Annotated in this window: 99 protein-coding genes and 2 pseudogenes (2 of these 101 only partly in view); 8 read left to right on the top strand and 93 right to left on the bottom strand. The window is 41.1% G+C overall.

Annotated features, from left to right (window positions below):
- The 5 genes from AC1TO4_RS02725 to AC1TO4_RS02705 all read right to left on the bottom strand — a co-directional run.
- Positions 1-1,045, bottom strand: the 5' portion of a protein-coding gene (locus tag AC1TO4_RS02725; protein WP_482104020.1) for a branched-chain amino acid ABC transporter substrate-binding protein. 152 nt of this gene lie to the left of the window's left edge; the window shows 1,045 of its 1,197 coding nt (coding positions 1-1,045); the start codon lies at positions 1,043-1,045; its stop codon lies beyond the left edge, outside the window.
- A 464-nt stretch (positions 1,046-1,509) separates the two neighbouring features.
- A complete protein-coding gene (locus tag AC1TO4_RS02720; protein WP_482104019.1) occupies positions 1,510-3,012 on the bottom strand; it encodes an NCS1 family transporter in 1,503 nt (500 codons plus the stop codon).
- Between the two features lie 189 nt (positions 3,013-3,201).
- Entirely contained in the window at positions 3,202-4,989 is a 1,788-nt protein-coding gene (locus AC1TO4_RS02715; RefSeq protein WP_482104018.1) for a hydantoinase B/oxoprolinase family protein, read from the bottom strand.
- A gap of 16 nt (positions 4,990-5,005) precedes the next feature.
- Positions 5,006-7,141 carry a hydantoinase/oxoprolinase family protein gene (locus AC1TO4_RS02710; protein WP_482104017.1) on the bottom strand — a complete coding sequence of 712 codons (2,136 nt, stop codon included), beginning with the start codon at positions 7,139-7,141 and terminating at the stop codon, positions 5,006-5,008.
- A 481-nt stretch (positions 7,142-7,622) separates the two neighbouring features.
- The gene (locus tag AC1TO4_RS02705) at positions 7,623-8,960 is read right to left on the bottom strand and encodes an ArgE/DapE family deacylase (protein ID WP_482104016.1); all 1,338 of its coding nucleotides are present in this window, start codon (positions 8,958-8,960) and stop codon (positions 7,623-7,625) included.
- Positions 8,961-9,139: 179 nt separating this feature from the next.
- Between AC1TO4_RS02705 and AC1TO4_RS02700 the strand changes: the two genes are divergently transcribed.
- A complete protein-coding gene (locus AC1TO4_RS02700; protein ID WP_482104015.1) occupies positions 9,140-10,057 on the top strand; it encodes a LysR family transcriptional regulator in 918 nt (305 codons plus the stop codon).
- A gap of 229 nt (positions 10,058-10,286) precedes the next feature.
- Here the strand turns inward: AC1TO4_RS02700 and AC1TO4_RS02695 are convergent, their stop codons facing one another.
- The 15 genes and pseudogenes from AC1TO4_RS02695 to AC1TO4_RS02625 all read right to left on the bottom strand — a co-directional run bounded on the left by AC1TO4_RS02695 (position 10,287) and on the right by AC1TO4_RS02625 (position 23,675).
- A complete protein-coding gene (locus AC1TO4_RS02695; protein ID WP_482104014.1) occupies positions 10,287-11,249 on the bottom strand; it encodes a 3-hydroxyacyl-CoA dehydrogenase family protein in 963 nt (320 codons plus the stop codon).
- 127 nt (positions 11,250-11,376) lie between these two features.
- Positions 11,377-12,717 carry an MFS transporter gene (locus AC1TO4_RS02690; protein WP_482104013.1) on the bottom strand — a complete coding sequence of 447 codons (1,341 nt, stop codon included), beginning with the start codon at positions 12,715-12,717 and terminating at the stop codon, positions 11,377-11,379.
- A 203-nt stretch (positions 12,718-12,920) separates the two neighbouring features.
- The gene (locus tag AC1TO4_RS02685; protein ID WP_482104043.1) at positions 12,921-14,246 is read right to left on the bottom strand and encodes an MFS transporter; all 1,326 of its coding nucleotides are present in this window, start codon (positions 14,244-14,246) and stop codon (positions 12,921-12,923) included.
- 68 nt (positions 14,247-14,314) lie between these two features.
- Positions 14,315-15,337, bottom strand: a complete 1,023-nt coding sequence (locus tag AC1TO4_RS02680) for an amidohydrolase family protein (protein ID WP_482104012.1) — start codon at positions 15,335-15,337, stop codon at positions 14,315-14,317.
- Positions 15,338-15,450: 113 nt separating this feature from the next.
- On the bottom strand, positions 15,451-16,461 hold the full coding sequence (locus tag AC1TO4_RS02675; RefSeq protein ID WP_482104011.1) for a VOC family protein: 1,011 nt from the start codon (positions 16,459-16,461) through the stop codon (positions 15,451-15,453).
- Between the two features lie 71 nt (positions 16,462-16,532).
- The gene (locus tag AC1TO4_RS02670; RefSeq protein ID WP_482104010.1) at positions 16,533-16,748 is read right to left on the bottom strand and encodes a 4-oxalocrotonate tautomerase; all 216 of its coding nucleotides are present in this window, start codon (positions 16,746-16,748) and stop codon (positions 16,533-16,535) included.
- Positions 16,749-16,751: 3 nt separating this feature from the next.
- Positions 16,752-17,540: a 2-keto-4-pentenoate hydratase gene (locus AC1TO4_RS02665; protein ID WP_482104009.1), complete on the bottom strand. Its 789-nt coding sequence runs from the start codon at positions 17,538-17,540 to the stop codon at positions 16,752-16,754.
- 12 nt (positions 17,541-17,552) lie between these two features.
- Entirely contained in the window at positions 17,553-18,578 is a 1,026-nt protein-coding gene (dmpG, locus tag AC1TO4_RS02660) for a 4-hydroxy-2-oxovalerate aldolase (RefSeq protein WP_482104008.1), read from the bottom strand.
- A 20-nt stretch (positions 18,579-18,598) separates the two neighbouring features.
- Entirely contained in the window at positions 18,599-19,480 is an 882-nt protein-coding gene (locus AC1TO4_RS02655) for an acetaldehyde dehydrogenase (acetylating) (protein ID WP_482104007.1), read from the bottom strand.
- 20 nt (positions 19,481-19,500) lie between these two features.
- On the bottom strand, positions 19,501-20,289 hold the full coding sequence (locus AC1TO4_RS02650) for a 2-keto-4-pentenoate hydratase (RefSeq protein ID WP_482104006.1): 789 nt from the start codon (positions 20,287-20,289) through the stop codon (positions 19,501-19,503).
- A gap of 57 nt (positions 20,290-20,346) precedes the next feature.
- Positions 20,347-20,445: pseudogene (locus AC1TO4_RS02645) on the bottom strand (aldehyde dehydrogenase family protein); the annotation flags it as partial.
- An 11-nt stretch (positions 20,446-20,456) separates the two neighbouring features.
- The gene (locus tag AC1TO4_RS02640) at positions 20,457-20,705 is read right to left on the bottom strand and encodes a ferredoxin (protein ID WP_482100554.1); all 249 of its coding nucleotides are present in this window, start codon (positions 20,703-20,705) and stop codon (positions 20,457-20,459) included.
- 94 nt (positions 20,706-20,799) lie between these two features.
- Positions 20,800-21,840 (bottom strand): NAD(P)/FAD-dependent oxidoreductase, encoded by a 1,041-nt coding sequence (locus AC1TO4_RS02635; RefSeq protein WP_482104005.1) that lies wholly within the window; start codon positions 21,838-21,840, stop codon positions 20,800-20,802.
- A gap of 87 nt (positions 21,841-21,927) precedes the next feature.
- Positions 21,928-22,407: an aromatic-ring-hydroxylating dioxygenase subunit beta gene (locus AC1TO4_RS02630; RefSeq protein ID WP_482100552.1), complete on the bottom strand. Its 480-nt coding sequence runs from the start codon at positions 22,405-22,407 to the stop codon at positions 21,928-21,930.
- On the bottom strand, positions 22,404-23,675 hold the full coding sequence (locus tag AC1TO4_RS02625; RefSeq protein ID WP_482104004.1) for an aromatic ring-hydroxylating oxygenase subunit alpha: 1,272 nt from the start codon (positions 23,673-23,675) through the stop codon (positions 22,404-22,406). The genes AC1TO4_RS02630 and AC1TO4_RS02625 overlap by 4 nt, the downstream gene beginning before the upstream one ends.
- 837 nt (positions 23,676-24,512) lie before the next feature.
- Here AC1TO4_RS02625 and AC1TO4_RS02620 point away from each other — a divergent pair.
- Complete coding sequence (locus tag AC1TO4_RS02620) at positions 24,513-25,403, top strand: LysR family transcriptional regulator (protein WP_482104003.1); 891 nt, start codon at positions 24,513-24,515, stop codon at positions 25,401-25,403.
- A 780-nt stretch (positions 25,404-26,183) separates the two neighbouring features.
- On the opposite strand, the gene gnd is transcribed toward AC1TO4_RS02620, so the two are convergent.
- From gnd to AC1TO4_RS02560, 12 genes and pseudogenes are all read right to left on the bottom strand, one after another.
- Positions 26,184-27,590: a decarboxylating NADP(+)-dependent phosphogluconate dehydrogenase gene (gene gnd, locus AC1TO4_RS02615; RefSeq protein ID WP_482104002.1), complete on the bottom strand. Its 1,407-nt coding sequence runs from the start codon at positions 27,588-27,590 to the stop codon at positions 26,184-26,186.
- A gap of 14 nt (positions 27,591-27,604) precedes the next feature.
- Positions 27,605-29,155 carry a gluconokinase gene (gntK, locus tag AC1TO4_RS02610; RefSeq protein WP_482104001.1) on the bottom strand — a complete coding sequence of 517 codons (1,551 nt, stop codon included), beginning with the start codon at positions 29,153-29,155 and terminating at the stop codon, positions 27,605-27,607.
- On the bottom strand, positions 29,152-29,880 hold the full coding sequence (locus AC1TO4_RS02605) for a GntR family transcriptional regulator (RefSeq protein WP_482104000.1): 729 nt from the start codon (positions 29,878-29,880) through the stop codon (positions 29,152-29,154). The genes gntK and AC1TO4_RS02605 overlap by 4 nt, the downstream gene beginning before the upstream one ends.
- A gap of 275 nt (positions 29,881-30,155) precedes the next feature.
- Positions 30,156-31,508, bottom strand: a complete 1,353-nt coding sequence (locus tag AC1TO4_RS02600; RefSeq protein WP_482103999.1) for a gluconate:H+ symporter — start codon at positions 31,506-31,508, stop codon at positions 30,156-30,158.
- A gap of 161 nt (positions 31,509-31,669) precedes the next feature.
- Positions 31,670-32,671, bottom strand: coding sequence for a LacI family DNA-binding transcriptional regulator (locus AC1TO4_RS02595; RefSeq protein WP_482103998.1), 1,002 nt, complete (start codon positions 32,669-32,671; stop codon positions 31,670-31,672).
- Between the two features lie 32 nt (positions 32,672-32,703).
- Positions 32,704-33,540 (bottom strand): SDR family oxidoreductase, encoded by an 837-nt coding sequence (locus AC1TO4_RS02590; protein WP_482103997.1) that lies wholly within the window; start codon positions 33,538-33,540, stop codon positions 32,704-32,706.
- Positions 33,537-34,613, bottom strand: a complete 1,077-nt coding sequence (gene uxuA / locus AC1TO4_RS02585; protein WP_482103996.1) for a mannonate dehydratase — start codon at positions 34,611-34,613, stop codon at positions 33,537-33,539. Before uxuA ends, AC1TO4_RS02590 begins: the two co-directional genes overlap by 4 nt.
- A 13-nt stretch (positions 34,614-34,626) precedes the next feature.
- On the bottom strand, positions 34,627-35,247 hold the full coding sequence (locus AC1TO4_RS02580) for a bifunctional 2-keto-4-hydroxyglutarate aldolase/2-keto-3-deoxy-6-phosphogluconate aldolase (protein ID WP_482103995.1): 621 nt from the start codon (positions 35,245-35,247) through the stop codon (positions 34,627-34,629).
- A 16-nt stretch (positions 35,248-35,263) separates the two neighbouring features.
- Positions 35,264-36,283 carry a zinc-binding alcohol dehydrogenase family protein gene (locus AC1TO4_RS02575; RefSeq protein ID WP_482103994.1) on the bottom strand — a complete coding sequence of 340 codons (1,020 nt, stop codon included), beginning with the start codon at positions 36,281-36,283 and terminating at the stop codon, positions 35,264-35,266.
- A gap of 10 nt (positions 36,284-36,293) precedes the next feature.
- Entirely contained in the window at positions 36,294-37,250 is a 957-nt protein-coding gene (locus AC1TO4_RS02570; protein WP_482103993.1) for a sugar kinase, read from the bottom strand.
- A gap of 2,010 nt (positions 37,251-39,260) precedes the next feature.
- Complete coding sequence (locus tag AC1TO4_RS02565; RefSeq protein WP_482103992.1) at positions 39,261-40,700, bottom strand: MFS transporter; 1,440 nt, start codon at positions 40,698-40,700, stop codon at positions 39,261-39,263.
- A 246-nt stretch (positions 40,701-40,946) separates the two neighbouring features.
- Positions 40,947-41,009, bottom strand: a pseudogene (locus AC1TO4_RS02560) (creatininase family protein); the annotation flags it as partial.
- A gap of 905 nt (positions 41,010-41,914) precedes the next feature.
- Here AC1TO4_RS02560 and AC1TO4_RS02555 point away from each other — a divergent pair.
- Positions 41,915-43,564, top strand: coding sequence for a PucR family transcriptional regulator (locus AC1TO4_RS02555; RefSeq protein ID WP_482103991.1), 1,650 nt, complete (start codon positions 41,915-41,917; stop codon positions 43,562-43,564).
- 65 nt (positions 43,565-43,629) lie between these two features.
- On the opposite strand, the gene AC1TO4_RS02550 is transcribed toward AC1TO4_RS02555, so the two are convergent.
- The 7 genes from AC1TO4_RS02550 to AC1TO4_RS02520 all read right to left on the bottom strand — a co-directional run bounded on the left by AC1TO4_RS02550 (position 43,630) and on the right by AC1TO4_RS02520 (position 51,782).
- On the bottom strand, positions 43,630-44,043 hold the full coding sequence (locus tag AC1TO4_RS02550; protein ID WP_482103990.1) for a cupin domain-containing protein: 414 nt from the start codon (positions 44,041-44,043) through the stop codon (positions 43,630-43,632).
- 314 nt (positions 44,044-44,357) lie between these two features.
- Complete coding sequence (gene solA / locus AC1TO4_RS02545) at positions 44,358-45,539, bottom strand: N-methyl-L-tryptophan oxidase (RefSeq protein ID WP_482100535.1); 1,182 nt, start codon at positions 45,537-45,539, stop codon at positions 44,358-44,360.
- Positions 45,540-45,818: 279 nt separating this feature from the next.
- Positions 45,819-46,244 (bottom strand): GlcG/HbpS family heme-binding protein, encoded by a 426-nt coding sequence (locus AC1TO4_RS02540; RefSeq protein ID WP_482100534.1) that lies wholly within the window; start codon positions 46,242-46,244, stop codon positions 45,819-45,821.
- 46 nt (positions 46,245-46,290) lie between these two features.
- Positions 46,291-47,556, bottom strand: a complete 1,266-nt coding sequence (gene fdhA, locus AC1TO4_RS02535) for a formaldehyde dehydrogenase, glutathione-independent (RefSeq protein ID WP_482103989.1) — start codon at positions 47,554-47,556, stop codon at positions 46,291-46,293.
- Between the two features lie 397 nt (positions 47,557-47,953).
- Complete coding sequence (locus AC1TO4_RS02530) at positions 47,954-49,240, bottom strand: cation:dicarboxylate symporter family transporter (RefSeq protein ID WP_482103988.1); 1,287 nt, start codon at positions 49,238-49,240, stop codon at positions 47,954-47,956.
- A 374-nt stretch (positions 49,241-49,614) separates the two neighbouring features.
- Positions 49,615-50,505, bottom strand: a complete 891-nt coding sequence (locus AC1TO4_RS02525; RefSeq protein ID WP_482100531.1) for a response regulator — start codon at positions 50,503-50,505, stop codon at positions 49,615-49,617.
- An 11-nt stretch (positions 50,506-50,516) separates the two neighbouring features.
- Positions 50,517-51,782, bottom strand: coding sequence for an ATP-binding protein (locus AC1TO4_RS02520; protein ID WP_482103987.1), 1,266 nt, complete (start codon positions 51,780-51,782; stop codon positions 50,517-50,519).
- 207 nt (positions 51,783-51,989) lie between these two features.
- Between AC1TO4_RS02520 and AC1TO4_RS02515 the strand changes: the two genes are divergently transcribed.
- The gene (locus tag AC1TO4_RS02515; protein WP_482103986.1) at positions 51,990-52,262 is read left to right on the top strand and encodes an alpha/beta-type small acid-soluble spore protein; all 273 of its coding nucleotides are present in this window, start codon (positions 51,990-51,992) and stop codon (positions 52,260-52,262) included.
- A gap of 148 nt (positions 52,263-52,410) precedes the next feature.
- Here AC1TO4_RS02515 and AC1TO4_RS02510 read toward each other — a convergent pair whose 3' ends face one another.
- Complete coding sequence (locus tag AC1TO4_RS02510) at positions 52,411-52,662, bottom strand: DUF3886 domain-containing protein (RefSeq protein ID WP_482100528.1); 252 nt, start codon at positions 52,660-52,662, stop codon at positions 52,411-52,413.
- Between the two features lie 19 nt (positions 52,663-52,681).
- Positions 52,682-53,866: an acetyl-CoA C-acetyltransferase gene (locus tag AC1TO4_RS02505; RefSeq protein ID WP_482100527.1), complete on the bottom strand. Its 1,185-nt coding sequence runs from the start codon at positions 53,864-53,866 to the stop codon at positions 52,682-52,684.
- A 77-nt stretch (positions 53,867-53,943) separates the two neighbouring features.
- On the opposite strand from AC1TO4_RS02505, the gene AC1TO4_RS02500 reads away from it, so the two are divergent.
- Positions 53,944-54,846, top strand: coding sequence for a hydroxymethylglutaryl-CoA lyase (locus AC1TO4_RS02500; RefSeq protein WP_482103985.1), 903 nt, complete (start codon positions 53,944-53,946; stop codon positions 54,844-54,846).
- A gap of 15 nt (positions 54,847-54,861) precedes the next feature.
- On the top strand, positions 54,862-55,788 hold the full coding sequence (locus AC1TO4_RS02495; RefSeq protein WP_482103984.1) for an alpha/beta hydrolase: 927 nt from the start codon (positions 54,862-54,864) through the stop codon (positions 55,786-55,788).
- A gap of 162 nt (positions 55,789-55,950) precedes the next feature.
- On the opposite strand, the gene AC1TO4_RS02490 is transcribed toward AC1TO4_RS02495, so the two are convergent.
- From AC1TO4_RS02490 to yneA, 6 genes are all read right to left on the bottom strand, one after another.
- On the bottom strand, positions 55,951-56,205 hold the full coding sequence (locus AC1TO4_RS02490; RefSeq protein WP_482100524.1) for a YneF family protein: 255 nt from the start codon (positions 56,203-56,205) through the stop codon (positions 55,951-55,953).
- Between the two features lie 181 nt (positions 56,206-56,386).
- Positions 56,387-56,836 carry a sporulation inhibitor of replication protein SirA gene (gene sirA / locus AC1TO4_RS02485; RefSeq protein WP_482103983.1) on the bottom strand — a complete coding sequence of 150 codons (450 nt, stop codon included), beginning with the start codon at positions 56,834-56,836 and terminating at the stop codon, positions 56,387-56,389.
- Between the two features lie 179 nt (positions 56,837-57,015).
- Entirely contained in the window at positions 57,016-59,022 is a 2,007-nt protein-coding gene (gene tkt, locus AC1TO4_RS02480; RefSeq protein WP_482100522.1) for a transketolase, read from the bottom strand.
- Between the two features lie 75 nt (positions 59,023-59,097).
- A complete protein-coding gene (locus AC1TO4_RS02475; RefSeq protein WP_482100521.1) occupies positions 59,098-59,331 on the bottom strand; it encodes a DUF896 domain-containing protein in 234 nt (77 codons plus the stop codon).
- A 64-nt stretch (positions 59,332-59,395) separates the two neighbouring features.
- The gene (locus AC1TO4_RS02470; protein ID WP_482100520.1) at positions 59,396-60,058 is read right to left on the bottom strand and encodes a YneB family resolvase-like protein; all 663 of its coding nucleotides are present in this window, start codon (positions 60,056-60,058) and stop codon (positions 59,396-59,398) included.
- Entirely contained in the window at positions 60,051-60,365 is a 315-nt protein-coding gene (gene yneA, locus AC1TO4_RS02465; RefSeq protein WP_482100519.1) for a cell division suppressor protein YneA, read from the bottom strand. Before yneA ends, AC1TO4_RS02470 begins: the two co-directional genes overlap by 8 nt.
- Positions 60,366-60,567: 202 nt before the next feature.
- On the opposite strand from yneA, the gene lexA reads away from it, so the two are divergent.
- Positions 60,568-61,188, top strand: coding sequence for a transcriptional repressor LexA (gene lexA, locus AC1TO4_RS02460; protein ID WP_482100518.1), 621 nt, complete (start codon positions 60,568-60,570; stop codon positions 61,186-61,188).
- Positions 61,189-61,294: 106 nt separating this feature from the next.
- On the opposite strand, the gene AC1TO4_RS02455 is transcribed toward lexA, so the two are convergent.
- Positions 61,295-62,557, bottom strand: coding sequence for a methionine gamma-lyase family protein (locus AC1TO4_RS02455; protein WP_482103982.1), 1,263 nt, complete (start codon positions 62,555-62,557; stop codon positions 61,295-61,297).
- Between the two features lie 141 nt (positions 62,558-62,698).
- Here AC1TO4_RS02455 and AC1TO4_RS02450 point away from each other — a divergent pair, with 141 nt between their 5' ends.
- Positions 62,699-63,298: a trimeric intracellular cation channel family protein gene (locus AC1TO4_RS02450; protein WP_482103981.1), complete on the top strand. Its 600-nt coding sequence runs from the start codon at positions 62,699-62,701 to the stop codon at positions 63,296-63,298.
- Between the two features lie 40 nt (positions 63,299-63,338).
- Here AC1TO4_RS02450 and hfq read toward each other — a convergent pair whose 3' ends face one another.
- The 45 genes from hfq to AC1TO4_RS02225 form a co-directional block, all read right to left on the bottom strand.
- Positions 63,339-63,566, bottom strand: coding sequence for an RNA chaperone Hfq (gene hfq, locus AC1TO4_RS02445; protein ID WP_482100516.1), 228 nt, complete (start codon positions 63,564-63,566; stop codon positions 63,339-63,341).
- Positions 63,567-63,599: 33 nt separating this feature from the next.
- A complete protein-coding gene (miaA, locus tag AC1TO4_RS02440; RefSeq protein ID WP_482103980.1) occupies positions 63,600-64,559 on the bottom strand; it encodes a tRNA (adenosine(37)-N6)-dimethylallyltransferase MiaA in 960 nt (319 codons plus the stop codon).
- Positions 64,552-65,478, bottom strand: a complete 927-nt coding sequence (locus AC1TO4_RS02435; RefSeq protein WP_482103979.1) for an alpha/beta fold hydrolase — start codon at positions 65,476-65,478, stop codon at positions 64,552-64,554. The genes miaA and AC1TO4_RS02435 overlap by 8 nt, the downstream gene beginning before the upstream one ends.
- A gap of 417 nt (positions 65,479-65,895) precedes the next feature.
- The gene (glpK, locus tag AC1TO4_RS02430) at positions 65,896-67,389 is read right to left on the bottom strand and encodes a glycerol kinase GlpK (RefSeq protein ID WP_482103978.1); all 1,494 of its coding nucleotides are present in this window, start codon (positions 67,387-67,389) and stop codon (positions 65,896-65,898) included.
- A 25-nt stretch (positions 67,390-67,414) separates the two neighbouring features.
- Positions 67,415-69,229: a DNA mismatch repair endonuclease MutL gene (gene mutL / locus AC1TO4_RS02425; protein WP_482104042.1), complete on the bottom strand. Its 1,815-nt coding sequence runs from the start codon at positions 69,227-69,229 to the stop codon at positions 67,415-67,417.
- Positions 69,230-69,234: 5 nt separating this feature from the next.
- Positions 69,235-71,799: a DNA mismatch repair protein MutS gene (mutS, locus tag AC1TO4_RS02420; protein WP_482103977.1), complete on the bottom strand. Its 2,565-nt coding sequence runs from the start codon at positions 71,797-71,799 to the stop codon at positions 69,235-69,237.
- Between the two features lie 231 nt (positions 71,800-72,030).
- Entirely contained in the window at positions 72,031-72,585 is a 555-nt protein-coding gene (gene cotE / locus AC1TO4_RS02415; RefSeq protein WP_482100511.1) for an outer spore coat protein CotE, read from the bottom strand.
- Positions 72,586-72,708: 123 nt separating this feature from the next.
- On the bottom strand, positions 72,709-73,140 hold the full coding sequence (locus AC1TO4_RS02410) for a YlbF/YmcA family competence regulator (protein ID WP_482100510.1): 432 nt from the start codon (positions 73,138-73,140) through the stop codon (positions 72,709-72,711).
- Positions 73,140-74,681: a tRNA (N6-isopentenyl adenosine(37)-C2)-methylthiotransferase MiaB gene (gene miaB, locus AC1TO4_RS02405; RefSeq protein WP_482103976.1), complete on the bottom strand. Its 1,542-nt coding sequence runs from the start codon at positions 74,679-74,681 to the stop codon at positions 73,140-73,142. The genes AC1TO4_RS02410 and miaB overlap by 1 nt, the downstream gene beginning before the upstream one ends.
- Positions 74,682-74,874: 193 nt before the next feature.
- On the bottom strand, positions 74,875-75,147 hold the full coding sequence (locus AC1TO4_RS02400) for a stage V sporulation protein S (protein ID WP_067211081.1): 273 nt from the start codon (positions 75,145-75,147) through the stop codon (positions 74,875-74,877).
- 86 nt (positions 75,148-75,233) lie between these two features.
- The gene (locus AC1TO4_RS02395) at positions 75,234-76,031 is read right to left on the bottom strand and encodes a TIGR00282 family metallophosphoesterase (RefSeq protein WP_482103975.1); all 798 of its coding nucleotides are present in this window, start codon (positions 76,029-76,031) and stop codon (positions 75,234-75,236) included.
- A gap of 64 nt (positions 76,032-76,095) precedes the next feature.
- Positions 76,096-77,655 (bottom strand): ribonuclease Y, encoded by a 1,560-nt coding sequence (gene rny, locus AC1TO4_RS02390; protein ID WP_482100507.1) that lies wholly within the window; start codon positions 77,653-77,655, stop codon positions 76,096-76,098.
- A 339-nt stretch (positions 77,656-77,994) separates the two neighbouring features.
- Positions 77,995-79,056 (bottom strand): recombinase RecA, encoded by a 1,062-nt coding sequence (recA, locus tag AC1TO4_RS02385; RefSeq protein WP_482103974.1) that lies wholly within the window; start codon positions 79,054-79,056, stop codon positions 77,995-77,997.
- 174 nt (positions 79,057-79,230) lie between these two features.
- A complete protein-coding gene (locus AC1TO4_RS02380; protein ID WP_482103973.1) occupies positions 79,231-80,484 on the bottom strand; it encodes a competence/damage-inducible protein A in 1,254 nt (417 codons plus the stop codon).
- A gap of 14 nt (positions 80,485-80,498) precedes the next feature.
- Positions 80,499-81,077 (bottom strand): CDP-diacylglycerol--glycerol-3-phosphate 3-phosphatidyltransferase, encoded by a 579-nt coding sequence (gene pgsA, locus AC1TO4_RS02375; RefSeq protein WP_482103972.1) that lies wholly within the window; start codon positions 81,075-81,077, stop codon positions 80,499-80,501.
- 49 nt (positions 81,078-81,126) lie between these two features.
- Positions 81,127-81,993 carry a helix-turn-helix domain-containing protein gene (locus AC1TO4_RS02370; RefSeq protein ID WP_482103971.1) on the bottom strand — a complete coding sequence of 289 codons (867 nt, stop codon included), beginning with the start codon at positions 81,991-81,993 and terminating at the stop codon, positions 81,127-81,129.
- A gap of 16 nt (positions 81,994-82,009) precedes the next feature.
- A complete protein-coding gene (locus AC1TO4_RS02365; protein WP_482100502.1) occupies positions 82,010-82,807 on the bottom strand; it encodes a DUF3388 domain-containing protein in 798 nt (265 codons plus the stop codon).
- A 366-nt stretch (positions 82,808-83,173) separates the two neighbouring features.
- The gene (gene ymfI, locus AC1TO4_RS02360) at positions 83,174-83,908 is read right to left on the bottom strand and encodes an elongation factor P 5-aminopentanone reductase (protein WP_482103970.1); all 735 of its coding nucleotides are present in this window, start codon (positions 83,906-83,908) and stop codon (positions 83,174-83,176) included.
- Entirely contained in the window at positions 83,905-85,203 is a 1,299-nt protein-coding gene (gene yfmH, locus AC1TO4_RS02355; protein WP_482103969.1) for an EF-P 5-aminopentanol modification-associated protein YfmH, read from the bottom strand. Before yfmH ends, ymfI begins: the two co-directional genes overlap by 4 nt.
- A gap of 1 nt (position 85,204) precedes the next feature.
- Positions 85,205-86,479: an EF-P 5-aminopentanol modification-associated protein YfmF gene (gene yfmF / locus AC1TO4_RS02350; protein WP_482100499.1), complete on the bottom strand. Its 1,275-nt coding sequence runs from the start codon at positions 86,477-86,479 to the stop codon at positions 85,205-85,207.
- A gap of 154 nt (positions 86,480-86,633) precedes the next feature.
- Complete coding sequence (locus AC1TO4_RS02345; RefSeq protein WP_482100498.1) at positions 86,634-87,593, bottom strand: ABC transporter permease; 960 nt, start codon at positions 87,591-87,593, stop codon at positions 86,634-86,636.
- Between the two features lies 1 nt (position 87,594).
- Positions 87,595-88,641, bottom strand: a complete 1,047-nt coding sequence (locus tag AC1TO4_RS02340) for an ABC transporter permease (RefSeq protein ID WP_482103968.1) — start codon at positions 88,639-88,641, stop codon at positions 87,595-87,597.
- Positions 88,631-90,187, bottom strand: coding sequence for an ABC transporter ATP-binding protein (locus AC1TO4_RS02335; protein ID WP_482103967.1), 1,557 nt, complete (start codon positions 90,185-90,187; stop codon positions 88,631-88,633). Before AC1TO4_RS02335 ends, AC1TO4_RS02340 begins: the two co-directional genes overlap by 11 nt.
- Before the next feature lie 141 nt (positions 90,188-90,328).
- Positions 90,329-91,396, bottom strand: a complete 1,068-nt coding sequence (locus AC1TO4_RS02330) for a BMP family lipoprotein (RefSeq protein ID WP_482103966.1) — start codon at positions 91,394-91,396, stop codon at positions 90,329-90,331.
- A gap of 44 nt (positions 91,397-91,440) precedes the next feature.
- Complete coding sequence (locus tag AC1TO4_RS02325) at positions 91,441-92,169, bottom strand: GntR family transcriptional regulator (protein WP_482103965.1); 729 nt, start codon at positions 92,167-92,169, stop codon at positions 91,441-91,443.
- Between the two features lie 157 nt (positions 92,170-92,326).
- Positions 92,327-94,657, bottom strand: a complete 2,331-nt coding sequence (locus AC1TO4_RS02320) for a DNA translocase FtsK (RefSeq protein ID WP_482103964.1) — start codon at positions 94,655-94,657, stop codon at positions 92,327-92,329.
- 97 nt (positions 94,658-94,754) lie between these two features.
- Positions 94,755-96,422 (bottom strand): ribonuclease J, encoded by a 1,668-nt coding sequence (locus AC1TO4_RS02315; RefSeq protein ID WP_482103963.1) that lies wholly within the window; start codon positions 96,420-96,422, stop codon positions 94,755-94,757.
- A 108-nt stretch (positions 96,423-96,530) separates the two neighbouring features.
- Entirely contained in the window at positions 96,531-97,421 is an 891-nt protein-coding gene (gene dapA, locus AC1TO4_RS02310; protein ID WP_482100491.1) for a 4-hydroxy-tetrahydrodipicolinate synthase, read from the bottom strand.
- Positions 97,422-97,448: 27 nt separating this feature from the next.
- Positions 97,449-98,474 carry an aspartate-semialdehyde dehydrogenase gene (gene asd / locus AC1TO4_RS02305; protein WP_482103962.1) on the bottom strand — a complete coding sequence of 342 codons (1,026 nt, stop codon included), beginning with the start codon at positions 98,472-98,474 and terminating at the stop codon, positions 97,449-97,451.
- A 177-nt stretch (positions 98,475-98,651) separates the two neighbouring features.
- Positions 98,652-99,242 (bottom strand): dipicolinate synthase subunit B, encoded by a 591-nt coding sequence (locus AC1TO4_RS02300; RefSeq protein WP_482100489.1) that lies wholly within the window; start codon positions 99,240-99,242, stop codon positions 98,652-98,654.
- Between the two features lie 12 nt (positions 99,243-99,254).
- Positions 99,255-100,028: a hypothetical protein gene (locus AC1TO4_RS02295; protein WP_482103961.1), complete on the bottom strand. Its 774-nt coding sequence runs from the start codon at positions 100,026-100,028 to the stop codon at positions 99,255-99,257.
- Entirely contained in the window at positions 100,015-100,293 is a 279-nt protein-coding gene (locus AC1TO4_RS02290) for a YlmC/YmxH family sporulation protein (RefSeq protein ID WP_482100487.1), read from the bottom strand. The genes AC1TO4_RS02295 and AC1TO4_RS02290 overlap by 14 nt, the downstream gene beginning before the upstream one ends.
- Positions 100,294-100,364: 71 nt before the next feature.
- The gene (locus tag AC1TO4_RS02285; RefSeq protein ID WP_482103960.1) at positions 100,365-101,612 is read right to left on the bottom strand and encodes a M16 family metallopeptidase; all 1,248 of its coding nucleotides are present in this window, start codon (positions 101,610-101,612) and stop codon (positions 100,365-100,367) included.
- Between the two features lie 123 nt (positions 101,613-101,735).
- On the bottom strand, positions 101,736-103,853 hold the full coding sequence (gene pnp / locus AC1TO4_RS02280; protein WP_482100485.1) for a polyribonucleotide nucleotidyltransferase: 2,118 nt from the start codon (positions 103,851-103,853) through the stop codon (positions 101,736-101,738).
- 296 nt (positions 103,854-104,149) lie between these two features.
- A complete protein-coding gene (rpsO, locus tag AC1TO4_RS02275; protein ID WP_482100484.1) occupies positions 104,150-104,419 on the bottom strand; it encodes a 30S ribosomal protein S15 in 270 nt (89 codons plus the stop codon).
- A gap of 128 nt (positions 104,420-104,547) precedes the next feature.
- Positions 104,548-105,495 (bottom strand): bifunctional riboflavin kinase/FAD synthetase, encoded by a 948-nt coding sequence (locus tag AC1TO4_RS02270; RefSeq protein WP_482103959.1) that lies wholly within the window; start codon positions 105,493-105,495, stop codon positions 104,548-104,550.
- 14 nt (positions 105,496-105,509) lie between these two features.
- Entirely contained in the window at positions 105,510-106,421 is a 912-nt protein-coding gene (gene truB, locus AC1TO4_RS02265; RefSeq protein ID WP_482103958.1) for a tRNA pseudouridine(55) synthase TruB, read from the bottom strand.
- Positions 106,422-106,507: 86 nt separating this feature from the next.
- Positions 106,508-106,858 carry a 30S ribosome-binding factor RbfA gene (gene rbfA / locus AC1TO4_RS02260; RefSeq protein ID WP_482103957.1) on the bottom strand — a complete coding sequence of 117 codons (351 nt, stop codon included), beginning with the start codon at positions 106,856-106,858 and terminating at the stop codon, positions 106,508-106,510.
- A gap of 22 nt (positions 106,859-106,880) precedes the next feature.
- Positions 106,881-107,159, bottom strand: a complete 279-nt coding sequence (locus AC1TO4_RS02255; protein ID WP_482100480.1) for a DUF503 domain-containing protein — start codon at positions 107,157-107,159, stop codon at positions 106,881-106,883.
- Entirely contained in the window at positions 107,156-109,675 is a 2,520-nt protein-coding gene (infB, locus tag AC1TO4_RS02250; RefSeq protein WP_482103956.1) for a translation initiation factor IF-2, read from the bottom strand. Before infB ends, AC1TO4_RS02255 begins: the two co-directional genes overlap by 4 nt.
- The gene (locus AC1TO4_RS02245; RefSeq protein WP_482103955.1) at positions 109,623-110,000 is read right to left on the bottom strand and encodes a YlxQ family RNA-binding protein; all 378 of its coding nucleotides are present in this window, start codon (positions 109,998-110,000) and stop codon (positions 109,623-109,625) included. The genes infB and AC1TO4_RS02245 overlap by 53 nt, the downstream gene beginning before the upstream one ends.
- The gene (gene rnpM, locus AC1TO4_RS02240) at positions 109,997-110,275 is read right to left on the bottom strand and encodes an RNase P modulator RnpM (protein WP_482100477.1); all 279 of its coding nucleotides are present in this window, start codon (positions 110,273-110,275) and stop codon (positions 109,997-109,999) included. Before rnpM ends, AC1TO4_RS02245 begins: the two co-directional genes overlap by 4 nt.
- Before the next feature lie 19 nt (positions 110,276-110,294).
- Positions 110,295-111,482: a transcription termination factor NusA gene (nusA, locus tag AC1TO4_RS02235; protein ID WP_482100476.1), complete on the bottom strand. Its 1,188-nt coding sequence runs from the start codon at positions 111,480-111,482 to the stop codon at positions 110,295-110,297.
- A 22-nt stretch (positions 111,483-111,504) separates the two neighbouring features.
- A complete protein-coding gene (rimP, locus tag AC1TO4_RS02230) occupies positions 111,505-111,981 on the bottom strand; it encodes a ribosome maturation factor RimP (protein WP_482100475.1) in 477 nt (158 codons plus the stop codon).
- A gap of 359 nt (positions 111,982-112,340) precedes the next feature.
- A protein-coding gene (locus AC1TO4_RS02225; protein WP_482103954.1) for a PolC-type DNA polymerase III crosses the window boundary here: on the bottom strand, positions 112,341-115,343 show its 3' portion. 1,308 nt of this gene lie beyond the right edge of the window; only the last 3,003 of its 4,311 coding nucleotides appear in the window; the start codon falls outside the window, past its right edge; the stop codon is at positions 112,341-112,343.

Below are 115,343 nucleotides of genomic sequence, written 5' to 3'. Positions count from 1 at the left end.
TAACTTGTTCGCGTGTCGGCAATTTATTGTTATTTTCTGTAATTGCATTCTCGATACCTTTTAATACCACACCCATTGTGTCATAGCCGTAAACTGAGTACGCTTCTGCATCTCGATTGTTTATTGCTTTGTACCTTTCCATAAACTCTTTCCCATCTTCTGATTCAGCAGGATCTCCTGCTAGCGTAGTAATATACGTGTTTTTAATTGCATCTCCGGCAATTTCAACAAGTGTAGAAGAATCTAATCCATCTCCACCCATAATCGGGATATCAATACCTTTTTCGCGAGCTTGTTTTATTAGTAGCCCACCTTCTGCGTAGATTCCCCCAAAGTATACTAGATCTGGTTTTTTAGAGAGGATTTGGTTTAGAACTCCATTAAAATCTTTCTCTCCAAGCGTAATCCCTTCAAACCCAATAATTTCTGCTCCTGCGTCCTCAGCACCTTTTTCGAAGGCTTCCGCAAGGCCTGTACCGTATGCTGTTTTGTCTTGAACGATAAAGATTTTCTTTGCTTTTAATGTATTAACCGCAAAATCAGCCCCTGCTGGACCTTGAGAATCATCTCGAGCAACGATACGATTCACTGTTTTTAATCCTCTATCCGTAACTTCTGTTGCTGAGTTGGCTGGAGAAACCATTGCGATACTGTATTTTTCATATACTTCTGAAGATGGGATAGCAACGCCTGAGTTGAAGTGACCCACAACTGCAAATATAGATTTATCTGCTCCTATTAATTGAGCATTGGCTACTCCTTTTTTAGGATCGGCTTGGTCATCATAAGGTACCAGCTGTAACTCAAATCCTAATTCTTTAAACTTTTCTTTTTGGTCGTCTAATGCAAGCTGTGCACCTAGCTTAATTACTTCTCCAATTGCAGCACTGCCTCCTGATAGTGGTGTCTGTGTGGCGATTTTAATAATCGGTAAATCATTTTCCCCATCTGATTCAGCTGTTTTTTGCTTTCCCCCACAGCCAGCTAACACTCCTGCCACCAAACCTCCTGCTAACAATAAAGCTAAAGATTTTTTAAACTTCATGTTGACCCCCCATTCTTCCTAATTGAAGTACAAGCCTTTGAATGATTATATTATTCAGATACGAGAATTAGGACTGAATATTCATCTTTATTTTTTAGGGACTTCGATCCTGACACGAAATCAATTGAGAAATTATCTTGGAGAATAAAAGAGGTAAAAAAAACTTAAAGACAACATCATGTCTAAGATTTAGCAAATCCAATTCATATTTACTTTAATCATCACAACGTACTAATACCAACACATCATCTACTGGTCCGATTCATCGGGGGTTCCCAGGTGGTCAGATTCTTGATTAGATGCGCTAAAGGCTTGGGATGACAACGGTTTATCGTTGAAATAACGGTAGCCCCTTACTGTATCGTAAGGAGCTACCGTTATTTCAACTACTACAGGCAATGGAGTAGTTACAAAATCATAGACAAACTGTCCCCAGCAGAGACAGTTTGCTTGGCAAGTGGATATTAGCTTAGATCTACCGCATTCTGGCTGGGTGATAATGAGTCATCTGTTTCATCAAGTGCGTTACCATACTTTTCACTTACAAATCTACCTTGAGTATATACCCAATCCTGATGTACACTCGTTGACAAATATTTGTCATCATAGTTTGAATCAATCTCGGCTTGAGGATATTTTGGTATAATCCATAATTTCATTAACACGTAATAGATAACGAAACCTAGCGGAAGCCCGACAAGATATGCTATTGACAAAAATTTAATTGCGATAGCACTCGCTACTACCCATGCAATTAGACCAGCAGGATTATACCCTTTCATATAGCGAAACTGCCCATCTTTTTTATATAAATCTGGTATATTGACTCTTCTACGCCGGATTAAGAAGTAATCGCATATCATAATCCCCCCTATAGCCGATAGCGCTCCGCCATAGAAACCGAGAAATACGTATAAATGTTCCAATATCAACCATGGCATAGTAGCAGTGCCAACAATCCCCGCTAAAACCACACCCATTTTATAACTTATTTTAGGTGCAAGCGCATTTACAAATGCAAGCGTAGCCGGAATTAAGTTTGCAGCATTATTTGTTGACCATTGAGCAATTATAACTAATGCTAATAATACGATTAGAATTAAACCGCTTTGGTTTTCTTGAATAATGGTAATTGGATTCCAATTACCAGTCGCAATAAAGGCAACTGCTCCAATAAACGCCATAAACGTTGAAAGGATAGGTAATGCAATAATCTGAGCAGCAAAAATATTTTTATTCCGTTTAAAAAACTTTTTGTTTCCTGAATTAACTTTGATAAAACGTGAGATATTGGGAACATCGACTGCTAATGCTGCCCAAAGAGATAGATTGGCCATGAAGATTAAAAGTAAGGAAGTATTCCCCTCACCCACAAATGTCCAAATATTGTGACCACCCATTTGAGCTAGACCATCCAAATAAAAATACATCCAAACCGATATACCAATTAATATGGGTGCAGCCAAACTAGCAAACTTTTCTACAGCCTTAATACCTAACATCGTATTAATTACTTGTACTGCAGCAAATAAAACATACCAAACAATCCAATTATCATATCCTGTCAGATATTGAAAGATACCATTTAGAGCAAGGGCTCCTAGGTACGTTTGAATTCCAAACCATGCTGCTGCAACAATTCCGCGAGATACCCCCGGAAAATGGGTACCATATATTCCAAATGGTGCGCGAAGATAAACTGCAAAAGAAAGGCCATGTTCTGTTCCAATATCCGCTGACAATAACATGACAATACCAATCGTAAAATAGGCAAGACAAATAGTTAGCATACTGATGATAATTGAATGTGAATTAACAGCATCCCCGCCAAATTGGTAAGCAACAATCATAACAACGATACCGACCCAAATGAAAAAGTAGCCTAACATACCAACTGTACGCTTATTATTTGTTATAGGAAGGATTGACTCTTCTATTAAATGGTTACTTTCGTTGTTTTTGCTCATTAATCGTTAGCCCTCCTGGTATTGGATACTTTTATAGAAGCTAAATGGCGGTTTTAGGTATTTTGCATTCTAGATGCTTAGTTCAGTTCAACTTTCTTTTGAAAATCCCCTTAATTTATAATGCTTCAAAGAATGGATGATTTTTTAGCAATCACCCTTCCTTTGAAGCATCTTTATCAACATGAAATTTTAGTGAGTATATAACTCTACTTTACCTCTTTGTGCTCGCAGTTTCTTTCTAATTTCTTTTGAGCCTTCTACATCGAGTTTTCTATTATTAATGATGACCCCGTAATCCCTTAGAGCCGTTTCTGCCGAGACATAATCATCCAATACATCTTCATAGACTTGTTCTGCTGGTCTGTCTAGCGGATCACCATAGCCGCCAGAGGATGGGACCGAAACCATAATGGATTCTCCTGCTTTAAGCGTATAGCCGTTTAATTTTGAACTAAGATGTTCTGGGTTTGTATCGGGATTCTTAATGAGGCTTGCGCTAGTGCCCGGCAATCCTCCTTTGAATCCCCATGGACGTACAGTATGTTTATCCCCCTCCATTGTCATAAATCCATCAGTTAACATACGATTTTTACGGACGATTCCAAGACCTCCACGCCAGCGACCTGCACCGCCCGTATCTTCACGCAATTCATATCTATCACAAACCATTGGTACATGCATATCGAGATCCTCTATCGGGTTGTTACGAGTATTCCATGAGCTGAAGTCCATTGCATCCATTCCATCTTTTCCTGGACGACCGCCATAGGAACCTTCGTTAACTTCAATATAAACCCAGTAGTCGTGATTCTTATCTAGGCCTGCATAGGAAGCAAATTGGATATTGGCTGAGCTACCTGCACATGTTTGTTCTGGTAGTACTGGTGCTAACGCTTTGATGATCAAATCCGCAACTGTATTTACCTGATTGGCTCGACTGAATGTAGCAGCTGGTTTAATTGGGTTAAATATACAACCTTCTCGAGCTGTTACGGTAATCGGACGGAAAGTCCCATGGTTTGGTGGGATGAATTCTTCATGTACAGCAGTATCTAAGAATATAGAACGCAATACACTGTAAACGCTTACACAAAGGGCGCCTGAATACGACGCATTGAATGCCGTAGGTGTCTGATCCGCCGAGCCGGATACATCTACTTCTAATTCGTCCCCTTCGATATTAATTTGTACATGTACTCTTAGTCGTTTGTCCAAATTACGACCGTCGTCATCTAACCATGATTCTGCTTCATATGTCCCATCTGGAACCTTTGCAATCTTTTGCCTCATCACACGCTCTGAATAGTCCATTAGCTCTTCTGAGGCCTGTAGCACAGTATCTTTTCCGTATTTATCCATCAATTCAACGAAACGTTTAACACCGAGACGGCAACCAGCTACTTGAGCTTCTAAATCTCCCAGTACTTCACGAGGTGTCCGCACATTTTGGCGCACAATCTCAGCTACTGTCTCATTTCGTACTCCTTTTTCATAATACTTTATGCCATTCATGATCAATCCTTCAGCATATATATCAGGAACGTCAACCATTAATCCAGGTTGTGCTCCGCCGATGTCCAGATGATGTGCTGAAGTTCCTGCATATCCAACTATCTCGCCATCATAAAATATCGGTTGACATAGTGCGATATCCGGTGAGTGTGATGCACCAGCATATGGATCGTTATTCCAAATGATATCGCCTGGATTTATATTATCTCCCAAGACACTTTGAAATCCTTTGATATACCCCGGTAAACATCCTAGTTGCATTGGTGTTGAATCAGCTTCCGCGATTGTATGGCCAAACTTATTAAATACACCCGCACCTAAATCTTCTGATTCACGAATAAGCGAGGAGTATGCCATCCGTTCAATTACATGGGCCATTTCTTTCGCAATTGTATGAAGTGCACCGCCAATAATTTGCAGTGTTACAGGATCCATTTTTCCCCTGTTTTCATTTGTCAACGTCATGTCATTACTCTCCCCTTTATATACCAATTTTTTCTAGCTGTTGCTCTTTTTCTACTGTTATGTTTTTAGCCGCAACCAAGAGCGTACCGTAAATTGAAACAGTAGCTTCCCAGTTTGGTGGGATTAATGTTGTAGAATCACGTTGCACGACAACAGCTGGTCCGCTTACTAAGTCAAAGGCTAGTAACTTATCTCGTTTGAATCGTGGTGTTGGTATTCGCTTTATTTCTCCATCTATTTCAAAAACGGTATCACGTACGTATGCGATGGCCTCTTTAGGGTTATCCCTATTTCCTTTTTCCAATTTAGGCAATTCCATAGGAGGTATATTACCAGTTCCAATGACACGTAAAGTTATAATCTGTACATGCGTATCTGGGAAATGATGTCCATACTCTTGTTCATGTACCATATGGAAGTTCTTGTGAATTTCCTTCATTGAGTCTTCTGTCAGTTCCCCTTCTGGTAATGGAACGCGTAATTCTATTCCCTGACCGACATAACGACATTCTGCAATTTTTTCAATGCCAATAAACTCTGAGTTAATGCCATCCTTTTTCAATTGAGTTTTAGCTTGATTCACTAGTCCATCAAAATCGATATTGATTTTAGCAATGAGCTCTTCAGAAATGTCCTCTGAACTCGCTACGCGTGATTTTATGAAATCATATTTAAGGTTTCCTACCAACAGACCTATTGCCGCGGCGACTCCTGGATAAGTTGGAACAACTACTGATTTGGAATCGACCGTGTCAGCCAAGTCAACGGCATGTAATGGACCTGCCCCTCCTGCAGCAAACAAAGAATACTCCCTAGGATCTGTTCCTTTTTTAACAGAGCTTGCACGGATTGATAATGCCATATGGCTATTGATGATCTTAAGTACGCCTAAAGCAGCTTCTTCTGTGGTCATATTCAGCTGTTTGGCAAGTCTTTCCATCGCTTTAAAACTTAGCTCTGGATCAATATTGAGATCACCACCGAGAAATTGTTCTTTATCTAGTCTACCTAACACAATATTAGCGTCAGTTACACAGGGATCTTGACCGCCTTGATTGTAACAAGCTGGACCTGGATTTGCACCCGCGCTTTTTGGCCCTACTCTGAAAGCGCCGCCAGCGTCAACGTATGCGATTGACCCACCGCCAGCACCTATTGTTTCTACATCAACCATTGGAGTGAGCACTGGTGAACTATTAACAGTAGCATCAAGAGAATTGACAAGCTTAGCTACTCTATTTGGAATGACTGATATGTCAGCAGAAGTCCCACCAATATCTACACTAATCAAGTTATCGATATTATCTAATTCTCCCCATCTGACTGCGGCTAAGACACCTCCAGCTGGTCCTGATTTCAGTAAAGTGACAGGTGTTGCAGTTGCCATCTCAACGGATGCCATTCCTCCAGATGATTGCATAATGTGTAATTTCCCCTTGCTACCAATACTTTCTAGTGATTTTACCAAATGGTCTACATAACGACTTACCTTAGGCGCTACATAAGCATTCATTGCTGTCGTACTAAACCGTTCATATTCTCTAATTTGCGGGACTACTTCACTAGATGTAAAGCACTGCACTTCTGGCCATAATTCATTTACAATTTCTTTTGCTCTACGTTCATGAACATCATTAATGAACGAGAACATGAAACAAACAATTACCACGTCAACACCTGACTCTTTCAGTTGTTGAACAGCCAAACGCACATCTTCTTCATTTAAAGCTGTCGTAATTTCACCATTTGGAGCAGATAATTTCTCTGTAATCGGAAGCCTATTGCGACGCTTTACCAATGGTTCTGATTGCCATGGTAAATCTTGTTGAATCGAAAAGTTTTCAACCTTTTTGTGACGTGCAATGTGTAAAATATCCCTGTAGTTTCTCGTGGTTAACATGCCTACAGTCGCTCCGTCTCGTTCAATTGTAATATTTGTAGCGACTGTCGTTCCATGAAGTATATAATCTACATCGGATAGTGGTATATCTGCATTTTCACATATTTCTTTAATGCCTTTAACTACCCCAATCGATTGATCTTCAATTGTGCTTGGTACCTTATGGACAGTGAATGTATTTGTTTCTTCACTTATTATTATTAGATCCGTAAATGTGCCCCCAACATCAACTGCAAGTTTAGCCTTAGCCATTATGTGCACCCCTTTTTTGAGTAGAATCAAAATTGAAATATTCCAGTATTTTTTTCAAGCCATGAAAAGTACGAACAGGAATTCTTCTTTAATTCAATTGCAGAATATAAGGTAGAAATCTACAAAGCTAGTCCTATCCATAAAAACAAGTTTGGGTTGAGTCCGTATCAAGTACCTGATTCTGCTCCTTACGTTTAGTTGGCATACCTTCTTTCCCATTCGCTTATATTTGATCCTTCATTAATGTTATTCGATTTTACGACACCAATTCCTGCACGTTTATTTTTTTCACTTCCATTAGTTACAAAATTCCCTCAATTATAAAAAAAGAAAAGTGCCTTCTTCAAATCCGAATTTATGAGAATAATTTCTCAACCTTTCACAGACCAGAAGAATGCACTTCAATAACACAAGGACACAAAATATTGAACTATCTTTCTTGAAACTTAGACTTTTTGCGAGATTACATCATTGACGGTTCTTAACTAACTTCTTCAAATCCACACCATTCAAGGATGTTTAGGACGTTAATTTCAACACATTGAAGCCACTCTTCCAGGTTTAACCATTCATCAGCACCATGTAAATTACCGCCAGTTGGACCGTAAATGATTGTCGGAATATCCAAGTGTAGAATTGATAAGCGAATATCACTAAATGTAGGCATTCCTAGAATCTCAGTGTCTTTCCCAGTAACTTTGTCAATATTTGACTTAGACAATGTCACAAGGGGATGATCGGGACTAATTTCCGCTGCACTTGTTTGCCATTCCCAACTAATTACAGGTGGATGTTCAGTTAGCCATTCATCTTTAGCTGCAACTTTATTAATCGCTGCTACAATTTGTGCTTTTACATCTTCTAGTTCCTCATTTGGTGGGTAACCAATTGTTCCCGTTAGTTCACATTCGGCTGGAACTTTATAAGCCCAATCACCAGCACTTATAATAGCTGGCGTTAAGTTAGTAGAACGAACTGGCATGTTTGAAGCTTCAAAATATCTTTCAAAAGGTGCGTATTTAATCGTTTTAGCCCGCTCTTCATCTAACTCTATTAACGCTTCATATATTTTGATAGCCTTACCAATCGCATTTACACCAATTTGTCCATTCAGATTATGTGCAGCAAGCCCCTTGACTTTAACTTTAAAAATGAGTCCACCCGCACAGGCAATCTGAGGTGCTAAGCCCGGAGTTAGTGGGTGTGGGTAAATACAAGCATCTGCCTTAAATCCTTCCTCTTGCAATCGTTGCGTCATTGCAACGGCACCTGCAGCGCCTCCGACTTCCTCATCTACAACAGATATTGCCGTAATGTCTGCATTGGGTTTTAAACCTAAGTTATGAATAATTTCTAATGCCGCAAGGATAGATCCAAAACCACCTTTGTTGTCAGCGGTTCCTCGTCCATACATGATGCCCTTATCAATTACCCCTTCAAGTGGCGGATAACTCCAATGAACAGGATCTCCTACAGGAACAGTGTCTACGTGAGTAAACATTAATAACGATTTCCCTTTCCCACCCGAACCAGCCCATTTTCCAACCACATTTGGTCGACCTTTAAAGCCAACCTTCCGCTCAACTTCTGACTCTGTGTATTCCGGGTGATTTCGAACCGATTCATCTGCTTCGAACGTATCAACATCAAGGCCTAGGCCAACCATTATTTTGCGAATATGTTCCTGAACAGGCCCTTCATATCCTGATTCACTTGGGATTTGAATTAATGTCTGGAGATCGGACACTAGCTTTTCCCGATTTTCTTTTAAATAAGTACTAACTCTTTCTTTTACATCGCTAGATATCGCTGTTGTCATTTGAACATTCCTCCACTACTTTAATTTCAAAAACAGAAATCATGTATATGTCTCACCCAAAATATACATTTAATTCTGAATCTTTGATACAATTAGCTTATAATAGAAGAATGCAAATGTCTAATACTTGTTTTAGTAGACTTTAATACTTAAAAGATATCAAGGGGGAATCATTACTTATGGAATTACGTCATTTGAGATATTTTATTGCTGTAGCAGAAGAACTTCATTTCGGAAGAGCGGCTAACCGCCTACAAATTTCACAGCCCCCATTAAGTCAACAAATTAAACAACTTGAAACTGAATTGGGTGTATTGCTTTTTTCAAGAACGAGACAGCGTGTAGATTTAACCGCAGCCGGGAAGTCTTTTCTAATGAATGCCTATAAAATTACGAATCTGACCTTACAAGCTTGTGAAGAAGCAAAAAGAGTAGATCGAGGTAAATCTGGACAATTAATATTAGCCTTTACAGGAGCAATTGCCTTTGACCTACTCCCAAAAATTCTTAGAGGGTATAAAGTAAAATATCCGAATATAGATGTCATTTTAAAACAAATGACAACTGCAGAACAAACTTTATCTTTTCAAAATAAAACAATTCATGTTGGTTTAGTCGTCATGCCAGTAATTAGCAAATCAGTAAACATCGAACTATTGCATGAAGAGCCATTTATTGTGGTATTACCGAAAACACACCATTTAGCTCAGCAAAAAGGAGAAATCAATTTAGCTAACCTTAGTAATGAACAATTCATTATGACACCAAGAGATTCAGGTGAAGGTTATTATGATTCTATTATTAGTCTTTGTCAGACTGCAGGCTTTAGTCCAAAGAAAACGCAAGAAGCGGAAGAATTGCATACTGTTGTCTCCCTCGTCGCTTCGGGGATGGGGATTGCCATTTTGCCTTCATCCATTCAATTTGTAAAAAACGATGATATTGTCTATATTCCATTAAGTCCTAATTCACCCACTTACAATACGGGTGTAGCTTGGAGTAAATCAGAGATTTCTCCAGTTGTGCATTCCTTTATATCATTTCTAAGAGAATCAATTATCCCCGATTTTTCTAGTAATAATGGTCAGAAAATATAACTTAAAGATATATTTATTTGTTATTCTTTATAGGTAGTGAGTCTATTATGAAATTGATCAGTTCCTTTATTAGCAACACATTCTCCCAGAAAAAGCATGGTATAGGGGTTACTAATTAAAACCCCTATACCATGCTTTTTCGCCAAAATTTTCACCCTACTAAAACGCTTTGAAAGTTTCTCAAAAGGTCGAAACGCTAGTCAAGGCCACAAATCATTCAACACATTTATCATTTTGAAGCTGAAACAGTTTTATTCTTGTTCTCTTTACTATTCTGTAACTTTAGAAGGTCTAGGAAGTGATCGTCTCGTGTATGGATGGCTTTTTCACCATGATCATCATAGTTGTAAAAACCTTGATTCGTTCGAATGCCATGTTGCTCATTTTCCACCATTTCTGTTAAGAAGGAAGGCACTTCTCTTGTATTCGATAGATCTTCCATAATGTTTCCAACCATCGCTTTTGTTGTTTCCAGACCGGCTAAATCCTGGCTTTCCATTGGACCGCAGAAAGCCCATTTAAAGCCCATGCTTCCTTTCATGGCGATGTCGATATCTTCAGCAGTAGCTACTCCCATTTCCATTAAGTGGAACGCCTCGCGAAGCATAGCTACTTGAACACGGTTAACGATAAAGCCTGGAATCTCCTTTTTTAGCACGACTGGAGATTTGCCGATTTCCTTCATTAAATCATAAGTTGTGTTTATAATGTTTTCATCAGTCTTCTCGAATTTAACGATTTCCACAATTGGTACAAGTTGTGGCGGGTTAAAGAAGTGCGTAATGATAAATCTTTCCGGGTGCTTTGCCCTTTGAGTTAACTCTTTCAATGGAAAAGTAGAAGTATTAGACGAAATAATCGTTTTATCAGAGACAACGCTCTCAATAATTTCATAAATATCTAGTTTGTTTTCGAGAACCTCTGGAATGGATTCAAGAATGAAGTCAGCATCCTTAATAGCTTTAAGCACATCTGTTGTATAGGTGACACGGGCTAATGCCTGTTCCATTTCATTATTGGTCAGCATGTCTTTTTCGACCATAATTTCCAAACTGTTTGTCATGAGTTCTCGTGCTTTTTCCAGGGATGTCTCGCGTCGAGCTTGTATATGTACATGCATGCCTGCTAGTGCAAATAATTGAGCAGCACCATGCCCCATAATTCCTGCTCCAAGTACCGTAATGTTTTTCATTTGAATACCCCATTTCCTCTGTATTTTTTATTTTTATTGATTACATCGTGTCGCCCGTTCATCAACCTATATTAGTAGAGCAGGTTTGGTTTCTCAAACCTGCTCGTCTTAACTAAGTAGCCATAGGTCATTCCATAACAGAACTTGCTTGCCCGTCAGGAACAGTTACCTTTTTGGGTTTTCTATCAATCAAGAAAACGGCCAATGCTGCAATAACGCCCGGTAATGCAAAGACCATAAAATTGAATTGTAGAGATAAAGTTGAAGCCAGTAAAAAACCTCCAAGCAGAGGACCTACGATTCCCCCGATACGTCCAATTCCTAAAGCCCAACCTAAGCCCGTAGAACGAATGGAAGAAGGATAGTATTGAGAAACATAGGAATTGGCAAGGTTTTGAGAACCAATCGTTGTAGCCCCGGCAATAGCCACTAGTACGTATAAAAGCATCATATTACTTGTAAATCCTAAACTCATAATCGTAATCGCTGCAACAATATAGAACATAATAAGCGCTTTTTTAACGCCCCAAAGATCAGCTAACCAGCCCATCATGATGGCTCCGACTGTTGCCCCTACATTCAATGCAAGCAGAAAGCTTAAACTAGATCCAAGTGGAAACCCTGCTTCATTCATTAATTTTGGCAACCACGTATTTAATCCGTATATCATGAGAAGTGACATGAAATACGCTATCCAAAACATGACCGTCGAAGATGCCCTGCGTTCAGTGAATAGAGATTTCACTGGTGAAGAAGACATTTCAGTGCCATTCATAACAAATTTTTCGCGTTTCTTTGGATTGTACAATGGATTGACTTTAACGAGTAATTCTCTCACTTGTTTATATTCTTTCTTTTTCATATGTGATCCTACTGTGTCAGGTAGTGAACGTGCTAAAAACGGGAGAAGCAATAATGGCATAGCACCAAAGAAAAATACGGATTGCCATCCGAAGTACGGGATAATCACCATACTAAGCGTGGCAGCAATAACTCCTCCGATTGAAAAACCAGCCATTATGGTAGCAATCATACGACTACGCGTTCCTTTTGGAGAATAATCACTTACGAGAGCGATGACATTCGGCATAACCCCACCTAATCCTAAACCTGTTATAAATCTGCAAAGTCCAAATATCTCGGGACTAGGAGCGAGTCCTGCAAATAGCATAAAGAGACTGAAAATAAAAGTACAGATTAAAATTACCTTTTTCCTGCCAAATCTGTCTGCCATTGTTCCGAAAATTAATGCCCCTAACATCATTCCAATTAAAGCATAACTACCAATCATGCCTGTCTCAACTGCTGATATATTCCACTCATCCATTATGATTGGCACGACAGCCCCATAAACTGTCAAGTCATAACCATCAAACACCATGATCACCGCACCCCAAAAGAGCAGCATGCCGTGAAACTTATTAAACTTTGCTTTTTCAATGATTTCTTCAGCATTGGTAATTTGCATAATTTAGCCCCCTTCACTACAGTTTGTAATTTACCCAGGTAGCTTTCTAGATCCTTCGTCATCTACTAAAACAATCTTCCTTGTTTCGATAGATAGGGAATTCTAAAAAAGTCCACGTAAAGTGGACTTTTCAGCGTACACTAAGTAGTTACCACGCCTGACATTTCGCTTTACTTTATTCTTTTTACAGATTTTTGGCCGACTTATATATTTTCAGGAGATATTTGTGTCGATTGTATCGAATTTTTCTTTTCACGTACTAAGGAAATAGCAATTGCGGCAATAATTCCTGGAATAGTCAATACCAAAAAGTTTTGTTGGAGCGGCAAATTAGCAGCCAATAGAATCCCTCCGAACATTGGGCCAACGATTCCACCTAATCTACCTACACCAGATGCCCATCCTATCCCTGTCGAACGAATTTCAATTGGGTAATATTGTGATGCGTAAGAATATAGGATAATTTGTGTTCCGATCGTTGTAGCACCTGCGATCGCTACAAGAACATATAGCACAAATGCATTTGGATGAGTTCCCATTAAAGTTAAAGAAACTACATTCAAGGTGAAATAGATGATCAACACTTTTTTAGTATCCCAACGGTCTGCCAGCCAACCGCCAATAAGCGACCCTAAAATACCACCTACATTTAACACTAAGAGAAACGTTAAACTTGACCCTAAAGCATACCCCGCTTGGGACATTAACCTTGGTAGCCAGGTACTTAATCCATAAGTGATTAATAAGCATAAAAAAAAGTTTGTCCAAAATAATAAAGTACTCGGAGTCCGTCCATTTGCAAATAATTTTTTTACAGGAATACCCGTTCTAGAAGGAATGACAATCTCATACTTGTCATCATCCTGAGGCGTATAAGAAGGATCCAGTTTGGATAATAACTGACCGACCTTTTTCTTTTGATTTTTGGCGACAAGAAACCCAAGTGACTCAGGTAGAAATTTGTAAATAAACGGTATGGCAAGTAGAGGCAAAGCACCTACTAAAAACATTGATTGCCAACCAAAATTAGGAATAAGGAAAATTCCTAGTCCTGATGCTAAAATCCCGCCAACTCCATAGCCGCATAACATTAGCGTAACTAACGTATTTTTCATTTTTCTTGGTGCGTACTCGGTCATTAATGCTACTGTAACCGGGAACACCCCTCCTAATCCTAAACCTGAAACAAAACGATAGATTCCAAATTCCGTAGGGCTATTGGCAAATGCAATTAGACCCGTGAAAGAGGTGAAGAGAAGCATACAGAAAATTATAATCTTTTTACGTCCAATTTTATCAGCCAGTGGTGCAAAAATAAATGCTCCAAACATCATACCAATTAGAGCATAGCTTCCTATGGTACCTGCTTGAACGGACGTTAACGACCATTCATCCATTAATACAGAGACAACAGCACCATAAACCACTAAATCAAATCCGTCACAGACAATGATAAAAGCACACCAAAACACAATAAGGGCGTGAAAACGGTTAAATTTTGAATTATCTACGGTACGGCTAACATCGATTGAACGCAGAATTTTTTCCTCCTCTATAAACGCTAATGTTATTCAGGTGCCTAATAAAGCATTGGAATTTATTTAGAAACAGCCATTTCATGCAAACCTAAAAATTTAAGCGCATTTTGCCCTAGAATTAGTTGAGCATCTTCCTCTGACAATGATGTCAATTCGTCTACAACTCTACCTGATGGCGCTTCACGTAGTAAGAACGGGTAATCTGATCCAGCAATGATTTGTTCCGGACCAAATCGTTCAATCATGTATTGAAGATTCCTAGGGTCGTAAACGAGAGAATCATAATATAATTTCTTTGCATAATGACTCGGTGGATGCACAGTATTTCTGATTTCCGGCCAAACTTCCCAAGCTTTGTCCATTCTAGGCAATAAATACGGTAAAGAACCGCCGCCATGCGCAAAACATATTTTCAAGTCAGGGAACTTGTCCATCATGCCACTCATAATTAAACTACCTGCTGCAAGTGCCGTTTCAGAAGGCATTCCAATACTATACATAAAGTTATGTCTCGGCATTCTCTCTCCGCCTAATGTCTTCCATGGGTGAACGAAAAGTGGAACATTCCATTTCTCCGCAGCTTCAAAAAATTTCTCCATGGAGCTGTCATCCAGATTTAGATCATTGACATTGGAGCCAATTTGAATCCCTTTTAACCCTAATTGATTTACCGCTCTATCCATTTCTGCAATCGCAATATCTATGTCCTGCAAAGGGACTGTACCCAAACCGATAAACCGATCAGGTGTCTCATTGACCACTGAAGCGATAAAGTCATTTTGTACCTTCGAAAGTTCTAAACCAGCTTCAGGATCCGACCAATAAGCAAATGTGACAGGTATCGGAGATAAGACTTGAATATCGATGCCTTCTTTGTCCATATCCGCAAGGCGTTTTTCCACATCCCACGCCTGGTCCGTTATTTTCCGGAAGGATTTACCTTTAATCATAATCTCAGCACCACAATCGCATGTCCGATTCATCGTCGGCCAACGATCATCTCCGTACTTAGCTGCCATATCCGGGAAAAATTCCGGTATGATATGCGTATGAAAATCAATACGTAAATTCTTTTTAGACAACAAAAACATCCCCTTTTCATTAAATCTTTATAAAAATGGAGTGAGGTAGACATATAACTCTATCTACCTCACTCGTAAAACCCTATTTTTTTCTACATCTCAAGATCATTGAATTACAGTAATTTTGTTCCGTACTTGAAGTAACTTTCTGGAGCAACGCTACCCCATAGGTCAAGACCCAATAGTCCAACTTCTGGATTCCATTCGATTGGTTCCCAATCTGGTGCGAAGATCAAGAAGCCGCCTGTCCAAATTTCTACACGGTTTCCAGAAGGTTCGATGACATAGATGAACTGTGCACCACTTGTACCATGTTTACCTGGGCCCCATTCGATTTTAATATCATTTTCAGCCATTAAGTTCGCTGCTCTGATAAGCTCGTCTGGTGAATCCAAATAGTAAGCCAAGTGATGGAAAAGTGCGCCATCCTGATTTGCATTACGCATTAAAGCAATTTCGTGTGCAACATTTGTACGGCTCAACCATGAACCGATACGAATATCTTCCTGATTTTGAACATAATAACGGTGGTGAATGCCTAGTAATTCACTCCACCATTTCTGCTCTTCTTCCACATTATTCACCATAAAGTTGACATGGTCAAAGCGGCGTGGTGATACCCCTTTACCTGTGTATTTACTAGGATGACTTGGTAGTTTCGAAGCAATCTCTGGATTACTCGTCCGGTCATACTTTTCTTTCTCCCAATACAATTCAACTGGTAAACCTGCAGGAGATCTAAATTGAATCGAATCACCCTGTGCTTTTTTCTCTCCAGCTTCAATCCATTTGTGGTCTATGCCCATATCCTTGAATTGTCTTTCAAATGCTTTCAAAGCTTTTTCCGAACTTACGCGCCAGCCGACTTGTTTAACGCCAGATGTATCTGACTGTTTAAGGATAAGTGTATGATGATCGAAATCTTGCCAAGCTCTTAGATAGACTCTGTCGTCTTCAGTATCAGAAACATAAAGACCCATTACTTCTGTGAAAAACCACAATGATTTTTCTAAATCAGTCACGCCAATTTCTACGTGCCCTAGATGTGCAATACTTCTCGTGTACTGTTCTAATTCTTTCAAAAGTGATTGTTCCTCAACGATTTTGTCAGCTGATATACTCATAATTTCATTTCCCCTATCCAATGTTTTATTTTTTTAATAAAAGAATACGCTCAATTTAGTAAGACTATATTTTATTTCGTTTGTTCCGAAATTGGTTTTCCGGATTTACCCCAATGCGTTTTAGGTATCTCTGAAACGAGTACTCTAATATTTTCTACTGGTGCATCCAATGTTTCAGAAACCGTTTGCGTAATATTTACAATCAATTCAGAAACTTTCTCTTTCGGTCTACCTTCTATAATACTTACCTGGATTAACGGCATACTTGAACACCTCTCTTGCTTCATAATTTATTCGGTTACAGTAAATGATACTTCGCCAAGACCATCAAATTTGCCGCTTACTACATCGCCTTTTTCAAGTAACACAGCACCTGTGATTGCACCTGATAGAATGACGTCGCCCTTTCGAACTTTGTCGCCTTTTTTAGCAAGCATATTGGCGAGCATTGCAATCGCATTCGCAGGATGACCGAGAACAGCCGCTCCAGCTCCTGACTCTTTCAATTCACCATTAATCGTTAATGTAGCGCCGACTAGATCCAGTTCAAATTCGTCTGGACTTTTCAACGTCGTACCAAACACGACTCTTGACGTGGAAGCATTGTCTGCTACTACATCAGGCAATGTGAAATTGAAATTTTCATAACGGCTATCGATAATTTCCAGCGCCGGAACAACCAATTCGGTTTTCGCCAACACTTGAGCACCTGTCACGCCAGGTCCTACAATGTCTTCCCCAATCACAAATGCGATTTCTGCCTCCACTTTCGGGTGGATCAAATCGCTGAGGGAAACTTCCCCTCCGTTGTCGATTAACATATAATCGAAAACGTATCCATAAATCGGTTCATTGACATTCATTTGGTCCATTTTTGCTCTGCTCGTCAATCCCATTTTAGGACCAACAATCTTACGGCCTTCAGCCAATTTCATTGAAACAAGCTCTTGTTGAACGAGATACCCTTCTTCAACCGTTAATTCGGGCCTCAATCGTGCTGTCACTTTTTCAATTTCACGCTTTTCTACTTCACCAGCAACCAAATAACTAGCAATTTCTTTCACTATTGTCGCTTCCATTAAATAGCCCCCTTATACACCAATTGCGATTTTTTTCTTCGCAAGCTCGGCCGCCACATCCATGATCATGTCTTCTTGGCCGCCAACCACTTGTAACTTGCCCAATTCAACTAAAATTGACCGCGAATCAATACCGAACTTTTGTGCCGCCTTTTGTGCATGTAACAAGAAGCTTGAATAGACGCCCGCATAACCAAGTACAAGGCTATCTCTCGTAATTTCTTGTGGTTTTTCCAACATTGGTGCAATCAATTCTTCTGCAATATCCATCATCTTAAATACATCAATTCCCGTTTTAATGTTCATCTTTTCGAGAACAGCTACTGCGACTTCTGTTTGTGTATTACCTGCTCCTGCTCCAAGACAGCGAATACTACCATCGATTCGCGTCGCACCTTCTTCAATAGCGACAAGTGTATTAGCCAACGCGAGTGACATATTATTATGGGCATGGAATCCGATATCTACAGACAAATTGGCTTTCAACGCGCGAATTCTTTCTCCTACTTGATGCGGTAAGAGTGCACCCGCCGAGTCAACAACGTAGATTGAATCCGCCCCATAGCTCTCCATTAATTTCGCTTGTTCCACGATTTTTTCGGGTGGAGCCATATGGGACATCATTAGAAATCCGACTGCTTCCATTCCGAGCTCTTTCGCTAACGCGATATGCTGATGCGATACATCGGCTTCTGTTACATGCGTAGCGATTCGTGCCATTTTTGCACCAAGTCCCGCCGCCTCTTTCAACTGAGGCATTGTTCCAATTCCTGGTATGAGAAGAACGGCAATTTTAGCTTGCTCAACAACGGAGGCTGCTGCCTCGATCAGTTCCATCTCATCTGTCAAAGACAAACCAAATTGCAGTGAAGATCCGCCAAGGCCATCTCCATGCGAAACTTCGATATATGGCACATTCGCGCCATCCAATGCTTTCGCGACATTCGTCACTTGTTCCACCGTAAATTGGTGACGGACGGCATGACTCCCATCCCTTAACGCTACTTCTGTGATCAATACATCCCGCGTTTCTGCCATTGTTTCTTTCATCTCCTTTTTCACACGACTGCGTTTTCTACTCTATGTTTGGCCCATGCTTCAGCCACTTCCACTGATGCTGCCGTCATAATATCTAGGTTTCCAGAGTAGACTGGCAGGTAATCGCCAGCTCCTTCTACTTCGATGAAGACTGTGACAGACGACCCATCAAAAATGGGCTCTTGTCTGATTCTATAGCCCGGCACATAGGCTTGAACTTTTGTTTCCATTGCTCGAATAGAAGCGGTTATTTCTTCCTGCTTAGCTTCACCTTCCACCAATACATGAACTGTATCTCGCATTAGAATTGGTGGTTCTGCAGGATTTAAAATGATAATGGCTTTCCCTTTTTTTGCACCGCCAACTTCTTCAATGCCGCGGGAAGTTGTTTGCGTAAACTCATCAATATTTGCCCTCGTACCTGGACCTGCGCTTTTACTTGAAATTGTCGCTACAATTTCTGCATAATCAACAGGCTGTACTTGGTGAATCGCATTGACGATCGGAATCGTAGCTTGACCGCCACATGTGATTAAGTTGATATTTTCAGCATCCAAATGATCAAGTAAATTGACCGGTGGAACAACGATTGGACCGATTGCAGCAGGTGTCAAATCAATTACTTTAATACCGGCTTCTCCTAATAGTTTTGCATTACGGATATGTGCTTTTGCAGAAGTTGCATCAAAGACGATGTCTGCAAGCTCAGGTCTTTCCATAAATCCGTCTATTCCATTATCAATCGTGACATAGCCTAATTCCTTGGCTCTTTTCAAACCGTCCGATTTAGGATCAATACCAATTACCGTCGTTAATTCTAGAACTGTAGATCTACTTAATTTCATCATTAAATCAGTTCCGATATTGCCTGAGCCTAATACTGCCACTTTTACTCTACTCATGATATTCTCCTTTCCTTCTATTAAAAATGAACACTTACTTCTCCCAAATGGGCAAACTTAACTGTGAATGCGTCTCCTTCTTTCGCTTCTACCGCTGCTGAAAGTGCGCCTGAAAGAATTACTTCTCCAGCAAGAAGAGGGATGTCGAAATCCGCCAATCGATTGGCTAGCCACGCAACACATTTTGCCGGATTTCCGAGTGCGGCTGCGCCTACACCCGTATTGACGATTTCACCATTTTTCGTTAGTACCATTCCGATCAATTCAAGATCGACATCTTCTAGCTTTGTCGGTTTCCCGCCAAGGACATAGAAGGCGGATGAAGCATTATCGGCAACTGTATCCGGCAACTTAATCTTCCAGTCTGAAATTCTACTATCTACGATTTCAATCGCAGGCAATATGTAATCCGTCGCTTGTAAGACATCAAGCGTTGTCACATTTGGCCCTCTTAAGTCTTTCTTCAAAACGAATGCGATTTCGCCTTCCACTTTCGCTTGAAGGACTCTTTGTTTCGGGACAGCACTTCCATTTTCAACGACCATACTATCGAGCAGATGTCCATAATCTGGTTCATCGACTCCAAGTAGCGTTTGCATTGCTTTTGACGTTAGTCCAATTTTCTTTCCTACAATCTTTTGACCTTGTGCTACTTTTCTCTCAACATTTTCAAGTTGAATTGCGTAAGCTTCTTCGATAGTAAGCTTCGGCTCAACTGAAGTGAGTGGTGATATGCCAATTAGCGTCTCTTCTGCTTCTACTAATTGATCAGCAAACTGTTTACGTTTCGTTGCAACTTCGGTAGTCATCCCTCTACACTCCCTTTTATAACTTAATTGTGACGTTTGATAGTTCCGAGAAGAATTCAAGCTATGTGAGCCACCAGTTCTTCCGATTCCGCTATGCTTCATCCCACCAAAAGGTGTTCTCAAGTCACGAAGGAACCATGAATTTACCCAAATAATCGACGCTTTTGTTAACTGGCCACAACCTTTTCACAATTAAAAGGTTCATCCGCCATTAATATTGAATTCGATGGACAACTTTCATAAGCGTCTTCTAAGTCTTCTACCAAATCTTCCGATACAGGTGTATTTCCTATGTTGTCATCTAGGATAGCAAAGGAAATTCCTTCATCATTATAATCAAATAAATCTGGTGCCGCTGCACCACATGCACCGCAGGCGATACATGTATCCTGATCAACCGTCGTGTATTTGACCATTTTGACATCTCCTCATCTAGTTTTTGGTTTACGCACTATTTGCCATACTACCTCTCTCGGAAGCATGCAATTTAGTAGAGTTCATAACGACAGCTTATAGTGATGAAGTTGCGCCTACTTTTTCTCTTTTCGATTGTTCTTTATCATCCATTATGGTTGTACTGTGCGGAGCTTGAAATCTCACTGTAGGATCTATAAACACTTTTGCATTGCTTACAGCTATAGGCGATTCACCAAATCCAGTCGCAATCAACTTCACTTTTCCTTTATATGTGCAAATGTCTCCAGTTGCGTAAATACCGGCAATATTCGTTTCCATATTGGAATTTACAACGATAGAGTTCTTCTCGATTTCCAGTCCCCAATTTCCAATAGGCCCCAGAGAGGAAACAAATCCATAATTGACAAGCACTGCATCTGCTTCAATTTCAATTATTCCATCGCCCTTTGCTTCTTTGATGATTACTTTTTCAACTTCCTCATCACCCACCAGTTCTATGGGTATATAAGGAGTTAACACTTCAACTGTGGATCGTTTTAACAACTCAACACTATGCTCGTGTGCACGGAACTTATCCCTTCGATGAATAAGTGTGACCTTTTCCGCGATTGGCTCAAGCATTAATGCCCAATCCAGCGCGGAATCCCCTCCACCAAATAGAACCACTTTTTTACCGGCAAATTCATTTATATTTGTAACAAAATAATGAAGGTTTTTATCGGCAAATTTATCTTCACCTTCAATATTCATTTTCTTAGGTTGAAATGCGCCGTTTCCAGCAGTAATAATGATTGTTTTTGAGTAATGAATGTCTGTAGATGTCGTTATTTTAAATACATCATCTAGCCCTTTCTCAACAGTCTCCACAGCTTGTCCCAGACAGGTTGTCGTTTCAAATTGGTTCATCTGCTCCGTTAGTCGATCAACTAGCTCCTGAGCCCCTACTTTAGGGAATCCAGCAATATCGTATATATCCTTTTCCGGATACAGAGCTGAAAGTTGTCCTCCTAGTTGTGGTAGGCTTTCAATGATTTTTACAGATGCTTGACGCATACCCGCGTAAAAGGCAGTAAATAATCCAACTGGTCCTCCACCGATAATCGTTATATCAAATACTTCATCCTTTTTATCCATATCCATCCTCCTGAATAGCTTTAAAAGCACTAAGACGCGAGTGTTTAATCCGAAAACTTAGTTTTTTATAGAGGGAAATCAAGACCTTTATAAAATCAGACTTATTTTCCCGTGAGGTCGTAAACTATCAAGTTTTAGTGTCACTTTCTTTTCTTGTATGATAATTTCATTATCATTCACAACAAATTTGTAATCGATAACCCCAACGAAACAGTCGAGCACATCACGTTTTGTTCGATAGGTAGAGAAATTGCATCTGACACTCACTTCATTACCTTCTTGGCTTTTGATCCTTACATTGTGGATGTTCCTTACCGTTTTTGAATGTGGATATTCTACATGTGCTTCTTTTTTCAATAATCTTTTCGCTCTCTCTTCTAATCGAGCTCGGTTATCGTCTATATAAAAAATTGATTTTGCTGGATCTGCATCAGGATTGCCAAGTGGTGGGACTTGGTAAATACCATCTATTGAAAATAATGCGGCCCACTCTTCCAATTGCCATTCATCGAGAAGTTCTGCCTCATGATATAGAAAGTCCGTAATTTCTTGACGTGTAATTGTCATATCAAGGCCTCCTCTTTCGCTTCTACTTTCGTTATTACTTTATTCCATTGCCTCCAAAAACTACGCATTTGCTCTTCGTCCGTAGCATGTGGTTGTTCTCTGTTCATTCCTTTGGATATATCATTCCATTGAACTTCTTTATTGTTCAGGTAACCTTCCTGACACAGTTCAAGTGCTTCATTATCATCCGGAGTAGCAAAGCCGCCTGGCCCTAGGAATTCAAGGAAATTATCGTTTCTTCTACGTCTAAATTTGTCACTTTCGCCTACAGGTGCTAGTGAATAACCAGTAACCTCCATATAATCGGGTTCAACCGGATAATAAGTCCGAGCAGTAACAGCCATGATGTCGTTAATCACTAAGTTAGGGAATATCAAGATGTTGCGATTATAGTCTGAAATTCTTTCAGCTCTTTCCTCACCGAATCTTTCAACTAACTTATTCTTAAGTTCGTTTATTTCTTCTTTATCTTCTTCTTCCCAAGCTCCTGTCCAATAGGCGACTGGCCTTCCCCAAGGGGCTTTGTATTCAATAACTGCATGGCCGTTTCCTAGGTCTTTGCCCGTTCCTTCAAGGACTACTTTTTTCACATTAGGATCCTGTGCCGCTTTAATATCAAAGTAGGTTTTATGTGTCGGCATCCCATGATACAGATCGACACTGTTTTCAGAGATTAACTTCCAGTTTGCACGTACGCTGTATTCCTGTGGATCATCTAGAACTTCCATACCTAATTCTGATTGATCGGCAACTAGGTCAATGTATTCTTTTGCATTTCCGAGATAGTCTTCTAAGGAGATGGCTTCATTATCAAAGTTTACAAACATGAAACCTCGGTAACTTTCAAGACGTTTAACCTGTGTCATGTTTTTGTCGCCATCACAGTTAAATGAATCTGGAAAACCATCTTTTCCTGGCATTCCAACTAATGTTCCATCATTCTTAAAACTCCAAGCGTGGTAGAAACATCTAAATACTTTCGTGTTTCCTTCACTTTCGCGGCTTATTAAAGCGCCACGGTGCGGACATGAATTATATAGCGTCCTGATAATCCCGTCACTGCCACGTGTGAATAGCAAGTTTCTTCCGCCAATTTTCCTTCTCTTAAAATCTCCATTTTTCGGTAGTTCTGTTTCATGTCCAATATACAACCAACATTTGCTGAATATTTCATCTCTTTCTGCCTCTAAAATTTCAAGGTCTGTAAAAACACTGCGGTGGACTGCAAATTCACATTCTTGTTTGTCTTCACGAATATAACTCTTCATTAAATTTCCTCCTAGGTATAAATCGTATTTAAACTTTAGAGAGTACAATTCAACAGCTTTTGCTAACGGGGATACTAAATTGATTCACCCATCTACGAATCAAATGGTCTACCTTTTAAACTCTAACTTCACCAATGTGAAATTCTATTTGATCTGCAACTGCAACTTCTTCTATAAGAAGTGTTACATCTATATTGAACTTCTTTTTCTCTTCGCATAGAAAACGCTTACAAATATCCTCTATGTAAATACTTGGATTCCTCTCAGTACTTTGAGGACACTTCCGTTAACTATCAATATAGATTTTCATCGGCAATGCTTAAATCTTGATTGACACTGGTCTCACACCTTCCCATTCATAATCTAACCGCTTTTTAGCTAGCCCTTATCTAAGTAATTTTGAAAGTTTATGTATACTTTTGTCCAATTACCAAAGGATTAGCGACATCATTTTGCCAGCGCGAGAGCTCATTAAATAGTCTGTATATTTGACTTACTCTTAGTATATGGACTACTCTGACTAAAGACCAATCGAATATTTTTTGTGTTTTAAGTCTTTTTTAAGATATTTTCTATACATCATTTCTAGGGAAGAAGTGATTTCACAAGAATGGATGATGCGTGAGAGATTAAGTGTAGAGGGATAAAGTCAACTTGCATGTGCCTTTGTAATTGATATAATAAGGTAATACGGTTCCATAAAATTCCCCGGAATGCATTTATTGGAGAAAATACAAACTTAGGGTCTTTTAGACTGGATTTGAGTTTGATTTCAGAATACACCAATTTACATTATGCTCTTATGATTCTATTATTTAAAAGGAGTGATTGATTAATATGGACCAAACTCAATTAGAGACTTTCCTGGCAATTGCTGAACATAAAAGCTACTCAAAAGCGGCGAAACTATTAAACGTCACCCAACCTACAATAACCGCGAGAATAAAAAACTTAGAAAATGAACTGCTTTGTCAATTATTCGAAAGAGTGGGAAGAGACATTATTTTATCCAGAGAAGGAATTGTTTTCTTCGAATATGCCACAAGCATATTAACTTATATAAACCATTCAAAAGAAGTGACCAGCTCCTCCAAATACCCCAACATAAGAATAGGATTTTCACCAGGTTATTCATATTCATTCATCATAGAACTATTATCTTCCATCATAACCATTGAAAATTTGGGCATAAAAATTATTGAGGGGGAAAATTCCAATACTTTAAATCAGCAAATCTTATCTGGTGAAATGGACCTCGTTTTCACTAGAAATGTTTTGTCACATAAACCTGAAGTTGTCTCTGAATATCTATTCGATAATAAATTAGTTGTTATCATCGGGAAAAACCACCCCCTTGCCAATAAGGAAGTGATCACTCTTGATGATTTAGAAAATGAAACATTGATAAGTTATCAACGTAATTCCCCCCTTTGGACAGAAATTGAACAACAACTAATCGGTATCCCCAATATAAAACGTATTGAAGTTGATAATAATGAAATGTTAAAAACAATAGTCGAAAATGGTTTAGGGATTGGGATTACACCATCACTAGGAGTCGACGCATTGAATGAAAGCGCTTTAATTGTGAAGCATATTAAAGAGATTGGAAATATCCCAAATGATGTCTATGTACAATATAGAAAGAACTCAGTAATTGCAAAGCCTATTAAACAAATCATATATTCAATTATTAATCATGAATTGAATAAAACCACGTTAGTTTAATGGGTATAGTATCGTTGAAATGAGTGCAAAAAAATAGAATCAGCCATTCTTACATGGCTGATTCTAATATTTTTACTGCAAAATATGTTGTTGGAGACTTCACCTACTCGGATGAATATTATCTACACCAAACTATATATGTTGATCAAACGAATACGGGAATCCACTAAAAAGTCACGAAACAAGTGAATGAATTATATTCTATGCTAATACCGCTTCGGTGCTTTGTGAATGCCTCCGAGAGCACTGAAAAAGTCCGATTCCCTTCAATCCCGTTGATTTCCGTTCCGAGCGGACGCTTTCCGCGGGCACGGCTTCAGCCAGGGAAGAGTGAACTTCTTTCTCTTCCTAGCTGTTCCCGCTGGAGTCGCCGCTCTCCACTACAATCAACTAGTTCTTATTATATTAAAGATCTTTTTCAATGGCCTCAATGCCTCCTGCGATAGTCAAGAAAGAAGACTAGGAAGGGATTGAACTGCATACTGTAGTGAGTCTTTCTTCAATGAAATTAGTTTCAATTAGTAATCACATTATAATCTCAGTTCATACATCTCAATTTCATTTTCAATAATGGAAAACTCCAGCGCAGGCGCGTCAAGGGGTAGCCGAAGCCATGAGACTGGATGCGAAGCGTTAATCCAGGCTCATGGCCAGAGGCATCCCCAAGGCGCCAAGCGATCTTTAATCCATACTCTGAATTACAACTCACTCTCAATAATGTGCACCTAGAGCGGCTCAGCAGACTCTACAGGGTTTTTTATTCAACATATAGAGTACCCATCATTTCCACTTCGTATGAAATGCCCCTTTTTCATCAATACGCTCATACGTGTGCGCACCAAAATAATCACGTTGCGCTTGAAGTAAGTTCGCATTTGATTGACCCGTTCGATAGCTGTCATAATACGTAAGCGAAGCACTTAGTGATGGGAACGACATTCCTGACATGACGCTCTCCGCTAAAACTTTCCTCAAACCTGTTTGATATTCTTTCGTCTTTTTCACAAAGTACGGGGCAACCAATAAATTAGCAATTCCCGCCTGTGCATCCTCATAAGCCTCGCTGATTGTGTTTAAAAATTCAGCGCGTATAATACAGCCGCCGCGGAAAATTAGAGCGATGTCTTTTAATGGCAAATTCCAATCATTCAGTTCTGAAGTCTTTTTGTATTGCGTAAACCCTTGCGCATACGCACAAATTTTCCCCATATACAAAGCTTGGCGTACATTTTCAACCCACACTTCTTTATCTAACTCTTCATTTCCAGCCGCCGGTCCTGCTAACACACTTTCGGCATATACCCGTTCCTCTTTTGAATGGGATAGATAGCGTGCGAATAGCGATTCCGTAATAATTGATACGGGAATCCCATTATCGATTGCTTGTATACTCGTCCACTTTCCTGTCCCATTTTGGCCTGTTTTATCAAGAATCATGTCGACAAGCGGCAATCCTGTTTTGGCATCTTTTTTCCTTAGTATATCTGCAGTAATTTCAATTAAATAACTTTTTAATTCTCCTTGATTCCACGTTTCGAAAATGTCTGCGATTTCATCTAAAGGAAGCTGTAGTCGTTTTCTTAAAAACGTATATGCCTCAGCAATGAGTTGCATATCCGCATACTCAATCCCGTTGTGCACCATTTTCACAAAATGGCCTGCCCCTTTTGGACCGATGTAAACGCAGCAAGGGTCCCCTTCCACTTGGGCAGCAATTTTGGTTAGAATCGGTGCCACTATTTCATATACTTCTTCGATGCCACCAGGCATAAGTGATGGACCTTTTAAAGCCCCTTCTTCCCCGCCGGAAACACCGATTCCTAAATAGTCGATTCCAATGGCCTTTAATTCATCAAACCTGCGTGCTGTGTCAATATAATTTGAATTGCCGCCGTCCATGATGATATCACCTGAATCTAACAGTGGAATCAGCGAAGAAATGACTGTATCGACCACTTTACCCGCTGTCACCATTAGAAAGATTTTTCGTGGCGATTGTAGAGATTGTACAAAATGCTGAAGATCATAATAGGGGTGAATTTGTTCGTTTTCACTTTTTTGTATAAGTTGATCTGTTAAATCCCTAGTGTAATTATAAACCGCTACATCTTCACCTTTGCTTGCCATGTTTAACGCGATACTGCTGCCCATCACGCCAAGACCCATAACGCCAATTGTATGATTCATCAATTTTCGACTCCTTATTTATCAAGTTTCGGTAAGTTTCTTTGATAATTCGCGATACTTTCATATTCATTTCCTAAAACCCTAGAGACATTAATGAATATCGGTAATAGCTTCACGTATTCTTCTACAGCAGATTCTACTGGTGTGTGACGATTTGTGCTGCCTATCATGTCGGATACGACGTCAAATGAATCGATTTTACCTGTTGCATATAATCCTAAGATACAAGCGCCCAGACATGAGCTTTCATAACTTTCTGGAACAATGACTTCCATGTCAAATATATCTGCCATCATTTGGCGCCATGTAGCTGATCTTGCGAAGCCTCCTGTAGCTTGAATTTTCGTTACAGGCTCGTCCATAACTTCTAGTAAGGCTAAAAATACGGTGTATAGATTGTATAAAACGCCTTCAAGAGCTGCCCGAATCATATGCTCTTTCTTATGCGACATTGTTAGTCCAAAAAATGAGCCCCGCACATCTGGATTCCATAAGGGTGCACGTTCGCCAGCTAGATAAGGATGGAATAACAACCCATCTGAGCCTGGTCTGACTCGTTCGGCGATTTTGGTTAACACTTCGTACGGATCAATGCCAAGCCTTTTTGCGGTTTCTACTTCTGATGCTGCAAATTCATCTCTAATCCAACGAAGAATCATTCCGCCATTGTTGACTGGCCCACCAATTACCCAGTGTTTTTCCGTGAGCGCATAACAGAATATCCGACCTTTGTCGTCTGTTTGAGGCCGGTCAATAACTGTTCGGATCGCGCCGCTCGTACCGATTGTCACTGCGACTTCTCCCTTACCGATTGCATTCACACCTATATTGGAGAGCACTCCATCACTTGCGCCAATGACGAAAGGGGTTTGTGGATTAATGCCCATTTTTCTTGCTATTTCATAATTACAGTTGTTAAAAATCTCAGTAGTCGGGACTAGATTAGATAACTGCTCCCGCGTGACACCCGCGATTTCCAATGCTTCTTCGTCCCAATCGAGTGCGAGAAGATTCATCATACCCATAGCAGAAGCTAATGAATGATCCACAACATAGCGATTAAAGAACTTTTTAAAGATGTATTCCTTTATGCCAATGTACTTTTTAGCTTTAACCGCAATTTCTGGACGATCATGTACAATCCAAGCAATTTTACTTAACGGGGACATTGGATGAATCGGTGTGCCCGTCCGTTTGTACACTTCATGACCATTTAGTTCTTCTTTTATTTTCCGAGTCCACGCTTCACTTCGATTATCCGCCCAAGTGATACATTGCGTCAGCGGCTGATCATTTCCATCCATCGCAATTACACTGTGCATTGCGCTGCTAAAAGAAATGAATAATAATTTTTCCGGGGAGATTTTGGAATGTTCCATTGTAGTTGAGATTGCTTTCAACACGGCTTGATAGATTTCTTCAGGATCCTGTTCAGCTGTAGAGATATCCGGCGTGTAAAGTGGATAACCGATATTCTCTTGCTGAATGATTTCACCTTTTTCGGTGAATAAAACCGCTTTCGTACTTGTCGTACCTATATCTATACCTAACATATAATTCGTCATTTTTTTTGCTCCCTTCCTTTGGTGAGCAATTGTTGCGACATCCAAAGGTCTTCTACTTCGTTTTGAACATTATCGAAGTTTTGATGTAATGCTTGAATCATGATAGCTCTGTCTTTTGTATGTATGGCTTCTATATAAAGCGCATGATTTGTTAAAATACGTGAAAAATCATCGTCTTTTTCGATTAATCGCGCCCGCATCGATAAAAGAATTAAGCTTTCCATCACAGGTTTCGTATTATTCCAAATCAGTTGGATGTAAGAATGGTCGATTGAACGAATAATCGTTTCATGGAAGAGTACATCTTGATAGGAGAACTCATCCGCATCTTTGTATTTAATGGCAACTTCCATCATTTCGAGTATTTTACTTAAATCACTTACCAATTCACTTGTGTCTATTTGTGCAATCCGTTCATAAACGAACGTTTCTATGAGCAAACGAACATCATAAAACTCCTTAATGTCTCGCTCTGTCAAGCCAACTACAACCGCACCCATTCGTTCTAATCGTATAATATTTTCAGAAGCCAATATCTTTAGGGCTTCGCGGATAGGAGATCGACTTACTTCAAATTCTAATGCCAACTTGTTTTCTGATAAAACGGTCCCCTTTTCAATTATGCCCGAAATAATCCGCATTCGAAGTTCGTATGCTAAACGGACGCCTGTAGAAGCGCTTGTATTCCATTTTACAGGGTATAGAAACTCTTGGGATTCACTCATCATTTCACTTCCTTGCTAGAAATTCCACATACTTGTATACAAGTATGATAGTATACATATAAGGATATGTAAACGTCTTTGCCTTATTTTAAAACAATATACTCTAAGTACTTTTTAGAGCTATTTTTATAAAGCTGTTTCAATAATTGTTGTCATTAACTCCGTACCCGTATACAGAGACAGAAATTCATCCTCATAAAAAACTGCCCGCATAAGTCGAAGTATTTCCAACTCACGGGGCAGTCCTTTATGAACTTAAAATATTTGATTATCAGTTAAACAAATAGGCTTAGAAGTAAAACGAAACCAAGTCCAGTTACTGAGATAACCGTTTCTAGCACTGTCCATGTTGCAAATGTTTCCTTCATTGTTAAACCAAATGACTCTTTAACAATCCAGAAACCAGTATCGTTAACGTGTGAGGCGATGATACTACCCGCACCTGTTGCTAATACCATTAGTTCCAAATTGACATCCGTGCCCGCCATCATTGGAATAACAAGTCCAGCTGTGGTTAGTGCCGCAACTGTTGCTGATCCTTGTGCAATTCTAATAACTGCAGCGATAAGCCAAGCTAATACCAGCGGTGAAATTGCACTACCTTCAAAGAGGACCGCGACATAATCACCAACGCCTCCATTGATCAAGACTTGCTTAAGTGCTCCACCGGCACCAAGAATCAGTAACATCATACCGATTGCCCGAACCGCAGTTTCTGCAGATTCCATAAGATCTTTCATTGGAATTTTCCGTGCGATACCCATTGTGTAGCTTGCCAGTAATACTGACAGCAACATAACTGTAGTCGGAGATCCAATCATAGTCACTAGATCAAAAAACACGTTTGCAGTTCCACTTTCATCTTGTACTAATTTAACGATTGTTGAAAATGCCATTAAAATAACTGGGAATAGCGCTGTGAATGCACTGATTCCAAATCCTGGTGTATCTTCTAGTTTAAATTGTTTTGTTTCACCGATTGAAGCGATACTACCGCTTGTACTATCTTTACTAAAAGCATTTGGTACAAACTTCTTCGCGAATTTTGTAAATATCGGACCTGCAATTATGACGATTGGAATTGCAATGATAAAACCATAAAGCAAGACCAATCCTACGTTTGCTCCGAACTCATTGGAAATAACTGTAGGACCTGGATGTGGCGGTAAAAATGCATGTGTTGCTGAAAGTGCTGCCGCCATGGGAAGACCTAAGTATAGAAATGGTACATTTATTTGTTTTGAAATTTGATAAACGATAGGTATTAATAGCACAAGGCCAACTTCAAAGAACAACGCAATTCCTAGGATGAAGGAAGCGGTAACAACAGCCCATTGAATATACTTCAATCCGAATTTATCAATCAATGTCATTGCAATACGTTGGGCACCGCCTGAATCGGCGATTAGTTTACCAAGGATTGCCCCTAGCCCGAAGACTAATGCAATACTACCTAGCGTTCCCCCCATACCACTTTCAATCGATTTTACAATCTCATTGATCGGCATACCTAATGCTAAAGCAATTAGGAATGAAACAACTACCAATGAAATAAATGTATTTACATTAAATTTCATGATTAAAATGAGTAAAACTATAATCCCTAATGCGACAATTAATAATGGCATAATTTTCTCCCTCTGATAAGTATAGAATTTTTCCAAACAATGTTTGTACTATTCTATAGTTGATCTCTTTTATTGGTTGATATAGCTATCTGTTCTTTTAATTATGATTCCATGAAGTAAACCGATTTATCTACCTAAGTTAATACTTCTTGCAAATTAAATCAACTAGATCCCCTTGCCATTAACGTTGGTTGTAACCGATGGATCTCCGGTTCCCCTTGTTCTTTTTCATTTATTTGCTCCATGAGTAATTTGACAGCCAGATTAGCCATTTCAATCATCGGTTGTGAAATGGTTGTGATTGAAGGCGTGTAAAAACTGGCAAATGGTACGTCATCTATCCCGATAACAGCTACATCTTCTGGTATTTTTAAATGATGCTGTTTTATGAATTTCAATACTTCCATGAGTACGAAATCATTTCCTGCTAATATTGCCTCAGGTGGTGCTTCAAGCTCGAACAATTCTTCGAGTGCTGAAGAAATGGCATCCGAGTCAGCAGTCTTCACATAATCTGTGTTAATATTCAATTGATGATGCGCTAGCGCACTTTTATATCCTTGAATACGTTCAATCCGAGGACTTATATTTCTAATAATTGACGTAGTGACAATGGCAATTTTGTCGTAACCGCTTTCAACGAATTGACTTACAGCCAATTCCGCCGCTTTTTCATTATCGAGCAAAACAGTTTCAATCCCTAAATCAGGGATTGTTCTGTCCATAAAAACAAGTGGAAAACCGGACTTTTTCATCCTCTTATACAAGTCGATATTTCCGCCTGTTGGAAATATAATAATTCCATCCACTTGCTTTGCCAAAAGCATATCGATATATTCTTTTTCCTTATCTGGTTCATCATCCGCATTACAGACGATGATATGAAAACCATTTTCATAGAACTTGTTTTCAATCGCACGGATAATATGAGTCGAGAACGAATGAAGAATATTAGCGACAATGACCCCCACAGTAAATGTAGATTTCTGTGTTAGACTGCGCGCTACACTGTTCGGGCGATAATCCAATTCTTCGACTGCGACTTCTATTCGTTCTCTTGTAAGCTCACTCATATACTCATAACGTTTATTTAAAAATTGAGAAACTGTACTTTTAGATACCCCTGCTAATTTTGCTACATCTGCTATTGTAATATTCTTCAATTTATCCAACTCCATTTTCTAACTACACACCATTATACACCGGAGTAGGCCATGAAGCCTCCATCTATTTGAATTGTTGTGCCTGTAACAAAACCGGAACACGATTCATCAACCAGAAACAGTAATGCGCCAAGCAAATCTTCAGGTTTACCGAATCGTTTCATCGGTGTAGCTGCAATAATTTTACTTGAACGTGCAGTATGGCTACCGTCTTCATTGAGTAGCAAGTCACGATTCTGGGTTGTTAGGAAAAAACCAGGTGCAATCGCGTTTACTCTCAATCCAGTTTCCGCAAAGTGGACAGACAGCCACATCGTAAAGTTATTAATGGATGCTTTAGCTGCACTGTACGCTGGTACTTTCGTCAACGGGGTATATGAACTCATTGATGACAGATTGACGATTGAAGGTGTTTCTGATTTCAATAGTTCTTTTCCGAATACTTGTGTTGCAAGGAACGTACCCGTGAAATTTGTAGCAAATACATTCGTAAAGCCCGACTCATCTAAGTCGAAAAAAGATTTTCCTTCCGAATGTTCATCGTGGTTCTCCGGATCGGTTACTGCATCGGGATGATTGCCACCCGCTCCGTTAATGAGCATATCAATACGACCAAATTGTTCCACGATTTTCGATTTTGCCTGTTCCAGAGACGTTCTGTCTAATACATCCGCTTCCACTGCAAGCGCTATGCCACCAGCTTGTTGAATGCTGTCAACGACTTCCTGTCCTGTTTCGACATTGCGATTCAAAATCGCCACTTTAACGCCTTGGCGCGCTAATTCACGCGCCATTTCTGAACATAAAACTCCACTTCCACCTGTAATGACGGCTACCCGTCCATTGAGTAAGTCATGAATTGGAATCATGATTCACCATTCGCTTTTTTCGTTTCATATGCGTCCCATAATCCGAGCAAATACATGATGCCTAAAGCACGGTCATACAACCCGTAACCCGGTCGGCAAACTTCTCCCCAAATATGGCGGCCATGATCCGGTCTGACGTATCCGTCGTAGTTTTGCTTATGCAACTCTTCTACAACACCTTTGACGTCAATTGAGCCATCTTGTGTATAATGAGATGTTTCTACGAAATCACCGTTATCATAAATTTTCACATTACGGATATGCGAGAATGGAGCCCGTGATGCGTATTTTTTCGCGACTTGAACCATATCGTTCTCCGGATTTGCGCCCATTGAGCCCGTACACATTGTAAATGCGTTTGACTCGGAGTCAGAAATGGCAATCAGTCTTTCGTAACTTTCTGGACCTGTCATAATGCGTGGCAGACCGAAAATCGACCAAGGTGGATCATCCGGGTGAATCGCCATTTTTATGCCGCAAGCTTCTGCAACAGGTAAGATTTCTTTTAAGAAAATCTCAAGATTTGCCCATAGTTGCTCTTCGTCCACTTGTTTGTAAGCTTCGAAAAGTTCATTAATCTTATCTAATTTCTCCGGTTCCCATCCAGGAAGCGTCAAATCGGAAGCTTCACTTACAGTACGGATCAATTCTTTCGGATCAAGCCCGTCCACTTTTGCTTTTTCATAGAATAACGCAGTAGATCCGTCTTCTAATGGATGGAACATTTCCGTACGCGTCCAGTCAAATATAGGCATGAAGTTATAACAAATGACTTTAACGCCAAATTCTGAAAGATTGCGGATCGTCTCTTTATAGTTTTCAATGTATTTATCGCGATCTTCATTGCCAATTTTGATGGCTTCATGGACGTTTACACTTTCAACGACGTCCGCGTGAAAACCGAATGATTTAATATAATCGACTTCTTCTTTTATGTCTTCTTTTTTCCAAACTTCTCCAGCAGGCACTTGGTGCAACGCCCATACGATACCTTTTGTTCCAGGGATCTGTCTGATGTGATCGAGTGTGACCGTGTCATTGTCTCTTCCGTACCAACGAAATGTGATATTCATCATGCCACTCCTTTTATTGTGCAATTTTGTTTATATATTGTTTACTCAGTTCCACTACTGCTTCGTACCCGCCCGATTTGTATGCTTTGTTCAAATCGCTGCCAATCCCCACAGCTACTGCGCCCGCTGCAAGCCAATCATTCATATTATCCAGACCGATGCCACCTGTTGGCATAATCTTCACTTGCGGCAATGGTCCGTTCACAGATTTGATAAATGAAGGGTCAAAGCCGTTTGCTGGGAATAGTTTCAATACATCACAACCAGATTCAAGCGCTTTTACCATTTCACGGATTGTCATACAACCTGGGAAATACGGAATGCCGTAGCGGTTGCAAATGCGTGCAACATCCTCATTAAAGTGAGGACTGACAACAAACTTTGCACCGGCTAAAATGGCATGACGCGCAGTTTCAGGGTCTAACACTGTTCCTGCCCCTATAAGCATGTCTTCATGCTGCAATTCCTCAAACACTTTTTGAACATTCGGCGTCGTATACGTCAATTCGATTGCCCGAATTCCGCCCTCAGCAGCCGCTTTGGACAACAAGATGGCTTCCTCAGCATCACTCCCGCGAATGACTGCTACGACCTTAGATGCCGCTATTTGTGCATGCGTCTCAAACTTTGACATGATTGTATAGCCTCCCTTAATCGAATACAATAACAGCTTTGCGAACTTTGTCTGGATTATTCTCAACAAAAGTAAATGCTTCTTGCACATCTTTAAGTGCAAAAGTATGTGTGATCAATCCGTCATGACGAAGTTTTCCTGCGTTTAAAAATTCAACAACTTTTGGCATTTGATTCGTTTGCAATCTAGATCCAACAATTGTGATTTCTTTTTTCGTAATTAATAATTGCGGAATTTGAGCTGGTCTTTCATCGAAACCAAGCACAACAACCGTTCCAGCAGGAGAAACAACTTCAATCCCCAGTTGAAATGTCATTGGTAGACAAACTGCATCGATGACGACGTTCGCCCCTTCGCCTTTTGTCCACTCATTCACGCGTTCTTTCACATCTTCCGATCCTACTTGAACCGTAACATCCGCTCCACTTTCCCGCGCAAATGCCAGACGTTCCTCGCTCAAGTCTGACATCATAACAGATGCACCTTGTAGTTTGGCGAATTTCAGTATACATATACCAATCGGTCCCGCTCCTTGGATCAGAACCGTATCTCCTGGTCCCACTTGACCTCTCCAAGTTGCTTGAGCACCAATTGTGTATGGTTCTGCCATAACAGCTTCGTTCCAATCTAGCGTCGAATCGACTGCGTGGAGTTGCTTTTCAGGAAGAACGAAATACTCTCTCATTCCACCGTCTTCATGAACTCCGAACACCGACAACTGTTCACATACATTCGGACGCCCTTTACGACATGCGTAACATTCGCCGCAGTAGCTAATCGGTTCTACGACTATATGGTCCCCGACTTTGAGTGTTGTTACATCTGTTCCTATTTCCACCACTTCGCCCGTCACTTCATGGCCAACAACACGCGGCAATGTCGCAAGCGGATTCGTTCCGTGGTAAATATGCATATCCGATCCACAAATTCCGACGCGCTTCGTTTTCACCAGTACATCCGTTGCAGAAACGATTTTAGGTTGTTCGACTTCATTGATGACAAGGTCATGCGCTTTTCTGACTTGAACAGCTTTCATCTTGTTCACCTTACCTTTCGATACCTTTTTCTTGTCGGATGAATGGCAATAGCTCTTCCAAGTAAGGAAGTCCTTCATTGTCTCCGGATACTGTCGTAACAAGAGCCCCGACGCCATTTGCAAGTTCCAAACTTTCTTCTGGAGAGAACCCATTCAAATACGCATAAATATAACCTGCATCGTACCCGTCACCTGCACCTACTGTGTCCACAGGATTGACTTTAAATGCAGCCTTTTCATACCAAGTACCCTCTGTAAGAATTCTTGAACCGTTTGCACCGTCTTTTATCACAAATTGACTTATTTTAAAACGCTCTGCACAAGCGACCAGCGCTTCATCAGAAGATTCTCCAATAATCAATTCAATTTCATCAAGCCCAGTCAGTAGAATATCAACATACGGGAATACTTTCAATAATGTCGCTCTCGCCTCTTCAATAGTCCACATTTTCAACCGTAGATTCGGGTCGAATGACACCGTAATCCCAATTTCTTTTGCAGTTTTAAGCACTTGTATTACTATTTCGAAGTTTTTTGGATCTATCGATAAAAACACGCCCGTAAGATGGACCACATCAATACCTTCAAACATGTCTTTCGTAATATCTTCTGGTTTCATCGTCAGTATTGGTGACTGATGGCGGTAATAAAACGTCTTCCCTGAACCGTCTTCTTGGATTTCTTTAAAGTTCAACGAAGTAGGATACCCTTCCATCAGCTCGACATTAGACACATCGACGCCTTCACCGCGTACAAAATTATAAATGACTCGTCCAAACTCGTCTTTCCCTAAACGGCTCACCCATTTTGATTTCAGGCCAAGGCGAGCACATCCAATTGCAAAATTCAATTCCGCCCCGCCTACTTTGCGAGAAAAATTTGATACAAATCGTAAAGGGCCTGTATCGGCCGGATTCATCGTAATAAGACCATCACCAAGTGTCAAAACACTAAATTTTGAAGTCACGTAATTCCTCCTCTTCTACCATTTCTGGTAGTTATCATCCATACAATTAACTCTATAAATCGGTTTAGTAAAACGGTTTAGTAAATTATACAATGAAAAGGCTTTCACATTCAAGTATTAGTATTTAGTATTCAACTAAAAATTAAACATTCTTCTTTTACTATAGCTTGCGCGTCCTTTAAGGATCTGACATTAGGTCAATTTCGGATGAATACGCCCTTAGTGATTACCAAAGTTAACCAGCAGATAAATGGATCACACACAAGGTGCAACATGTAGATTCGTTTTCGGATTGCTTTAGTTTGAACAACTTCTATACCATTATCGAGTTTTTTTAATTAGTAGAGATGCGACTTCGTCGCATCCCTACTAGTTTTTTCGTTAATCGTATGATGGTTGTTCATCCGTCGCTCTCCAAATTCACCGGTACAAGTTATGCCGAAGCTTTTCGGAACGATTGAATAGTTTGCTTCTCACCTGGAAAGATGCGGCCAAAGATACAATTTTGGCCGCTCTAACCTACTACTATAGTAATTCAATTTTCATTTATGGGATGTGTCACTTTCTTATATAGTAAAGCAGAGAATGCAGTTTACGACGTACTAGAGTGCCCGAAATTTCATCTTCGGGCACTTATACTCTTTATAAAGAGTAATCTATTCTTTTCTTTCAAAGCATCTGCATTTTTCACTTGGATATTGTAGGAACGCGACAGGCGATTAATCACAACAAGCTAACCGAAAAAGGTATTGCTAGAAGTGACGGAGTCACTTCTAGCAATACCTGCCCCACGGTTTAGGTGTAGTGATTAATTCGCCGAAAGCGGTTCGGAAATAATCATGTGAAAAATGGCGATACTCAAACTTTTCTCGCCAACATTTAGTATACTAACATCTAATTCTTGCACTCTAAAATACTTTTTAAAGTTTTTTAAAAAAGAGGTTTAACTTAAATGTAGCCGGGTATAATTAGATTACAAGGCAGAACTTCCGGAGGATGAACCCGGTAGACGAGTAACCTACAGGTGATTCTAACGATGAACTGCACAGCCTTGGCGGGAAATTTGCTTTACTGGCGATGTTTCACTTTTTCAGAACCGAGTATGTGGGTTCCAAGCTAATGTGTTGACCAAGCAGTAAGCGTTATGTTTTTGTTTAAAGTGCAATTAGATACTGACTTCAATAAAACAGATCGCTAACCGAACATCTTGCGTCTGCATGGCCGAATGGCTAATTGAGTCAGACCCATCAAACTGCACGGACGAGTTTTACGTACTAATCGTCAGTAATAACAGTTTGTGTAATTAAAAAACTATCAAATTTTCCGAGTGCACCCTTTTTATTAGGGAATGGAAAAAGCATGAACCTCTTAGTTTGAGGGTCATGCTTTTTCTTTGTGGGGACAAACAATAATCTGCGAAATGGTTGGTAAGACGCCGCTTTGTTGGTCCCTTCTTTATAAGTAAAAGTGGTAATTCACATAATGTACTAGTGCCGCCGAATAATATTTAATCTTCCAAGTTTGCAACAGTAATAATTTCAATTACCTGCGTAACAAGCAATTAATGATTTTTTAAACTCACACGATAGTTTGTACCTAACACTAATTTATAAAATAATCTTTAGCTATTGGGCTAATAATGGCAAAATCCCCTCCATTTTGTATAGGCTTCTGCATTAGAATCGACCGGCTTGTAACGAGTATTGAATACTTAACCTGTTGCTTTACAAGAATGCCTCCTGCTTTCATACATATCTGAAGTCCTTTTGAATTTAAAGCGCTTTTAAATCTGAGTTCAACAATTCCTAACCGCTTTAATCCTCCCATTTAATTTTGTTAATTCTTTTTTAACTAAGTTATATGCAAATTATGTGCCAACTCAATAACGGTATAGAACAACTGGACCTATCACTCAAGTTTATATGAGCGTTTCGCATTATCATTTGTGCCCCACTTCCATGTAGGATAAAATAGTCGATACTTATTTAATACCGTTATTTTTTTAATTGATCAGGTTTCGCTTTTAAGAACGAGCAATTTTTCATCTTCACCATTCACAACTGAAAGCTCGGTTATCATTTTCCCCTCATTATCCGGAATTGTTAGCATTATGAAGATTAATGACGGGATTGCAAAAACAATGTTTACCATTATCCCTGCAGATGCCGCCAATTCCATGTTACCCGTTGCTACGATTGCACCATAAACAGCTGTTGAAATCGCTATACCAAATGAAAAGCCAAGTGAGCTGGACATTTTATAAATACCTGAAGCAACACCAACTTTATCCTCTGGAGTATTTACCACAGCGGTATCCATTGACGGAGTTGCGTATAATCCAAGTCCAATACCTGAAAGCATGAAACCCAGAAAGACTGTGATTATATAAGCTGAGTCAGGTAAGAATGTTAACGCTGTTAAACTAATTCCAAGGGGAGTTATGATTGAAGCTGCAATCATTGGTTTTCTAGCCCCTATTTTTTGCATCATTTTCTCACCTACACGAATCATTATGAGCACAGCAACCAAGTTACCAATCGTTAATAAACCTGTTTGAAATGCTGTAAACCCTCTTGCCAATTGCACATACGTATTCGCAACCACAACTGTTCCACCGATCGCGCTTTGTAAAAAATTTGAGGTTACTGCTCCGGTATATGCTTTTGATTTGAATAAGGAAAATTCAATGAATTTACTCTTTTTCTTCATTTCAACTAGAAAGAATATAACGGTTCCAATTATAGTTACACTTATTAAAGCAATCGTAAGCGGACTCGTCCAACCAAACTCATGTCCACGTGTAATTGTTAAATTTAGTGCCAGCATAATGAAAATAAAGATGAGAAGGCCAGCAAAATCAAATTTTGAATGGCTTTTTTGTTCAGCTTTACTTTCTGGTATGTCTTTTAATAGGTACATCGCAATTAATGAGATAACAATGGATAGGACAAAAATCCATCTCCACCCCAGATACGTAGCAATGGCACCACCTACTAAAGCACAAGCACTGGCTCCACCCCATGAACCGAATGACCAATAACTAAGCGCACGTTGCCTGTCTTCCCCATCAAAATATGATTTAACTAAAGCAATGGTTGCAGGCATAATACATGCTGCAGAAATACCCTGAATGATACGCCCAACGATTAAAAGTGGAGCATTTTGTGCTAGAACAAGGCATAAAGAGCCAATAATACTTAAAAGCAATCCTAAAAAAGTCAGTTTCTTACGCCCTGTTCTATCTGAAATTCCACCAGCAGCAACAATAAACATACCTGAAAATAAGGAAGTTATACTAATAGCGATATTTAGAGTTCCGAGTGATATACCTAAGTCTGCTTGAATTGCGGGAATTATATTTACCATTGACGAAGCAAACAACCAAAATGTGAGGACGGCCAATACGATTCCAATAATCATTTTATTTGAACCTTTCTTCCCTACCTCCATTGTGAACCTCCTATAATTTCGTCTTAGTCCTTATTTCCATACTTATCCGCGAAGATACCCTAAATTGTTTCTTCAGAAATAAAGCGCTTTCAACGACTTACTATGGAGAAATATTTAAATTCCATGTTTACCCACAATTTTCTTTATCCAGGTTTATCTTTTAAGGTTCACGACCCGCCTAATTCGTCAACGTTCTTACTGAAACGAGTTCACAATGCAAACTAATGATAGTTGAAATGGGTAAGCCTAGGAATCACCAAGTGGTAAATGCGGTCCGTGCTGTTCCGTTGACCCTACAGGTAAATAAGTATTCTTTCCTTGGTACTAGCTTCGTATTCTATCCACGTCATTTGCTGTTCCTCTCCTATCCATAAGTTACTATTTGATGAAGACACCGCTTGGAGTGCTCACCTTAACTTGGCGGAACCTATCATGTCGGTATACTTCAAACCAATCCCTAGAAAATCCTCTACAGTACTATCCACCGCTTTCATTTCTAATTGCAGAATCCACTGAACTCCCTTCTTAACGGTATTGCAACCGCTCACAATACCTTTCCCAATTTATTTTCTACTTCTTAGAAACCTGGCTATATACGTTAAATACTCTGTATAAAAAAACTTAAGAAAATCCCATCTTTCTAGACTCGGTATAATGGGATTAGCACTTAACCATTCACAGACCAAAAGGATGCACATTTACTAACAGGATTAAATAAAGTTGATCGACCTATTCGGAAGAATCGGGTAATTTCACTTTGATTACAATTTCAGAATTTTCTGATTTATGGATCGCTTATTTATTAAGATACAGCTCGCTACCTCTTTTGACAATTGGAAGGTTGAGCTAATCTTTATTGGTAACAAAATACTTTTATATGCCCGATGCACAACAGAAAAAAGCACTATTTTAAAGCCTCAATACTCCGTCCCAAAAAGGTACCTTTGCAAGATCGCTTACGTAATTCATCAACAATAAATGTATCTAAATCGCATTATTCAACATAATACTGCGCCGGAATCTAATTACGCACTATTGACTCCTGATAGAGGGCCTCATTTATTAATGGTAAGTTAACACGCCGCTTTGTTAGACTCTTCTTCTAAGTGATAGTGGTGATTTACATAATGTACTAGTAACGCAAAATAATATTTAATCTTCTAAGTTTGCAATAGTGGTAATTTTCAGTACAATCATACTAAGGGGGAGAGTAAATGATCACCGTACAAGAATCATTAGGTTTGCCCGAATTACAAAAGATAATCGTCAGGTCCGGGCAAAGTGGGTTGGCTCGAAAAATTAGTTGGGCTCATGTAATTGATCATAATGATGTGGCACATTTTCTTGAAGGCCAAGAGCTTTTATTGTCATGTGGACAAGTGTGGCCAAAAGATAGAGAATTAGAAGAAAAATTTCTTAATTCATTACTAAGGCATCAAATCTCCGGTATTATACTTGCGACTGGCCGCTATTTAACACATTGTCCTCCTGCCCTATTAGAATTCGGAGAACAATACTCTATTCCCATTATGGAAGCACCATTTCAGGTACCTTTCGTACGGGTAACCCGTGCAATCCATCAGGAAATCATGGAACGCCAGTATAAAACTAGTGAATTAGTCCATCAGGTTCCTATAACTCTCTCGGAATTAATGCAAGTTGCAAAGGACAGTAAAGAAGTTTGCGAAATTCTTGCCTCCTTTCTCAAATGTACTGTTGTAATTACCGATGAAACAGATGAGGCATTGATAGTAGCGGGTCTAGAAAATGAACAACTAAACAAATTCACACTTAAAATGAAAAGTTTTGCTAAACAATTAAAAAACGAGCATCCATATGGTGATAGAGCCATTAGCGTAACTGAACGAAATATAGAGGCGATTCAATTACAGACCGTCTCCCCTTATGTACTGGCGGTTCCTGTATTTATAGAAGGTAATGAATATGGAACGCTTTGGCTTCTAAACAATGACAATATCTTAGATGAGTATCACACACTTGCACTGGAACATTCAGCCCACATACTCATCAATCTTTACAGGCTTCAGCAAGAAGAAAACGTCAAACGTTGGCAATTGCAATCTGAGGTACTAGGACTACTCATCGAAAATTTGGAAACGGCTAGTCTTGTCATTGATAGGAAAATGCATGAAATAGGTCTAATACAAACGGGACAATGGATGGCTGGACTTATCCTTTCAGGCAATGATAAGTTAGCCGAACAAACTCTTTTGGAATTAGGATTAATTCGAGGGGTCTGTAACAATTGGTTCAAGAAACAAGAAGACATTAGTGGTTTCTGTGAAATATACAACAATCAAGTAGTGTTGCTGTTTTCTTCAGGCTTGGAGAATGCCGAATTAGACAAGCGTTTAGCAATTTTAAGTCAACAAATCGTGAATATCAATGATCAACTTAACCCCGTTATTCTAATAGGCGATGCGCAAACGGAACTGATATCCTACGAGTTAAGTTACAAGAGTGCACAAACCCTAGCTGCAATAGTTCAATTTAAAACGAATTCAGGCCATATTTTCTTCACCTCACAATTTCGTCGCGAGATTTTGCTCTATGGAAATATGAGCCCCGCCGAAGCACACAATCTTCTCAACAAATTGTTACCAGAGGCGTTGCGTTTTGAAAAAGATGAAGTCCTTTATGAAACGTTAACTTGTCTTGCATTGCATAACTTTAACCGTGAAACAGTTGCAAAAACACTACACATTCATCGTAATACATTACGTTATCGAATTAAAAAAATTGAAGAACTCCTTCAAGACAGTTTATCTTCACGCGATTGTCAATTCTGGATCCAAACAGCTCTAAATATCGAGCCACTTTCTAGACAATATAAATCCACCTAATTTCCTGTTAATTAAAACGTGCCTACACGTATTGCGCAGGCACGTTTTCTATTGGATCCTTTTACTTACAAATAACTAGGGGTAGCTACTACATTTTTGAAATATACAGCTTCTCCATTGCTTTCTCCATCAAAAATAACCGTCGTATTCGGAGAAAATACCAATACATCTCCAACTTCTCCCACATACCTATTCCCCTCTATATCACGAACAATCATTGTTCCACTCGTTACAACTTTTATTTCAATGAAATCAAAGTCTGCAGAATAGTCTTCCGAAGGTTGTAGTGCAAAGTAACCCATTGTCAATTCAGCCTTTTCAGTTGTAAGTGGAACATCAACAATTTGCCCTTTCAGATTCGGAGTTCCACGTAGCTCGCTCAATTCATTAAGTTTATATGTCCCCGCTTTTATTAATTGAATACCAGGCTTAGCACACAATAGTTTCACTTCATTTTTCGTTACTGTTTTTCCAGACATTCTATTACCCCCTAATTTTTTTTGAAAAGTAACATGCATGAACATAATACGGTATATACATGGAGCAATAAGATCGGCAGCGAAGAAAACTGTTTTATACCAAGCGCTTTCTCTTCAGAGCTATCTGTCAAACACTAATCGTTTTCAACGACTACTAAATACCACTCTTTTTTCCCGCTAATACAGCTCCATTAATACGAATATTCAGTTATATGTTGGTATAAAAATATAAAAGCTAGCATAGCTGTTCATTTATCAAAGCCAACATACGCGTTCTACTTGTATCAATCTTGTTGAAATCGCTTACAGTGTCCCTATAATCCCGCTGTTTCCAACATTGGTTTCAAAGCCGGGCGATCGATTGAAAAAATGGATATATCATGCTCTGTTTCACCAGATACCGCCAGTTGACTTAACACTTCTCCCACAACACTAGCAAACTTAAATCCATGTCCCGCAAAACCCGCCGCAATCGAAATATGTGGATGTTCCGGATGCTTATCGATGATAAAGTGTCCATCTGGCGTTCTGGAATACATACAGATTGCGCCTCTCTTGAGCTTTCCTGCTGCCTGTGGCATGAACTTTTCCAAGAATTCGCGAATATGTCCTTCGTCATTCTCATCGGAGCCAAATTCACGATTCATCGTATCTGGATCAATTTTATCAATAAATTCATGTCTTCCAGCCTTTACGCCACATCCCCCGAAAGTTGGAAAACCATAATAGATTGCCTTTGATGTTTCAGTTGGAACTTCAACCATAAAGGTAGGAAATGCATTCGTATTATAAAGCGATTCTTCAGCTTCAAACCATGCTACTGGCTGACGTGTAGGCGTAATTGGTAGATTTAGGTTTAGGCTTTTGGCTATTTTCCCACTCCAAGCACCACCGCTAAGAATTAACTTATCCGCAGTAAATGTTCCCTTATTTGTAATTACTTTGACGGAGTCGTTAAAAACTTCGATATCTTCAACAGGATTGTTTACTGAGAACTCGGCACCATGATGTTCTGCCAGCTCCCGATAGGCTCTTATACAATTTTCACTGTATAAAAACCCCGAGTTATGTTCATGGAATGCAATATAGTCCTCAGGGACAGTTAGCCCCGGCCAACGTTCATTCATTTCTTTGCCCGTTAGGAGATCGATTTCCAGATTATATTCTTTTCCACTGGCAATCGCTTCATCAATAAATGCAGATTCACCTTTGGGACCAAAACCGATTGAACCTACTCGTGAAAATATTTTGTGATGGGTAATCTTCTCAAGTTCATCCCATAGCTCCTGAGATCTAAGTGCAAGCGGGACATACTCTCTTCCCTCGCCATATGCGTGCCGAATAATTCGTGTATCACCATGGTGGCTACCCTGTGCATGGGGCGGATCATGTGAGTCTATCAGTAGAGTTCTAACGCCTTGTTTCGCTAAAAAATAACCTGCAGCCATTCCCATTGAACCTGCGCCTACAATAATTACTTCATAATTCTTCACCATAATAATACTCCTCTCAATATAAAATAGGTTTTGACATCACTCATCGCAACCTCCATTGAAAAAATGCCTTTTACTAGGAGTGGACTAACTTTAAAATAGCCTTTCAATCATGTAAAAGACATTTGTTTTTAGGTGTATAAACAGAACATTAGTGACATATCAAGGGCAGTCGAAACCATAAGCCTGGTAGCGAAGCTGTCAGGCTTATGTCGAATGCATCCCCAAAATACAGCAGCGTTATTAAGGAATTCTTTACTTCAAATTATACAAATAAAAGTGTTATCTAACCGCAACTTTATTATTTTCAAAAGCTTTTACAGCAGCTTCAGCCACTTTAACGTCGTTAGGGACTGCACTTCCACTTACTCCTACAGCACCGACTACTTTACCGTCTGCTACTAGTGGAATTCCTCCACCAAATACAACGATTTTCCCGCTATTTGTAGTAGTTAGCCCGTAAAGTTCAGCATTTGGTACTGTAGCGTCAGCTAAATTTGCTGTCGGTGCTTTAAGTGCTACAGACGTCCATGCTTTATTTTCAGAGATTTCGATACTTGCAATCCATGCATCATCCATGCGGTGTTTTGCAATTAGATTTCCACCCTCATCAACAACCGAAATCACCATATTAAGACCTAGATTTTTTGCTTCCTGTTCTGCACCTTCAATAAGTTTTTTCGCGATTTCCAAGTTAATTTTTGTCATTTTTAATTTCCCCCTAATTTTAAGTTTTTAGTTTGCCTAGCATTGTTCATTTTTTCAAAGAACCATGTGGATCAATAACATACTTTCTGGCTGCCCCATTATCAAAAGCACGATAAGCTTCAGGTGCATCGTCAATTGAGATAACTGTAGCATTTACAGCCTTAGCAATTTGCGCTCTACCGCTAAGAATTGATTTCATCAGATATCTATGATATTGCATAACAGGTGTTTGTCCTGTTACGAAAGTGTGCGCTTTTGCCCAACCGAGCCCGAAACGGATTTTAAGCGTCCCAACTCTCGCGTCTTCATCGATTCCACCTGGATCACCAGTTACGTACAGTCCTGGAATTCCTAGTTTCCCAGCAGCGCGCGTAATATCCATAATTGAATTCAATACAACTGCTGGAGCTTCTCCTTTATCTCTGCCGTGCCCGTGTGCTTCAAAACCAACAGCATCAACAGCTGAATCTACTTCTGGAATACCCAGAATTTGCTCGATTTGTTCACCTAAATCATCATGTTGACTTAGATCTATTGTTTCACATCCGAAGCTTCTCGCTTGCGCTAATCGTTCCGGAATTAAATCGCCAACAATAACTGTTGAAGCTCCTAATAGTTGAGCCGAATGTGCAGCTGCTAGTCCAACAGGACCTGCCCCAGCTATATACACCGTAGATCCGGGACGTACACCGGCACTATATGCACCATGATACCCCGTCGGGAATATATCGGAAAGCATTGATAAATCCAGAACTTTTTCCATCGCCTGTTCTTTGTCCGCAAATTTAAGAAGTTGGAAATCTGCATACGGAACCATTACATATTCAGACTGACCACCAACCCATCCACCCATGTCTACGTAACCATAAGCTGATCCCGGACGATCCGGATTAACGTTGAGACAAACATGCGTATTTTGCTCTCTACAGGATACACAGCGTCCACAAGCAATGTTAAATGGGACAGAAACTAAGTCACCTTTTTTTATATACTCTACGTCGCGCCCTACTTCAATAACTTCACCCAAAATTTCATGCCCTAGGACAAGACCTATTGGCGCTGTTGTCCGACCGCGAACCATGTGCTGATCACTACCACAAATATTCGTTGTGACTACTTTTAAGATGACACCGTGTTCACATTTCCGACCGACGTTTCTCGGGTTTACACCAGGACCATCTCTTAGTACTAAATCCGGGAAGCTAATGTCCTGTACTTCAACTTTCCCTTCACCTGCATAAACAACGGCTTTATTTCCAACTGCTCTTGTTTTTTCATTACTAGTCTTAATAATTTCCTTGTTACTAACCATACCCATTTCCTCCTTTAAAAATATGTCTTTAAAGAACAAATACCCCTATCAATCTAAGTAAAATTACAACATGGGATTGTGTAAGTTAAACGTGATTTGATAGAATTCTGGTTATTGTCATAACTATGATGAAACGCACGCACATCAATTAATTTAATACTCTTCCACAATTTCTAGGTTTGAGTTAAATCCCAATCTCGAAACCGTCGGAATAGTTAATTATTTGATTAGTCTTAGCATATATCAATACATTGCATGTAACAATTGGATGCTAACGCTCAAAATACCAAGTGAGAATTAGAATTCATTGTGCACGATGTACAAGTCATGAATAAATAGGGAACAAAAAAGCATGATCCGAGTAGGACCATGCTTTTTTTGTAATAAACTATATACCTTATACGCTCACACTAGTTTTGCGAATAGTAGCCAGATATTTTACCTCTTTACTAGCATCGAATCGACCTTCCCACTTAGACATAACAACGACTGCCAATGCGTTACCAACTACATTGACAACTGTTCTTGCCATGTCTAGAATCCGATCGATTCCTGCGATGAAGGCAAGTCCTTCAAGTGGAATTCCTACAGTACCGAGTGTCGCAAGTAGAACTACGAAAGAAACGCCAGGTACACCCGCAATTCCCTTAGAGGTAACCATTAATACGACCATCAATGTAATTTGTTGCATAATGCTTAAATCGATTCCATACATTTGCGCAATGAAGATCGCTGCAAGTGCTTGATAGAGTGTGGATCCATCCAAGTTAAATGAATAACCTGTTGGAATGACGAAGGACACAATGTCTTTCGGACACCCGAATTTCTCCATTTTCTCCATGACTTTCGGCAATACCGTTTCTGAACTAGACGTGGAGTACGCCAACAATAATTCATCTTTCAGTACTTTCATAAGACTGAAAACACTCGTCCCACACATCTTCGCAATTGCGCCTAGAATTACCACTATAAAGAACGCCATTACTGCGTACACCAACACGAGTAATTTCCCAAGTGGAATTAAAGACTCTAACCCGAATTTCGAAACCGTCACCCCGATTAAGGCAAACACACCAAATGGAGCAAATTTCATAATGAGATTCGTAACCCAGAACATTGCATCTGCAGTCCCTTGGAAGAAAGAAAGTATCGGTTCTCCTCTTTTACCAATTGCTGCGACACCTAAACCAAATAACACTGAGAAGAAAATAATCGCAAGCATGTCGCCCTCAGCCATTGATTGGATAATATTACTAGGAACAATGTTTACAATAATGTCCATTATCCCATTACTCTCTACTTCTTCAGTTGTCTGTACGTATTGTGAAATATCCCCTTTTTCCATTGTGGAAATGTCCAAACCTACGCCTGGTTTAAATAGATTTGCAGCTAGTAAACCAACGATAATTGCAACTGTTGTAACAATTTCAAAGTAAATAAGTGTTTTTCCACCTAGTTTACCTAATTTTTTTAAATCCCCGGTTCCCGCAACTCCAACGATTAACGTAGAAACAATAATTGGAACTACAATCATTTTAATCATCCGGATAAACATATCTCCAATGGGCTGCAAATACCTTTCAACCGCAGGGTTTCCAAAGAAAATCGCCCCGATAGTAATCCCAAGGATCAATCCAAGGAGTATTTGGTACGCCAATGTGAATTTAAATTTAAATCTTTTCATAGGATCCACCTCTTTTCCATTGATGAAAATGCTTACTTATTAGTAAGCATATGAGGGGGTTACAGAATCCGACAAAAACCGACATTTAATTTTAATATATTCATTTTACCAATGCCGAAATGGAAAAATCCTCCTACTTAATGTAAAGCCATTGAAACTACTATGATGAAAAAAACAACTTCCCGCCAATTTGGTAGAAGTTGTTTTATCCATCTAATAGACTATAGACATTTTCCGACGGATTACCAAGGAATAACAAGCGCAGATGGAAGCCACCCACAATTCGCCGAAGAGCCTACCCTGGTGATTCCTCAGCACTAACGTTAGTTACGGACTTTTTCAGTGGCCTATTTTGATGTACGGAGTTTTGTTAGTCAGGATTGATTGTGCTTTTCAGCCGTATCGAGATACATCACTTGAAGGAATTTTTTTATATTTATTTTGACTTTCGTCAATTCATTGCTGTTTTCATCAATCTCTTTCATCCGCCGCCGTATTTCCTCAAATTCAAAGTAACGCGACGCATAGTACTCAAACTTTGGATTCATGTAATCGATTAAGCCAAGTGTTGCAAAGTTCGTGACTGCAGTAAGTATCGTTCTGCGGATCCGCTGCTCAATTGACTTACTTTCTTTCTTTATTTCTATATCATCAGTTTTATGTAAACTCGCTACCGTCTCATATAGGTCTTTCAAGGGTGGAAACTGAGTATCCGTCTGTTTACGATCCATTAAATGCTCCATCATTAAGACCATATCCTCACTACCTGGCTCACCGATAATGCCTAAATCATTTAACAACGCTAATACGATTTCTTTTATATTTTTCCTCTTAGGTTGAGCAATTGGCGTACCGATATGAGCTAACGATTCTCGGATGGACAGTAAAGACTTTCTTAGACGAGATGTTTCCGATAATTTTTTCAGGATACTCAGTACTTCAACGCGATTGATAGGCTTATGTATAAAGAACTCTACACCTTTTTCGTATGCTTCACCAACCATTTCTTTATTCACAATTTGCGAAATCATAATGAATTGGCCCTGAAACCCTTGCTTTCTTATTTGTTCCATCGTTTCGATTCCGTCTAATTCAGGCATTAGTAGGTCTATTAAGATGAAATCGGGATTTGTTGAATTTATAAGGGGAAGTGATTTTACTCCACTTTCTGCCTCACCAATTACGCTTCCCAGTTCGCCTTCCGTAATAATTTTCGCCAACATTTTCCGACTGGCTGTATCATCATCTACAATAAAATAACGCAACTCGATTCAACCTACTTTCTAATATTCTTCGTTGGAATTCGGAATCGAAAAACCGTTTCTTTGGCCGAAGATTCAACGCGAATCTGACCTTCAAGTGTTTGAATAATATGTTGCACATGAGACAATCCTATACCCGTTGCTGCGACACCATGATTATTAAATTTCGTCGTATAGCCCGCCTCAAAAATGATGGGCAAATCCGCTTCTAGAATTTCATTTCCAGTGTCTTTTAGTATGAAACAGGTATCGTCAATGTCCTCAAATATCGTTAATTCGATTTCACCGTGTTGGTCAATTGATTCTACTGCATTTGCGGTGAGGTTATTCAAAAGAGCAAGCAATGGGATTTGTTGATTTGTTTCAAAGTCAACAGTGAGTGATTGATGAAAAACGACTTTTTTCTTTAGCAGCATACTGTATTTTTCATTTGCAGTAACAACCAAGTTTAGCACTTCGGAAAGGTAGATGACATCATTTCTTTTTTCCGTAGAAATTTTTGAAATCCCGGAAAGAATGCGCTGAGCATCCTTTTTCACTTCGTGTATTTCTTGCGTAATTAGCAATGCTTGCACGCTTAAATCTTGAAGATTTTCCTTCTTCAATTTCCGATATAACTCATGGCTTGCTGCCGTAATTTGTTCGATATGATCTAATGACTTTTGCAGATAAAGACTTTCTGCATAAAGGTCTGCCCCCACTTCAAGCATTTCTGACATCTGTTTCTTTTGTTCCGAAACCGTAATCATGCTATAAAGTCCAACCACAATAAAGCTTCGAAATAAAGCCATCCCTCCTACCAAAGCCCACTCTTGACCACCTAAGTCAACATGTGTCGCTAATAAATAGCGCATTAAATGCTCCGCACTATTTCCAATGAATTCGAATAGGAAAGCCCATGCCCCTAAAAGCAATGGAGTTGCTTTGTATAATTCTATTTTAATAATGCTGAATCCAAGCGCGAATATAAAATAATACAAGAAGGAAGGAAAGTGAATTTGTAAACTTGTCATAAAAGAAACTGACTCATTCGTCAAATCGCCAATTAGTCGAAAACAAACGACTGTCATCCCCGTGATGAACCCCGTTCGAATCATAGGCACAATAGGACGAATGAGAAGTAGTAAAAAGAACGCTATACTGCCTAACCCGAAACGAAAATGCTCCCCGTTGAAAGGGGTTACTTTTATTTCACTGAAAATCGTGGTCAATAAAGCGATTAAAACGTAAGAAACGCTATTAACCCCGATAATTTTTTTAAGTTTAGTTATTGAAGACATTAATTTCTCCTTACCGACATGATTAAGCAACATATGCCCTGTCCAACTGTTTATTAATAATTATTATCGACCTATTCAATGAAAAATGGAAGGAAAGAATAGTTGGCTATTCGCGAAAATGCCTGCAGTATTCGAATTTTGACGTTTTTTTCATTATCTAGTTGTGATTTTCCCATTCTGGGAACACTACAATTGGGAGGAGATAAAATGGCAAGCAAAAATAAAATTTTAGTTCCTAGTGCAAGAGATGCGTTGGATCGACTAAAAGCAGATGTCATGAAAGCAGAAGGCTACGACATCGATACGTCTGAGCCTAATAACGTGAAATATGAAATAGCAAATGAACTAGGGATTCCATTGTCGAAAGGCTATAACGGAAAATTGACATCTGAAGAGGCAGGAAAAATTGGCGGCCCAATTGGCGGCAATATGGTAAAAGAAATGGTGAGGATGGCGCAAGAACAAATGTTGAAGAAATGAATCTAACGCTTGTCCCAGGCTACATGGGACAAGCGTTTTTTTGTTTGACACTTCAGTATTTTGGTTGAACTCCCTACCGCGTTCGTTGGACTACTCGGAAACCAGGCACATAGAAAAGCACCGACCAAATTGCGGCCGGTGCTTGTTATTAGGACTTCAAACCATCCTCTTCGTACTCTTTCAGAAGTTCTCCAAAGCTTTTGTTCTTCTCACGTTCTATCCGTTCGATGCGCAATTGCTCTTGGCGTTCTTCTTCTTTTGTTTCTTCAGTAGCTAACAAAGCCTTTTTTGCCGCTTTTAATTTTTCAAGAATGTCATCATCAAGTGCATCGGAAAATACCGATCCTTCATTGTTTCTCTTTTTTGGCTGTGGTACAGCTTGTTTACGTTTTTTAGCCATTTGTTTCACCTGCCTTCGTTCACCCGCGTTTAACGATTGTTGCGACGCCTTGTCCTCCGCCTATGCACAATGTAGCAAGACCGGTTTGCACATCACGACGTTTCATCTCGTGCAGAAGTGACACGAGGATACGCGCTCCACTCGCTCCGATTGGATGGCCAAGTGCGATTGCGCCGCCATTGACATTCAGTTTGGACTCTTCAAATTCAAGTTCTCTTCCAACTGCAATCGCTTGAGCCGCGAAAGCTTCATTCGCTTCAATTAAATCGATTTGGGATAGTTCCATATCTGCTTTATTGAGTGCTTTTTTAACTGCCTCGACTGGTCCCAGACCCATAACTGACGGATCAACACCTGCATTGCCATTCGCTACAATTGTTGCTAGCGGCGTCAAGCCAAGCTCGTCAGCTTTCTCTTTCGACATGATAACGAATGCTGCTGCACCATCGTTAATGCCTGATGCATTTCCTGCTGTTACACTACCATCTTTTTTGAATGCCGGGCGAAGTTTACCTAGCTTGTCAGCAGTCGTGCCTGCTTTGACGTATTCATCTTGATTGAAAATAATAGGGTCGCCTTTACGTTGTGGAATTTCAATCGCAACGATTTCTTCTGAGAAAGTCCCAGCTTCGATAGCGGCTGCCGCTTTTTGTTGTGATTTTGCTGAAAATTCATCTTGCTCTTCACGTGTAATCGAATAACGTTCACAGATGTTTTCCGCCGTCACACCCATATGGTAATCGTTGAATGCACACCATAGTCCATCTGAAATCATACTATCAATAATTTTCTGGTCACCCATTTTAAAGCCTTCACGACCGTTTTTCATTAAGAATGGCGCTTGGCTCATATTTTCCATGCCGCCTGCAACAATAATGTCTGCATCCCCTGCAATGATTGCCTGGCGAGCAAGATGAACAGCTTTTAACCCAGAACCGCATACTTTGTTAATTGTCAGAGCAGAAACCGCTTCTGGAAGTCCCGCTTTCATAGCAGCTTGCCGAGCTGGATTTTGTCCTAGCCCAGCTTGTAATACATTCCCCATGATTACTTCGTCAACACTGTCCGACGCCACTCCAGCACGTTTTAACGCCTCTTTTATGACCGTTGCCCCAAGATCTGTTGCTGGTACATCTTTCAACGAGCCAAGGAACGACCCGATTGCTGAACGAACTGCACTGACTATTACGACTTCTTTTGACATTTCTTTTTCCCCCAATTCTCTTTTTATGTTGCCTGTATATGCATCCCTTCATTACAATATACTAAAGGAGGGATGCTATGTTTAGTTTACCAAACATTTCTACAATAATCGAGGTTGGACCTCGCGATGGGTTACAAAATGAAAAAAAGTATGTCAATGACAATGACAAACTAGCATTTATTGAAGCTTTACAAGGGGCAGGTATTCAAGAAATGGAGCTGACTTCGTTTGTTTCACCGAAATGGGTGCCGCAAATGGCGGATGCACAAAAAATTGTTGAAAAGTCGAAGAAAGTCGGAAGACAATTCGTTCTTGCGCCAAATGACAAAGGTGCCGAGCTTGCGATTGAAGCAGGTGCTACTAGTATTGCCGTGTTCGTTGGGGTGAGCAATACTTTTAACATGAAAAACATTAACCGTTCTACGGATGAAAGCATCGAAGCACTCCAGCCCGTCTTTGAGAAATTAAAAAAAGATGGCATTTTTATCAGGGCTTGTATTTCAACCGCGTTTTATTGTCCGTATGAAGGGAAGATAGAGTTAGAGGATGTTGTTGCACTTTGCAAACGTTTTGTAGCGATGGGTGCGGATGAATTGAGTGTCGCGGATACTATCGGCAAAGCCAATCCCCGTGAAAGTTACCTATTGTTCAAGACATTGAAAGAGGTATTTCCAGACGTGTTGTTGACAGCTCATTTCCATGACACACGCAAAATGGCGATTGCCAATATTTTTGCTGCGCTGCAAGCAGGTATTGATCGGTTTGATACTTCTGCAGGTGGCCTAGGCGGCTGTCCATTCGCTCCAGGTGCAACAGGCAATGTAGCGACTGAAGATGTAGTGAATATGTTACATTCTCTAGGTATCGAAACGGGTATCGATGTAAAAAGGGTTTGTGAAGCAGTCCGAGTGATTGCGCCGCATGTGTCACGGCCAATTGACACAGGTATGTACAGATTGTTCGAAAACGGGCAATTGTAGAAGGAGTTGAGTGGTTTGAAACGGCGCGTTCTTTATCTCTCCGGTGTGATTTCCAGTGTTTTTACGGCTTTACTGACCATTTTCGGGGTTGTCGCAACGAATAAGCTAATGTTTTTAAAGTTGAAGGATTCCGATGTTATTTTGGAACGTGAAATCATTGCGAAACGATTTGATGAGAGATGGTATGAAACAGTACGTAAAGATAATATGTGGATTGAATCACCGAATGGGTATTTATTGAGAGCGATCTTTTTGAAGCCACTTGAAACAGCAAAAACGGTGATTATTTGCCACGGTGTTACTGAAAATAAAATTAATTCGATGAAGTATGCCCGTCTTTTTGAACGACTGGGTTACAATTCGGTCATATTCGATCATCGACGTCATGGAGATTCAGGGGGAAAAACGACGAGTTTCGGTTATTATGAAAAGATTGATTTACAAGCGATTGTTCATGCCGTACGTGAGCGGATTGGTAAAAGGGCCTTGCTCGGTATCCATGGCGAATCGATGGGAGCCGCTACGACATTATTGTATGCGGGTACGTATGAGGACGAAACAGATTTCCATATTGTCGATTGTCCATTTTCGGATTTCTCCGAACAAATTCTCCATATTTTACGAAAAAGTACACCTATCCGATCGACGATGGCTTTGCGGGTTGCAAATATTTTTCTCAAAATGCGTGACGGCTATACACTAAACCTGGTATCTCCTCGTGAAGTCGTGAAAAACATTACCAAACCCGTACTTTTCATTCACAGTATGGAAGATGATTTCATCCTTCCCTATATGACGCAGGAATTGTACGAGGCAAAACCTGGCGACAAAATGCTGAAATTGTTTCAAAATGGCATGCACGCCAAGTCGTTCAATGATAATCCAGTTCAATACGAAAAAACAGTGCAAGAGTTTCTAAGCCGTTTCGGTTTTTCGGATTAAAAAGAGAAAGTTCATTCGTCTAAGGATTCCGCTGGAACAGCACATGAATTTAGCCTAATCCCGTGGAATACACTTCATTGCTTAAGAAAAGGAGGCGATTCGTTCAAATTTGAACGAATTGCCTCCTTTTAGTTAACATACAGTCTATGGATAAGTACGTTTTTATTTTTTTGTTTCTTTCTTAACTTTTTTGTCTTTCTTGTCACTTACTTTGTTCATTTGAATCATCATTTGATTAATTTTTTTCTGGGAAGGTTTTTGTCCCATTTGCATCATCATCATACGTAACATGTCTTCATTAATTGGCGGGTTGTCTTTCAAATATTTCATCATATATTGACGTGCAATGAAAAATCCAAGGGCCAAACCTGCTAATAGCGCGACGATGATCAAAACAATCCACCATACAGTAGTCATCCGCTATACCTCCTCTATCTCTATTATTCGAGTTTACTCTACCATCAAGGATTATACAACAAAGCCGCAGTGAATAGCAATGGACCTAGCTATTAGATTTTATTTTTCTCGTTTTTCAGGCAAAAAAAAAGGCCCCTAAGTGAATATTTAGGCAGCCCCATTGGTATGTATGCCTACTCTTTCATAGGTATACATTTTCTTCATATGGACGAAATTCAGTTGTTTTAATTGGTTTAAGCCATCCCCACTCCCCATGCCCGTCCATGACTGCAAAGAAACGGTCGTCTGCACCCGACAAGGCTACAAATAAGTCCAAATCCAACATGCGCGATCCGTCACAAAGAACATTAAGTGAGTAAGTGGACAAGGAAATTAGTATGGAGCCTTTGACGGGGTGTGTCAGTTTATATTCCCCATCTCGCGTTTCAATCGATGAGAAACCTTTACCAAGGTTCGCGATAATTGCTTCATCAATCATTTCCGCTTCAAGTCTGTCACATAAGTAATGAACTTCCGGCATAGACTCAATCTCTTGTTCATCTTCTTTTAAAAGATCATATAATAACCGTTCGCGTCCAATGACGAATGGCTGGTACATCTCCTTTACCTTATAAATTCCATATGCTCTCAAAAACGCCACCCCCTACTAATAGATTACATTGATTGAGTCAAGAAAAGTGTCACATTGCGGAACGGAACGACACTATTACTGTCGGAAAATATGAATAACTGAATCTTTCGTCAAATGACAAAAAAAGCTGTACTGTCAGCCTGGTTTTTTTCCAGTCAAACAGTACAGCTTCATTTAAATTAGTTACTGATTAACATTTTAACTCTAGCTATTACATTCTCTTCAGTAAATCCAAATTCTTTGATGACAGTATCTCCCGGTGCACTTGCGCCAAATGTATCAATAGCGATGATTGCCCCTTCGTCACCAACATATTTATGCCAGCCAAGTGAGACGCCCATCTCAATACCAAGACGTTTTTTAACATCCTTAGGCAATACGCTTTGTTTGTATGCATCTTCTTGTTTCTCAAACAGATCCCATGAAGGCATAGATACTACCGCTACGTCTATTCCATCAGACAACAATTGCGCTTGTGCAGAAACTGCAAGACTCACTTCTGAACCAGTTGCAATTAAAATCGCATCTGCTTTGTCTTTGGTTGCTGGTGAAACGATATATGCACCCTTTTTAACGCCTTCCATCGCTAGTTCAGCCGATTTTGGAAGGACAGTCAAGTTTTGACGGGACAACACAAGTGCTGTCGGCGTATTTTTTGACGATACGGCAATGTTCCAAGCAGCTGCTGTTTCATTCGCATCTGCCGGACGGATAACAGAGAGTCCAGGCATTGCACGAAGGGAAGCCAAATGCTCGACCGGTTCATGCGTCGGACCATCTTCACCGACCGCTACGCTATCGTGTGTGAATACATATGTGACTGGTACACCCATCAGTGATGATAATCTAATTGCTGGACGCACGTAGTCACTGAACACGAAGAAAGTACCTCCGAATACTTGTAACCCGCCATGTAAAGCCATTCCGTTAAGCGCTGTACCCATTGCGAATTCACGAACACCAAACCATATATTACGTCCGCCATAATTAGATGGAAGGAAATCGCCTGCACCTTTAATTGTCGTTTTGTTCGAACCTGCTAGGTCTGCACTTCCGCCAAAGAACGAAGGAAGCTGTTTGGCAATTGCATTTATTGCTTCACCAGAAGCAGAACGTGTTGCGTGTGAAGAACCGGCTTCATAGGCGGGCAAAGATTTCTCGAAGCCTTCCGGTAATTTACGGTCAATTGCATCTTTCAATTGCTTCGCGAGATCTGAATGCTTTGCTTCGTAATCTGTAAATAGTTTGTTCCATTCCTGTTCTTTTTGCGCGCCTAATTTCTCTGCCGCCTCTTGGAATGTTTCATAGACACCTTCAGGAACATGGAAGTCTTCTTCAAATGTCCATTTGTAATATTCTTTTGTTAATTTCATTTCATCTTCGCCTAGTGGCATACCATGTGCATCTGATTTTCCGGATCTGTTCGGTGAACCATAACCGATGACTGTTTTAACTTCAATCATCGTCGGGCCTCCAACATTGCCTTTAGCTTCTTCAATTGCTGTTGAAACAAGGCCTATGTTGTTGCCATCTTCAACACGGATGTAATTCCATCCGTATGATTCAAAGCGTTTACGGATATTTTCAGAGAATGACATGTCTAGTTCACCATCAAGTGAAATATCATTGCTGTCATAAAGGACAATTAATTTATTCAATTGCAGGTGTCCAGCTAGTGAAATCGCTTCTCCCGCCACACCTTCCATGAGATCGCCGTCGCCGCAAAGCGCGTACGTGTAATGATCCACAACGTCAAAGTCAGTTTGATTGTATGTAGCAGCAAGGTGTTTTTCAGCCATTGCCATACCAACCGCCATACCAATCCCTTGTCCAAGCGGACCTGTCGTCGCTTCAACGCCTACCGTATGGCCATATTCAGGATGTCCAGGTGTTTTGGAGTTCCATTGTCTGAAGTTCTTGATTTCATCCATTGGGAGACCGTATCCACCTAGATGAAGGAGGCTATATAGAAGCATCGATCCATGTCCTGCTGAAAGTACGAATCGGTCGCGGTTAAACCACTGTGGGTTTGAAGGGTTATGATGCATATGTTTTGTCCATAGCGTATACGCCATTGGAGCTGCGCCCATCGGTAATCCCGGATGTCCGGAATTCGCTTTTTCGATTGCGTCAATTGAGAGTGTACGAATTGTGTTGATAGCTAGCTGGTCAATCTGTTGAGTCATTGTGTACATCCTTTCCCGTGATGTCTATTTATCTTCATATCCTAGTTTAGACAATCAGCGCGGTGATTGCAAAGTTCAATTTAGGTATTTGCCATTACGTGCGTTTTTCACCTTGTCGGGTGTCACGTCATTTCCTTCTGGATCAAGCACTTTGACATGCTCGATTGTGTCCCGCATCGATGAGCGAAATGTCTCAAGATATTCTTTCCGCAATTGTGTTTGTTCTTTAGCTTCTTCGATAGATAGACCTGTTGTTTTCGATTTCTTTGAGAGTTCATTAATTCGTTTGATTTTATCTGGTGATAGCATATTTTTTCCTCCATTTTGCGTTATAAATACAAACGTATACAAAAAAAACAGAAAGTGCAATAAATCAGACTCCCTGCTCTGTTTCATATTCTTTAAAGCGCCGATGGACAGTCGCTTTACTGATGTTATGACCGAGCCCTTTCAAGACGCCCGTAATTTCTTCATAAGTCAGCCCTTTTTCTCTCAAAGAGACAATTTCACTGATTGGCACTTCGATACGCTCTCGGCCTTCAACGTTTCCTCTGTTTTTCAAATTGCGTTCAGGACGATACCCCTCCCTGACAGCACGTTTCATGCCCCGTCTGATTTTGGCGTTGTGCACTTTCCGTTGATATTCTTCAACTACTGCCAAAATTTCAAGTAACATCGTATCCATTTCATTAAGTGCAATTGGCCCACTATCATTGCGTGAATAAACGGCTGTGTCAGTTTTCAACAACAGATGCAAAACAGCCATCCTAGCATTCCCACGTCCGAGCCTCGTCTCATCTTGTATCAGTACTGCATCTACTTCTTCATCGCGGATGTAATCCAGCATACTAAGCAATCCTTCTCGGTCAATGTCGTAACCGCTATGTTTGTCCTCGAATGTAGCAACAAGCTCTAAATTGAGTTCACTAGCCAAATCTTCAAGTTCCTCTTCTTGCCTCGTAAGTGATAGTTCCTGCGATTCTTTTTCTGTGCTCACTCGGCAATAAATGACGCACTTCTTTCGCGGCTCAGTCATCAGTACCACCGGCCAGTTGTACACTGTCGTCTTCATGTGTCTGTATAGTTGGCAAAAGCAAATCTTCTCCCTTCTTGATTGTTGCGGAGGACAGATTATTTAGAGTCATCACTTCTTTAATCCATTTCTCTGACGACATGTTTTTCGAGTGGTGAAATGCAAGGCCCCAGAGCGTGTCCCCTTCAGTAATTGTAATTGTAGTGACTTCAGCTTGCTTCGTTTCATATTTACCAACTCCTATAATTGCAAAACCTAAACATAAAATAACAATAAATATACCATAACCGTTGTTTTTAATGAAAGTCATCATTTTTCCCCCTTGCGAATGTTTGTTCGTATCACTGTTTTCATTATAGGAAATAAAAAACTGGATGTCAACACTTATTAGAACTTGTGTTTGCCATTACTATAGTGGGCTGATATAATGAATCTATTGAAATAACTCGAATTTCGGTGAGACTTTCACGATTTTTGATTGTTGTAAGAATTTTAGTTAAGGGGTGATTGTTGTGAAGAAAATCTCAAAAAGACAGGAAGACATTCTGACATTCATTAAATCAGAGGTAAAGAAAAAAGGGTATCCACCTTCCGTAAGGGAAATTGGGGAGGCTGTGGGGCTAGCTTCAAGTTCAACTGTTCACGGTCATCTAGCTCGTTTAGAAAGCAAGGGCTTCATTAGAAGAGACCCGACTAAACCTAGAGCAATCGAAGTCCTGGATCCTGAAGGGTTGGAAACGATGAAACCCGGAGTTCTACATGTCCCTCTTGTCGGTAAAGTTACTGCAGGTCTTCCGATTACAGCCATTGAAAACATTGAAGAGTACTTCCCTCTCCCTGAATCGTACGGCACTTCGGAGGACAACCTCTTTATGCTTGAGATTGTTGGGAATAGTATGATTGAAGCAGGAATCCTTAATGGTGATTATGTTATCGTTAAACAGCAACAGTCAGCTAATAATGGTGAGATTGTCGTAGCAATGACAGAAGACGATGAAGCGACGGTGAAACGGTTCTTCAAGGAAAAAAATTATTTCCGTCTTCAACCTGAAAATGAATCTATGGATCCAATCATTCTTGATAATGTATCGATACTCGGTAAAGTCGTTGGTGTTTATCGTACGATTCATTAAGGATAGACATGTAATTCCATGTTGAAGCTATCTGCAATGCAAGACAATCCAATACTCTCAGAAATGACAAAGAGCTATTCCTTTATTAAAAAGGAATAGCTCTTTGTCATTTCTCTATTAAGTTTTCCTTAACCAGTTTTCCAATGGATGACAACACAGCCACTTTCACATGCTCGTATGTGAGGCCGCCTTGAACGTATGCGGTATAAGGCGGCCTGATTGGACCATCTGCCGTAAGCTCGATGCTTGACCCTTGGATAAATGTACCAGCCGCCATGATCACATCGTCTGTATACCCCGGCATATAAGACGGCTCGGGTGCATAGTGGGCATTGATGGGCGAGTTCTGCTGAATTGATTGGCAGAACGCAATCATTTGACTGGCATTATTGAAAGATACAGACTGAATTAAATCAGTTCTTTTTTGCGTGTAATGCGGTGTTGTCTCGAGTCCAAAGCTTTCGAGGAGAGCAGCAGTGAAGAGCGCCCCTTTCACTGCCTGGCTAACAACATGCGGTGCTAGGAAAAATCCTTGGTACATTTCCCGTAAGGTATCAAGCGATGCCCCAGCTTCCGCTCCAAGACCAGGAGACGTCATTCGAAACGCACATTTCTCTACAAGATCTGCACGCCCGGCGATATAACCACCTGTTCTTGCAATGCCGCCACCTGGATTTTTAATGAGTGACCCTGCCATCAGATCAGCACCGACTTCTGTTGGCTCTTTCTCTTCGACAAATTCGCCATAGCAGTTGTCAACAAAGACAACTAGTTCGGGATTGATGGCTTTTACTTTACGAATCATTTCGCCGATTTCATCCACCATAAAGGACGGGCGATCTGAATACCCCTTTGACCGCTGGATTCCTATCATTTTTGTTTTAGCATGAATATTTTTCGAGACTTCTTCAAAATTGACCGTTCCATCATCATTTAGCTCAATGTGTTTATATGTAATGCCGTAATCCAGAAGTGATCCAGTATCTTTTCCTTTTCCTGATACGATGGATTCCAAGGTATCATAAGGTTTTCCTGTGATATAGAGTAGTTCGTCACCTGGGCGAAGAATTCCGAAAAGACTTATTGAAATTGCATGGGTTCCGGAAATAATCTGGTTGCGAACGAGACAGTCTTCAGTTTTGAATACATCAGCATAGACTTGTTCCAACACGTCACGCCCTGTATCATCGTAACCATACCCAGTTGTACCCAGCAAGTGAAAATCGCTAACCCTATTTTTACGGAATGCGTTCAGCACTTTCCGTTGATTGTAAAAAGCGGTTCTTTCAACACTTTTAAAAAAAGGTGCAAGTTTTTCTTCGATTCGTTCCGCATCTTCGAGTAATAAATCTTCTTGTTCAGTCACCATGATTGGTATTCCTCATCTCATTAAATAGTCACTATATATCTTATCAGTCTGTTCACGGAGGTCAATGTTTACAGAAGCGTTCATTGAAAAATCAGGAATACCTGTTAGAATTTTATGGGTCTATTGATTGGAGGGAGTACATTGGTATGGGACGTTTTTAGCTTGATTGGGACTGCGGCATTTGCTATTTCGGGTGCTATTGTTGCAATGGAGGAAGAATATGATATTTTTGGCGTTTATATCTTGGGGATAGTCACTGCTTTTGGCGGTGGTGCTGTTCGTAATATTTTGATAGGCGTGCCTGTTTCCGTTTTGTGGAATCAGGAGGTTCTCTTTATTGTGGCTTCCATTTTAATTACCGTTATTTTCTTTTTCTCAAGTGATCTCCTTGCTCATTGGAACAAATGGGGAAATTACTTTGATGCAATCGGGTTGGCTACGTTCGCCATTCAAGGTGCGATGTTTGCCATTCAATTAAACATGACGCTCTATGCAACTATAGTGGCAGCTGTTCTTACAGGAGCTGGCGGCGGTGTCATTCGGGACCTATTGGCTGGTCGGAAGCCACTTGTCTTTAAACGAGACTTCTATGCTGTGTGGGCTGCAGGCGCAGGTCTTGCGGTCGGACTCGGTCTGTATGAGTATGACATAGCCCTTTATGCACTGTTTGTATTAACCGCAGGGCTACGTATTATGTCGCTCATCTTCCAATGGAAACTACCAAACAGGAAATTATCCTAAAAAGGCGAAAATGGATTGTACCCTCCATTTTCGCCTTTTTTCATTCGAGCTCTTCTTTTAAAATGACTGGTTTCGATGGGACATATGTGGAAATCGCATGCTTGTAAATGAGTTGTTGTTTCCCGTCTGATTCAAGTAGAACGGTGTAATTATCATACGATTTTATAAGTCCTTTCAACTGAAATCCATTCAGTAAGAATACCGTTACAAATGTATTATTCTTTCGTAACGAGTTTAAAAAAGTTTCTTGCATGTTAACCTGTTTCATACGTCGAGTCCTCCAGTTGTCTTAACTATATTTCTATTGCCTACTTAACCTAATTCGACTTGGATGATTTAAATCCTTCATGATTGTCAAAATTTCCTTAACAATCTCATTTTTGTCTATGCTTGCGTCAAACCAGGCTATATCCAGCTTGTTGCGGAAATACGTCATTTGCCGTTTTGCGTAGTTGCGCGTATTTTTCTTAATCATTTCAACGGCTTCATCCAACGAGAGCATGTCTTCAATATATTGATGGAGTTCCTTATAGCCGATTGCCTGCACCGATTGTGTTCCGCGAATGCCTTCATGCCATAATCTAGTGGCTTCTTCGGTTAGGCCTTTTGCCATCATTATGTCTACACGCTGATTAATACGGTCATACAGCACGTCACGGTCCATTTCAAGGCCGACAATCAAATGTTCATAAAGAGAAGCGTGCCCTACCCCTTCTTCATGATCCCCTTTTGTCTTGCCAGTCACTTCGATAATTTCTAGTGCTCTGACAAGCCTGCGGTGATTATTTGGATGAATTTTTTCCGCGGTAGCCGGATCCAAACCTACAAGTTTTTCATAAAGCACCTGACCACCTTCTTCGGCCAGTTCCTGCTCGAGACGTTTCCTTACTTCTAAATCCGCAGCTTCTTCTGTAAACCGAAAATCGAAAAGAACCGATTGAATGTATAATCCTGTCCCCCCCGCGATAATCGGTGTTTTTCCTCGGTCGGTTATATTTTTTATCCACTTTCGGACCTGTGTTTGATATTCTGCAACAGAAAAAGGTTCGTCTGGCTCTAACACATCGAATAAATGATGGGGAACGCCTTCCATTTCTTCAACTGTGATTTTAGCAGTTCCGATATCCAGCCCTTTGTAGACTTGCATTGAATCACCGTTAATAATTTCTCCCCCAATGGCTTTGGCCAAACGAACACTGAGAGCCGTCTTTCCTGACGCTGTAGGGCCTACAATTGCGATTACTTCAGGATACTTATTCATTTTTCTCAATCCAATCTCCGACCGCTTTGAATACATGTTGTCGATTTGTTTCATGAAGCATTTCGTGTCTGCCGCCTTCAAATAACATAAGAGTCACGTCTTCCATATCTGCTTTTTCGTAGCGCTTCGCTACTTCCAAAACGCCTTTTCCATTGTTCCCCACGGGATCTTCATTTCCTGAAAAGAGGAAGACTGGAAGTTGTTTCGGGATTTTATTTATTTCATCTGAGGCATTAATTTCTCCAAGTCCTTTGAATAAATCTATGAAAAGTTGAGTTGTTGGGACAACTCCGCATTGAGGATCTACAATGTACTTCGCAACAGCTTCAGAATCTCTAGATAACCAATCAAAAGGAGTTTTTGGTTGGTCAACCGATTTATTGAATCCTCCGAAAACCAGTTTGTTCAGGAAGTGATTTTGTTGGTCAAAACCATTTTTCTTGCCTTGCAAATAAGCAACCCCCAGGCCCGCAAGACGGCTTGCACCTGGGTCTCCACCTGTCCCTGAAAATATGGCCATGTCTATTTCACTGCCATGCAGCTGAACATATCTTCTTGCAACAAACGACCCCATGCTATGACCAAATAGAATGAAACGAGGTGTAGGATATTGTGATCGAAAAGCGGAAATAATCTCGTATGTATCCTGCACAACACGGTCAAATCCAAGTACATCTGCAAAATAACCTTTTAACCCATTCATGGTAGCGGTTTTTCCGTGACCTCGATGGTCGTGCCCCGTAACGATGTATCCTCTACCCGTTAAATAATTTGCAAACTCTTCATATCTGCCAATATGCTCCGACATGCCATGAAGTAAATGGATATGCCCGACAGGCGTACCTGTGGGTTGCGCTATACATGTATTCAACCGAAAACCATCTGTCATTTCAATTGTCAATTCCTTAATGATGAACACCTTCTTTCACTTTGGCTTCAGCAAGTGGACAGTTCAGTTCGTTCAAATAGCGTACTCATTCGCGCTGACTCATATGAAAGGAGTTTCGCCATATACACTGTAACTGTCTCTTAAAACATTTCTACAATATACCGCCTGTTGAGTGGAAAACGAATCAATCTATATCAATATGAACACCTTTCGTCAAACGTAGTCTCTTCATACTGGATAGTTCATTTTTTCCACGCAACCTATCAACCCAAGGGTCTTTTTCGGCTACAGACTCACATAGTTGTTATAAACAACTTAACCTACCGTGTACAAGCTTTGTGGACCGACTGGATGTGCCTGCTACAAAATCCTGCATCAACCATAGAGCGACTGATAAACCGCGTATAACTGCATCCAGTGCAATCTCCTGTCCTGGTAATTCCTACATCAAAGTTTAAAGATGCGCGTAGCCTCTACAGCTTTTTTCCAACCCCTATACAGCTGATCCCGTTCTTCAGTTTGCATTGTAGGTGAATATGTTTTCTCTTTTGTCCATAACGTTTCGACATCTTCGAGTGTACCGAAAAAGCCTGTTGCGATTCCCGCTAGATAAGCGGCACCAAGCGCTGTTGTTTCTTGATATTTTGAAAGTTCGACATCCGCTTGCAGCAAATCACTCTGGAATTGCATTAGAAATGCATTTGCCACACCGCCACCATCCACTCTTAATATACCAATATCCATGCCGGCGTCCTTTTCCATCGTGAGCAAGACATCTTTAGACTGATAAGCAAGTGATTCCACAGTTGCTCGGATGAAATGTTCTTTTTCTGTACCGCGCGTCAAACCGAAGACAGCACCCCGCGCATCAGAATCCCAATAGGGGGTTCCAAGTCCGACAAAAGCCGGAACGACATAGACGCCGTCTGAGGATGCTATACGTGTTGCATACGCTTCCGTATCCGATGCCTTTTTAAACATCCGCAGTCCATCCCGAAGCCATTGAATTGCAGAACCGGCGACGAACACACTGCCTTCAAGCGCATATGTTACTTTGCCGTCTAGCCCCCAGGCAATCGTTGTTAAAAGACCATTGTCTGACCGCACCATTTCGTCGCCCGTATTGAGGAGCATGAAACAGCCAGTACCATACGTATTTTTAGCCATCCCTTTATGGAAACATGCCTGCCCGAAAAGAGCACATTGCTGATCACCCGCTGCGCCTGCAATCGGGATTTCAGCACCAAAAAAGACTGACTTGGCTGTTTTGGTGTAAATTTCAGAAGAGGAACGGACTGCAGGGAGCATCGATTCAGGTATTTCGAGAAGATTGCATAATTCAGTATCCCATTGCAGTTCAGCAATATTATAGAGCATCGTCCTGGATGCGTTGGAATAATCCGTTACATGGACCGCCCCGTCAGATAACTTCCAGATGAGGAAAGAATCGATTGTTCCGAACAATAATTCTCCTTTTTCAGCCCGGGCACGTGTACCTTCTACATTGTCTAGAATCCATTTCACTTTTGACGCTGAAAAGTAAGGATCTAATTTCAAGCCTGTTTTATGTTGGATTGTTTTTTCATGACCCGCTTCTTTTAACGCATCAACAATTCCCTGCGACTGTCTTGACTGCCAAACGATTGCGTTGTACACGGGCTGTCCCGTCTTTTTATCCCAAACGACGGTTGTTTCCCTCTGGTTCGTAATCCCGATGCTGTCAATGTCTTCAGGCTGTTTACCACTTTCCGTTAAAACCGATGCGATTACAGATAGGACGGATCCCCAGATTTCGCTGGCATTGTGCTCAACCCAGCCTGGTTTCGGAAAAATTTGTTTGAATTCCCGTTGCGAGGAATGGACTATTTCTCCTTGCTTGTCAAAAAGTATTGCCCGTGAACTGGTAGTGCCCTGATCGATTGCGAGTACATACTTCTCCATTTCCCTTCCCTCCTTCACATTCAATTTACATAACTCGTTTAAACATTTTTTCAATTTCGTACGTCGTAAAATGAATGAGTACAGGTCTGCCGTGTGGACAAGTGAACGGATTTTCGACGTTCCCTAAATCATTCAGAAGTCTTTCCATATCAGCAATTGTTAAGTGGTGGTTTGCTTTGATGGAACGTTTACAACTCATCATTATGGCCGCATCTTCACGCAGTTTGCCGATATCGATTATTCGTGTATTCAGTACTTGCTCAATTATATCTTCTATGATGATGGACTCTTCTCCTGCCGGGAACCAAGAGGGATATTCTTTTACTGCATAAGAAGACGGTCCAAACTCTTCTAGAAAAATGCCGACGTCTTGCAAAAGGGTGATATTTTCTTCTATTTTTGTTTTATCATCCGCTGCGTAATGAAATATGAGCGGGATTAGTAACATTTGTCTTTCGCCATTATCGGTTTTACTTAATTTGTCGCGGAAAAACTCATATTTTATTCGTTCTTGTGCAGCATGTTGGTCAATCATGAAGAAACCATCTTCATTTTGTGCAACGATATACGTTCCATGGACTTGACCAACGGGAACGAGTGCCGGAAAGTTTTTATCTTGTTCAGGTTTTGCTACATCGTCTTGTACAAGTGATGGTTCATTGACCGTCCAAGGTACTTGGTCCTCAGCTTCCACTTCTTGTGATAAATAAGGCTGATACGCTGGTTTTTCGAGTGGAGTCATCGATGGTTCGGTGACTGGTTTAGGTCGTTCGGTTCTGAATTCATTCCACATATTTACTTGCTCTGATTGAATTTTTTTAGCCGGTTCTTTTTTAATGGCATCCGGGACAATTGTGTTTTTTCGAATGGCCTTCTGAATGGCTTCTTTAATAATCACGAGCAACTCGCCTTCTTTACTCATGCGTATATGTTGTTTGGAAGGATGCACATTGACATCAGTCAAGTAGGGATCCCCTTCAATATTGATAACTGCGATTGGGGATCGTCCGATTGGCAAATAGGTATGAAACGCATCTAGTACCGTATGATTGATGGCTTGGCTTTTTACCCATCTGCCATTAACAACTATAGTCATATAGTTTCTTGAAGCACGTGTCATTTCCGGTAATGTTATAAAACCAGAAACTTTGTAATCCGCATTCTCGCCTTCAAAGGGCACCATTTTACGAGCGACAGCCATACCGTATATATCAGATAGAACCCGATGCTGATCATTGCTTCCCGCTGTTTGCAATAACACTTGCGTGTAATGCGTCAGTTTAAATGAGATTGCGGGGTGACTGAGCGCAAGTCTATTGACAAGGTCAATGGTATGTCCTAATTCCGTCTGAATTGTTTTCATGTATTTAAGGCGTGCAGGCGTATTGAAAAACAACTGGGAAACAGTAATATCTGTCCCTTTTCGAAACGCTGCAAAATCATGTTTGACGAGTCTACCGCCATCAATTTGCACTTCTGTGCCTTCCGTTTCACCGTCAGAAGTCCACATCATTATCTTAGACACCGATGCAATACTCGCAAGTGCTTCCCCGCGGAAACCAAGTGTCCGGATTCGGAACAAATCATGATCCGTCGTAATCTTGCTTGTCGCGTGCCGCTCAAATGCCTGAACAGCATCAAGTCTTGACATTCCATTGCCATTATCGGTCACACGAATGTTCAACAAGCCTGCTTCTTCGAGTGCAATTTCAATCACCGTGCTTTTTGCATCAATCGCATTTTCAACTAGCTCTTTTACGATAGATGCAGGTCGTTCTACGACTTCGCCCGCAGCGATTTTATTGGACAGTGTATCGTCCATCACTTTGATGATATCTATCGGTCTCACCCTTTCTTAGTTCCGAGCTTTTCTTTCAACCCATGCACATATTGCAACGCTTGAAACGGCGTCATATTCATTAAATCCGCCCCGGCTATATCCGATAGCACATCCTGCTCTTCTGTTGAATGGTCATTTTTCTCTTCATTGTTCAAGTCGAAAAAGTTCAATTGGATCGGCTCTTCGCGAACTGTTTGGTTTTTCACATTTTCAAATGTATCTAGTAATGCTTTTGCTCGACTCAGGATTGTTTCAGGAAGGCCTGCAAGATCCGCAACGTAAATTCCGTAACTTTTGTCTGCCGGACCTGCCATCACTTTATGGAGAAAGACGACTTTACCATCTTGTTCCATTGCAGCGACATGGACATTTTCAAGTCGGGATAGTTCGTTATCCAAATTGGTCAGTTCATGGTAATGGGTAGAAAACAGCGTATTTGCTCCAATTTCATCGTGAATATGCTCCATCATGGCCTGCGCCAATGCCATACCATCATATGTAGAAGTGCCACGCCCAATTTCATCGAAAAGGAGGAGGCTCTGCGCCGTTGCATTAGCGATGGCATATTGTGATTCCATCATTTCCATCATGAATGTACTCTGTCCTGAAGCCAGGTCATCCGCGGCCCCGATTCTCGTGAATATTTGATCGGTGATTGGCAGTAATGCTTGATCACAAGGGACGTAACAACCAATCTGTGACATAACGACAATGAGTGCTACTTGTCGCATATACGTACTTTTACCCGACATATTAGGACCAGTGATAAGCAACATATTCGCTTCATCACTCAATTTACAGTTATTAGGAACATATAGAGAATGGTCCATCATTTTTTCAACGACGGGATGACGCCCATTTTTAATTTCTAACGATTTCCCATCATGAAATACCGGTTTCACGTAGTTGCGTTTTTCTGAAACCGCTGCGAATGAAAGAAGGACATCCAGTTCGCTCAGGACGCTTGCGAGATGCTGGATATGCCGAATATGCGTTTTCATGGAATCGCGAACCGCACTGAATAATTGATATTCAAGCTCTTGTCCATCTGCTTCCGCGTTTAAAATAAGGTCTTCTTTTTCTTTCAGTTCAGGGGTTATGTACCGTTCTGCATTTGCCAATGTTTGTTTTCTTTCATATCGCTCTAAGTCTGCAAGATGGATATTGGATTTCGTAATCTCGATATAGTAGCCGAAAATTCTGTTATACCCTATTTTTAAAGATTTAATGCCTGTACGCTCGCGTTCTAAGCGTTCTAGTTCTGCAAGCCATGTTTTACCATTCCTTGAAGCATCCCGGTATTGGTCTAGTAATGGATTATATCCATCTTTGATAATGCCGCCCTCTTTAACGGATAATGGAGGATTTTCGGCGATTGCGTTTTCGAGTATTTGCAATGCTTCATCACAACCATCAATTCTTTCAGAGAACTGATGAAGCAATGACCGATCGGATTGATGAAGTGATTCTTTGATAGCGGGAACTCGTCTCAAGGAATTCCGAAGTTGCGCTAAATCCCTTCCACTTGCGCTCCCCATTGAGATTCGTCCAGCAAGCCGCTCCAAATCGTAGACCTCTTTTAGGCTATTTTTCAATTCATCCCTTAGGAAAAACTCTTCAATTAGGTCAGTTACCGCATTGAGCCGATTTTCTATTTCTCTTTTTTCGGCTAACGGTTGATGGATCCACATTTTCAATTTACGGGCGCCCATCGCTGTAACTGTCTCGTCAAGCAACCAGTAAAGCGTACCCTCTTTACTTCCGCTCCGAATGGATTGAATGAGTTCCAAATTACGCATTGAATTAGCATCAATCGATAGTTTTGCTTGTTTTTGCAAAAATTCAAATGGACGTATATGATCGAGTGCTGTTTTCTGCGTGCGCTTCACGTAGGAAACAAGCATGCTGCAAGCCCCTGTGACATCGAATGGAACTGCGTCGAATAAATCCTTCGTCTCGAACTGCTCTTCACCGTACTCTACAGACAACATAATATTGCGTTTCGCCATGCTACCACCGAGCGTGAGATGCAGTCTTTCATCGACAACGACCTCTTTCATGCCAAGTGCTTCAATTTCGGCAATTAGCGTCCGCTCATCGCCTTCTACACACTCTACTTTCCCTTCTCCAGTTGCCAAGTCGAGATAAGCCAACGCATACCTGTTGCCGCCTATACTATCAGCAGAACCGATGAAGTGATTGGTATTCGCGTCAATTGTTTTTCCTTCAGTCATTGTACCGGGGGTAATGATTTTAACGACTTCTCTTTTTACAATCCCCTTCGCATGCTTCGGATCTTCTGTCTGTTCACAAATAGCCACTTTATGGCCTTTACTAATAAGTGTCTCGATGTAGCCTGCAGCCGCGTGATAAGGAACGCCGCACATCGGTATTCTGTCACGACTCCCAGCATCCCGGCTCGTTAACGTAATTTCAAGAATTTGAGATGCTTTCTCGGCATCCGAGAAAAACAATTCATAGAAATCGCCTAATCTGAAAAACAAAAATGCATCTTCATGCGCTGCCTTTACTTTTAAATATTGCTGAATCATTGGTGTATGTGTTGTCATTCTCTTACCTCACTAGGTTTACTATTTTTTATTATTATACCAAATTTGGGCTACGAAGAGCCCAAATTCTGCGTGATTTTTATGGTTTTCAAAAATCTAAGCAAGCCGTATTTACAACGAAGGGTCCAGGTTCCGCCTAATTTTGTGGTCTTCAAAAATCTAAGCGATCAGTTTTCCCTTTTTCATCTTAACGTAAAAAAACCAAAAAAAGCCGGTAGTGTTCTCCGGCTCTCAAAATGAGGATGATTCTTTTCCTTTTTTAGCATCATGTCCAGAAGGGCCACCTTGACCACGTGCTGATTTATGTCCCTCATCATGTGAGGATGATTCATCATTGACTTTCCATTCTTCTTCAAAACTTTGCGGATGAATCGTAATTAATACTTTAGTTTCTCCAACGACTTCTGCCATTAATTCGCGTTCAATCGTGATTTGGAACTTCTCACCGCTCTCCGAAATGACCGCTTCTGTACAATTCGGATGCTGGATGACATCTACAATTACCTCTTCGTGACCTGACGTCGGTTCATCTCTATAATGTAGCCGAATCTTGTCTCTGTAAGGAATTGACTCTGTAAATACAGATGTTTTTGAATGATCCTGATGGGAATACCAAACGTTGACGTCGAACTTACCACTCACTTCGATGTATTTACCAACCTTCTTCGCCTGATGTGTATGGTTGATGACCCAACAGCCGAGTATACTCGTGGGACTATTCGGCGGCTTAAGTGACACCGTCGTTTCGGTCCGCTTCTTCCCCTTGGCAATAACCGTCTTCGTCACAATCTGGCGTAAATTTTTCAGTTTAATTCCTCCTCCATTCGCTTCAATCCATTCTATGCAAGAGAAGCCCAGAGAGTGAAAAAAATCGGCAGAAAATTTATTTCCGCCGATTGGTATGATTGATTATAGTTTTTCATATGTTGTGTTTTTTACATAAGAACCTGTTTCGCCTCGTCGCACATCGCCATCTGTCGCTTCGATGATTTCATCTGTGACTGTATTTGCAATTGTATTCGATACGAGTTGAAGTAAATCATTCACTTCGCCTTGTGATTGTTTGAATTCCTGGACGATAGGAACTTCATCGATATCTGCTTGAATCTTCTCGATTTTACCTTCAATAATACTTAAAGCTTTTTCTTTACCATACTGTTGGAAATTGACGGCCTGTTTTTGCAATGACTTCAGGCTCGCAATGTTTTCACGAATTTTTTGGTTTTCATTAATCTGTGCTTCCGCACGTTTGAAAAACTCAACTTGTTCCGTGTTAGCAATCATGTGTGCAATTTCGCGTGCTTTTGCAATAATTTCATCTTTTGTATATATCTTTTCCATTATGACATCACCTTTTCCTTTTCTACAACGCCGATGAATTCACCGTCGAGTGACCACGTTTTGGCCTCTATTATTTTTACGTTTACAATTTTTCCAATTGCCGATTGGGGTGCTTTGAAATTCACCAGTTTATTTTTCGATGTATATCCTGCTAGCACTTCTGGATTCCGCTTGCTTTCCCCTTCAACCAACACTTCCACGACTTTTCCTTTGTAGGGTTTCATCGCTTCCGCGGATAATTCATTAACAAGATTATTCAACCGCTGCAGACGTTCTTTTTTCACTTCCATTGGGATATTGTCAACCATTTTTGCAGCTGGTGTACCTTCCCTTGGTGAATAAATATACGTATAGGCGATATCGAAACCGACTTCTCTATATAAGGACATCGTCTCTTCAAACTGCTCGTCCGTTTCATTCGGGAATCCAACGATAATGTCCGTTGTTAACGTTACATTCGGAATCGCTTTTTTAATCTTCGCGACTAGATTAAGATAGTGTTCGCGTGAATACTTGCGTGCCATAATTTTCAATATATCACTTGAACCGGATTGGACGGGAAGATGGATGTGATCGACTAAATTTCCACCCTTAGAAAGCACTTCGATTAAATGGTCATCGAAATCACGGGGATGGCTTGTTGTGAAACGAATTCTCGGAATATCGATTTTTCGTAAGTCGTCCATCAAATCACCGAAACGGTAACCGATATCATCAAAGTCTTTCCCGTATGAATTGACGTTCTGTCCGAGCAATGTTATTTCCTTATACCCTTCTGCCGCTAACTGTCGAACTTCTTGAATGATGTCTTGTGGTCGCCTGCTGCGTTCCTTGCCTCGTGTATAAGGAACGATGCAATAGGTACAGAATTTGTCACAACCGTACATGATGTTAACCCATGCCTTGATATTACCATGTCTGACCTTTGGAAGGTTCTCAATGATATCCCCTTCTTTTGACCAAACATCGATTACCATCTCTTTTGACATGTATGCCTCATGTAAAATGTTGGGAAGTCTATGAATATTATGTGTACCGAAAATCATATCAACTTGATCATACGTTTTTAGGATTTTATTCACAACTGATTCTTCTTGGGACATACATCCGCAGACGCCAATCAGGACGTCAGGGTTCTTCTGCCTAAGAGGTTTGTAGTGTCCAAGTTCTCCAAAAACCTTATTTTCAGCGTTTTCTCGTATGGCACATGTATTGAGCAATATAAGATTTGCTTCTTTGACATTTTCTGTAGCCTCATAACCTAGCCCCATTAAAATACCTGCAATTACTTCTGTATCATGTTCGTTCATTTGACAGCCGAACGTTCTGATAAAAAACTTCCGATTGTTTCCCATTCCTCGGAAACGTTCGTCAATTTTGAAATCATCGTGATAGGCAATTTCTTCTTTGCCACGCTTTTTCGCATCTTTCAACGATGGTGGTGCGTAGACTGTCTGAAAGTATTGGCTATAGTCCTTTTCTGGCGGTTTAACATGAGCCGGTTCCAAAAGCCCGGCATTCAGGCGCTGTTCTTCACTCATCCAAATTGCCCCCTTTCCAACGAAAATGTAGGAATTTAAACATATTGTTTCATTATATCTAATTATAGACCGGCTATACAAGAGTGAGCCTGCTTTGTCGATTGATTGTCACAGTTCCACTAAGCTTTTTATTTTTAAACAACTAAAAGACCACAGGAAAATAGTGGCTTCCTGTGGTCTCAACTTTTCTAATTTACATATTGCGCTGTCGCTTTTCAACGAGCAATTTCAAAGCTGTTCGTCCCTCACCATTAATTTCGATATCTGTGAAGGCCGGTGCACAAATGAGATCACCACCACTAGGAGCGACGAATCCTCGTGCAATTGCAATTGCTTTTATAGCTTGATTTAATGCACCTGCACCTACTGCCTGCATTTCTGCGTACCCCTGGTCCCGTATAACTGCGACGAGTGCTCCAGCAACGGAATTGGGATTCGAGCGAGATGATACTTTCAATGGATTCAACATAATTCCTCCTTATTTTTCGATGTCTATGGAACAGATATCTCCATAAACCATCCTATGACTCGGAGGTTACGTTTAGACGCGAATCATCCTTTGAAAGGTCGGTCATCATTGATAGAAACACGTTCAACTTTTACAGCATGCCCTTTTTCATCATCCAATTCCACAAAAAGTCCATTTAACTGGGAACGTCCCGATTTAGGAACTTCAAAACGGACTGGTAAATTGGTTTTGAAACGATAGAGGACATCCTCTTTTTTCATGCCTAGTATTTCATCATACGGGCCCGTCATACCTGCGTCAGTCAAATAGGCTGTACCTCCTGGTAAAATGCGATCATCCGCCGTCTGAACATGCGTGTGCGTCCCTACAACTACTGACACTTTCCCATCAAGATGCCAACCCATAGCTATTTTTTCACTCGTTGCTTCAGCATGAAAATCGACGAAAACAAGCGGGGAGATTTCTCTCGCATCTGCTACCAGTTCATCCGCCTTTTCAAATGGATCCCCGTGTGGAGGTAAAAATACCCGTCCGTGTAGATTAATGATGGACAATGTAACGCCATTACGTGAAATCGTTGTCATCCCTTTACCGGGTGCTTCATCTGAAAAGTTTGCTGGACGAATTAGATAATCAGTATCATCTATAAAATCATATATTTCTTTCTGATCCCATGTGTGATTCCCCATTGTTATGACATCCACACCTGCGCGTAACAACTCGTCAAATATTGATTTTGTAATGCCTCTTCCAGCTGCTGCATTTTCACCATTGGCAATAATGACATCAGGGTTGTACTTTCTTTTTAAGCGCGGTAAATAATCAAATATCATATCCCTACCAAGCGAACCGACAATATCACCTATGAATAATACTTTCATTTAAAATATCTCTCCCAATAAAAAAGAAGTTCCCGGACCGAAATCACGGAAACCCCTTTTTTTACTATTTTGCGTATTCGACCGCACGTGTTTCACGGAGGACCGTTACTTTAATATGACCTGGATAATCGAGTTCTTCTTCAATTCGTTTCCGAATATCTCTCGCTAGACGATGGGCTGAAATATCATCAATCTGATCTGGACGAACAATCACTCGGACTTCGCGTCCAGCCTGGATTGCAAATGATTTCTCCACACCCTCATACGATTCAGAAATCTCTTCAAGCTTCTTCAGTCTGCGAATATAATTTTCAAGTGTCTCACTACGTGCTCCCGGTCTTGCAGCTGATAATGCATCTGCTGCTGCTACGAGTACTGCAATTACCGATGTCGCTTCTGTATCCCCATGATGGGAGGCGATACTGTTTATAACGACAGGGTGTTCCTTGTATTTCGTTGCTAGTTCTACACCAATTTCTACGTGACTGCCTTCAACTTCATGATCAATCGCTTTTCCGATGTCATGGAGTAGTCCAGCCCGTCGTGCGAGTGTAACATCTTCTCCAAGTTCAGCTGCCAATAATCCCGCGAGATAAGCAACTTCTGTCGAGTGCTTCAGAACATTTTGACCATAACTTGTACGGAAACGGAGTCTTCCGATGATTTTGATAAGGTCAGGATGCAAATTATGAATTCCGATATCGAACGTTGTCTGCTCTCCAGTTTCACGGATGAGCTCATCCACTTCACGTCTAGATTTATCAACCATCTCTTCGATGCGTGCCGGATGAATCCGTCCATCTGCCACTAATTTCTCAAGTGCCAGTCGTGCAGTTTCACGACGTACCGGATCAAATCCTGACAAAATGACAGCTTCCGGTGTATCATCGATGATCAGGTCAATTCCTGTCAACGTTTCGAGCGTTCGAATGTTTCGTCCTTCACGGCCAATGATGCGGCCTTTCATCTCATCATTCGGCAGATTAACGACCGATACAGTCGTTTCAGCAACATGATCTGCAGCGAATCGTTGTAAAGCAATAGATAGAATTTCACGCGATTTCTTATCTGATTCCTCTTTTGCACGTTGTTCAGACTCTTTCGTCATGACAGCGATGTCTGTAGCAAGTTCTTTTTCTACTTCACTTAAGATGAGCCTTCTTGCTTCATCTCTTGTCAGTGATGATATCTTTTCAAGTTCAGTTTTCTGAACCGTTACTAATTCTTCCGCCTTGCGTTCCATCTGTTCTATAAGCTGTTGTCTTCCTGTAAGCGCTTCTTCTTTACGCTCCAGACCTGAGTCTCTTTTATTGAGAGCTTCATCCTTGCGATCATGATTTTCTTCCCGTTGTAAAAGACGGCTTTCCTGCTTTTGCAGTTCCGCCCTTCGTTCACGGATCTCTGATTCCGCATCAATTCTCAGTTTGTGAGTTTCATCTTTCGCTTCTAGTAGTGCTTCTTTTTTAAGAGACTCTGCCTCACGCTTCGCCTCTTCGACGATTTGTTCTGCCGAGTTCTTGGCACCAGTCACTTTTGAATCATTCACTTTCTTACCAAAGATATAGGTAACAACTGCACCGACGAACAGACCGAGCAAAGCGAAGATGATAAATTCTACTAACATCCAGCTCACCTCCTCCTGCTATTCTTTTCATTTTCAGTCGGCTCATATATCTACGTACAATATACTGCCAAAATCATTTAAAGGGTATGAAATTATACAATTCTAATTGTATCTATGTAAATTTGACATGTCAAGGATACGGAGGTCTTCAGAACGCATTATTCAATGAATTAATTGCAGTTTTTATTCCTGCATTTTACAACTACCACAGGTTTTATAATTGATAATGCCATTGAATTTCTCATTTTCAGTTTCAAAATGGTAATCTCCCATTCCCATGCCCACAGCATAAAAAAACCGATTGTCCAAAGTAAAGGACAAATCGGTTATTAAACGCTGTTATTCTTTATCAAGAAGTAGTTCTAGCTCTTCGTCTTCTTCGTCTATGTCATTGGCAATAACGACATTTTTTGCACCATCGAGTCCATATGACTCACGAATTTTGCGGGAGATTTCCGCACGGATATCCGGATTTTCCTTCAAGAACTGTTTCGAGTTCTCGCGTCCCTGCCCCATTCGTTCACCTTCGTATGAATACCATGATCCACTTTTTTGAAGTACTTCGGATTCTGCACCAAGATCGACAATTTCGCCTTCTCTTGAAATTCCTTCTCCGTACATAATATCAACTTCCGCCAATTTGAAAGGCGGTGCAACTTTATTTTTAACAACGCGAATTCGTGTTTTATTTCCCATAATATCATTGCCTTGTTTGATAGCTTCTCCACGTCGTACATCTATCCGAACAGAAGAGTAAAATTTCAATGCGCGTCCCCCAGGTGTTACTTCCGGGCTACCGAACATAACACCCACTTTTTCACGGATTTGGTTAATAAATATCGCAATCGTGTTGGATTTATTAATAGCACCTGAAAGTTTGCGTAAAGCTTGGGACATAAGACGGGCTTGCAATCCGATGTGCGAATCACCCATCTCCCCTTCAATTTCTGCTTTAGGTACGAGTGCAGCAACGGAGTCCACTACAAAAATATCGACAGCGCCACTTCGTACGAGTGCTTCAGCGATTTCAAGTGCTTGCTCTCCCGTGTCAGGCTGAGAAAGTAGCAACTCATCGATGTTAACACCCAATTTTTGTGCATAAAGCGGATCGAGCGCATGTTCAGCGTCGATAAATGCCGCTGTTCCTCCTGCAGCCTGCACTTCTGCGATGGCATGAAGGGCAACTGTCGTTTTACCCGAACTTTCAGGTCCGTATATTTCAATGATACGCCCGCGTGGATATCCACCTATACCGAGTGCAAGATCCAGTGTAAGGGAGCCTGACGAAGATGTTTCAAGTTCCAGGTTTGTTTTTTCACCCAGTTTCATAATGGATCCTTTACCGAATTGCTTTTCAATTTGTTTTAACGCAATATCTAATGCCGCTTTACGGTCGCTCAAATTATTTCCTCCCTGAAGGTGATGTTCTGTTTTTCTTACTACCCCTACTATACTCCTTTAATGAGAAATACTCAATATAAAAGCGAACATTTATTCGACTTTTTTTATAAAATGTAGTTTCAAGTGAGAATAGAGGGGTAAATCGGATTTTTAAATGAGAACAGGGGCTAAACTTTAATTTTGACTTTCTTTAGCCGTGAGATATTTAATAAGATAATAGGTTGCAAATCTTGCTGCTCGGAGACGATTTACGTTTCTTGAACCCGACAAAAATAATTTGTGTGTTTCTGTAATTCCATTGGAGGAGGCGATACCAATCCAAACGGTTCCCGCTGGCTTACCATCATGTGGATCCGGACCAGCAGCACCCGTGAGTCCAATACCAATGTCTGACTTGAACTTTCGTTTAACGTTCTCTGCAAGAGATGCCGCACATTCCGAACTCACAACGCCATATTCCTCCAATAGTGACTGCTCAACACCGAGCTGTTCCATTTTGGTTTTTTCATTGTAGACAACAATGCCGCCTTCTAGTGACGAACTGATTCCTGGTTCCATAGCGAGTTCGGACATGAATAGGCCAGTAGTCAAACTCTCCGCTGCCGCCAATGTCCAACCGTTTCGGATTAGAAGTTCAGCAGCTTTGGAAGACAATGTATCTTCATTTACCCCATAGATGAAATCGCCCACTAGAGAACGGATTTCCTCTTCTACAGGAGCAATCATTTGTAGCGCTGCATCGTTCGTTGCCGCTTTTGCAGTAATACGCAATGTCACTGCATCCGCTGTTGCCAACGGTGCAATTGTTGGGTTTGTTTGTTTTTCTAAAATGGACTGGATCCGGTCCTCAAGTTCCGCTTCACCTATACCATAAAATTTCAATACTTTAGATGTAATGACTTCATGCTTCCCTGTTAGACCTAACAAGTATGGAATCGCCTCATGCTCAAACATCGGTTCCATTTCATGTGGTGGACCTGGTAGGAGAACATAGCGTATACCCTCTTTCTCTACCGCCATTCCCGGAGCCATGCCATTCCGGTTAGTCAATACTTTAGCGCCTTTGAAGACCAATGCCTGTTTTTTATTATTCTCTGTCATTACCCGACCGCTACGTTCAAAATACTGTTGGATATGACGAAGCGCATCATCATCGCTGACAAGTGTCGTACCAATATGCTTCACTATTGTTTCTTTTGTCATGTCGTCTTTCGTCGGTCCAAGTCCCCCGGAGAAAATTAAAATATCTACTCGTTTCCTTGCAATTTCAATCACTTCATCTAAACGCTCAGGATTATCACCGACGACCGACTGATAATGGACGTCAATGCCTATTTCGGCAAGTTTCAATGAAATGAATTTGGCATTCGTATTCGTTATTTGTCCTAACAGCAATTCAGAACCAATTGCAATTATTTCTGCTTTCATATCCATCCACCTCCTTACATTGACTCCAACAGAATTTTTCTGTTTTTATAGAAGTAGTCAATACCTGACCAAACTGTAAACACCAATGCGATATAAAGCATAATTACACCGAAAGGAAAGCCAATCGATTCGAAAAATATATTGTTCAACAATAGTGAAGTAATCGCTAGAATTTGTGCCACTGTTTTAATTTTACCAAGTTGGTTAGCCGCTACAACTTCCCCGCCGCCTGCGAGGATAAGTCGTAAGCCTGTCACAGCAAATTCACGGCTGATAATAATAATCACAATCCAAGAAGGTGCTATACCAAGCTCAACGAGTATGATAAGAGCCGCTGAAACGAGTAACTTGTCTGCAAGTGGATCTAGAAATTTCCCCATATTTGTAACGAGATTGTTTTTTCTAGCGATATAACCGTCGAGCCAGTCCGTTATAGAGGCAATGATAAAAATGAGTCCTCCGATTAAATGTTCTTTCATCATTTCAGTTCCAGCCACTGCGATATCGCCCATGCCAAAATCGATAAGCATGAAAATCATGAAAACTGGAATAAGTAGGACACGTGATACTGTTATTTTGTTAGGTAAATTCATTAAGAACACTTTCCTTTCAAAGAAAATAGTCATCTGAAGTAGATGACTATCATTCTTTCGTGTATTTGATCATTATGTTTTGCGGAACAGTATCCTGTGGCGTTACACCATATTCAAGTAGTTCGCCATTCACATAGATTTCAGTTGATTTAGGACGTCCTACCCGAATTCGGACGGATTCTGTTGCCGTCACATCGAATTCAATCGTTTCCCCAGTGTTCATGATGCGTGCGGGTGTCATCCACTCTTTACCTGTATTGTCTTTAACACCTATCCAAGAACCTCCGTTTAAACGAATTTCAAGTTTGAACGCTTCAGCATTAGTAAGTTCATAATTCAACGTTTCCCCACTTGCGCTTTCAAAAGCTAGAGCCTGTTGTGGTTTTTCAGGTTCCGGTTCTTCTTCCACTGGATCTTCGTCTGTCGTATCATTTTCAACCTTAGATGGATCCGGTTTGCTATTCTCCATCGTTACCGGCTGATCGGTCTCTATGATATCAACACCAGGCGAAGTATCTGATGTACCTTTGGAAAGGGTCCAGACAACAACCAAGATGAAGATGATAAACAAAGCAACGATAATTTTCGGCATAATTTCATTTAACCGGGTATTGCTTTTCAAGCCCCTTCTACGAGTTAACGTCGTTGAAGGTAACTGTCCTGCCTCATCTTCAGCCGATACGGCAGGAGAACTGTCCTTATACATAGTAAGCATTTCATCCGGGTCGAGACCCACTGCTTCTGCATATTGTTTTATAAATGCCCTTACATAAAAAGAGCCGGGCATCATGCTGTAATCTTCATTTTCGATACCGGAAAGGTACCGTTTCTGTATTTTCGTGATTGACTGTAAATCTTCCAACGTAAAACCTTTATCCGTTCTCGCCTGCTTGAGACGGTCACCTAATCCAGTCACCAAAAACACCTGCCTATCAAAAATTGAATAAACCCGAACCGTCCGTCGACCCATTGCCCGACATCATATGGTTCTTCTCCATCATTTCATATGTAATTTCTTGCTCTGGATCTGTTCTCAATTCGATAATGTAATCGAAGTCCTCAATGCTATATTCAGAATGCTTAACAAACATATCCGGATGCTCTACAACTTTAATAGAAGGCATTCGCATCATCTCTCTGACGAGTTGCATATGACGCTCATCATCTGCACGGCGTGTAACAATTCCATCCAGAATGAAGATATTATCCTTCGAAAACTCATCGCCTGCCAAGTTTTTCCGAAGTGTTTGCTTTATCATTGTTGAAGATAGAAAAATCCATTTTTTGTTCGCACAGACACTAGCTGCGACAACCGATTCAGTCTTTCCTACGCGTGGCATTCCACGTATCCCGATTAACTTATGACCTTCCTGCTTAAATATCTCCGCCATAAAGTCAACAAGAATCCCAAGATCGCTTCGTAGGAAACGGAAAGTTGTTCTTTCATCCGCATCACGCTGAATATAACGCCCGTGTCGGACCGCTAGAATATCGCGCAATTTCGGTTCACGGATTTTTATCACCTGAATGGTCTCCATCGTCTCGGCAATTTGTGCGAATCGTGCGATCTGATCATCATCTTCGGTCCGCAGCAGCATACCACGGTGTCCGCCGTCAACTCCATTGATTGTAACAATGTTCACGCGTAGCATTCCGAGTAGTGATGATATATCCCCCAGAAGACCAGGACGGTTTACCTGAATTTCATATTCGAGATACCATTCACCCATCCGACACACTCCCCTTTGTCCATTTTTCAAACAATCTACTACTATATGACGCACAGAAAGCAATATAGTTCTATGATAGCGGATTCTAGGCATTATGAAAAGGAAAAAGAGTAAAAGAAAAAGGGGATTGTCGAACTCCCCTTAGATCAATCACGCCTCGGCGTGATTGCGTCCAGATTTTGAATTGAGCTTGCTCAATTAACTCCCTTCAAAATCTCTGACATCCGCCGGAGGCTTTAACAAGGAGAAATGGAACTCAATTTCTCCCCATTCAGCAAGGGTTTGATCCCCCGCTGAATTGCTGACTTCGTTCGCATTCATTTCGCCACTTATAGAAGTGGATGACTTATGCTGAATGAAGTTAAATCAAATATACCAACCGCCATTTACTTTCAAAATCTCACCCGTTATATAATCCGCCTTGCCGCTCAATAGAAAATTAACTGCGTCAGCGACATTTTCTGGTGTCCCGCAACTCATTAGCGGGATCGTATCGATAATCATTTGTCGTTCGTCCAATGGAATGTCAGCATTCATCCGCGTTTCAATCCATCCGGGGGCAACTGCATTCACTCTTACTCCTGAATAGGCCGCTTCTTTTGCATATGCTTTAACAAATGCATGTTGCGCACCTTTTACGGCCGAATACATCACTTCTCCCGCCGCCCCCGTATTGCCCCAAATCGAGCCAATCACAACGACATAGGATCGATCAAATGCTCGCAGTTGAGGCGATAACAGACTGATTAGCCTTGCCGGGTTTTGGACATGAACTTTCCATAAGGCATCCATGTCTCCAACAGTTGTTTCCGTTAACAATTTAAGCATGGATTGACCGTTCGATACGACAACTGCACCTGCACGAGGAACTTGTTTGGCCAGAAGGTCTGCTCCGTCGATTGCACTAAAATCTGCTTGCACTATTTGAAAGTCCGCTTCCGGATAAGCCGAAATCAGTTCCGACTGAAGAAGAAGCGCTTGTGCTGTATTTTCATTGTAGTGAAGGTATAACGACCATCCTGTAGATGCCAGATTCCGACTGATTGCTCCGCCAATCCCACCGGATGCACCAAGGATGACACAGTATTTCCTGTCTGTCATTGTGCTTTATCGGCTGGGATAATTGAATAAACAGTATGACCGCTTTCATCTGAAAACGTATGGAATGCTTCTTTCAATTTTTCAAGCGTTAATTTTTCAAGTATCGGAACAACGTCAAATAGATTCATGTTATTGAACGTGTACCGTGTAAATTGATTGGCGATAAATTCAGGTGAATTTAAAGAACGCATAAATTGGCCTATTTTTTTCTTTCTCATCCGATTAAGTTCCACATCAGTAATTGGCCACGCCTCTGCCGCATCACGTACCGTTTTTCGAATGGCTGCTTCAAGTTCTTCTGGCTGATCGGTATCCGAACCAACCATTGCAAATCCAAATCCTTTTTCCATTGTAAAATCATAAGAGAAGGATTCATCGATAAGACCGTCTTTGTATGATTCCGTAAAGAATTCAGAAGATCTGCCAAATAGGATATCTAGAACAAGGCCTGCTGAGAGTTCTTGAATCAGCATCTCTTCCCCTTCGATGTCCGTATTGTTGCATTTCATCCCCATATTGAATTTCGGTTTAGACACATCCATTGCGAGTGTACGATTCGCTATGGCTGCCGTTTCCTTTTCAGTTGGGAAGCGGCGTTCAATTTCGGCTGGCTCATCGAATGTTTTTGAGTCTTGGTTCTTTTTGATGAATGCCATCATCTCTGCAGGATCAACAGCTCCGACAATAAACAGGACCATATTTGACGGATGATAAAAAGTTTCATAGCATTCATACAAATGTTCAGCAGTGATATCTTGAATAGTCGCGACCGTACCTGCGATGTCTATTTTTACGGGATGTTCATAGAAAAGATTCTCAATTGTACCGAAATAAAGGCGCCAATCGGGTTGATCGTCGTACATGGTAATTTCCTGTGCGATAATCCCCTTTTCCTTATCGACCGTCTGTTCAGTAAAATACGGTTCTTGAACAAAATCGAGGAGAACTTCCGTGTTGTCGTATAACTTATCTGTAGAAGAAAAAAGATACGCAGTCCTCGTGAAAGAAGTGAACGCATTGGCAGAAGCTCCATTGACACTGAACTTCTGAAATACATCTCCATCTTCTTTTTCAAACATTTTGTGTTCGAGGAAATGAGCGATACCATCCGGAACAGTTACTTCTTCCGTTTTACCACGCGGGACGAAAGCCCGGTCAATTGAACCGTATTTCGTCGTGAATGTCACGAATGTTTTTGAGAATCCCCGTTTCGGTAGAATATAGACATCCAGTCCGTTGTCGAGCGTTTCGTTATATAATGTTTCCTGCAAATTATCGAATTGAATTTTTTTCATATTAATTAGCCTCCTTGCCGGATAACAGATAGACGATTTCTAACGTAATTTCAGAAGCCATCTTTTTAATATCCTCTTTTGTTACGGATTCCCAACCGGATATAATTGTTTGCGCTGTGAAATGTTCATCAAGTTCTTTGTATTGATCAAACACTTCAATCTGCCCTCTTGCTGAATCGAATGCACTCTTAATACCGTTAGCGAGCAACGCCTTCGTCTGTTCGATTTCAAGGTCTGTAATATCTCCGGCTTGTAGTACCTTAAGTTGTTCCTTGATGAGGTTTACGGCTTTCTCTTCAAGTTCAGCATCGATTCCTGCAGTCACATAGAGAAGACCATATTGCGAAGAATACGAACTGGAAGCATAATATGCCATGCTTTCTTTTTCACGAACATTTACGAATAACTTACTATGAGAAAAACCACCGAAAACACCATTTGTCATTTGCATTTTCGCATAGTCAGGATGATGGAAAGTCACAGGTGTACTGAATCCAAGGTGTAATTTCCCTTGCTTCATTTCCTGTTTTTCCTGCACATGTTTAACTTCATCCGATTTCACAACTGGTTGTTTTACATCCTTTTTGCGTTCATACGCTTTTCGGGCGTTGAATGTGAATGTTGTTTTTATTTTTTCTATCATTGCGTCTTCGTCGATATCACCAACAACGTAAATATCAATTTCATCTTCATTAATCATGTTTTCATACGTCTTGTAAAGATCTGCAGCTGTAATTGCATCCACATCCTTATCCGTTCCGTAGGAAGATGAAGACGCTGCGCTATTAGGCCGAAGCAGTTCGAGCATACGTTTTTGAGCATATCGCGACTTGTCATCATAAACCGAACGAATCCGATCTTTGACAGACCTCTTTTCACGGTCGACAACTGTTTCATCAAATTTCCCATCCACTGCGTTTGGGTCAAATATGACAGTTTGAATTAGGCCAAGAACTTCCTCAAGAACGCCGCCTTCAGATAAATACTCATCGTTCACACATTCTGCAGCCAGGGAGACAATATGTGTTTCCCCGCGCTTTCCTGCATCCGTGTACAATACCGTTCCATACAATTCGTCTAATGCATTTCGGAATTCAGTTTGTGTCCGGTAACGACCATTTGAATCTTCTAAAACATTTGCCAATACAGCACGAAGAGCGGATTTTTTATCATCAAGAACCGATTTCCACTTCACAGAGAAGTTGACGGTTTTGAATTGTTCTGACTTACGGATATATAATGTGACGCCTTCTTGTAGCACTACTTTTTTGAACATATGAACACCTCTGTTTTAGTTAATATGCGGAATCCTAACTTCACTATACATTCCGTGAGTCGAAAGATGCAAATATACCGGCGGAAGTATTGTCATTTACTCAAAAAAACTGCCTAGAAGTCTGTTGTAGCAGACTATCTAGGCAGTATCATTTTTATCGATTTCCTTTAATATACGGTTGTCCGCTTGCTTTTGGCGCATTCGACCTTCCGATAAAGCCTGCAAGTGCGAGAATCGTCAACGCATAAGGCAAGATGTATAAATAAACGGATGGTACATTTTCCATGAATGAAATACTAGATGAGCTGATAGCAAGTGCCTGTGCGAATCCGAAGAACAATGCAGCTCCCATCGCACCCATTGGATGCCATTTCCCAAAAATCATTGCAGCCAGTGCCATGAATCCTTGTCCATTAATCGTTGCATGACTGAAATCATTCGTCATCGTCTGTGAATAGATAGCTCCACCGATGCCCGCAAGCCCACCTGAAATGATAACTGCAATATAACGAATTTTGGTTACTTTGATTCCCATTGTATCGGCAGCCATTGGGTGTTCTCCGACGGATCGTAGACGAAGACCAAATGGTGTTTTATAAATGATGAACCAAGCTAAGAAAGCAAGTGCTATAGCGAGTATCGAAGACCCATAAATCCCTTTAAAAAAGAGTGGTCCGATAAACGGAATTTCATGTAAAATCGGAACGTTGAAGCGCGGAATACTATGCTGTATGAAATCCGTCTGTCCTTTGTCGAAAATCATTTTTACCGAGAACAAAGCAATCGCAATTCCGAGCATGTTAATAGCGACCCCTGATACGACTTGGTCAGCACGGAATGTAATCGAAGCGACTGCGTGCATAATAGAGAATATTGCAGAAACAACCATTGCGACTAGTAAAGCAATCCACGGTGTCCAAGCCCCGAATGTATCCGCATAAAACAGATTGAACAAAATACCGATAAAAGCACCCATAACCATAAGACCTTCAAGGCCAATGTTAACAACACCCGCACGTTCTGAAAATACGCCTCCGATTGCAGTGAAGATGAGAGGAGCGGCATATGAAATGGTTAACGGAATGATGAAATATAGTATCTCTAGGAAACTCATATCATTTTGCCTCCTTTTTCTTTTTCATCTTGCTCAGAAGAACTCGGATGATATAACCTGAAGCGACAAAGAATATGATTAGTGCAATAACGATGGAAACGATTTCAACAGGAACTCCTGCTTCATTCGGCATATTACCAGCACCATATTTTAATGATCCAAACAATGAAGCACCGAAAACAACACCAAGCGGCGTATTTGCACCTAGTAAAGCGACGGCAATCCCGTCAAATCCAATACCTGTAAACGCACTACGTGTCACCATATTACCGAACGTTCCAAGTGCTTCCATTGCTCCACCAAGTCCAGCAAATGCACCAGAGACTACCATCGAAAGAATAATATTCTTCTTTACGTTCATCCCTGCATACTGAGATGCATGGTCATTGAAACCGACCGACTTAAGCTCGAAGCCTGTTTTCGTTTTTTCCAAGATGAACCACATGACTACAACCATCGCAAGTGCAACGAAAATTCCATAGTGCATAGTTGAAAAATCAGTCAGATTGGATAAGAATTCTGAACGAAGTGATGCGGTAGGATGAATTTTTTCTGTCTTGTAGCCACCATCGGAAACTGCTTTTATTAACGCATTAACTGTATGAAGTGCAATATAATTCATCATAATTGTGACGATAACTTCGTGCACGTGAAGTGTTGCTTTTAATATTCCCGGTATCAGTCCCCAGAGCGCTCCTGCGAGTGCCGCCGCAAGAAGCGCAAAAGGTAAGTGGATGATTGTAGGTAATTCAAACGCCATACCTACATAAGCTGCTGCAAACCAACCTACAATTAGTTGACCCTCCACACCGATATTGAACAGTCCTGTGCGGAATGCAAAAGCAACAGCTAGACCAGCTAGTAAATAAGGGCTTATTTGACGGATTGTTTCCCCAATTGAGTACATATCTCCGAAAATACCATTCCATAATGCGATATACCCGGCAATCGGATCGTATCCGCTAAACCACATCACGACTGCTCCTACTAGCAGACCCAGTATAATTGAGATGATAGGTACCAGTATATTTACAAACCTATTCGACATGGTTATCATCACCTTCTTTCAGCTCGGAGGTAGCTTGATCCTTAGATTGGCCTGCCATCAGAAGACCTAGTTGCTGTTCAGTTGTCTCCGTGGGAATAACCGTATCGACAATTACACCATCATAAATAACTGCAATCCGATCAGAAACATTCATAACCTCATCAAGTTCAAATGAAATTAGAAGAACGGCTTTCCCATTATCACGCTGTTCGATTAATCTTTTATGGATGAATTCAATTGCTCCGACGTCAAGCCCACGTGTTGGGAGTGCAGCAATTAGTAAATCTGGATTACGAACTATTTCTCGTCCAATGATAAGTTTTTGCTGATTTCCTCCAGACAACGCACGGACTAACTCATTCTCCCCTTGCGTCCGTACGTCAAACGTTTCTATGATGTCATTCGCTTTATCAGACACGAGTTTATAATTCATGATGCCATTTTTGGACAAAGGTTTTTTATAATACGATTGCAATGCCGCATTATAACCAACAGTGAAATCAAGGACGAGACCATGCTTGTGTCGGTCTTGAGGAATATGGCCCAAACCGATTTCAGTTATGTCACGCGGTTTTTTTCCTGTGACATCCTTTGAATCCATCAAAATTTTTCCACTTTTCACTTTTCGCAGACCTGTAATAGCCTCTATCAATTCCGATTGGCCATTGCCGTCAATTCCTGCAATACCTACAATTTCGCCTTTACGGACAGATAGATTCAAGCCTTTCACTTTTGGAATACCGCGGTAATCTTCAACAACAAGATTTTCAATGCGAAGGACTTCCTCTTTTGGATAAGACGGTCCTTTTTCAGTTTTGAATGTTACTTGACGTCCAACCATCAGTGTTGCCAACTCTTCAGGATTGGTTTCGGCAGTTATGACCGTACCAATCCCCTGTCCTTTACGAATAATCGTAACCCGATTGGACACATCCATTATTTCTTGAAGTTTGTGTGTGATGACGATAATCGACTTACCTTCACCAATCAACTTTTTCATAATTGAAATCAGTTCAGTAATTTCTTGAGGTGTTAGAGAGGCTGTCGGTTCATCGAAAATCAAGATTTCCGCCCCACGATAAAGCGTTTTTAATATTTCTACCCGCTGTTGCATACCTACTGATATGTCCTCGATTTTTGCATATGGATCCACATCAAGCCCGTAAAGCTTTGAAATCTCAGCCACTTTTTTCGCAGCGTCTTTCACATTAATCATGCCCATTTTTTTAGGTTCATTTCCCAGAATGATATTTTCAGTAACAGTGAGATTTTCAACCAACATGAAATGCTGGTGAACCATTCCTATTCCTAAACTGTTTGCGACATTGGGATCTGTAATTGCAGTCGCTTTCCCACGTACACGGATTTCTCCGCCGTCAGGTTGATAAAGGCCAAACAGCACATTCATCAATGTTGATTTCCCTGCACCATTCTCTCCTAATAAAGCATGTATTTCACCTTTTTCAAGTTGAAGAGTAATATCATCATTCGCAACAAAATTACCGAATTCCTTTCGGATATTCAGCATTTCAATTACATATTCCACTGGGTTCACTCCCTCGCATATACGTATATAAGTTTAAATTAACACAAGAAAAAATTCCTTTTACGGAATCCTTTATTCTATTAATTTAAATGGAAATCATGAAGACCGAATTGAATCGACCTTCATGATACCTTTTCAGACTTATTTCTTAGTGAATTCCGGAACTTCGATTTCACCATCTGCGATTTTCTTAGTAAATTCTTCCACTTCGTCCATTACTTCTTGTGGAATTGCTCCACGTGAATCTGCAAGTGCGATACCATCGTCAGCAAGTCCGAACGTAGTTATTTCGCCGCCTGGGAATTCACCTTTAGCTGCTAATTCAGCAGTGTTTTTAACTGCGATATCAACACGTTTAAGCATTGAAGTCAATGTAATGTTATCGTCGCCTACTTTACCTTCATCATACTGGTCAGAGTCAACGCCGATTACCCATACATATGCATTTGGATCTGCTTTTTTACGTTCTTTTGCTTCAGAGAATACACCTGTACCTGAACCGCCGGCAGCGTGGAAAATAATATCTACGCCTGAAGAGTACATACGGTTTGCCGTTGCTTTACCAAGTTCCGCTTTTGCAAAGTCGCCTGTGTACTGAACGTCAACTTTTAGTTCAGGTTTTACTGCAGCAACTCCCGCAAGGAATCCAGCTTCAAAACGTTCGATTACAGGAATTTCCATACCGCCAATAAAGCCGATTTTATCGGATTTCGTCATACGAGCAGCTGCAACACCTGCAAGGAATGCGCCTTCTTGCTCTTTAAACATAAGACTTGCTACGTTTGGAAGGTCAGAAACCTCGTCTACTAGTGCGAAATTGTTGTCAGTACGCTGTGAAGCAACCTCTTCAATAGACTCTTTCAACAAGAAGCCAACACCTACGATTAGGTCGAAATCACGTTGTACAAGTTTGTTTAAGTTAGGAAGGTATTCAGCGTCTTCTTTTGATGCTAAGTAATCAAAACCGCCATCGCCTTTTTCTAGCTTGTTTTCTTCACCGTATTCTTGGATTCCTTTCCAAGCAGATTGGTTGAACGATTTGTCGTCCACTCCGCCTGTATCAGTTACCATTGCAATTGAAAAAGTATCTTCATTCGTACCGCCTGTAGACTTCGTACCCTCTTTTTCTTTATCCGTTCCGCATGCACCAAGAATTGTACCTGCAGCAAGAACCATTGATAAAGCTAGTCCAAATTTACGTTTGCTCAATTTTGGAACCCCCCTGTTTTTTATTAGTAGGACGTATGAACGTCTTATACCCTTTTACGAACAACATGAAAACTGAACTTATCAGCCCGAAAATAGTTTTTAGAGTAGAGGACCATTTCGCCTTCCTCACTGTAATGATGCTGTATGAGGACAAGTAATGGTACATCTATCCCACATCGGAGAATGGATGATGCCTCATCATCATACCCAATTGGTTCAATGTGTGCCACTGCTTGAGCGATATGGATCGCGCCAGATTTTTCTATTGCATCGAAAATAGACTCATTCAATAGTTCTTCCGTTCCTGCTGGAAGATTTTTTGAAAGTACCTGATCAATACAAAAAACAACTGGATCGCTATCTGCAGTCCTAACTCTTTTAATCGTAACGAGATTATCATTTTCACCGCACTCAAATCTCGCTTGACTCTCTTCACATGGAATGGATTCTGAAACATCCATGAAAATCGTTCCTGGTTCCATCCCCGCATCGCGAATCATTGATGAAACGCTGGATAATTGTTCAATGCCTGATGAAAATAACGGCTTCGGCTTTACGAATGTACCGACACCGTGCTTTCTGAGAATGACTTTGTCCTCTTCCAGCACACGAAGTGCTTCGCGGAGTGTTGCACGGCTTACACCAAGCGTGCGGGCAAGTTCAAACTCAGAAGGGAAACGCTCATTTTCTTTAAAGATACCCAGTTCGATGTCTCTCTTCAGACGTTCAATCACTTGCACATATAGATGCCTTTGATCCGTCTTTACCATCATTACATCTCCCCCTGCGAGGTCAGACCTCTGATGTTAAACGTCAACTACTAATCATCCATACTATATCACTTTTGTCTTATAAAATAAACAACACGAATGAAATTATTATTAGTTCGGATTTTGCGGTTATTTTATTGGACCTATTTTGATTCCTTTTTCATGAGTGGATATCCGTATCGTCTTTCCCCATCAAAACTTGACGTGGTTTACTACCTTCGGGTGGCCCAACAACGCCACGCATTTCCATTTGATCGACTATACGCGCAGCTCTCGAATAACCCACTCTGAATCGGCGTTGCAATAATGAAACTGAAGCAGTTTGCATATCTGTTACAAGTTGGACAGCATCATCATACAAGTCATCCGTTTCTTCATGCGGTGCCACTTCTTCTATTTCTGTCGGAATCATTTCTTCTTGATATTGCGCTTTCTGTTGTTCAATAACAAAATCGACAATGGCCTCTACTTCACTGTCCGTAACGAAGGCGCCTTGAATTCTAACTGGTTTTGCAACACCCGCTGGAAGAAAAAGCATATCGCCTCTGCCGAGCAGTTTTTCTGCCCCGCCACTATCCAAAATTGTTCTAGAATCGATAGATGACGATACTGCGAATGCGATTCGTGACGGAATGTTCGCTTTAATAATCCCTGTGATAACATCTACACTTGGCCGCTGTGTCGCAATGATCAAGTGGATTCCTGCTGCACGTGCCATTTGTGCAAGACGGGTAATGGAATCTTCCACATCACTCGATGCAACCATCATAAGGTCTGCAAGTTCATCTACGATGACTACGATATAGGGCATGCGTGGATGCTTTTCTTCATTTTCTTCATTCCATACTTCGATATGATCGTTGTACCCTTCAATATTTCTTGTTCCCGTATGTGAAAACAGTTCGTATCTTCGTTCCATTTCAGATACAACTTTTTTTAGTGCTTGAGATGCCTTTCTAGGATCTGTGACGACGGGTGCAAGTAAATGTGGAACGCCATTGTAGACATTTAGTTCCACCATTTTAGGGTCTATCATCATCATTTTCACTTCATGCGGTTTCGCACGCATTAAAATACTGACGATTATCCCATTAATACAAACACTTTTACCACTGCCTGTTGAACCTGCAATGAGAACGTGAGGCATCTTGTTCAATTCTGCAAGCATGGCTTGCCCTGTTACATCGCGTCCCAGCGAAATCATTAATTTTGAATCAGGACGGTTGTTCTCTTTCGCTTCGATAACTTCTCGAAGACTGACGACAGCTACGGAACTGTTTGGTACTTCAATTCCAATTGCAGATTTCCCTGGTATCGGCGCTTCAATTCGGATACCACTTGCTGCCAGTGCCAGTGCGATATCATCTGCAAGGCTTACGATACGGCTTACTTTAACACCTGTGTCCGGCAACACTTCATACTTCGTGACAGCTGGTCCAAGATGTACTTCGGTAACTTTTGCTTTAACCCCGAAGCTAAGGAACGTTTTTTCAAGCTTTTGTGCATTCGCTTGAATGGAGTTGTATTCTTCAGATTGATCAACCAGTGGCGTCTGTCTCAGTAAATTTACTGGAGGCAATATATACGACTCGTTCTCTTCTTCTCCTGTGACACCTTTTATATAAGTACTAATTTCACCAGTGATTTCTTTTTCTTCTTCAACGACTGCTGCCTGCTCATCGCTGGGTGCTTTGTCAATTCGTTCACTGAATGCCGAAATAATTGGTTGTGATACAACTTCCTCAATTTCCGCTTGGGAACTCGGTATGTCTATTTGCGGCGGTTCATCAGCAAGTTCAGTTCTCTTCGATTTTGAGCGGGTCGTTCTTGGTGCAGTCCGGTCTTTTTCGACTGCCTGCGCTTTTCTTGTAAATGTACCTTTCATATTTCCGGCAAGCTTAGGCAAACGTTCAGCAAGATAGGGAACGAGCGCTTTCCCAGTTATGAGTATGAGACCAATGATAAACAACAAGACTCCAGCGACCGTTGCTCCAGCTGAATCGAACAAGGAAAAAAACATTGTGAAAAGAAATGCGCCTGCCATTCCGCCGCCAAGTGCTCCACTCCTTGACGTAATACCATCATTCGTAATAAGCACTTTCCATGTTTCCCTTAGTACTGAATCAGTCATAAGGACACGACTTTCATACAATTCTTTGAACAAATGGACATGGCTAAAGAGAATCAGACTTGCGAGTATGAAAAGGCTACCTGCGACAATTCGATTTTTCCAGCCGCCCATTTTCTGCTTAATCATAAACATGAGTGCCTGAATAATGAGTAAAAGCGGAATCGCGACATGCCAATTCCCAAAGATGAATCTTGATAATGAGGACAAGCCTCTTCCGGCAACTCCGAATTCAAATATGATGATGATTGCTAGTCCAATCATTGCGATGCCCATCACTTCATATAATAACGGTTGCGATTCAGTGGTCTTTTTTTTCCGTGCATTGGATTTCTTTTTATTGTTCGCCTTCTTTTTCGCCATTTGCTTCCGCTTCCTCCTTTTTACAAAAAAGGGTTTCCCGCCGGTCAGACGGCAAGGAAACCCTTCGAAGCGTTTTTATCGATTCAATTTTCTTGAATCAGTATTCCATGATGATAGGAATAATCATCGGTCTTCTCTTGGTCTGTTGATACAGATAAGAGCTTAGTGTATCGCGTATCTCTTGCTTAATGTTTGTCCATTCAAACGTCTCTTTATTCACATACTTCTCTACAATTTTTCTAACGAGTTTTACTGACTCATCAAAAAGCTCTTCGGATTCACGCACATAAACAAATCCGCGAGAAACAATTTCTGGTCCTGAAGCAATGCGTTTCTGTTTGCGATTCAATGTAACGACCACGGTGAAGATCCCGTCTTGTGATAGTAATTTACGGTCCCTTAGAACAATATTTCCAACGTCTCCAACACCGATTCCATCAATCAAAATATTCCCCGCTTGTACACGTCCACTCATGCGCATTTTATCATTTTTATATTCGACGATATCGCCTTTGTCTGCAATAAATATTTGCGCCTTTTGAAGTCCTGTTTCCTGAGCCAGTTTAGAGTGAGCGATTAGCATCCGGTATTCACCCTGAATTGGAATGAAGTACTTCGGTTGCATCAAGTTCAACATCAGTTTCAAGTCTTCCGAGCTACCATGCCCCGAAACGTGAACATTCTTACTTGAAGTGAGTACATTTGCACCTGCTTTCGCAAGGTCATTCATAGTCTGGAACATGGATACTTCCATTCCTGGAGATGGTGTGAATGTGATTAGAATAGTATCCGATTCTTTGATGCGAACGTCTCTATGCTGTTTACGGACAATTTTTTCAAGCGCTTCAAGCGGCTCGCCTTGGTTTCCTGTCACGATCACTACGACACGGTCATCATCATACTTTTCAATTTCCTTAACTGGAATGACGATATCATCCTCAATTGTTAAATAACCAAGTTTCATGCCGACTTCGAAATAACTCTCCAAGCTTTTTCCGACGACTGCCACTTTTTTACCTGTTTCAAATGCCGTGTCGAAAACTTGTTGAATCCGGATGAAGTTTGACGCATAAAGCGCGACAAGAATACGGCCTTCAGCTCCGTGGAACGTTTTAGATAGGCTTTTTTCGATAACGGACTCGGAAGTTGTATAACCCGGGCGCTCCGCTTCGGAAGAATCTGACATGAGGATGAAAACACCTTCCTCACCAAGTAAGGCCATCTTTGCAATATCTGGACGGTACTTGCCTTTAGCGGACTGATCAAATTTAAATTCTCCTGTATGGACAATTGCTCCCTCACTCGTGTGGAAAACGATTCCAAGCGAATCTGGAATACTATGAGTCGTATTAAAGAATGTAACATGCGTACATTTGAAATTCATGCGACTTTTGTTTGTAACTTCAAAAAACTTGACGTTGGAAGGTGCTGGCATCGCTTTCAGATGTTCTTTTGCAAGCGCAATTGTCAATTTAGATCCATAGACAGGTGCTTGTACTTTTTGCAACAAGTACGAAATTGAGCCGATTGCATCTTCATGGCCGTGCGTTAGGAAGATTCCTTTCACACGTTCTTTGTTTTCTACAATATAACTTATATCTGGAATGACGATGTCAATTCCAAGCATTTCTCCCTCAGGGAACATAAGCCCAGCATCAACGATAAATAGTTCTTCATCGACTTCGACCACGTACATCGCTTTCCCGATTTCCCCAACTCCACCGAGTGGGATGACTCTAATTACTTCATTTTTTGGTTTTGTCACTTTGTTTCCTCCTATTAATAATTCCCGTCCATAACGACTAATTTTCATTATACGGGAGAGTAGCAATCTGTACAAACAAAAAAAGCCGGTATTCGCTACCGGCTTTGATTAATTAAATATATGAGACTGCTTTTTATAGTTATCCCATACTTTATCAAATTGGATATCTACTTCTTCAAAAGGAACTAACGGGAGTCTTACCCCTCCGGTTTCAACACCAATTTTCTTCAATGCATATTTCAGAGGTACTGGATTCGGATCGGAAAACAGTGCGCGGAATAATGGAACCAAAGCCCTGTGCATTGCTCCTGCTTGTTCTGTTCTACCCTGTTTAAACGCATTAACCATCTGTTGCATTTCGTTTCCGACGACATGTGCCGCTACCGATACGACCCCTTTTCCGCCGATTGCAAGAAGCGGAAGTGTGAGTGCATCGTCACCGCTATAAACTGAGAACCCATCGTCCGTTCCCGAAATGATTGCTGACATTTGCTCAAGACTACCGCTTGCTTCTTTTATTGCGCGGATATTCTTCACTTTTGACAGTTCAATAACAGTCTCCGGAAGCATATTCACGACGGAACGTCCCGGAATATTGTAGAGCAGTACAGGCAGTTCTGTTTCGCCTGCAATTGTTGAAAAGTGTGCGTACATCCCTTTTTGATTGGGCTTGTTGTAGTAAGGCGTGACAAGCATAATACCATCCGCCCCAAGTTTTTCGGCCTGCTTTGTCAGCAGTATGGATTCAGCAGTACTATTCGTTCCAGTTCCCGCAATTACCGGTATTCTTTTATTTACTTGTTCAATTGTAAAAGCCAGCATAGCTTCCTTTTCTACAGTCGTAACGGTTGGCGACTCACCCGTTGTACCATTGACGACCAGTGTATCTGTTCCATTTGCAATCAAATGCTCTATCAGTTTAGCTGCTCTATCGTAATCGACTTCACCTGTAGATGAAAAAGAAGTGACCATCGCTGTAGCAATCTGTCCAAGTTCCATTTATGATCAACCCTTTACTGAGATTTGTTATTTAATCAAAGCTTCTGCGATTTGTACTGAATTCAATGCTGCCCCTTTTAGAAGATTGTCCGATACAATCCACAGGTGGAATCCTGCTGGATGATTTGGATCTTTCCGTATACGGCCAACAAATACTTCGTCTTTTCCTTCTGCGAATAATGGCATTGGATACAGTTGTTTGGAAGGATCATCTTGGACAACAACGCCTGGCGCATTTTCCAGTAAAGTATGAAGTTCTTTCACGGATACATTTTCTGAACCGATTTCAATATAAACGGATTCGGAATGCCCCGTGACGACAGGCAAACGAACGCATGTCGCTGAAACAGAAATTTCTTGATCACCAAATATTTTTTTCGTTTCATTCATCATTTTTAATTCTTCAAGTGTATAGCCTGACGGATCGAATGAATCAATCTGTGGAATTGCATTAAAAGCAATTGGATAGTGACGTTCCGCTGATGCAGATGGTAAGACAGCTGCTTCAATCTCTGAACGTTTTTCAAACTGCTGGCTTTGATTTTCCAATTCATCAATCGCTTCGGATCCTGCACCTGAAACCGCCTGATATGTCGAAACAATGATTCTGTTCATACCGAACTTTTCACGGATTGGCTGTAGCGCAGTTACCATCTGAATCGTTGAACAGTTTGGATTCGCAATGATTCCGTTATGGTCATTTAAAGCATTCGCGTTCACTTCTGGCACTACTAGAGGAATTTGGTCTTTCATTCGGAATGCGCTCGTATTATCTATAACGACCGCGCCTCTTTTCACTGCTTCAGGTGCAAATTTTTCTGAAATCGATCCTCCTGCACTGAAAAAAGCGATATCAATGCCTTCGAATGATTCCGGTACTGTTTCTTCAACGATATATTTAAGGCCACCTGCAGTAATTTCTTTTCCCGCAGATCGCTTCGAAGCTAATAGTTTAATTGTTTGTACAGGATAATCACGTTCCAGTAACTTTTCAAGTATTTTTGTACCAACTGCCCCCGTCGCGCCTACTATTGCTACATTCACTTTTTTCATCTCTATCTCCCTTTCAGCTTATACAGATGTATAAATAACCAGGACGTGTATAAATAAGTCTTATTTCCTCATCGCTACATTATGTAGCATATTTAATGGAAATACTTTAGTCCTTAACATCGTTAGCAGTTCATTGGAGGAATTATATCATATAAAAGAATATTCTGCCCTGTATTTTTATATTTTTTTATGAATAATCAATAATGGTTGGAGTTGTCTTTTTTCGAGGGCTGCAACAGTTGCGGGTACCATAAGTGTAAAATCAGAGATAAGTGAATTCGGTTTTTTGATTGGATCGTCCTGTCCGAACGGAATAAAAAATACATTTTTCATATTTACCAGCTTCATGAGGTTCATCGCATTTAAACCGAGTGCATCGTTCGTTGAAATTCCAATGAGTACTGGACTATCATTGCGCAACGTAGCTTTTGCCGCCATCAATACAGGCGAATCCGTGGCAGCATTCGCAAATCTACTCATTGAATTTCCTGTCATCGGTGCGATAATCATGCAATCGACAGGGGTACTTGGACCGAATGGTTCTGCTCCAACAATGGTAGAAATTACTTTTTCTCCCGTCGCCCCTTCGATACGTGCAATCCATTCTTCCCCTGTTCCGAAGCGCGTTGCAGCGGTTAAAACTGAGTGAGTGATAACTGGTATAACGGTCGCTCCAGCGTCTTTTAGTGAATCGATAACCGGAATGATTTCTTCATACGTACAATGTGAAGCTGTAATGCCCAGTCCTACTCTTTTTCCCTTTAACATGGAGTTCCCCTTTCATCTTCTATAGATCCTCTCTAGCGCATCCGCTAATGCGGCTGCGGCGTCAACAGGAAAATGTTTTCCCGGTAATCCTAGGAGTACTGTATAGTATTCAGACGAAAGCCGTTCCTTTAGGCAACCCGGGGCTGATGCGAGGTCGAAAATATGCATACCCGGGGCTTCTGAAAGCTCCAACCATTTTGCGGGAATCGTATTAATGAGCGTACCCTCTAGCATTGACCACTTACTCGTTAAACGTTCGGTCTTATATCCATGAATGGATGCTTCCCCCAGTTGTTCATCGGACCTAGCGACAACGGTAATATGGGCTCCTAGGGATGCCAGTGCATGCGCAGTCGCCTTTCCAACTTTACCAAAACCCGCTACGCTGAAAGATCTACCGGAAATGCATCTGCCTGTGCGTGAATAATAGTCGTGGATGAACCCCTCCGCAGTGAGTAGTGCATTTTGCCAGATGAACTGTTCTTCCTTAAGATAGGTATGGATTTTAAGTCCAGCCTCTTTGAAGGGCATCAGCCATTCATCTGATGCCCTTCCTGTATACAGTTCTGTATCTTTTCCTAGCAATGCGGGTGGTAGCGACCCACCCATTTGTAAAATCGGAAAAACGATATGCTGCGGTTTAAGTTCTTCAATCTGTTCACGAAGTTTTTCAGATAATACATCAGTCGCACTATGGTGACTGATGAATCCTTTCTCAGACCATATTCGACTACAAGCTCCTAATCTATTATCTGTCCCTATAAAAAGCCACTTATTCTCTGTCATCGCTATCCAACATTTCCATACTATGCGTTTTTCCAAACAGAATGCGGTGTTCTCCAATTAAGACAATCTCATGCCAAGGTATGAATTCATCGGAAGTTTCTTGACGGTTTTTGAATGAAAAACGACCGAATTTCTTCTTTATTTCAAATCCGATAATATCACCTGTTTTCCCATTAAAAATAAGGTCGGTATCCGCCAAAAAACCATAGCGAACACCGTCCTCAACTTGAATAAGCTCCTTTTGAGCAAGTTCTGATAGTAGCATCGTCAATTCCCCTTTCTTTCATCTCCATTCATCATATGAGTTGAACAAGGAAAAACTGACTGACACGAAAATCATTTTTCATATTCTTTTATAATGTCTTTTGGTGCAATTATTGAAGTTGCTCGCTTTCCTGTAAAAATATCATTTGCCATTCTATAAACCTGATTCAATTCGACTTTGTCAATCAGGGAAACGACTTCATCGGCTGTTTTATGTTCTTGCAAAATAAGCTCATTTTTACCATTGCGATGCATCCTAGCTTCTGAACTTTCTAACCCTAGAAGGAATCCACCTTTTAGCTGCTCTTTCGCATTATATAATTCTTTTTCAGTAATGCCTTCATTCAAAACTGAATGGATAACTTCATCGATTGTCTCGGATAATATCTTTAGGTTTTCGGGTGATGTCCCGCCGTAAATCATGAAAGTTCCAGCATTTCGATAGGCCGAGAAATAGGAATGGATTGAGTAAGCCAGGCCACGCTCTTCACGGACTTCCTGGAATAGGCGCGAGGACATCGAGCCACCAATTATACTGTCTAGAACTACTAATTCATGAATCCGTTTATCATCTACAGGAAGACCTGGAAAGCCTAGACAGATATGTGCTTGTTCAATATCTTTAGCTTTAAGCGAAAGACCTTCATGAAATGTTGGAATCGTAGAAAAAGCCTGTTCTTCAACCTTTTCAGTCCGTTTGAATGAACCAAATTGGACTTCAATGAGCCTGATTAGTCGTTCATCATAGTTTCCTGCAAGAGAAATAACAATCCGTTCGGGCGTATAATTGTTCTCCATAAATTCTTCTATCATTTCACGGTTAAATTTGTTGATTGTTTCTTCATTGCCGAGAACCGGTTTGCCGATTGGCTGTTCTGGATACATGGTTGCCCAAAGTCTTTCGTCCACATCATCATCAGGTGCGTCTTCAACTGCCGCGATTTCATCAAGGACAATCGATTTCTCTTTTTCTATTTCCACTTCATCAAACTTCGAGTTGAAAAACATATCCGTCAAAATGGAAAGTGCGCGTGGTGCCTGGTGTCCAAGCACTGTCGTATAATAGCACGTCATTTCTTTGGATGTGAATGCATTGACGTCACCACCGATACGGTCAAATTCCTCTGCGATCATCCGTGCGCTTCTTGTTGCCGTTCCTTTAAAGAGCATATGTTCAATGAAATGGGCAATCCCTGCTTCTGATTCCATTTCATCCCTTGAACCCGTGCCGACCCATATACCGAGTGCTACCGAGCGTACATGAGGCATCGTTTCATGGATGATTCTAACGCCATTCTGGCATAGATGTGTTTTTATCATTTCTCTGATTCCCCCTTTTAAACTTAATTCTATTATAGCTGTTCCTAGTATAATTAATGAAAGAACAAAAAGCCTCCATCTTCACTTGAAGAGGGGCTTTTCAATCTGTAATTGTAATTCGATTCAGTTATTCGCTTTTTCTGCTGCTTCTTTTTCTTCAAGTATAACAACTTTTCTAGACAAGTTAACTCGTCCTTGGTTATCAATTTCAATTACTTTAACAAACATTTCATCATTCAGTTTTAGAACGTCTTCAACCGCTTTTGTGCGTTCTTCTGCAATTTCCGAAATATGAAGCAGTCCATCTTTCCCAGGGAAGAGTTCGAGGAATGCACCGAATTTTTCAACTCGTTTCACTTTCGCCATATAATATTCGCCGACTTTTGCTTCGCGAACAATATTTTCAATCATTGCTTTCGCTTTTGTATTCATGTCATTATTTGGAGAAGAAATGTAAATCGTACCATCTTGTTCCGTATCGATTTTGACATTTGTCTCTTCGATAATTTTATTGATAACTTTCCCGCCTGGTCCAATTACGTCACGAATCTTATCTGGGTTGATTTTGATGACAATAATTTTAGGTGCGTATTGCGAAAGCTCTTCACGTGGTCCTGAAATTGCTGTAATCATATGATTCAATATTACCAAGCGCCCTATTTTTGCTTGTGTCAATGCTTCTTGCAAGATTTCTCTAGATAGACCTTCGATTTTAATATCCATTTGAAGTGCAGTAATTCCTTTTTCAGTTCCTGCTACTTTAAAGTCCATATCGCCGAGATGATCTTCCATCCCTTGGATATCAGACAGGACAGAGTAGTTATCCCCTTTTTTCACAAGTCCCATTGCGATACCCGCAACCGGTGCTTTAAGTGGTACCCCTGCATCGAGCATCGCCATTGTTGAAGCACAAATGGATGCTTGTGAAGAAGAACCGTTTGACTCGAGCACTTCTGCTACAAGACGGATTGTGTATGGGAAGTCAGTATCATTCGGGAGAACTGCTGAAAGTGCGCGTTCTCCAAGTGCACCGTGTCCGATTTCACGACGACCTGGTCCACGAATTGGACCTGTTTCACCGACACTGAAATTCGGGAAGTTATAATGGTGCATAAAACGTTTTGTCTCTTCCAGGCCGAGGCCATCAATGATTTGTACTTCCCCAAGTGCTCCTAGTGTACAAACACTAAGCGCTTGCGTTTGGCCGCGCGTAAAGAGACCAGAACCGTGTGTACGTGGCAAAATGCCTACTTCTGATGCAAGTGGACGAATTTCATCGAGACCACGGCCATCAGGACGGATCTTATCATCTGTAATAAGACGACGCACTTCTTCTTTAACGATGTGCTCTAATACGCCTTTTACTTGTTTCATTGTCGCATCGTCCGCTTCGTTTTCTTTGTAGCGTTCAATGACTTCGTTTTTCACAGCATTGATAGCATCTTCGCGTGCATGCTTCTCAACTGTCTGGATTGCATTAACAAGATCGGTTTCGCAGCTATTTTTAATATCAGACATAATTGTTTCGTCCAATGTGAATAGTGCAACATCTGTTTTTGCTTTGCCAACTTCAGCAATAATTTTTTCCTGGAACTCAATCAGTTTAATGATTTCACCATGACCAAACATGATGGCTTCAAGAATGATGTCTTCAGCGACTTCTTGTGCGCCTGCTTCAACCATGTTGATAGCATCTTTCGTACCAGCGACAACAAGGTCAAGCTCACTTTTTTCCAATTGTGCCGGTGTTGGATTGACGATGAATTTTCCGTCGATTAGTCCAATTTGAATACCAGCAATCGGTCCTTCAAAAGGAATGTCAGAAATCGACAATGCAAGTGAAGAACCGAGCATTGCTGCCATTTCAGATGAACAGTCTTGATCAACTGACATAACCATTGAGATGACTTGTACATCATTACGGAATCCATCTGCGAATAAAGGACGTATTGGACGGTCAATCAGACGGCTTGTTAAAACAGCCTTATCAGATGGACGTCCTTCGCGCTTAAGGAAGCCACCGGGGATTTTCCCAACCGCATACATACGCTCCTCGTAATTCACTGTAAGCGGGAAGAAATCTAACCCCCGTGAATTTTTAGAAGATGTTGCAGTTGAAAGTACTGTTGTTTCTCCGTAGCGTACGAGTACTGCTCCATTCGCCTGTTTTGCAAGTTGTCCCGTTTCAATTGTTAACGGTCGTCCTGCCCAATCAAGTGTGTATACTTTTTTTTCGGTCATAATTGAACCCCTCTCCACATCTCAGCCTGAACTGTTTACGTGTATGTATTAATAGTAGTGTAAGTGATAGCGCTCAGTGAACACAAGTTTTTATCATCATTAACCGTCGTCATGGCACATTTGTATAGTATACCACTTTATTGTCGTTTCTAATATAGAACAAGGTAATTAATGAAGTTTTGATTTTTTGTGGAGATTTGAACAGGTCGAAACACATTGTGCCAGTTACTGACACCAAACACTTTAAAAAACACAAAAAAAAGCGGGCACAAGGCCCACTTTCGATAGTCATCTTATTAACGGCGAAGGCCGAGTTTAGCAATAAGATCACGGTAACGCTGAACTTCATTGTCTCGTAGGTATCTCAAAAGTCTTTTACGAGTTCCGATCATTTTGTAAAGACCACGACGTGAGTGGTTGTCTTTCTTATGAAGACGGAAATGTTCTGTCAGGTTATTGATCTCTTCTGTAAGTACTGCGATCTGGACATCTGCTGACCCAGTATCAGTTTCATGAATTTTGTATTCACTGATCAATTCATTTTTACGCTCTTGTGTTATAGCCATCTTCTTCACCTCCAATAGTAAGATATCCCCGGTTCCCGAGCAAGCGTTGGTGATTCGCGATGCCAAGGAATGGTTTGTGCACATTGGCACGTATTTATAGTACCATGCCTATTTTTGAAATGCAACCATCATTGATGCGCTTCTAGAATGTCTTGTGCGCTAATTTTATCTTTGGCAATTTGTTCAACTAGCAGATCGATAGAACCGAATTTTTGCTCGTTGCGGATATGCCCAATCCAGTCTACAGATGCTTCTTTGCCATAAAGATCTCCGGTAAAATCGAGTACATGCACCTCGATGACAGCGGGCCTACCGCTCGGATCATGGAACGTCGGTTTAACGCCGACATTGCACACTCCCTTATAAGTTTTTCCTTCCACAATAAACCACACTGCATAGACACCATTTGCAGGTAACACTGTACTACTCTCAGGCATGACGTTGGCTGTTGGAAATCCAAGGAGTCTTCCCCTCTTCTCACCATCAACGACTATGCCCATAGTCCGAAAAGGTCTACCTAGAAGCAATTTCGTCTCTTCAACATTACCTTCAGACAAAAGCTTCCGAATTCGTGTTGATGAAATCTTTTCCTCGTTATCCGTCACTTTATTAATAACCGTTGTACCGAATGCTTCGTCTGCCAATGCAGCCATTTGTTCCATCGTACCTACACCCTTTGAACCAAATGTAAAGTCAAATCCTGCAGTGACATGCAAAACATTGAGTTCCTTCAAGAAAATATCAACAAATTGCTTAGGCGAAAGCGAGGCAAGCGCCCAGTCAAACGTTACGATGAACAAAGCATCAATCCCCATAGCACTAAGCAGCCGAACTTTTTCCTGATGCTGCGTGATATAACCTACCTTATTCTCACCATCACCAAATAGATGAGAGGGGTGTGGATCAAATGTCATAACTGCCGAACGGATGCCAAGTTCTTCAGCCTTTCTCTTCGCTTCGTTGATCACTGTCTGATGACCTTTATGCAAGCCGTCAAAGAAACCGATTGCAAGGGAATAATGCGAGTCGTTATCAACCATTATTGTTCCTGGATAATGTAATTTGTAAATGTCCATTGTAATCGCTCCCCTTACCTGTTCAATGGAAACATTTTTTCAGGCTTCATAAGACCAAGCTTGGTAGGATGCTTCCTGTAAATTGCGAGTGCCTTACCTTCATTCATAAATACGATTGCCTCTTCACTTTCAAGCAGTGGATGCTCAGGCAGCACTTGTCCATTTTCTACTTTTTCGAGAAGCTCTTTAGTGACTTCAATGGCAACGAAATCGCTCAGTGCATCTTCCAGCGGGCGAAGTATCGTGGAAATTTGTCCTTCTTCCTGAAGTGACCTGACTTCATCCAACGTACGACAATCGTCCTGCACATACGTCCCTGAAGATGTACGGACGAGGGCTGCCATATGTGCAGGAAAGCCCAATAGCTCGCCAATTTGTACCGCAAGTGTTCGGATGTATGTTCCTTTCCCGCATGCGACCCTAATACGGAATGAAATCGATTCTCCTGCGTACCATTCTACAGGGTCTAACAATTCGATTTCATGTATAAGAACTTTTCGCTCTGGCCTTTCAACCTCTATTCCTTTTCGTGCATATTCGTAGAGTTTGCGGCCGTTCACTTTCACAGCGGAGTACATGGGTGGAATTTGAGTAATTTCGCCTGTTAATTTTGTGAGAACTGCTTCAATTTCGGCCCTTGTAATATGTTTTGGCGATAAGTCTGAAGCTACAATCGCTCCATCCGCATCTTCCGTTTCCGTTGAAGTCCCTATGGAAACAAGTGCCACATATTCCTTCCCAGAGTCCGTTACGTATTCAGCTACTTTTGTCGCTTGCCCGATACAAATCGGTAATACACCTTCTACGCTCGGATCCAGTGTACCCGTATGTCCCACTTTTTTAGTACCAAGAATTTTTCGCAATTTGAATACACAGTCATGCGAAGTCATCCCTTTTTCTTTCCATAAAGGAAGTATTCCATTCATTCATGTCGCCACCTTAGAAGTTACATTCAATATGTAAAAATAGGAAGTCGGAAAGTCCTTAGGGACACCGACTTCCTACTCATTTCTTATTGATTGTCCTCGTTCTTCACCTGTTTAAGAAGTGATTCAATCCGAGTTCCGTAGGCTACGGAACTATCGAATTCGAATTTAATCTCAGGTGTAATGCGAAGTCTGATACGTTGGCCGATTTCAGTGCGAATAAATCCTTTCGCCTGATTGAGCCCTTTCAACGTATCTTCTTTTTCCTTTTCATGTCCTAGAACTGAAATGTAAATAGTCGCATGTTGAAGATCTCCGGTCACCTCGACATCGGTTACTGTAACAAAACCGATCCGTGGATCTTTCAATTTTTGGCCGATGATTCCACCAAGTTCTTTTTTCATTTGTTCTGCAACGCGATTAGCACGCATTGACATGGGCGGTCACCCCAATCCTGTATTAATAATGGTCAAGCGTCAAGTTGGATAATTCCCAGTCCGGATTTGACTCCAGGAACCGTATCGCTCGTCTAACTTCACGCTCAGCTGCATCTTTTGATGAAGCCACGGCAACTAGAGCGATTGTTGTACGTTGCCACAAATCTTGATGATCTATTTCTGCAATGGAGACATTATAAGCATTTTTCACTCTGTCTGTCATCCGTTTCAAAACTGACCGCTTGTCTTTTAGAGAAGCAGCCATCGGAATGAAGAATGAACATTCCGCATAGACAATCATACTCGTTTAATTTCTTCCATAATGAATGCTTCAATGACATCACCAACATGTATATCATCAAAGTTCTTGATTGTAATACCACATTCGTATCCTTTTGCCACTTCTTTTGCATCATCTTTAAAGCGTTTCAAAGTATCAATTTCACCTTCGAAAATGACGATGTTGTCGCGAACAATACGAACGCTTGAATCACGAGTAATTTTACCACTCGTTACATAGCTTCCCGCAATCGTACCGATTTTAGACACTTTAATTGTTTCGCGCACTTCAATTTGTCCGATAACTTTTTCTTCGTATTCAGGGTCTAGCATACCCTTCATTGCCAATTCTATTTCTTCAATTACTTTATAGATAACACGGTGTTGTCGAATGTCTACGCCTTCTTCGTCCGCCGCACGTTTCGCATTGACGTCAGGACGAACGTTAAATCCGATAACGATAGCATTCGAAGCAGCAGCAAGAGATATATCAGATTCATTAATCGCGCCGGCACCTGTATGGATAATTTTCACGTTAACACCTTCGACTTCAATTTTCATAAGTGAAGAGGCCATCGCTTCAACCGTACCTTGTACGTCCGCTTTAACGATTAAGTTCAATTCTTTAATTTCACCCTGTTTCATATGATCGAACAGGTTATCGAGCGTGACACGCGTTTTCTCAACACGTTGATCTTGCAGCGCTTCACCGGCTCTTGTTTCTCCGATTTGACGTGCTGTTTTTTCATCTTCAAAGACAACAAAACGATCTCCGGCTTGTGGTACGTCGCTTAGCCCAGTAATTTCGATTGGTGTAGATGGTCCTGCTTCTTTCACACGGCGGCCGATATCACTCACCATTGCGCGAACACGACCGTATGTGTTACCTACAACAATTGGGTCTCCAATATGAAGTGTTCCGTCTTGTACAAGAAGCGTTGCAACGGCTCCGCGTCCTTTGTCAAGAGATGCTTCAATAACACTTCCGCGTGCACGGATTTTTGGATCCGCTTTGAGTTCAGCAACTTCAGCAACGAGAAGGACCATTTCTATCAACTGGTCAATCCCTTCACCTTTCAACGCCGAAATTGGTACGAATATTGCATCGCCGCCCCAAGCTTCAGCTACAAGACCCTGATCTGTCAATTCTTGCATAACACGATCGGGATTTGCAGAAGGTTTATCCATTTTATTTACTGCAACGATAATCGGAACATCAGCCGCTTTTGCATGGTTGATGGCTTCAATCGTTTGTGGCATAACACCATCATCCGCTGCAACAACTAGAATTGTAATATCAGTAACTTTTGCTCCACGTGCACGCATTGTCGTAAATGCTGCGTGACCTGGTGTGTCAAGGAAAGTTATTTTCTTGCCATTCTCTTCAATTTGGTATGCACCAATATGTTGAGTAATTCCACCCGCTTCGCCTTGCGTAACTTTTGTATGTCGAATCGAATCCAGAAGTGTTGTTTTACCATGGTCTACGTGACCCATGATTGTTACAACTGGTGGACGTTCAATTAGTTCAGTCGCAACTTCTTCATGTTCTTCAAAATATGTTTCAAGATCAGTTACATCAATACGAATTTCTTCTTCTACTTCAACTTCGTAGTCTGCGCAGATAAGTTCAATCGCATCTTTGTCTAGTTCTTGGTTGATTGTAGCCATAATACCAAGCATGAATAGTTTTTTAATAATAGCGGATGGCTCACGACCTAGTTTATTCGCAAGTTCTGCTACTGAAAGCGACTCATAGTAAGTAATTTTTTCCGGTAATGGTTTCTCTACCTTCGGAATCGGGTTGGCCGGACGATATCTTCTGCGCCCTTGGTTTATCCCACGTGCTGGTGGACGTCCACCACGACCTCCACCTGAGCGGTTTGGTGCTCCGCCTGCCGGTCGGCTTGGTCCGCCAGAACTTGGACGGTTTTGGCCACCTGGTGCACCTTGCGCCGGACGGTTGCCACCTGTCGAACCTTGCGCCGGACGGTTGCCACCTGTTGAGCCTTGTGCTGGACGGTTGCCACCTGTCGAGCCTTGTGCTGGACGGTTGCCACCTGTCGAGCCTTGTGCTGGACGGTTGCCACCTGTCGAGCCTTGTGCTGGACGGTTGCCACCTGTTGAACCTTGTGCTGGACGGTTGCCACCTGTTGAACCTTGTGACGGACGGTTGCCGCCTGTTGAGCCTTGTGACGGACGGTTGCCGCCTGTTGAGCTTTGTGCTGGACGGTTGCCACCTGTAGAGCCTTGTGACGGACGGTTGCCGCCTGTTGAGCCTTGTGCTGGACGGTTGCCGCTAGCAGATTGTGCAGCTTTTGGCGTTTCTTTTCGTTCAGCAGCTTTTGGATATACTTTAGGGGCATTTGGTTTATTCACATTGCCTCCAAATTTACTATCCAGTTTCGTAATTACATCATTATCAATTGTTGACATATGATTTGACACACTCACATTTATCTTTCCTAATTCATCAATAACTTCTTTACTCGACCGATTCACTTTTTTCGCATATTCGTGTACTCGAATTTTCGTCATTAGTCCACCCCCGGTTATATTCGTTGAGTAGCCCGGATATTTTTCTGGCAAAACCAGCATCCGTTAGGGCAAGTACTACCCGTGACTCTTTCCCAACTGCATGCCCGAGCTCTTCTCGATTCCCGAAGACATGCTTCTCAACGTTGTAAAACGTACTTTTATCAGTTAACTTTTTCAATGTATTTTTAGAAGCATCTTCTGAAACAATTACTAGACGCGCGTTGCCGGAACGGATTTCCCGTACAACCAAATCTTCACCCATGATAAGCATCCTTGCTCTAGCCGCCATTCCAAGCATTTGATAAATCCTTTTCGGATCTGTCATTTTAATGCCTCCCGACGGATAGCATGAAGAAGATCATCGTATACCTGTTCAGGTACAGCTGTTCCAAGCTGGCTTTCAATCGATCTGTTACGACGCGCGGATTCAACTGCTTCTTCGGATTTAGACACATATGTCCCACGGCCTGACTTCTTGCCAGTGAGATCGACTGAAACTTCCCCTTCTTTTGGGCGGACGATACGAATCATTTCCTTTTTCGGGAACATACCGCCAGTCGCCGCACATTTACGTAAAGGAACTTTTTTCATGTTTGTCATGTGTGCTCATCCTTTCTTTTCAGTTTTCGTTGTCCGTATACAGATCGATTGAATCGGTACTACTAATTTCTGTAGCATCATCCTCAACAAAATATGGATCGATTTCAGTTGACTCTTCTTCTAACAGACTCTCTTCAATCGGCTCTTTGAAAGCTGGCGGATAAATTCCTAGTTCACGTGCATCCGTTTCACTCTTAATGTCGATTTTCCAACCAGTCATCTTAGCCGCGAGTCTCGCGTTCTGTCCGCGCTTACCTATTGCAAGTGACAATTGATAGTCAGGAACCACAACAGTGGTAGATCGATCTTCTTCGTTTACCTGAACATCAATTACTTTCGAAGGACTAAGTGCATTTGCCACAAATATAGCCGGATCCTCGGACCATTCGACGATATCAATTTTCTCGCCATTCAGTTCATTTGAAATCGATTGTACCCGGGCACCTCTTGCACCTACACATGAACCGACCGGATCTACTGCATCATTATTCGTATGAACTGAAATTTTGGAACGGTCTCCCGCTTCTCGTGCAATCGATTTGATTTCTACGATTCCTTCAAAGATTTCAGGCACTTCAACTTCAAACAATCTACGGAGAAGTCCGGGATGTGTTCTTGAGACAAACACTTGCGGACCGCGTGATGTACGTTCAACTTTTGTAATATACACTTTGATTCGGTCATGGGGCTGATAGGTTTCAGTCGGAATCTGTTCACCAACCGGCAATACAGCCTCCACTTTACCGAGGCCGACATATAAGTTACGAGCGTCAAGCCGTTCAACAATACCGTTGACGATATCATCTTCTCTGTCGACGTACTCCTCAAAGATGATACCGCGCTCGGCTTCCCGCACTCGCTGTGTGACAACCTGCTTAGCAGTTTGCGCAGCAACGCGACCAAAATCGCGCGGAGTTACTTCTTCCTCAACAATATCTTCAAGTTCGTAAGCAGGATTGATTTTATGTGCATCTTCAAGACTGATTTGTAAACGATCATCTTCAACCTCTTCGACGACATCTTTTCTGGAATAAACTTTCATCGTCCCTTTATCAAGATTCAAGTCAACTCGCACGTTCTGCGCCTGATTGAAATTTCGTTTATATGCAGTTACTAGTGCCGCTTCAATCGCTTCTACCAAGACATCCCTTGAAATACCTTTTTGTTTTTCAAGGGCAGTCAATGCATCGAGTAGATCACTACTCATATTAATCACTCCTACTATTCAATTATGCGGAAAAGTCAATTGCCAAACGGGCAAATGCGATTTTTTCCTTGTCAATAACGACCGTCAATTTTCTTGTTTTAATACTTACTTCAACTTCTGCGCCTTCAGGACCGTATGCTAACAGATAACCTTCGAATTCTTTCATGCCATCGATGGCCTCGTACGTCTTAATGAATACGAATTGTCCAATTGCTTTTAGGAAGTCTTCTTCCTTCTTCAACGGACGCTCTGCACCAGGTGATGATACTTCTAGGAAATAGTTTTGTGGAATCGGATCAGTACGATCAAGTTCTTCACTTAACTTTTCACTCACCTGAGAACATTGCTCAATATCGATGCTCCCGTTAGGTGTATCAATATAGACTCGTAGAAACCAATCTCTGCCTTCTTTTATAAATTCCACGTCGACAAGTTCCAAGTCCAGTTCTGCAACAATTGGAATAACGAGTTTTTCGACTTCTTCCGTAATATTGCTCATCTTACCCCTCCCGAAATAGTAATCAAATACGCCTCGGCGTATTTGCGACCAGATTAAGTAGAGAAGTCAGTCTAGAAACGTCGCATCTCTGCGACAACCAGGGGGATTGAAACTCAATTCCACCTAGCCAACCAACCTGTATCATGCAGCTACGTGCACGATTAACTTCCCTACAAAATCCGTGGCATCCGCCGGAAGCTTTAACCAAAGCCGAAAATGAATTTAGACTCCCCTCCGACTTTGGTAAAAAACAGTACAGAACAACAGAAAAGAGCGGGAAATCCCACTCTTTTTGCGCAAGACTATTACAAAAGTTGTTCCCATCATACCATAGGATAAATGATGTAGCAAATAATGTGCTAGAAGAGGGAAAGTTGATTCGCCTCAGGCATTCCTTCCAAACAACCTAAAGTGTCCATATACTCGACAATTGTCTTCGAAACACGGCCACGCTGCTGGAAATCCTCTTTTGAAAGAAACTCTCCATCTTTCCTGGCTTCTACGATCGAATTAGCTACATTAGTCCCAAGAGACGGGACGGCATTGAACGGAGGAATTAGTGTGTTACCTTCAATTAGGAATGTCGCTGCATCAGATTTGTATAAGTCAGGTCTCGCCAATGTAATTCCGCGTTCCCACATTTCAAGTGCAATTTCAAGTACGGTTAATAAGCTTTTCTCTTTTGGTGTTGCGTCCAGGCCTTTAACGTTAATCTCTTTAATTTGTGCTCGTATGGAGGCAGAACCTTTCGTCATCGTCAACAAATCGAAATCAGTCGCCCGTACTGTGTAATACGTTGCATAGTATAGTATCGGATGATGCACTTTGAAATATGCGATGCGCAGTGCCATTAGTACATAGGCCGCTGCGTGCGCTTTCGGGAACATATATTTAATTTTTTTACATGATTCAATGTACCAGTGCGGCACACCCTGAACCTTCATTTCCGCCTCAAACTCAGGAGTAAGTCCCTTACCTTTACGAACAGATTCCATAATTTTAAATGCCATCGAAGGTTCTAACCCTTGATAGATTAAGTACACCATTATATCATCCCGGCAACCGATAACATCGGAAAGTTCGCATGTCTTATTTTGAATCAATTCCTGTGCGTTGCCTAACCAGACATCAGTTCCATGGGATAGCCCTGAAATCTGAATCAGTTCCGAAAATGTTGATGGTTTTGTTTCTTCAAGCATCTGGCGTACAAATCTCGTTCCGAATTCAGGTACGCCTAGCGTTCCTGTTTTACATCCGATTTGTTCCGGCGTGACACCAAGTGAAGTCGTACCACTGAATAATTGCATGACTCCTTCATCATCCGGTGGAATCGTCAATGGATCAATTCCCGAGAGATCTTGCAACATCTTAATCATTGTTGGATCATCGTGACCTAGAATATCAAGTTTCAACAAGTTGTTGTCGATTGAATGGAAGTCAAAATGAGTCGTCTTCCAACTTGAATTCAAGTCATTCGCAGGAAATTGGATAGGCGTGAAATCAAATATTTCCATATCATCAGGAACAACGATTATTCCACCTGGATGCTGCCCTGTATTCCGTTTAACTCCTGAACAACCTTGTACGAGTCGGTCTATTTCTGCTCCACGGAAATTCAAATTGTTGTCATTCATATAACCACGGACGTAACCATAAGCAGTCTTTTCCGCAACCGTACCGATTGTCCCTGCGCGATAGACAAAATCTTCGCCAAAAAGTTCCTTCGTATAGTTATGTGCCTTCCCTTGATAATCACCGCTGAAATTTAAATCGATATCCGGAACTTTATCGCCATTAAAACCTAGGAAAGTTTCGAACGGTATATCTTGACCATCTTTTTTGAAAGCGGTCTTGCATGCTGGACACATTTTATCAGGTAAATCGTAGCCTGAACTGACGGACCCATCATCGAAAAACTCCGCAACTTTACACGTAGGACAAACATAATGCGGCGGCATTGGGTTCACTTCAGTTATCTCCATCAGTGTTGCGACTAGTGAAGAACCAACGGATCCCCGAGATCCCACAAGATACCCGTCATCCAGTGATTTCTTTACAAGTTTATGGGATATTAGATATATGACCGCAAACCCATGACCAATGATTGACTTTAACTCTTTTTCAATGCGTGCCTCGATGATTTCGGGTAACTGCTCACCGTATATTGCATGTGCCATCGAATATGTCAATTCTCGAACGTCATCGTCCGCCCCTTCAATGGTCGGCGTGTATAAGTCATCTTTAATCGGTTTTACCTCACCGATTCTCTCCAAAATGGCATGTGGATTATCAATGACTATTTCCTGCGCGATTTCTTCTCCAAGAAACGCGAACTCCTCAAGCATTTCATCGGTTGTCCGAAATTGGACCGCAGGTAGTGAGTGCCTGTTCATGGGATTGGCTCCCCCTTGCGATCTAACAAGCACTTGACGGAAAGTTGCATCCGTTTCGTCAATATAATGGACATTCCCCGTTGCACATACCGGGAGACCAGTATTTTTCCCGAGTTTGATCATTTTTCGCATGATATCTTCCATGTTCCACTCATCGCGAATCAATTCAAGTTCTAAGAGATGTGAGTAAACCGGTTTGGGATGGACTTCAAGGTAATCATAAAACTTTGCAATCTCCTCTACCTCATCCATCGGTTTCTGCATCAGCCCCTCGAACACTTCCCCTTTGTCGCAACCAGAGCCGACGAGCAAACCTTTTCGATACTTGACGAGTAAAGAACGCGGAATGCGTGGAACCCGGTAAAAATAATCCATATGGGAATAAGACACGAGTTTAAATAAATTTTTCAACCCTTCGTCATCCGTTGCTAATAGTGTACAATGCGACGGCCTCGCTCGTTTGTAAGAATCACCTTTACCAATATGGCGATTAAAATCATCCAAGTATTCGATGCCTTTCTCTTGCGCATCCTTCAACAAACGTAAAAATAGATGGGCAGTTGCTTCGGTATCATAAATGGCCCGGTGAGCCTGTGTCAGCTCGATTCCAAACTTTTTCGCCAACGTACCCAACCGGTGATTCCCCATTTCCGGATAAAGGAAGCGAGCGAGTTCAAGCGTATCTATGACGGGATAAGCAGCTGCTTCTAAACTAGATTTCTTACATGCTTCGTAAAAGAAGCCCATATCGAATTTTGCATTGTGTGCAACAAGAATTGAATCTCCTATAAACTCAATAAAATCCTTCGCGACATCCCCGATTTCCGGTGCATCTTTTACCATTTCATCTGTAATACCAGTAAGTTTTGTAGTGGTAGATGACAGGGGATGATGCGGATTTGAGAACCTCTCAAACGTTTCAACAATCTCACCGTTTTTCAATCTGACCGCAGCCAGTTCGATAATGGT

The organism is Sporosarcina sp. Y838 (genome assembly GCF_056786515.1).
Note: the sequence above shows the minus strand (reverse complement) of the source record. Positions and strands in the feature narration are given on the sequence as shown.

Bases quoted from the DNA above. Each gene is read 5' to 3' on its own strand.
- AC1TO4_RS02270 (WP_482103959.1), bottom strand. From the start codon at position 105,495: ATGGACATTTACAAATTACATTATCCAGGAACAATAATGGTTGATAAC.
- tkt (WP_482100522.1), bottom strand. From the start codon at position 59,022: ATGACTCAACAGATTGACCAGCTAGCTATCAACACAATTCGTACACTC.
- AC1TO4_RS02540 (WP_482100534.1), bottom strand. From the start codon at position 46,244: ATGACAAAAATTAACTTGGAAATCGCGAAAAAACTTATTGAAGGTGCA.
- AC1TO4_RS02455 (WP_482103982.1), bottom strand. From the start codon at position 62,557: ATGGTGACTGAACAAGAAGATTTATTACTCGAAGATGCGGAACGAATC.
- rny (WP_482100507.1), bottom strand. From the start codon at position 77,655: ATGTTAGTAGAATTTATCATCTTCGCTTTGCTCGGTCTGTTCGTCGGT.
- AC1TO4_RS02345 (WP_482100498.1), bottom strand. From the start codon at position 87,593: ATGAGTTTCCTAGAGATACTATATTTCATCATTCCGTTAACCATTTCA.
- AC1TO4_RS02635 (WP_482104005.1), bottom strand. From the start codon at position 21,840: ATGGATAAAAAGGATGAAGTATTTGATATAACGATTATCGGTGGAGGA.
- rbfA (WP_482103957.1), bottom strand. From the start codon at position 106,858: ATGTCAATGCGTGCTAATCGCGTTGCAGAACAAATGAAAAAAGAACTT.
- AC1TO4_RS02670 (WP_482104010.1), bottom strand. From the start codon at position 16,748: ATGAAGCAAGAGAGGTGTTCAAGTATGCCGTTAATCCAGGTAAGTATT.
- AC1TO4_RS02365 (WP_482100502.1), bottom strand. From the start codon at position 82,807: ATGGGTGAATGGTATCTCGAATATGAAATTCAGGTAAACCGTCCTGGT.
- nusA (WP_482100476.1), bottom strand. From the start codon at position 111,482: ATGAGTAGTGATCTACTCGATGCATTGACTGCCCTTGAAAAACAAAAA.
- infB (WP_482103956.1), bottom strand. From the start codon at position 109,675: ATGACGAAAATTCGAGTACACGAATATGCGAAAAAAGTGAATCGGTCG.
- AC1TO4_RS02675 (WP_482104011.1), bottom strand. From the start codon at position 16,461: ATGAGTATATCAGCTGACAAAATCGTTGAGGAACAATCACTTTTGAAA.
- AC1TO4_RS02630 (WP_482100552.1), bottom strand. From the start codon at position 22,407: ATGACAATTACACGTCAAGAAATTACGGACTTTCTATATCATGAGGCA.
- solA (WP_482100535.1), bottom strand. From the start codon at position 45,539: ATGGTGAAGAATTATGAAGTAATTATTGTAGGCGCAGGTTCAATGGGA.
- AC1TO4_RS02290 (WP_482100487.1), bottom strand. From the start codon at position 100,293: ATGCTACTATCAGAACTTGCTCAAAAGGAGCTTATTCAAGTTGAGGAC.
- AC1TO4_RS02395 (WP_482103975.1), bottom strand. From the start codon at position 76,031: ATGAAAGTATTATTCATAGGTGATATTGTCGGTTCGCTTGGTAGGGAT.
- pnp (WP_482100485.1), bottom strand. From the start codon at position 103,853: ATGACCGAAAAAAAAGTATACACACTTGATTGGGCAGGACGACCGTTA.
- AC1TO4_RS02520 (WP_482103987.1), bottom strand. From the start codon at position 51,782: ATGTCTTCAATAACTAAACTTAAAAAAATTATCGGGGTTAATAGCGTT.
- AC1TO4_RS02470 (WP_482100520.1), bottom strand. From the start codon at position 60,058: ATGACTGAGCCGCGAAAGAAGTGCGTCATTTATTGCCGAGTGAGCACA.
- yfmH (WP_482103969.1), bottom strand. From the start codon at position 85,203: ATGAAAAAAATTCAATTCGATAATTTGCAGGAAACATTATATAACGAA.
- AC1TO4_RS02705 (WP_482104016.1), bottom strand. From the start codon at position 8,960: ATGACAACAGCGATATCTAGCGATGTAAAAGAAAGAGTTAGTACTTAT.
- yneA (WP_482100519.1), bottom strand. From the start codon at position 60,365: ATGACTTTCATTAAAAACAACGGTTATGGTATATTTATTGTTATTTTA.
- rpsO (WP_482100484.1), bottom strand. From the start codon at position 104,419: ATGGCTATAACACAAGAGCGTAAAAATGAATTGATCAGTGAATACAAA.
- dapA (WP_482100491.1), bottom strand. From the start codon at position 97,421: ATGGAACTTGGACAGATTGCTACAGCGATGGTCACTTCTTTTTCATCT.
- AC1TO4_RS02510 (WP_482100528.1), bottom strand. From the start codon at position 52,662: ATGGCTAAAAAACGTAAACAAGCTGTACCACAGCCAAAAAAGAGAAAC.
- AC1TO4_RS02550 (WP_482103990.1), bottom strand. From the start codon at position 44,043: ATGTCTGGAAAAACAGTAACGAAAAATGAAGTGAAACTATTGTGTGCT.
- AC1TO4_RS02605 (WP_482104000.1), bottom strand. From the start codon at position 29,880: ATGAGTGAATCCCAAGAGTTTCTATACCCTGTAAAATGGAATACAAGC.
- AC1TO4_RS02530 (WP_482103988.1), bottom strand. From the start codon at position 49,240: ATGAAAAGATTTAAATTTAAATTCACATTGGCGTACCAAATACTCCTT.
- miaA (WP_482103980.1), bottom strand. From the start codon at position 64,559: ATGAATAAGTATCCTGAAGTAATCGCAATTGTAGGCCCTACAGCGTCA.
- AC1TO4_RS02505 (WP_482100527.1), bottom strand. From the start codon at position 53,866: ATGTCAAAAGAAGTCGTAATAGTCAGTGCAGTTCGTTCAGCAATCGGG.
- AC1TO4_RS02255 (WP_482100480.1), bottom strand. From the start codon at position 107,159: ATGATTGTCTATGCGGAATGTTCATTCTTCATTCCGATGGCTGCTTCT.
- AC1TO4_RS02720 (WP_482104019.1), bottom strand. From the start codon at position 3,012: ATGAGCAAAAACAACGAAAGTAACCATTTAATAGAAGAGTCAATCCTT.
- AC1TO4_RS02325 (WP_482103965.1), bottom strand. From the start codon at position 92,169: ATGATGGTAAAGACGGATCAAAGGCATCTATATGTGCAAGTGATTGAA.
- rnpM (WP_482100477.1), bottom strand. From the start codon at position 110,275: ATGACAAACATGAAAAAAGTTCCTTTACGTAAATGTGCGGCGACTGGC.
- AC1TO4_RS02715 (WP_482104018.1), bottom strand. From the start codon at position 4,989: ATGACGTTGACAAATGAAAACAGGGGAAAAATGGATCCTGTAACACTG.
- AC1TO4_RS02515 (WP_482103986.1), top strand. From the start codon at position 51,990: ATGGCAAGCAAAAATAAAATTTTAGTTCCTAGTGCAAGAGATGCGTTG.
- ymfI (WP_482103970.1), bottom strand. From the start codon at position 83,908: ATGACAGACAGGAAATACTGTGTCATCCTTGGTGCATCCGGTGGGATT.
- gnd (WP_482104002.1), bottom strand. From the start codon at position 27,590: ATGAATCATACAATTGGCGTTATGGGTCTTGGCGTGATGGGCAGCAGT.
- AC1TO4_RS02580 (WP_482103995.1), bottom strand. From the start codon at position 35,247: ATGTCAAAGTTTGAGACGCATGCACAAATAGCGGCATCTAAGGTCGTA.
- AC1TO4_RS02300 (WP_482100489.1), bottom strand. From the start codon at position 99,242: ATGTTAAAGGGAAAAAGAGTAGGACTGGGCATTACAGCTTCACATTGT.
- AC1TO4_RS02410 (WP_482100510.1), bottom strand. From the start codon at position 73,140: ATGGAAAAGATATATACAAAAGATGAAATTATTGCAAAAGCACGCGAA.
- mutS (WP_482103977.1), bottom strand. From the start codon at position 71,799: ATGACAACACATACACCAATGATTCAGCAATATTTAAAAGTAAAGGCA.
- AC1TO4_RS02285 (WP_482103960.1), bottom strand. From the start codon at position 101,612: ATGATAAAAACACATCTATGCCAGAATGGCGTTAGAATCATCCATGAA.
- hfq (WP_482100516.1), bottom strand. From the start codon at position 63,566: ATGAAACAGGTTAACATGCAAGAAACTTTTTTAAACTCGTTACGAAAG.
- AC1TO4_RS02555 (WP_482103991.1), top strand. From the start codon at position 41,915: ATGATCACCGTACAAGAATCATTAGGTTTGCCCGAATTACAAAAGATA.
- AC1TO4_RS02700 (WP_482104015.1), top strand. From the start codon at position 9,140: ATGGAATTACGTCATTTGAGATATTTTATTGCTGTAGCAGAAGAACTT.
- dmpG (WP_482104008.1), bottom strand. From the start codon at position 18,578: ATGGCAGAAACGCGGGATGTATTGATCACAGAAGTAGCGTTAAGGGAT.
- miaB (WP_482103976.1), bottom strand. From the start codon at position 74,681: ATGAGTGAAGAACAGCGCCTGAATGCCGGGCTTTTGGAACCGGCTCAT.
- uxuA (WP_482103996.1), bottom strand. From the start codon at position 34,613: ATGAATATCACATTTCGTTGGTACGGAAGAGACAATGACACGGTCACA.
- AC1TO4_RS02650 (WP_482104006.1), bottom strand. From the start codon at position 20,289: ATGACTACCGAAGTTGCAACGAAACGTAAACAGTTTGCTGATCAATTA.
- truB (WP_482103958.1), bottom strand. From the start codon at position 106,421: ATGAATGGAATACTTCCTTTATGGAAAGAAAAAGGGATGACTTCGCAT.
- AC1TO4_RS02640 (WP_482100554.1), bottom strand. From the start codon at position 20,705: ATGGTCAAATACACGACGGTTGATCAGGATACATGTATCGCCTGCGGT.
- AC1TO4_RS02695 (WP_482104014.1), bottom strand. From the start codon at position 11,249: ATGAAAAACATTACGGTACTTGGAGCAGGAATTATGGGGCATGGTGCT.
- AC1TO4_RS02245 (WP_482103955.1), bottom strand. From the start codon at position 110,000: ATGACAGATCCGAAAAGGATTTATCAAATGCTTGGAATGGCGGCTAGA.
- pgsA (WP_482103972.1), bottom strand. From the start codon at position 81,077: ATGAATTTACCTAACAAAATAACAGTATCACGTGTCCTACTTATTCCA.
- AC1TO4_RS02655 (WP_482104007.1), bottom strand. From the start codon at position 19,480: ATGAGTAGAGTAAAAGTGGCAGTATTAGGCTCAGGCAATATCGGAACT.
- AC1TO4_RS02620 (WP_482104003.1), top strand. From the start codon at position 24,513: ATGGACCAAACTCAATTAGAGACTTTCCTGGCAATTGCTGAACATAAA.
- AC1TO4_RS02590 (WP_482103997.1), bottom strand. From the start codon at position 33,540: ATGATTCCAATTCATGACTTACTCAATGGACGGGTAGCCGTCATTACA.
- AC1TO4_RS02340 (WP_482103968.1), bottom strand. From the start codon at position 88,641: ATGTCGAATAGGTTTGTAAATATACTGGTACCTATCATCTCAATTATA.
- AC1TO4_RS02625 (WP_482104004.1), bottom strand. From the start codon at position 23,675: ATGAAGAGTTATATTCGTGAAGACAAACAAGAATGTGAATTTGCAGTC.
- glpK (WP_482103978.1), bottom strand. From the start codon at position 67,389: ATGGAGAAGTATGTACTCGCAATCGATCAGGGCACTACCAGTTCACGG.
- gntK (WP_482104001.1), bottom strand. From the start codon at position 29,155: ATGACGAATTATATGTTAGGTATAGATATAGGTACGACAAGTACGAAA.
- AC1TO4_RS02500 (WP_482103985.1), top strand. From the start codon at position 53,944: ATGTTTAGTTTACCAAACATTTCTACAATAATCGAGGTTGGACCTCGC.
- AC1TO4_RS02600 (WP_482103999.1), bottom strand. From the start codon at position 31,508: ATGCCATTATTAATTGTCGCATTAGGGATTATAGTTTTACTCATTTTA.
- AC1TO4_RS02690 (WP_482104013.1), bottom strand. From the start codon at position 12,717: ATGCAAATTACCAATGCTGAAGAAATCATTGAAAAAGCAAAGTTTAAT.
- AC1TO4_RS02320 (WP_482103964.1), bottom strand. From the start codon at position 94,657: ATGGCGAAAAAGAAGGCGAACAATAAAAAGAAATCCAATGCACGGAAA.
- rimP (WP_482100475.1), bottom strand. From the start codon at position 111,981: ATGAGCAATATTACGGAAGAAGTCGAAAAACTCGTTATTCCAATTGTT.
- AC1TO4_RS02710 (WP_482104017.1), bottom strand. From the start codon at position 7,141: ATGGCTAAGGCTAAACTTGCAGTTGATGTTGGGGGCACATTTACGGAT.
- fdhA (WP_482103989.1), bottom strand. From the start codon at position 47,556: ATGGTTAGTAACAAGGAAATTATTAAGACTAGTAATGAAAAAACAAGA.
- AC1TO4_RS02565 (WP_482103992.1), bottom strand. From the start codon at position 40,700: ATGGAGGTAGGGAAGAAAGGTTCAAATAAAATGATTATTGGAATCGTA.
- AC1TO4_RS02665 (WP_482104009.1), bottom strand. From the start codon at position 17,540: ATGGAAGCGACAATAGTGAAAGAAATTGCTAGTTATTTGGTTGCTGGT.
- asd (WP_482103962.1), bottom strand. From the start codon at position 98,474: ATGAAAAAAGTGAATGTAGCAATAGTAGGCGCGACGGGGGCAGTTGGT.
- AC1TO4_RS02475 (WP_482100521.1), bottom strand. From the start codon at position 59,331: ATGCTATCACCAGATAAAATCAAACGAATTAATGAACTCTCAAAGAAA.
- AC1TO4_RS02380 (WP_482103973.1), bottom strand. From the start codon at position 80,484: ATGAAAGCAGAAATAATTGCAATTGGTTCTGAATTGCTGTTAGGACAA.
- yfmF (WP_482100499.1), bottom strand. From the start codon at position 86,479: ATGTTCAAAAAAGTAGTGCTACAAGAAGGCGTCACATTATATATCCGT.
- AC1TO4_RS02295 (WP_482103961.1), bottom strand. From the start codon at position 100,028: ATGACAGAGAATAAGTGGCTTTTTATAGGGACAGATAATAGATTAGGA.
- AC1TO4_RS02490 (WP_482100524.1), bottom strand. From the start codon at position 56,205: ATGACTACTGTATGGTGGATTGTTTTGATCATCGTCGCGCTATTAGCA.
- AC1TO4_RS02575 (WP_482103994.1), bottom strand. From the start codon at position 36,283: ATGAAAGCTGTTCAAGTCAGAAAAGCGCATGACCTTGTCATCAATGAA.